This is a genomic window from Micromonospora yangpuensis (assembly GCF_900091615.1).
Classification (GTDB): Bacteria; Actinomycetota; Actinomycetes; order Mycobacteriales; family Micromonosporaceae; genus Micromonospora; species Micromonospora yangpuensis.
In genome coordinates, this window is record NZ_FMIA01000002.1 from 3655208 (window position 1) to 3768135 (window position 112928).

The 112928-nt window shown below is 73.1% G+C and carries 104 protein-coding genes and 1 pseudogene (2 of these 105 running past the window's edge); 39 read left to right on the top strand and 66 right to left on the bottom strand.

The features are described from left to right. Together GA0070617_RS16540 and GA0070617_RS16545 are read right to left on the bottom strand one after the other, a co-directional pair. Window positions 1-953 carry the 5' portion of an amidohydrolase family protein gene (locus GA0070617_RS16540; protein WP_091438860.1) on the bottom strand. Its footprint begins 382 nt before the window's first position, so only the first 953 of its 1335 coding nucleotides appear in the window; it begins with the start codon at window positions 951-953; its stop codon lies beyond the left edge, outside the window. A gap of 19 nt (window positions 954-972) precedes the next feature. After that, the gene (locus GA0070617_RS16545; protein ID WP_091438862.1) at window positions 973-1692 is read right to left on the bottom strand and encodes an Atu4866 domain-containing protein; all 720 of its coding nucleotides are present in this window, start codon (window positions 1690-1692) and stop codon (window positions 973-975) included. Window positions 1693-1795: 103 nt separating this feature from the next. Between GA0070617_RS16545 and GA0070617_RS16550 the strand changes: the two genes are divergently transcribed. Together GA0070617_RS16550 and GA0070617_RS16555 are read left to right on the top strand one after the other, a co-directional pair. Beyond that, window positions 1796-2665, top strand: a complete 870-nt coding sequence (locus tag GA0070617_RS16550) for a helix-turn-helix domain-containing protein (protein ID WP_091438864.1) — start codon at window positions 1796-1798, stop codon at window positions 2663-2665. 114 nt (window positions 2666-2779) lie between these two features. Further along, a complete protein-coding gene (locus GA0070617_RS16555) occupies window positions 2780-3325 on the top strand; it encodes a nuclear transport factor 2 family protein (RefSeq protein WP_139135685.1) in 546 nt (181 codons plus the stop codon). A gap of 32 nt (window positions 3326-3357) precedes the next feature. Here the strand turns inward: GA0070617_RS16555 and GA0070617_RS16560 are convergent, their stop codons facing one another. Further along, window positions 3358-4365 (bottom strand): hypothetical protein, encoded by a 1008-nt coding sequence (locus GA0070617_RS16560; protein ID WP_091438866.1) that lies wholly within the window; start codon window positions 4363-4365, stop codon window positions 3358-3360. 286 nt (window positions 4366-4651) lie between these two features. Between GA0070617_RS16560 and GA0070617_RS16565 the strand changes: the two genes are divergently transcribed. Beyond that, window positions 4652-5260: a histidine phosphatase family protein gene (locus GA0070617_RS16565; RefSeq protein ID WP_091438868.1), complete on the top strand. Its 609-nt coding sequence runs from the start codon at window positions 4652-4654 to the stop codon at window positions 5258-5260. On the opposite strand, the gene GA0070617_RS16570 is transcribed toward GA0070617_RS16565, so the two are convergent. Both GA0070617_RS16570 and GA0070617_RS16575 read right to left on the bottom strand, forming a co-directional pair. Then, window positions 5193-5696: an Lrp/AsnC family transcriptional regulator gene (locus GA0070617_RS16570; protein WP_091438870.1), complete on the bottom strand. Its 504-nt coding sequence runs from the start codon at window positions 5694-5696 to the stop codon at window positions 5193-5195. The genes GA0070617_RS16565 and GA0070617_RS16570 overlap by 68 nt on opposite strands. Window positions 5697-5760: 64 nt before the next feature. Continuing rightward, window positions 5761-6903 (bottom strand): acyl-CoA dehydrogenase family protein, encoded by a 1143-nt coding sequence (locus tag GA0070617_RS16575; protein ID WP_091438872.1) that lies wholly within the window; start codon window positions 6901-6903, stop codon window positions 5761-5763. A gap of 176 nt (window positions 6904-7079) precedes the next feature. On the opposite strand from GA0070617_RS16575, the gene GA0070617_RS16580 reads away from it, so the two are divergent. After that, window positions 7080-7997: a 5'-3' exonuclease gene (locus GA0070617_RS16580; protein ID WP_091438874.1), complete on the top strand. Its 918-nt coding sequence runs from the start codon at window positions 7080-7082 to the stop codon at window positions 7995-7997. Window positions 7998-8011: 14 nt separating this feature from the next. Here the strand turns inward: GA0070617_RS16580 and GA0070617_RS16585 are convergent, their stop codons facing one another. Both GA0070617_RS16585 and GA0070617_RS16590 read right to left on the bottom strand, forming a co-directional pair. Continuing rightward, a complete protein-coding gene (locus GA0070617_RS16585; RefSeq protein ID WP_091438876.1) occupies window positions 8012-8896 on the bottom strand; it encodes an MHYT domain-containing protein in 885 nt (294 codons plus the stop codon). 141 nt (window positions 8897-9037) lie between these two features. Beyond that, a complete protein-coding gene (locus GA0070617_RS16590) occupies window positions 9038-11821 on the bottom strand; it encodes a DEAD/DEAH box helicase (protein ID WP_091438878.1) in 2784 nt (927 codons plus the stop codon). A 77-nt stretch (window positions 11822-11898) separates the two neighbouring features. On the opposite strand from GA0070617_RS16590, the gene GA0070617_RS16595 reads away from it, so the two are divergent. After that, the gene (locus GA0070617_RS16595) at window positions 11899-12657 is read left to right on the top strand and encodes an HAD family hydrolase (RefSeq protein WP_091438879.1); all 759 of its coding nucleotides are present in this window, start codon (window positions 11899-11901) and stop codon (window positions 12655-12657) included. 46 nt (window positions 12658-12703) lie between these two features. Continuing rightward, complete coding sequence (locus tag GA0070617_RS16600) at window positions 12704-13408, top strand: TetR/AcrR family transcriptional regulator (RefSeq protein WP_091438880.1); 705 nt, start codon at window positions 12704-12706, stop codon at window positions 13406-13408. Between the two features lie 82 nt (window positions 13409-13490). Here GA0070617_RS16600 and GA0070617_RS16605 read toward each other — a convergent pair whose 3' ends face one another. The 6 genes from GA0070617_RS16605 to GA0070617_RS16630 form a co-directional block, all read right to left on the bottom strand. Continuing rightward, window positions 13491-14423, bottom strand: coding sequence for a diacylglycerol kinase family protein (locus GA0070617_RS16605; protein WP_091438881.1), 933 nt, complete (start codon window positions 14421-14423; stop codon window positions 13491-13493). Window positions 14424-14442: 19 nt separating this feature from the next. Beyond that, a complete protein-coding gene (tatC, locus tag GA0070617_RS16610; protein ID WP_091438882.1) occupies window positions 14443-15393 on the bottom strand; it encodes a twin-arginine translocase subunit TatC in 951 nt (316 codons plus the stop codon). A gap of 18 nt (window positions 15394-15411) precedes the next feature. Next, entirely contained in the window at window positions 15412-15774 is a 363-nt protein-coding gene (gene tatA / locus GA0070617_RS16615; protein ID WP_091438883.1) for a Sec-independent protein translocase subunit TatA, read from the bottom strand. Window positions 15775-15980: 206 nt separating this feature from the next. Further along, on the bottom strand, window positions 15981-16229 hold the full coding sequence (locus GA0070617_RS16620; protein WP_091438884.1) for a hypothetical protein: 249 nt from the start codon (window positions 16227-16229) through the stop codon (window positions 15981-15983). A gap of 136 nt (window positions 16230-16365) precedes the next feature. Next, on the bottom strand, window positions 16366-17355 hold the full coding sequence (locus GA0070617_RS16625; protein ID WP_091438885.1) for a helix-turn-helix transcriptional regulator: 990 nt from the start codon (window positions 17353-17355) through the stop codon (window positions 16366-16368). Beyond that, a complete protein-coding gene (locus GA0070617_RS16630; RefSeq protein WP_091438886.1) occupies window positions 17352-18350 on the bottom strand; it encodes a helix-turn-helix transcriptional regulator in 999 nt (332 codons plus the stop codon). Before GA0070617_RS16630 ends, GA0070617_RS16625 begins: the two co-directional genes overlap by 4 nt. 105 nt (window positions 18351-18455) lie before the next feature. Between GA0070617_RS16630 and GA0070617_RS16635 the strand changes: the two genes are divergently transcribed. Then, on the top strand, window positions 18456-19541 hold the full coding sequence (locus GA0070617_RS16635; RefSeq protein WP_091446536.1) for a DUF3866 family protein: 1086 nt from the start codon (window positions 18456-18458) through the stop codon (window positions 19539-19541). Window positions 19542-19562: 21 nt separating this feature from the next. On the opposite strand, the gene GA0070617_RS16640 is transcribed toward GA0070617_RS16635, so the two are convergent. The 8 genes from GA0070617_RS16640 to arc form a co-directional block, all read right to left on the bottom strand. Beyond that, window positions 19563-19754: a hypothetical protein gene (locus tag GA0070617_RS16640; RefSeq protein ID WP_091438887.1), complete on the bottom strand. Its 192-nt coding sequence runs from the start codon at window positions 19752-19754 to the stop codon at window positions 19563-19565. A 71-nt stretch (window positions 19755-19825) separates the two neighbouring features. Then, the gene (pafA, locus tag GA0070617_RS16645; protein WP_091438888.1) at window positions 19826-21184 is read right to left on the bottom strand and encodes a Pup--protein ligase; all 1359 of its coding nucleotides are present in this window, start codon (window positions 21182-21184) and stop codon (window positions 19826-19828) included. A gap of 216 nt (window positions 21185-21400) precedes the next feature. After that, complete coding sequence (gene prcA / locus GA0070617_RS16650) at window positions 21401-22228, bottom strand: proteasome subunit alpha (protein ID WP_091438889.1); 828 nt, start codon at window positions 22226-22228, stop codon at window positions 21401-21403. A gap of 65 nt (window positions 22229-22293) precedes the next feature. Next, complete coding sequence (prcB, locus tag GA0070617_RS16655; RefSeq protein WP_175440560.1) at window positions 22294-23133, bottom strand: proteasome subunit beta; 840 nt, start codon at window positions 23131-23133, stop codon at window positions 22294-22296. Beyond that, a complete protein-coding gene (locus tag GA0070617_RS32405) occupies window positions 23052-23234 on the bottom strand; it encodes an endonuclease domain-containing protein (protein WP_229688339.1) in 183 nt (60 codons plus the stop codon). Before GA0070617_RS32405 ends, prcB begins: the two co-directional genes overlap by 82 nt. A 104-nt stretch (window positions 23235-23338) precedes the next feature. Beyond that, window positions 23339-23554 carry a ubiquitin-like protein Pup gene (locus tag GA0070617_RS16665; RefSeq protein ID WP_091438891.1) on the bottom strand — a complete coding sequence of 72 codons (216 nt, stop codon included), beginning with the start codon at window positions 23552-23554 and terminating at the stop codon, window positions 23339-23341. An 84-nt stretch (window positions 23555-23638) separates the two neighbouring features. Beyond that, complete coding sequence (gene dop, locus GA0070617_RS16670; RefSeq protein ID WP_091438892.1) at window positions 23639-25156, bottom strand: depupylase/deamidase Dop; 1518 nt, start codon at window positions 25154-25156, stop codon at window positions 23639-23641. A gap of 151 nt (window positions 25157-25307) precedes the next feature. Continuing rightward, window positions 25308-27089 carry a proteasome ATPase gene (gene arc / locus GA0070617_RS16675; RefSeq protein WP_091438893.1) on the bottom strand — a complete coding sequence of 594 codons (1782 nt, stop codon included), beginning with the start codon at window positions 27087-27089 and terminating at the stop codon, window positions 25308-25310. A 472-nt stretch (window positions 27090-27561) separates the two neighbouring features. Between arc and GA0070617_RS16680 the strand changes: the two genes are divergently transcribed. After that, on the top strand, window positions 27562-27858 hold the full coding sequence (locus GA0070617_RS16680) for a ferredoxin (protein WP_091438894.1): 297 nt from the start codon (window positions 27562-27564) through the stop codon (window positions 27856-27858). A gap of 184 nt (window positions 27859-28042) precedes the next feature. Here GA0070617_RS16680 and GA0070617_RS16685 read toward each other — a convergent pair whose 3' ends face one another. From GA0070617_RS16685 to GA0070617_RS16695, 3 genes and pseudogenes are all read right to left on the bottom strand, one after another. Further along, window positions 28043-28618, bottom strand: coding sequence for a hypothetical protein (locus GA0070617_RS16685; RefSeq protein ID WP_091438895.1), 576 nt, complete (start codon window positions 28616-28618; stop codon window positions 28043-28045). Between the two features lie 267 nt (window positions 28619-28885). Next, a pseudogene (locus GA0070617_RS16690) lies at window positions 28886-29767 on the bottom strand (tRNA (adenine-N1)-methyltransferase); the annotation flags it as partial. Window positions 29768-29829: 62 nt separating this feature from the next. After that, complete coding sequence (locus GA0070617_RS16695) at window positions 29830-31044, bottom strand: site-2 protease family protein (protein WP_091438896.1); 1215 nt, start codon at window positions 31042-31044, stop codon at window positions 29830-29832. A gap of 271 nt (window positions 31045-31315) precedes the next feature. Between GA0070617_RS16695 and GA0070617_RS16700 the strand changes: the two genes are divergently transcribed. The 5 genes from GA0070617_RS16700 (at window position 31316) to GA0070617_RS16720 (ending at window position 37836) form a co-directional block, all read left to right on the top strand. Continuing rightward, complete coding sequence (locus tag GA0070617_RS16700; protein WP_091438897.1) at window positions 31316-32233, top strand: RecB family exonuclease; 918 nt, start codon at window positions 31316-31318, stop codon at window positions 32231-32233. A gap of 76 nt (window positions 32234-32309) precedes the next feature. Further along, the gene (locus GA0070617_RS16705; RefSeq protein ID WP_091438898.1) at window positions 32310-33530 is read left to right on the top strand and encodes a sensor histidine kinase; all 1221 of its coding nucleotides are present in this window, start codon (window positions 32310-32312) and stop codon (window positions 33528-33530) included. Window positions 33531-33541: 11 nt separating this feature from the next. After that, window positions 33542-34228, top strand: coding sequence for a response regulator (locus GA0070617_RS16710; protein ID WP_091446538.1), 687 nt, complete (start codon window positions 33542-33544; stop codon window positions 34226-34228). Window positions 34229-34519: 291 nt separating this feature from the next. Next, complete coding sequence (locus tag GA0070617_RS16715; protein ID WP_091438899.1) at window positions 34520-35287, top strand: ABC transporter ATP-binding protein; 768 nt, start codon at window positions 34520-34522, stop codon at window positions 35285-35287. Continuing rightward, entirely contained in the window at window positions 35287-37836 is a 2550-nt protein-coding gene (locus GA0070617_RS16720; protein ID WP_091438900.1) for an ABC transporter permease, read from the top strand. Before GA0070617_RS16715 ends, GA0070617_RS16720 begins: the two co-directional genes overlap by 1 nt. Before the next feature lie 192 nt (window positions 37837-38028). Here GA0070617_RS16720 and GA0070617_RS16725 read toward each other — a convergent pair whose 3' ends face one another. From GA0070617_RS16725 to GA0070617_RS31085, 3 genes are all read right to left on the bottom strand, one after another. Beyond that, window positions 38029-38685 (bottom strand): HAD family hydrolase, encoded by a 657-nt coding sequence (locus GA0070617_RS16725; RefSeq protein ID WP_091438901.1) that lies wholly within the window; start codon window positions 38683-38685, stop codon window positions 38029-38031. 175 nt (window positions 38686-38860) lie between these two features. Then, window positions 38861-39640, bottom strand: a complete 780-nt coding sequence (locus tag GA0070617_RS16730) for a neutral zinc metallopeptidase (RefSeq protein ID WP_229688338.1) — start codon at window positions 39638-39640, stop codon at window positions 38861-38863. A gap of 244 nt (window positions 39641-39884) precedes the next feature. Then, window positions 39885-41252 (bottom strand): calcium:cation antiporter, encoded by a 1368-nt coding sequence (locus GA0070617_RS31085; protein WP_244891687.1) that lies wholly within the window; start codon window positions 41250-41252, stop codon window positions 39885-39887. 181 nt (window positions 41253-41433) lie between these two features. On the opposite strand from GA0070617_RS31085, the gene GA0070617_RS16745 reads away from it, so the two are divergent. Beyond that, entirely contained in the window at window positions 41434-42087 is a 654-nt protein-coding gene (locus tag GA0070617_RS16745; RefSeq protein ID WP_091438903.1) for an HNH endonuclease family protein, read from the top strand. On the opposite strand, the gene GA0070617_RS16750 is transcribed toward GA0070617_RS16745, so the two are convergent. Further along, window positions 42075-42305 carry an NAD(P)-dependent oxidoreductase gene (locus tag GA0070617_RS16750; protein WP_175440561.1) on the bottom strand — a complete coding sequence of 77 codons (231 nt, stop codon included), beginning with the start codon at window positions 42303-42305 and terminating at the stop codon, window positions 42075-42077. The two genes, GA0070617_RS16745 and GA0070617_RS16750, sit on opposite strands and share 13 nt — an antisense overlap. A 661-nt stretch (window positions 42306-42966) precedes the next feature. Further along, entirely contained in the window at window positions 42967-46482 is a 3516-nt protein-coding gene (gene metH / locus GA0070617_RS16755) for a methionine synthase (RefSeq protein ID WP_175440562.1), read from the bottom strand. A gap of 262 nt (window positions 46483-46744) precedes the next feature. On the opposite strand from metH, the gene GA0070617_RS16760 reads away from it, so the two are divergent. Further along, window positions 46745-47614 (top strand): PAC2 family protein, encoded by an 870-nt coding sequence (locus GA0070617_RS16760; RefSeq protein WP_091438905.1) that lies wholly within the window; start codon window positions 46745-46747, stop codon window positions 47612-47614. Window positions 47615-47752: 138 nt separating this feature from the next. Here the strand turns inward: GA0070617_RS16760 and GA0070617_RS16765 are convergent, their stop codons facing one another. Beyond that, window positions 47753-48007: a hypothetical protein gene (locus GA0070617_RS16765; protein WP_091438906.1), complete on the bottom strand. Its 255-nt coding sequence runs from the start codon at window positions 48005-48007 to the stop codon at window positions 47753-47755. Window positions 48008-48184: 177 nt separating this feature from the next. On the opposite strand from GA0070617_RS16765, the gene GA0070617_RS16770 reads away from it, so the two are divergent. Beyond that, the gene (locus GA0070617_RS16770; protein ID WP_091446540.1) at window positions 48185-48976 is read left to right on the top strand and encodes a GntR family transcriptional regulator; all 792 of its coding nucleotides are present in this window, start codon (window positions 48185-48187) and stop codon (window positions 48974-48976) included. 118 nt (window positions 48977-49094) lie between these two features. On the opposite strand, the gene mshC is transcribed toward GA0070617_RS16770, so the two are convergent. The 6 genes from mshC to GA0070617_RS16800 all read right to left on the bottom strand — a co-directional run bounded on the left by mshC (window position 49095) and on the right by GA0070617_RS16800 (window position 54656). Further along, on the bottom strand, window positions 49095-50333 hold the full coding sequence (gene mshC, locus GA0070617_RS16775) for a cysteine--1-D-myo-inosityl 2-amino-2-deoxy-alpha-D-glucopyranoside ligase (RefSeq protein WP_091438907.1): 1239 nt from the start codon (window positions 50331-50333) through the stop codon (window positions 49095-49097). 67 nt (window positions 50334-50400) lie between these two features. Further along, window positions 50401-51213 carry an SCO1664 family protein gene (locus tag GA0070617_RS16780; protein ID WP_091438908.1) on the bottom strand — a complete coding sequence of 271 codons (813 nt, stop codon included), beginning with the start codon at window positions 51211-51213 and terminating at the stop codon, window positions 50401-50403. After that, the gene (locus GA0070617_RS16785) at window positions 51210-51794 is read right to left on the bottom strand and encodes a DUF3090 domain-containing protein (RefSeq protein WP_091438909.1); all 585 of its coding nucleotides are present in this window, start codon (window positions 51792-51794) and stop codon (window positions 51210-51212) included. Before GA0070617_RS16785 ends, GA0070617_RS16780 begins: the two co-directional genes overlap by 4 nt. 76 nt (window positions 51795-51870) lie before the next feature. Next, window positions 51871-52575 (bottom strand): MSMEG_4193 family putative phosphomutase, encoded by a 705-nt coding sequence (locus tag GA0070617_RS16790; protein ID WP_091438910.1) that lies wholly within the window; start codon window positions 52573-52575, stop codon window positions 51871-51873. Between the two features lie 195 nt (window positions 52576-52770). Continuing rightward, on the bottom strand, window positions 52771-53607 hold the full coding sequence (locus GA0070617_RS16795) for an undecaprenyl-diphosphate phosphatase (RefSeq protein ID WP_091438911.1): 837 nt from the start codon (window positions 53605-53607) through the stop codon (window positions 52771-52773). Continuing rightward, window positions 53604-54656, bottom strand: coding sequence for an LLM class F420-dependent oxidoreductase (locus GA0070617_RS16800; RefSeq protein WP_091438912.1), 1053 nt, complete (start codon window positions 54654-54656; stop codon window positions 53604-53606). Before GA0070617_RS16800 ends, GA0070617_RS16795 begins: the two co-directional genes overlap by 4 nt. A gap of 223 nt (window positions 54657-54879) precedes the next feature. On the opposite strand from GA0070617_RS16800, the gene GA0070617_RS16805 reads away from it, so the two are divergent. Both GA0070617_RS16805 and GA0070617_RS16810 read left to right on the top strand, forming a co-directional pair. After that, entirely contained in the window at window positions 54880-55851 is a 972-nt protein-coding gene (locus GA0070617_RS16805; protein ID WP_091438913.1) for an aldo/keto reductase, read from the top strand. A gap of 114 nt (window positions 55852-55965) precedes the next feature. Continuing rightward, window positions 55966-56157 carry a DUF5703 family protein gene (locus GA0070617_RS16810; RefSeq protein WP_091438914.1) on the top strand — a complete coding sequence of 64 codons (192 nt, stop codon included), beginning with the start codon at window positions 55966-55968 and terminating at the stop codon, window positions 56155-56157. Between the two features lie 48 nt (window positions 56158-56205). Here the strand turns inward: GA0070617_RS16810 and GA0070617_RS16815 are convergent, their stop codons facing one another. Both GA0070617_RS16815 and GA0070617_RS16820 read right to left on the bottom strand, forming a co-directional pair. Next, window positions 56206-56868 carry a hypothetical protein gene (locus GA0070617_RS16815; protein ID WP_091438915.1) on the bottom strand — a complete coding sequence of 221 codons (663 nt, stop codon included), beginning with the start codon at window positions 56866-56868 and terminating at the stop codon, window positions 56206-56208. A gap of 43 nt (window positions 56869-56911) precedes the next feature. After that, the gene (locus tag GA0070617_RS16820) at window positions 56912-58240 is read right to left on the bottom strand and encodes a M20/M25/M40 family metallo-hydrolase (protein ID WP_091438916.1); all 1329 of its coding nucleotides are present in this window, start codon (window positions 58238-58240) and stop codon (window positions 56912-56914) included. Between the two features lie 82 nt (window positions 58241-58322). Between GA0070617_RS16820 and GA0070617_RS16825 the strand changes: the two genes are divergently transcribed. From GA0070617_RS16825 to GA0070617_RS16835, 3 genes are all read left to right on the top strand, one after another. Further along, window positions 58323-58928 (top strand): hemerythrin domain-containing protein, encoded by a 606-nt coding sequence (locus GA0070617_RS16825; RefSeq protein ID WP_091446542.1) that lies wholly within the window; start codon window positions 58323-58325, stop codon window positions 58926-58928. Window positions 58929-59033: 105 nt separating this feature from the next. Next, complete coding sequence (locus tag GA0070617_RS16830; protein ID WP_091438917.1) at window positions 59034-60038, top strand: LysR family transcriptional regulator; 1005 nt, start codon at window positions 59034-59036, stop codon at window positions 60036-60038. A 19-nt stretch (window positions 60039-60057) separates the two neighbouring features. Continuing rightward, window positions 60058-60294, top strand: coding sequence for a hypothetical protein (locus GA0070617_RS16835; RefSeq protein ID WP_091438918.1), 237 nt, complete (start codon window positions 60058-60060; stop codon window positions 60292-60294). A gap of 114 nt (window positions 60295-60408) precedes the next feature. On the opposite strand, the gene GA0070617_RS16840 is transcribed toward GA0070617_RS16835, so the two are convergent. The 3 genes from GA0070617_RS16840 to GA0070617_RS16845 form a co-directional block, all read right to left on the bottom strand. Continuing rightward, window positions 60409-60759 carry a DUF3140 domain-containing protein gene (locus GA0070617_RS16840; RefSeq protein WP_091438919.1) on the bottom strand — a complete coding sequence of 117 codons (351 nt, stop codon included), beginning with the start codon at window positions 60757-60759 and terminating at the stop codon, window positions 60409-60411. After that, on the bottom strand, window positions 60759-60923 hold the full coding sequence (locus GA0070617_RS30620) for a hypothetical protein (RefSeq protein WP_175440563.1): 165 nt from the start codon (window positions 60921-60923) through the stop codon (window positions 60759-60761). Before GA0070617_RS30620 ends, GA0070617_RS16840 begins: the two co-directional genes overlap by 1 nt. 112 nt (window positions 60924-61035) lie before the next feature. Beyond that, on the bottom strand, window positions 61036-63588 hold the full coding sequence (locus GA0070617_RS16845; RefSeq protein ID WP_091438920.1) for an ATP-dependent Clp protease ATP-binding subunit: 2553 nt from the start codon (window positions 63586-63588) through the stop codon (window positions 61036-61038). Window positions 63589-63675: 87 nt separating this feature from the next. Here GA0070617_RS16845 and GA0070617_RS16850 point away from each other — a divergent pair, with 87 nt between their 5' ends. From GA0070617_RS16850 to GA0070617_RS16870, 5 genes are all read left to right on the top strand, one after another. After that, window positions 63676-64056, top strand: a complete 381-nt coding sequence (locus tag GA0070617_RS16850) for a hypothetical protein (protein ID WP_091438921.1) — start codon at window positions 63676-63678, stop codon at window positions 64054-64056. A gap of 168 nt (window positions 64057-64224) precedes the next feature. Beyond that, complete coding sequence (locus tag GA0070617_RS16855) at window positions 64225-64485, top strand: hypothetical protein (RefSeq protein ID WP_030504016.1); 261 nt, start codon at window positions 64225-64227, stop codon at window positions 64483-64485. Between the two features lie 10 nt (window positions 64486-64495). After that, the gene (locus GA0070617_RS16860; protein ID WP_229688646.1) at window positions 64496-65596 is read left to right on the top strand and encodes a hypothetical protein; all 1101 of its coding nucleotides are present in this window, start codon (window positions 64496-64498) and stop codon (window positions 65594-65596) included. Continuing rightward, window positions 65589-68267: an FtsK/SpoIIIE domain-containing protein gene (locus GA0070617_RS16865; protein WP_091446544.1), complete on the top strand. Its 2679-nt coding sequence runs from the start codon at window positions 65589-65591 to the stop codon at window positions 68265-68267. Before GA0070617_RS16860 ends, GA0070617_RS16865 begins: the two co-directional genes overlap by 8 nt. Further along, window positions 68264-68923, top strand: a complete 660-nt coding sequence (locus GA0070617_RS16870) for a hypothetical protein (RefSeq protein WP_091438922.1) — start codon at window positions 68264-68266, stop codon at window positions 68921-68923. Before GA0070617_RS16865 ends, GA0070617_RS16870 begins: the two co-directional genes overlap by 4 nt. A gap of 54 nt (window positions 68924-68977) precedes the next feature. Here GA0070617_RS16870 and GA0070617_RS16875 read toward each other — a convergent pair whose 3' ends face one another. The 9 genes from GA0070617_RS16875 to GA0070617_RS16920 form a co-directional block, all read right to left on the bottom strand. Then, window positions 68978-70246, bottom strand: coding sequence for a cupin domain-containing protein (locus tag GA0070617_RS16875; RefSeq protein ID WP_091438923.1), 1269 nt, complete (start codon window positions 70244-70246; stop codon window positions 68978-68980). A gap of 9 nt (window positions 70247-70255) precedes the next feature. Continuing rightward, window positions 70256-70498: a hypothetical protein gene (locus GA0070617_RS16880; RefSeq protein WP_091438925.1), complete on the bottom strand. Its 243-nt coding sequence runs from the start codon at window positions 70496-70498 to the stop codon at window positions 70256-70258. A 122-nt stretch (window positions 70499-70620) separates the two neighbouring features. Continuing rightward, window positions 70621-71049, bottom strand: coding sequence for a DUF2267 domain-containing protein (locus GA0070617_RS16885; RefSeq protein ID WP_091438926.1), 429 nt, complete (start codon window positions 71047-71049; stop codon window positions 70621-70623). A 250-nt stretch (window positions 71050-71299) separates the two neighbouring features. Continuing rightward, window positions 71300-71698, bottom strand: a complete 399-nt coding sequence (locus tag GA0070617_RS16895) for a TraR/DksA family transcriptional regulator (RefSeq protein ID WP_091438928.1) — start codon at window positions 71696-71698, stop codon at window positions 71300-71302. A gap of 142 nt (window positions 71699-71840) precedes the next feature. Further along, the gene (locus tag GA0070617_RS16900; protein ID WP_091446546.1) at window positions 71841-72479 is read right to left on the bottom strand and encodes a nucleoside/nucleotide kinase family protein; all 639 of its coding nucleotides are present in this window, start codon (window positions 72477-72479) and stop codon (window positions 71841-71843) included. A 77-nt stretch (window positions 72480-72556) separates the two neighbouring features. Next, window positions 72557-73162, bottom strand: a complete 606-nt coding sequence (locus GA0070617_RS16905; protein ID WP_091438929.1) for a winged helix-turn-helix domain-containing protein — start codon at window positions 73160-73162, stop codon at window positions 72557-72559. 315 nt (window positions 73163-73477) lie between these two features. Then, the gene (locus GA0070617_RS31570; RefSeq protein ID WP_091438931.1) at window positions 73478-74029 is read right to left on the bottom strand and encodes a winged helix-turn-helix domain-containing protein; all 552 of its coding nucleotides are present in this window, start codon (window positions 74027-74029) and stop codon (window positions 73478-73480) included. A 53-nt stretch (window positions 74030-74082) separates the two neighbouring features. Continuing rightward, window positions 74083-74574: a rhodanese-like domain-containing protein gene (locus GA0070617_RS16915; RefSeq protein WP_091438933.1), complete on the bottom strand. Its 492-nt coding sequence runs from the start codon at window positions 74572-74574 to the stop codon at window positions 74083-74085. A 74-nt stretch (window positions 74575-74648) separates the two neighbouring features. Beyond that, a complete protein-coding gene (locus GA0070617_RS16920; RefSeq protein ID WP_091438935.1) occupies window positions 74649-75110 on the bottom strand; it encodes a cysteine dioxygenase in 462 nt (153 codons plus the stop codon). Window positions 75111-75313: 203 nt separating this feature from the next. Here GA0070617_RS16920 and GA0070617_RS16925 point away from each other — a divergent pair, with 203 nt between their 5' ends. Beyond that, window positions 75314-75661: an ankyrin repeat domain-containing protein gene (locus tag GA0070617_RS16925; RefSeq protein ID WP_373868434.1), complete on the top strand. Its 348-nt coding sequence runs from the start codon at window positions 75314-75316 to the stop codon at window positions 75659-75661. A gap of 2225 nt (window positions 75662-77886) precedes the next feature. Here the strand turns inward: GA0070617_RS16925 and GA0070617_RS16930 are convergent. From GA0070617_RS16930 to GA0070617_RS16950, 5 genes are all read right to left on the bottom strand, one after another. Further along, window positions 77887-78387, bottom strand: a complete 501-nt coding sequence (locus GA0070617_RS16930; protein ID WP_091438940.1) for a DUF2231 domain-containing protein — start codon at window positions 78385-78387, stop codon at window positions 77887-77889. Window positions 78388-78487: 100 nt separating this feature from the next. Beyond that, window positions 78488-79228 carry a GAF and ANTAR domain-containing protein gene (locus tag GA0070617_RS16935; protein ID WP_091446548.1) on the bottom strand — a complete coding sequence of 247 codons (741 nt, stop codon included), beginning with the start codon at window positions 79226-79228 and terminating at the stop codon, window positions 78488-78490. Window positions 79229-79417: 189 nt separating this feature from the next. Further along, entirely contained in the window at window positions 79418-81709 is a 2292-nt protein-coding gene (gene secA2 / locus GA0070617_RS16940) for an accessory Sec system translocase SecA2 (protein ID WP_091438942.1), read from the bottom strand. Window positions 81710-81883: 174 nt separating this feature from the next. After that, a complete protein-coding gene (locus tag GA0070617_RS16945) occupies window positions 81884-82972 on the bottom strand; it encodes a zinc-dependent alcohol dehydrogenase (RefSeq protein WP_091438946.1) in 1089 nt (362 codons plus the stop codon). Beyond that, complete coding sequence (locus tag GA0070617_RS16950) at window positions 82965-83966, bottom strand: Gfo/Idh/MocA family protein (RefSeq protein ID WP_091438950.1); 1002 nt, start codon at window positions 83964-83966, stop codon at window positions 82965-82967. The genes GA0070617_RS16945 and GA0070617_RS16950 overlap by 8 nt, the downstream gene beginning before the upstream one ends. Before the next feature lie 195 nt (window positions 83967-84161). Between GA0070617_RS16950 and GA0070617_RS16955 the strand changes: the two genes are divergently transcribed. From GA0070617_RS16955 to ctaD, 5 genes are all read left to right on the top strand, one after another. Beyond that, window positions 84162-85178 (top strand): glucosyl-3-phosphoglycerate synthase, encoded by a 1017-nt coding sequence (locus tag GA0070617_RS16955; protein ID WP_091438954.1) that lies wholly within the window; start codon window positions 84162-84164, stop codon window positions 85176-85178. A gap of 130 nt (window positions 85179-85308) precedes the next feature. Next, entirely contained in the window at window positions 85309-86559 is a 1251-nt protein-coding gene (locus GA0070617_RS16960) for a glycosyltransferase (protein WP_091438958.1), read from the top strand. A 203-nt stretch (window positions 86560-86762) separates the two neighbouring features. Then, a complete protein-coding gene (locus GA0070617_RS16965) occupies window positions 86763-87266 on the top strand; it encodes a DUF4383 domain-containing protein (protein ID WP_091438961.1) in 504 nt (167 codons plus the stop codon). A gap of 133 nt (window positions 87267-87399) precedes the next feature. Next, window positions 87400-88128: an STAS domain-containing protein gene (locus GA0070617_RS16970; protein WP_091438964.1), complete on the top strand. Its 729-nt coding sequence runs from the start codon at window positions 87400-87402 to the stop codon at window positions 88126-88128. Between the two features lie 95 nt (window positions 88129-88223). Then, on the top strand, window positions 88224-90194 hold the full coding sequence (gene ctaD, locus GA0070617_RS16975; RefSeq protein ID WP_091438967.1) for an aa3-type cytochrome oxidase subunit I: 1971 nt from the start codon (window positions 88224-88226) through the stop codon (window positions 90192-90194). 56 nt (window positions 90195-90250) lie between these two features. Here the strand turns inward: ctaD and GA0070617_RS16980 are convergent, their stop codons facing one another. From GA0070617_RS16980 to GA0070617_RS16990, 3 genes are all read right to left on the bottom strand, one after another. Next, window positions 90251-91102 carry a SigB/SigF/SigG family RNA polymerase sigma factor gene (locus GA0070617_RS16980; protein WP_091446551.1) on the bottom strand — a complete coding sequence of 284 codons (852 nt, stop codon included), beginning with the start codon at window positions 91100-91102 and terminating at the stop codon, window positions 90251-90253. 273 nt (window positions 91103-91375) lie between these two features. Continuing rightward, window positions 91376-92806: a hypothetical protein gene (locus GA0070617_RS16985; protein ID WP_373868432.1), complete on the bottom strand. Its 1431-nt coding sequence runs from the start codon at window positions 92804-92806 to the stop codon at window positions 91376-91378. 152 nt (window positions 92807-92958) lie between these two features. Next, window positions 92959-94083 (bottom strand): baeRF2 domain-containing protein, encoded by a 1125-nt coding sequence (locus tag GA0070617_RS16990; RefSeq protein WP_091438969.1) that lies wholly within the window; start codon window positions 94081-94083, stop codon window positions 92959-92961. Between the two features lie 167 nt (window positions 94084-94250). On the opposite strand from GA0070617_RS16990, the gene GA0070617_RS16995 reads away from it, so the two are divergent. Then, window positions 94251-94799 (top strand): hypothetical protein, encoded by a 549-nt coding sequence (locus tag GA0070617_RS16995; protein ID WP_175440778.1) that lies wholly within the window; start codon window positions 94251-94253, stop codon window positions 94797-94799. Here the strand turns inward: GA0070617_RS16995 and GA0070617_RS17000 are convergent. Continuing rightward, on the bottom strand, window positions 94686-95102 hold the full coding sequence (locus GA0070617_RS17000) for a DUF3817 domain-containing protein (RefSeq protein ID WP_091438972.1): 417 nt from the start codon (window positions 95100-95102) through the stop codon (window positions 94686-94688). The two genes, GA0070617_RS16995 and GA0070617_RS17000, sit on opposite strands and share 114 nt — an antisense overlap. Before the next feature lie 164 nt (window positions 95103-95266). On the opposite strand from GA0070617_RS17000, the gene GA0070617_RS17005 reads away from it, so the two are divergent. Continuing rightward, entirely contained in the window at window positions 95267-96745 is a 1479-nt protein-coding gene (locus tag GA0070617_RS17005) for a glutamate-cysteine ligase family protein (RefSeq protein ID WP_091446557.1), read from the top strand. A gap of 36 nt (window positions 96746-96781) precedes the next feature. Then, complete coding sequence (locus tag GA0070617_RS17010; RefSeq protein WP_217628825.1) at window positions 96782-97207, top strand: SUKH-4 family immunity protein; 426 nt, start codon at window positions 96782-96784, stop codon at window positions 97205-97207. A 105-nt stretch (window positions 97208-97312) separates the two neighbouring features. On the opposite strand, the gene GA0070617_RS17015 is transcribed toward GA0070617_RS17010, so the two are convergent. The 5 genes from GA0070617_RS17015 to glgX all read right to left on the bottom strand — a co-directional run bounded on the left by GA0070617_RS17015 (window position 97313) and on the right by glgX (window position 104679). Next, window positions 97313-98056: a class I SAM-dependent methyltransferase gene (locus GA0070617_RS17015; protein WP_091438975.1), complete on the bottom strand. Its 744-nt coding sequence runs from the start codon at window positions 98054-98056 to the stop codon at window positions 97313-97315. A gap of 67 nt (window positions 98057-98123) precedes the next feature. Next, entirely contained in the window at window positions 98124-98351 is a 228-nt protein-coding gene (locus GA0070617_RS17020; RefSeq protein WP_091438978.1) for a hypothetical protein, read from the bottom strand. A gap of 156 nt (window positions 98352-98507) precedes the next feature. Next, entirely contained in the window at window positions 98508-100244 is a 1737-nt protein-coding gene (treZ, locus tag GA0070617_RS17025; protein WP_091438981.1) for a malto-oligosyltrehalose trehalohydrolase, read from the bottom strand. Next, window positions 100241-102562 (bottom strand): malto-oligosyltrehalose synthase, encoded by a 2322-nt coding sequence (gene treY, locus GA0070617_RS17030; protein ID WP_091438984.1) that lies wholly within the window; start codon window positions 102560-102562, stop codon window positions 100241-100243. The genes treZ and treY overlap by 4 nt, the downstream gene beginning before the upstream one ends. Next, window positions 102559-104679 (bottom strand): glycogen debranching protein GlgX, encoded by a 2121-nt coding sequence (gene glgX, locus GA0070617_RS17035; protein ID WP_091438988.1) that lies wholly within the window; start codon window positions 104677-104679, stop codon window positions 102559-102561. Before glgX ends, treY begins: the two co-directional genes overlap by 4 nt. A 310-nt stretch (window positions 104680-104989) precedes the next feature. On the opposite strand from glgX, the gene GA0070617_RS17040 reads away from it, so the two are divergent. The 4 genes from GA0070617_RS17040 (at window position 104990) to GA0070617_RS17055 (ending at window position 110242) form a co-directional block, all read left to right on the top strand. Next, on the top strand, window positions 104990-106387 hold the full coding sequence (locus tag GA0070617_RS17040) for a glycosyltransferase family 4 protein (protein WP_091438992.1): 1398 nt from the start codon (window positions 104990-104992) through the stop codon (window positions 106385-106387). Window positions 106388-106562: 175 nt separating this feature from the next. Further along, window positions 106563-107219, top strand: a complete 657-nt coding sequence (locus GA0070617_RS17045; RefSeq protein ID WP_091438995.1) for a response regulator transcription factor — start codon at window positions 106563-106565, stop codon at window positions 107217-107219. Between the two features lie 115 nt (window positions 107220-107334). After that, window positions 107335-109458 carry a M14 family zinc carboxypeptidase gene (locus GA0070617_RS17050; protein WP_091438999.1) on the top strand — a complete coding sequence of 708 codons (2124 nt, stop codon included), beginning with the start codon at window positions 107335-107337 and terminating at the stop codon, window positions 109456-109458. A 79-nt stretch (window positions 109459-109537) separates the two neighbouring features. Further along, on the top strand, window positions 109538-110242 hold the full coding sequence (locus tag GA0070617_RS17055; protein WP_139135687.1) for a fasciclin domain-containing protein: 705 nt from the start codon (window positions 109538-109540) through the stop codon (window positions 110240-110242). A gap of 79 nt (window positions 110243-110321) precedes the next feature. Here GA0070617_RS17055 and GA0070617_RS17060 read toward each other — a convergent pair whose 3' ends face one another. Continuing rightward, a complete protein-coding gene (locus GA0070617_RS17060) occupies window positions 110322-111605 on the bottom strand; it encodes a citrate synthase (protein ID WP_091439006.1) in 1284 nt (427 codons plus the stop codon). A 315-nt stretch (window positions 111606-111920) separates the two neighbouring features. Further along, window positions 111921-112928 carry the 3' portion of a sulfatase-like hydrolase/transferase gene (locus GA0070617_RS17065; RefSeq protein WP_091439010.1) on the bottom strand. 1068 nt of this gene lie beyond the right edge of the window, so the window shows 1008 of its 2076 coding nt (coding positions 1069-2076); its start codon lies beyond the right edge, outside the window; the stop codon is at window positions 111921-111923.

Sequence of the window (112928 nt, forward strand, 5' to 3'; positions counted from 1 at the left end):
AGGGTCCGCATCTGGGTGAACATGTCGCTGGCCAGGGCCACCTCGACGTCGATGCTGAGGCCGGGGCGGACGCCGACGGCGAGCGCCTCGTCGACCGCCGGCACCGCGGTCTCCAGGCCGATCTGGGCGTCCGAGGTCGGTGCCAGCGAGACGGTCGTACCGGTGTCGGCGATCGCCCGCCACGCGTCGGCGCTGAGCCCGGTGGCGTGGATCAGCGTCACCTGCGGGCCGAGCAGGCCGTCGTCGGCCCAGCGCAGGATCGCCGCCGACGAGGCCGCGCCGAAGACCGCGTCGATGCTGACACCGATATCCAGGTCACGGGCGACGGCGGCCAGTTCCCGACCGTACGCCGGTCGGGGTCCGGCGATCTCGTCGGTCGCCAGGGCCGCCAGCCGCAGGGTGACCAGCCCACCACCACCACCGTGGTACGCGGTGTGCAGCCGACCCAGGTCGGCGGGCCACTGCCGGTCCCAGTCGCCGAAGTGCGGGCCCATCGAGGCGTGCACGCCCCGGATACCGGTGTCCAACAGGGCCTGGACGGCGGCGTCGGAGTGGGCGGCGGTGCGCGAGTTGTGCGAGAAGTCGAGCATCGTGGTGATGCCGGCGTCGAGCGCGGTCAACGCGGCCAGCCGGGTGCCGACGTACATGTCGTGCGGGGAGTACGCCGGGGCGATCCGGCCGAGGGTCGACGTCACGTACGCGCCCAGGTCCCCCACGTCGGGGATGCTGCGGCGCAACTGGGCCTGCCAGGCATGCCGGTGGGTGTCGACGAGACCGGGGGCGACGATCCGGTCGGTGGTGTCGACGATCTCGGCGGTGGCGGCACCCGGATGGGAGGTGAGGTCGGTTCCGACGGCGACGATCCGGTCGCCGTCGACCAGCACGTCGCCACGGGCCAGGTCACCGACGGTGGGGTCCATGGTGACGACGGCGCCACCGGTGAAGAGCATCATGGTCGGTCTCCTATGGTCGTCACTTGCGGTGCAGGACGTAGCCGGCGTGGTGCAGCACCCCGTCGACGAACTCGCCGTACGCCCAGAAGCCCAGGTCGTCGAGGTAGACGATCCGGTCACCGGTGATCCAGAACGAACCCTGGTACGCGTGCGGCCGGCCGCCGCGGGTCTCGTCGTACCGGCCGTCGGCGGTCAACTCCTGGTGCAGGAAGCCGCTCTCGTCGATCCACATCCCGAGGTGGGGGCTCGTCACCTGGCGGGGCTGCCCCGACTCGCGGGCCACCGGGGGTTCGGTGACCAGGCGGCGGCCGTTGAGCGCGTGGAACCGGCCGTCGACGACGACGGCGGCGGCCTGCTCGTACCGCCAGACGAGCCGGTGCAGCGCGGAGGTCCCGGCGGGGGCGGCGGTGAGCACCGCGAAGGTGGCCGGGTTGCCGGGGGTCAGGGTGCCGACCCGGTCGGCGGCCCGGCTGCGCAGGCCGGCGAGGGCGACGCCGTCGGTGACGCCGGGCACGATGGTCAGGCCGGTGCAGTCCACGACGATGGCGTTGTCGTCGCCGGCGGCGGTGTGCAGGCCGGGGCCGACCCCGACCACGACGGCACCGCCGAGCAGCAGGTCCGCGCCGGTGAGGTCACCGATGAGCGGGTCGAGGGTGTGGATGGTCGCGTTGACGAAGAGCAGCGGCCGATGGTCGGCGGCGGCGATCTCGGTCAGGACGTTCTCGTCGAGCTGGGTCATGCCTCCACCCTCGGTGGGGGCGGCCGGGACCGACCAGGGCGGACTGTTCCGGGGTGTGACGCACCCTGGCTGCCGGCGTCGCGTCCCGCCTACCGTGGGCGGTATGGCGGTCACCGTACTGGGGAGTTTCCTCACCGCCCGGCGGGCCCGGCTCCGGCCGGAGGACGTCGGGTTGGTCTCGCACCGCGCCCGCCGGGTGGCGGGCCTGCGCCGGGAGGAGGTCGCGGTGCTCGCCGGGGTGAGCGCCGACTACTACGCCCGGCTGGAACAGGGCCGGGAGCGGCACCCGTCGGCGTCGGTGCTGGGTGGGATCGCCCGCGCGCTGGACCTCGACGCCGACGCCCGGGAGCACCTGTTCCGGTTGGCCGGGGTACCGCTCGACAACCCGCCGGCGGCGGCCGTGGAGCACGTCGATGCGGGGCTGCGGCAGCTGCTCGACGCCTGGCCGGACCTGCCCGCGATCGTCCTCAACCGGCGGTTGGACCTGCTGGCCCACAACGCGATCGCGGGGGCGTTGTTCGCCGACTTCGCCGACACCGCCAACCTGGCCCGGATGACCTTTCTCGACCCTACCGGGCCGGTCTTCTTCGTCGACTGGCAGCGGGCCGCCGAGACGTGCGTGGCGAACCTGCGGCTCGCCCACGGGCACGACCCGACCGACCGGCGTACCGCTGAACTCGTCGCCGAGCTGGAATCGGCGAGCGGGACGTTCCGCCGGTTGTGGCGGCGCCACGACGTGCGGGGCAAGACCCACGAGGCGAAGACCTTCCGACACCGCGCGGTCGGCAAGCTGACGCTGGCGTACACCGCGTTCGACGTCCGTGGGACGACCGGCCAGCAGGTGATCGTCTACCGCGCGCAGCCACACAGCCGGGACGCCGACGCGCTACGACTGCTCACCATGCTGGCCGCCGCGCCCCGGCTCGACGCCGGGTCGACGCGCTCCGACGATCTGCCCCGGCGGCACCGGTGACGGCTGCGACGACGTCCCGGCCTCCGGTGTCGGCGCCGCCAGGACAGCCCCGCTGACCGCTTGGCCTGCGGGAGGCATCGCGAACTCCCACCCGAAACAGTGAAGGGAACTGACATGACCACCTCGAACAGGCGGGCCCTGCTGCTCTCGGCCTCCATCGCCACCGGGGCCGCGCTGGGGCTCTCGACCACCGCCAGTCCCGGCCACGCCGGCCCGCCCGGTACTCCCGACGGCAGTCCCGGCGGTGGTCGGGGCCGGGGCCGCGAGGAGCGCAACCGGCAGCTCGTCATGGCCGCCTTCGCCCGGCAGAACAGCGGTGGCAGCTTCTACGACATCCTCGCCGACGACGTACGGTGGAGCATCGTCAACGGCCGGACCTACGACAGCAGGGCGGAGTTCCTCGCGGAGGGCTCCGCACCGATCCTCGACCGGCTCAGGACCATCCTGCGCATGCGCCCCCTGCAGGTCTGGACCGACGGGGACACGGTGATCGTCCACTTCGAGGCCGACGCCGTCGCCCTGGACGGCCTGGCGTACCACAACGAGTACTGCTGGATCCTGCGGATGCGGGCGAACCAGGTGTTCCGGGTGCATGCCTTCCTCGACATGGTGGCCGTCGCGAACCTCGTCGACCGGGTGAAACTCCCCGCCGGACGGTAGCCCGGCGGGTCTGCGGCGGGTCAGCGGGCGGGTCAGCGGGCGGCGGTGAGGCTGGCGCAGTCGGTCTCGTCGGGCAGCAGGGGGCGGAAGGTCAGCGTCCAGCGCCTGCCGTCCGAGATCCACCCGGTGGCCGCGTTGGCCCCGGCAGCGGCCTGCCGTACCTGCTCCAGCGCGGCCCCGGTGACCGTCACGCAGCCCAGGTCGCCGCTCGGTCCGATCTCCTGCCCGGGCAGGCCCGGACCGGGCCAGGCGAGGACCTGCGGTGCCGCGATTCCCTCAGGCTCGACCCACGGCTGCGCGACGACCGCCAGCCCGGTCGCCTGGTACGCGGTCGTCTCGACCGGCTCAGCACCGCCGACGGTCGGCGGCGTGGCCGGCGGGGCATCGCCGACGGTCGGCGGCGTGACCGGCGGGGCACCCTCGACGGTGGGCGGCGTGACCGGCGGGGTGCCCTCGACGGTCGGCGAACCGGCCGGCGGGGCGTCCTCGGCGGTGGGCGGTGTGGTCAACGACTCCGCGAAGATCCGCAGTCGCTGGCGGGCCTGGCGTTGCGCGGCGGTCAGCTCGGTCTCCGCCTCCGGCCCGGCCAGCAGCGCCTCGACCTCGGTCTCCTCGACGCCGGTGGCACCGGACAGTTGGAACCTGGTGGTGGGCAGGTCGGTGACGTTCGGGCTGCCCAGGTCGGCGGCGCTGCCCACCCCGGCGGCACGGGCCCGGTCGACCAGGTCGGCCACCTGATCGGCACCGATCGTGGCCACCTGGACGTTCGGCAGGGCCGGGCCGGGGTAGATCTCGATCTGCGGCCCCTCGGTGATCACCCGTCCGTCGCCATACACGCTGACAGTGGGCAGCCGGGTCAGCATCATCGTCGGGGTGACGAAGCCGCCCACCTGGTCCACCCGCAGCACCACCGCGTCCGCCGGGTACGCCGGCGGCCCACCGTCCGCGCCCCCACCGGCGTCGTCCCGCGCGGCACAGGCCACGGTGGTCAGCAGCAGGGGCAGGAGCACCACGACGGGTACGGCGGGAAGCTTCGTCATGCCTCCTGGGACGTCGGCGGCTGCCGAACCGTTCCGTCCGATCCCTCGAAACCGCCCGCCATCCTGCGTCACCGCGCGCCCCGTTCTCGCCGCACCTCGCCACCTTCGCCGCTACCCGCCACCTCTCACCGCACTTCGCCGCCACCGCTCGCCGCCCGCCGTTTCTCGCTCCGGTCCGCGCGGTGCACCGCCGCCCGCCGCGGTCGACGCTCCGCGGTGAGCGGGGTTCCCTTCTCTACCGAAGGCGTTAACAGGGGGCCCTTCCTTACCGGCTTAGGGTGGGCGGATGGGTGAGATCATGCTGATCCGACACGGCGAGACCGAGTGGAGCGCCAGCCGCCGCCACACCTCGTACACCGACCTGGGGCTCACCGACAACGGGGTCCGGCAGGCCCGCGCGCTGCGGGCCGCCCTCGCCGGGCACCGCTTCGCGGCCGTCCTGGCCAGTCCCCGCGCCCGTGCCCTGCGCACCGCCGATCTGGCCGGGCTGCGGGTGGACGACGTCGACGACGACCTCGTCGAGTGGAACTACGGCCGGTACGAGGGGCGCACCACCGCCGAGATCCGCGGCGAACGCCCCGACTGGGTCATCTGGACCGACGGCTGCCCCGACGGGGAGTCGCCCGAACAGGTAGGTGCCCGCCTCGACCGGATCCTGGCCCGGGTCACCGGGCTGCTGGAGCAGGGCGACGTGGCGCTGGTGGCCCACGCGCACAGCCTGCGGGTCGCCGGTGCCCGGTGGATCGGCCTGCCGGCGGCCGGCGGCGGGCTGCTGCGGCTGGACACCGCCACGGTCAGCGCCCTGGGGCACGAGCACGGGCGGCGGGTCATCCTGCGGTGGAACCAGGCTCCCCCGCCGGTCGGGTCCGGGTCCGCGGTGACGGCGCGGCACTGATCCGGGGCGGGCGGCTCTCGTACGGGGTGGAGAGCACCACCGTGGTCCGGGTGGTCACGTTCGCCGAGGTGCGGATCTCCTGCAGCACCCGTTCCAGGTCCACCGGGCTGGCCACCCGCACCAGCAGCAGGTAGAAGTCGTCACCGGCCACCGAGTAGCACGAGTCGATCTCGGGCAGGTGGGCGAGCCGTTCCGGGGCGTCGTCGGGTTGCGACGGGTCGAAGGGCCGGATCGCCACGAAGGCGGTCAGCGGCAGGTCGAGCGCCTCGAACGACACCCGCGCGGTGTAGCCCTTGAGCACGCCGCGCTGCTCCAACCGGCGGACCCGCTGGTGCACCGCGGACACCGACAGGCCGACCTTCTCCGCCAGGTCCGTGTAGGACAGGCGGCCGTCGGCGGTCAGCGCGGTGACGATGGACCGGTCGATCTCCTCCACGGCGTGCAACCTACCCGGAAAAGCGCTCTCCCGCGACGACGTACCGCCGACCGGTGACCGGTGCTCAGCCCTTGGCCAGGGCCCGGGAGATGACCATCCGCTGGATCTGGTTGGTGCCCTCGACGATCTGCAGCACCTTCGCCTCCCGCAGGTACCGCTCCAGCGGGTGGTCGGCGACGTAGCCGGCACCGCCGAGGACCTGCACCGCGTCGGTGGTCACCCGCATCGCCACGTCGGTGGCGAACAGCTTCGCCTTCGCCGCCTCGGTCGAGTACGGCCGGCCCGCGTCGCGCAGCCGGGCCGCGTGCAGCGTCAGCGCGCGGGCGGCGGAGATCTGGGTGGCCGCGTCGGCCAGCAGGAACCCGAGTCCCTGGAAGGCGATGATCGGCTGGCCGAACTGCTGCCGTTCGCGGGCGTACCCGACGGCGTAGTCGAGGGCGGCCTGGGCCAGGCCGACGGCGCAGGCGGCGATGCCGAGCCGCCCGGAGTCCAGGGCGGACATGGCGATGGTGAAGCCCGCCCCCGCACCGCCGATCAGCCGGTCGGCGGGGACCCGGGCGTCGTCGAAGGCGATCTGGGCCACCGGGGAGGCGTGCAGCCCCATGGTCTTCTCGGCGGCCTGCGGGACGATGCCCGGGGTGTCCCGGTCGGCCAACAGGCAGGAGATGCCCTTGGGGCCGGGTCCGCCGGTGCGGCAGAAGATGTTGTAGAAGTCGGCCACCCGGGCGTGGGTGATCCAGGCCTTGGTGCCGGTGACCAGGTACGCGTCGCCGTCGCGGACGGCCCGGGTGGTCAGGGCCGCGGCGTCCGAGCCGCCCTGGGGTTCGGAGAGGCAGTACGCCCCGATCAGCTCGCCGCCGATCAGCTCCGGCAGTCGGCTGCGCTGCTCGTCGCTGCCGAACTCGGCAAGCGGGTAGCAGGACAGGGTGTGCACGCTGACCGCCTCGGCCACCGCCAGCCAGCGGCTGGCCAGGATCTCCAGCACCTGCAGGTACACCTCGTACGGCTGGGCGGCGCCCCCGTGCTCCTCGGGGTAGGGCAGCCCGAGCAGGCCGGCCCGGCCCAGCGTCCGCAGCACCTCGCGGGGGAACTCGGCGCGCTGTTCGTAGCCGGCCGCGTTCGGCGCGAGCTCCCGGTCGGCGAGTTCGGTGGCGAGGTCGAGCAGGTCGTGTGCCTCGTCGGTGGGTAGGATCCGGTCGACAGTCATGGCGGGGTGAGCTCCGTGGGGTGTTGAGCCGTTGCCGGGGTGGCCGGTCGGGCAGTGGGGCCACCCGTCGTCGACAGCTTAACGTTCGTTCGGCATTCCTGGTCGGGTGGCCACCCGGACGGGACGCGACCACCGGGAGCCGGTTTTCGTCGGTGGGTTGTGCCAGGCTGTCGGGCGTGGCACACCGACCCCTGTTGCTCGTCGACGCGCCGAGCCTCTACTTCCGGGCCTACTTCGGCGTTCCCGAGTCGGCCGCCCGGGCCCCCGACGGCAGCCCGGTCAACGCGGTGCGCGGCTTCCTGGACATGCTCGCCTCGCTGGTGCGCAGCCGCCGACCGGACCGGCTGCTCTGCGCGCTGGACCACGACTGGCGGCCGGCGTGGCGGGTGGCGCTGCTGCCGTCGTACAAGGCACACCGGGTCGCCCCGGCCGGTGGCGAGGAGGTGCCGGACACCCTCACCCCGCAGGTCCCGGTGATCCTGGAGGTGCTCGCCGCGATCGGCATCCCGGCGGTCGGCGCGGCCGGTTACGAGGCCGACGACGTGCTCGGCACCCTGTCGGTGACCGAGCCCGCACCGGTGGAGGTGGTCTCCGGCGACCGGGACCTGTTCCAGCTCGTCGACGACGCCCGGGGGGTCCGGCTGCTCTACGTCGGCCGTGGGGTGGCCAAGCTGGACGACTGCGACGACGCGGCGGTGCGGGCCCGTTACGGGGTGCCGGCCGCGGGGTACGCCGACTTCGCGGCGCTGCGCGGCGACCCCAGCGACGGCCTGCCCGGGGTGCCCGGGGTCGGCGACAAGACCGCCGCCCGGCTGATCGACCGACACGGCAGCCTGGCCGGTGTCCTCGCCGCGCTGGACGAGCCGGGGGCGGGTTTCGCGCCGGGGCTGCGGGCCAGGCTGGTGGCCGCCCGCGACTACCTCGCCGTGGCACCGAAGGTGGTCGGGGTCGCCCGGGACGTGCCCCTGCCGGAGCTGGACACCCGGCTACCCACCGAGCCGGCCGACCCGGAGCGATTGCTGGCCCTGGCGCAGCGGTGGAACCTGGCCGGCTCCTGCCGCCGCCTGGTCGACGCCCTCACCGACCAGGCCTGACCCGGAGGCCGGCGTCAGCGGGGCGGCGGGTTGCGCCGGGACGGGAACGGGGTCCCCGGCTGCCCCAGGGTCGACCGGCCCCGCAGCCCGACCGGGTCGATCGGCTCCGGCGGCGCGGGGGTCTGTTCCGCCGCCGCGTAGCGGGAGTCCAGGTAGGCCGCGGCGGCCCGGTCCTCGTCGGTGGGGGCGGCGAGCAGGGCGTAGACCAGCCCGACCACCACGAAGATCACCGCCAGTACGATCGGGGTCAGCAGGGTACTCACCCCGGCCCCGCTCACCACGCCGGTACGCGGGTGCAGGTGCACCGAGAGCGCGCTCATGCCGGTGAAGTGCATGCCGTTGACCGCGACCCCCATCAGCAGCGCCGAACCGGCGATGGCCAGCGGACGCCGGACGGTCATCGCCAGCCAGAGCGCCACCGTGGCGGCCACCACCGCGATCACCACCGACAGCACCACCCGAAGCGTGTCGTAGCCGAAGGTGCCGTTGAGGCGCATCGCCGCCATGCCGGTGTAGTGCATCGCCGCGACACCGGCACCGGTGAACAGGCCGCCGACGAGGAGCCTCGGGGCGGTGAGCCGACCGGTGCCGACGATGGCCAGGCCGATGCCGACGGCGACCACGGCGATCACCGTGCTGGCGATGGTGATCGGCACGTCGTAGCGGATCCGGGTGCCGGAGACCGCGAAGCCGAGCATCGCCATGAAGTGCATCGCCCAGATGGCGGTGCCCCCGAGTGCCCAGGCGCTCAGCGACCCCCACCAGATGCGTTGGCCGGTGCTGGACGCGGTACGGATCCGGCCGGCGCAGACCAGCCCCAGCACCGACCCCAGCACCGACAGCGCGTAGCTGAGCGCCGGGGTGATCCACCCGTACTCGAAATGACTGATCTGCGCCATGACAGAGATCTCCCCACGGATCAAACTTCTCGTCGGCGCTCCCCAGGCCGTGTCCATGATGGCGGCCCCTCTGAACAGGCCAAACGGCACCCCCCGAAAGTTTCGGGGGGTGCCGTTTCGGTGACAGACGGGTGCGTCGTTTCAGGTCGCGGCGTGGTAGGCGAGCACCCCTCGGTTGACGGTGGCGATCGCCTGCCGGGCGGTGGCCCGCAGCTCGGTCGAGGCCCCACCGGAGTCGGCGAGCTGACCCAGCAGGTCGACGACCTGCCGGGCCCACCGGACGAAGTCACCGGCGGGCATCTCACCGTCGATCTCGTGGCCGCTGGCCAGCACCTTCGCCAGCGTCTCGCCACGGGCCCACCGGTAGATCGGCCAGGCGAAGCCGAGATCCGGCTCGCGGGTGACGGTCAACCCCCGGGCGGCCTCGTCGGACTCGATGCCGCTCCACAGCTTCAGCGTCTCCTCCACCGCCTCGGCCACCCCGCCCCGGGGCAGCGAGGCGCGTTCGTCGACGTCCCGGCGTGCCTCGAAGACGATCACCGAGACGGCCGCGGCCAGCTCCGCCGGGGCCAGACCGTCCCAGACGCCACCGCGCAGACACTCGGCGACCAGCAGGTCCGCCTCGGTCCAGATCCGGCTCAGCATCCGCCCGGCGGCGGTGACCTCACCGTCGGCGGTGAGGTAGCCCCGGGCGGTCAGCAACGCCACGATCCGGTCGAAGGTTCGGGCCAGCGAGCCGGTCCGGCCGGAGACCCGTTGCCGCAGCTCGTCGGTGTCACGCTCCAGGCGGCGACGCCGCTCCGCCCAGCGGGCGTGCTCCTCCCGGTCCGGGCAGGCGTGGCAGGGGTGCCGGCGCAGCTCGGCCCGCAGCTGGGTGAGCCGGTCGTCCTCGCCGTTGCCGCGTCCCCGGGCCCCCCGCCGGCTGCGCCGGTCCAGACCGGTGCCGCTGACCTGCGCGGCGAGGTCCCGGCGGGCGGCCGGCGACCGGTGGTTGAAGTGCTTGGGCACCCGGATGCGGGTGAGCACCTCGGCCGGGGTGGTGAAGTCACCGGGGCTGACCCGGCCGGCCCAGCGGTCCTGGGTCAACACCAGCGGGCGCGGCTCACCGAACCCGCCGGTGGCCGGATCGAGCACCACCGCCAACCCGGCCCGGCGGCCGGCCGGCACCCGGATCACGTCGCCGACCCGCAGCCGTTCCAGGGCGGCCACGGCGGCCGCCCGGCGCTGGCTCTGCCCCTGCCGGGCGATGGACCGCTCCCGTTCGCCGATGGCCACCCGCAGGGCGAAGTACTCGTCGAAGTCACCGTGGTGGCACTCGGCCTCCACGCCGTACGCCTCGATGGTCTCGGTGTTGCGCTGCACCTGCCGGGCCAGGCCGACCACCGACCGGTCGGCCTGGAACTGGGCGAACGAGGACTCCAGCAGCTCCCGTGCCGGCGCGGTGCCGACCGTACCGACCAGGTTGACCGCCATGTTGTACGACGGCCGGAAGCTGGACCGCAGCGGGTAGGTGCGGGTGGAGGCCAATCCGGCCACGTGCCGGGGATCGGTCTCCGGTGACCAGACCACCACGGCGTGGCCCTCGACGTCGATGCCCCGCCGCCCGGCCCGGCCGGTGAGCTGGGTGTACTCCCCCGGGGTCAGGTCGACGTGCGCCTCGCCGTTGTACTTGACCAGCCGTTCCAGGACCACACAGCGGGCCGGCATGTTGATCCCCAGCGCCAGGGTCTCGGTGGCGAAGACCGCCTTGACCAGGCCCCGGACGAACAGCTCCTCGACGACCTCCTTGAAGACCGGCAGCATGCCGGCGTGGTGGGCGGCCAGGCCGCGCTCCAGGCCGTCGAGCCACTCCCAGTAACCGAGCACCGTCAGGTCCTCGCCGGGGATCGCGGTGACCCGCGACTCCACCACCCGGCGGATCTCCGCCCGCTCCTCCGGCGAGGTCAGTCGCAGCCCGGCGGCGAGGCACTGCTGGACGGCGGCGGCGCAGCCGGCCCGGCTGAAAATGAACAGGATCGCCGGCAGCAGGCCCTCCCGGTCCAGCCGGTCGACGATGTCGGGACGCAACGGCCCCCGCCACCGGGGACCCCGACGGCCCCACCCGCCGCCGCGGGTGTCGCTGACCTCCAGCCGGCGCAGCGTGTCCCGGGTGTAGCGCAGCAACTCGGGGTGGACGTCGTGCTTGCGGGCGGCGTCGGCGTCGTGGAACAGGTCGAACATCCGCTTGCCGACCAGCATGTGCTGCCACAGCGGCACCGGACGGTGCTCGCTGACCACCACCGCGGTCTCGCCGCGCACGGTGACCAGCCAGTCGGCGAACTCCTCGGCGTTGGAGACGGTGGCCGACAGGGAGACCAGGGTGACCGAGGCCGGCAGGTGGATGATCACCTCTTCCCACACCCCGCCCCGGAACCGGTCGGCCAGGTAGTGCACCTCGTCCATCACCACGTAGGCCAGGCCGTCGAGGGTGGCCGAACCGGCGTAGAGCATGTTGCGCAGCACCTCGGTGGTCATCACCACCACCGGCGCGTCGCCGTTGATCGCGTTGTCGCCGGTGAGCAGCCCGACCTGCTCGGTGCCGTAGCGCTCCACCAGGTCGTGGTACTTCTGGTTGGACAGCGCCTTGATCGGGGTGGTGTAGAAGCACTTGCGCCGCGCCGGTGCCGGGCCGTCGGCGACCGCCGGGCCCGCAGGGGCACCCCGCAACGCCAGATGTACGGCGAACTCGCCGACCACCGTCTTGCCCGCGCCGGTGGGGGCACAGACCAGGACCCCGCTGCCCTTCTCCAGGGCCTGGCACGCCTCGCGCTGGAAGTCGTCGAGGTCGAACCCCACCCCGAGGGCGAACTCGTCAAGCGCCGGGAACTCGGAGGCCTGCGCGGCCCGGCGGCGCGCCGCGGCGTAGCGCTCGGCGGGACTCGACATGTCACCAAGATTAGTGCGTCCTGCCACGGGCCACCCGGCAAGGCCGTGCGGGCGGGTGGTCGGGGGCGGTCGGTAGGGTGCACGGCGTGCCGGACCATGCCGAATCTCCCACGACCCGTGCCGCCGAGCCACACCGCCGGTCCGTCGCGGCGGTCCTCTTCGACTTCCACGGCACCCTCGCCCAGGTGGAGGAGCCCCACGAGTGGGTGCTCGCCGCCGCGGCGGCGTGCGGGGTCACCCTCGACCGGATCCGGGCCACCTCGCTGGCCGACCGGCTGGTGATGGCCGGCCGGGCGGGCGGACCCCTGCCGGCCCGGGTGCCGCCCCGGCTGGCCGAGCTCTGGGCCGACCGGGACCTGTACGAACACGCCCACCGGGCGGCGTACACCGGGCTGGCCGAGACGGTCGACACCGGCATCGACGGGTTGGCCGAGGCGCTGTACCAGCGGGTGCTGGTCCCCGAGGGCTGGGTGCCGTACCCGGACACCGGGCCGACCCTGACGGCGCTGCGGCAGGCCGGCGTGAAGGTCGCGGTGGTCAGCAACATCGGCTTCGACCTCCGGCCGCTCTTCGTCGCCTGGGGGCTCGACGAGCTGGTCGACGCGTACGCGCTCTCCTACGAGGTGGGGCGCTGCAAGCCCGACCCGGGGATCTTCCTGCGGGCCTGCGGGATGCTCGGGGTGGACCCGGAGGAGACGCTGATGGTCGGCGACACACCTGCCGACGCCGGCGCGGTCGCGGCCGGCTGCGCGGCGCTGGTGCTGCCGGCGGTCGGACCGGGGCGGCGCAGCGGCCTCGGCGCAGTGCTCGACCTGGCGCTAACCACCTCCCGTTAGCACCGTCGGTTAGCGCCGCTGTGACGATCGGGTTATCGTCGCTGCCATGATCACCGAGGTGGGTCCGGCCCGGGACCGCATCGTGCGGGCCGCCGCCGCGCTGCTGGCCGAGGGCGGCCGGGAGGCGGTCACCACCCGGGCGGTGGGCCGGGTCGCCGGAGTGCAGGCCCCGACCATCTACCGGCAGTTCGGCGACATGCGGGGCCTGCTCGACGCGGCGGCCAGCTACCGATTCGCCGCCTACCTGCACGCCGAGTCCTCCGGCGAGCTGACCGGCGACCCGGTAGACGACCTGCGCCGGGGCTGGGACGTCCAGGTCGGCTTCGGCCTGACCAACCCGGCCTGCCACGCCCTGATGTACGGCGACCCGCAGCCGGGCCGGACCCCCACCGCCGCCCGGGTCGCCGCCGACATCCTGCACCACCTGGTCCTGCGGGTGGCCGAGGCGGGCCGGCTGCGCACCGGCGTGCCCGAGGCGACCGGCATGCTGCACGCCGCCGCCTGCGGGGTCACCCTCGCCCTGATCCGGGCGGACCCGGCGACGCGGGACCCCGACCTGTCCGCCCGGACCCGCCAGGCGCTGTTGGCCACGCTGGTAAGCGACTCCGTGGCCGCCCGGGCGCTGCCGGCCGCCGCCGACCCGGTCCGGCACGCGGTCGCCCTGCGGGCCGCCCTGCCCCAGTGGGCCACCGCCCTCACCGACGCCGAACGCGCCCTGCTCACCGAGTGGCTGGACCGGCTGGCGGCCTGACCGCCCCAGCGGGCCAGCGGGCCACCGGCCCACCGGCCCACCGGCCACCGGGCCACCGGGCCACCGGGCCCGACGGTGGCGGTCAGCGCAGCAGGTGGGCGGCGGCGGGCACGGCGGTGACGGTGACCGGCAGGTCCAGCACCCGCTCCCCGTCGGCGTAGCCGGTGATCCCCTCGGCGGTGAGCTGCACGCTACGGGCCCGGAAGCAGCGCACCAGCGGATGCCGGACGTGGGTGCCCCGGTAGATGCTCGGCTTGACCCGCATCAGGGTCCGCCTGTCGAACCGGCCACCCACCACCACGTCCAACAGCCCGTCGGTCGGGTCGGCGTCCGGGCAGATCCGCATCCCACCGCCGTAGCTGGCGCAGTTGCCCACCGCCACCAGGACCGCGTCCAACTCGTGCACCACCCCGTCGAGCCGCAGCGTGTACCGGCGGGCACGCAGCCGGGCCAGCTCGACCAGGATCGCCAGATCGTAGCGGCGGGGACCACGGGGCCACCGCATCCGGTTGGCCCGCTCGTTGACGATCGCGTCGAAGCCGGCGGCCAGCACCGCCCCGAACCACCGTGGTGCGCCCGCCGCCCCGGTCAGCCGGGCCAGGTCGACCGGGCGGGTCCGGCCCGCCCGCAGGGCCGCCACGACCGCGTCGGCCGCGGCGAGCGGATCGGTCGGGAAGCCGGTGTCCGCCGCGAAGTCGTTGCCGGTGCCGACCGGCAGCACCCCGAACGGCACCCCGGTGCCGGCCACCGCCTGCAACGCCCGGTGCACCGTGCCGTCACCGCCCACCGCGACCAGTGCGCCGGCGCCCTCGGCGACCGCCCGCCGGCAGGCCGACTCGGCCCCGGCACCACCGTCGGCGGTCAGCACCCGGACCGGGCGGTCGACCGCCGCCAGCCGGTGCAGCAGGTGGGGCAGCAGGTCACGATGGCGACCCCGGGACGCCGACGGGTTGACCAGGACGGCCAGGGGGCCGTCGGGAGGCGACGGTCGATCGGGGACGGTCACGGCCAGCACCGTACCCGTCCCCGACCGGTCAGGTCATGTCGTCGTACCGGCGCTCGATCGGCGTCGGTGCCGCGATCGGCTCGGGCGCGGTGATCGGATCGGCGGCCTCGATGCGCTGCCCGGCGACCACCGGCTCGCGGTCGTCGGACAACGGCGACGCCTCGTCGTCGTCGACACCCGCGTAGATCTCCTTGCCGCGGCCCCGACGTCTGTCGTTGACGAACGCCACCCCCACCGCGATGAAGTAGAGCAGGCAGAGGCAGAGCGCCAGCAGCGTCATGCCGAACGGGCCCGGGTCCGGCGTGGCCACCGCCGCGAAGGCGAAGCAGATGAAGACCACGACCCGCCACCAGCTGAGCAGCCGACGGGCGCTCACCACCCCGGTGAAGTTGAGCATCAACAGGGTCAACGGGAACTCGAACGCCACCCCGAACAGCAGGATCATGTTGGTGACGAAGGAGATGTACCGGGTCACCTCCAGCTGCGAGTCGGTGCCGGTGACCCCGGCCTCCAGCAGGAAGGCCAACCCCTTGTCGACCACGAAGTACGCCAGGATCGAGCCGGCGGCGAACAACGGCGCCGCGATCGCCACGAAGACGTAGGCCCACTTGCGTTCGTGCCGGTGCAGACCGGGGGCGATGAACGCCCAGAGCTGGTAGAGCCAGACCGGGCCGCCGAGGATCAGCCCGACCCACAACGCGATCTTGAGCTTGAGGACGAACCCGTCCGCCGGCGAGAGCATCAGGAAGTTCTGACACTCGCCGTCGACCATCATGCCGGGCAGCCGGCAGTACGGCTGCGCCAGCAGGTCGAACACGTCCTGGGCGACCACGAACCCGGCCACCAACCCGATAAGGATCGCCAGCGAGGCGCGGAACAGCCGGGTGCGCAGCTCGCGCACGTGCTCGATGAGGGTCATCGAGCCGTCGGCGGCCCGTTCGAACGTGCTCGGACCGCGTTTACGGAGGGCGAAGGCCACGGTCTCGGGGCCCTTCGGTCAGTTGTCGCGGACGCGCTGCACCGGGTCGCTGACCGGGGGTGCGTACGGCTGCTGCTGACCCGGGGCGGCGTACTGCTGCTGCGGGGGCGGCGCGTACTGCTGCTGACCCGGGGCGTACGGCTGCTGGCCCGGAGCGTACTGCTGCTGGGCGGCGTTGGGCGGCAGCGGCTGGTAGCCGGTCTGCGCGTCGGCCTTCTCGGCCAGGTCGCGGTCGTCGTCCTGCAGGCTCTTCGTCTCGGCCTTGATGATCCGCAGCGAACGGCCGAGCGAGCGGGCCGCGTCGGGGAGCCGCTTCGCGCCGAAGAGCAGGATCAGCACGACCACGAGTACGGCGATGTGCCACGGCTTGAGGGCACCCATGGGAAGCTCCAGTCGCTCTGTGTGTCTGCCGGGGTGGGTCGCAACCCATCGTACGTCCGTCACGGGCCGTTGCCACCCGCCGGGCGGTGGTGATTCGTCCCGGCCGGTGAAGTCTCGGCCAACCCGGGTTGTCCCGTCAACCACCTGCGCGGACCCTTTCCCCGGTCGGGCCGGGTCGGGTCGGCGGCCGCGACGACCGCGATCGATCAGCCGCCGCGCCGGGCGTTGATCACGGCCATCCGCTGCTGGGCGGTGGCCAGCCGCTCCTGGAGCGACTCGGCCCGCGACTGCAACGCCTCGGCGGAGTCGCGCAACTGCTCAGCCTCGGCGGCCCGCCGTTGCAGGGCCAGCGCCGCCCGGCGCAGCCGGGGCAGCCGGGTCAGCACCGACCGGACGGCCAGCGCCAGCACGACCAGCGCGAACAGCAACACCGCGAGCACGATCCACGTCACCACGGCGTCAGCCTACCGGCCGTCGCCACAGACCGCCGGAGCGGCGGTGCCGGTGACCGCCACCGGCCGCCACCGGCGCTGATGCCGGCCCGGCGGGGGCCGGGGTGACAGCGACGGTGCCGGCCCGGGGTGGCTGCCCTCACCCGGCGGCGGGCGCGGGGGACGCGTAGGCGTCGAGCGCGGCGACCGCCTGGGCGCGTACCTGCTCGACCAACTCCGTCGGAGCGACCACGGTGACGTTCGGCCCCAGGCCCAGCACGAACCGGCGGGCCCAGTCCAGGTCGGTGACCCGCAGCGAGACCAGCCACCGGTCGCCGTCGCCGGGCTCGACCGACTCGCACGGGTAGTACTCGGTGATCCACCGCTCCCCACGACCGATCCGCAGGGTGATCAACGGCAGCTGCGGCGAGGGCCGGAACACCCCGTCACTCAGATCGTGCGGACGGGCCCGCGGCGGTGCCGCCGCCGGCTCGGCCAACTCGGTGAACGCGTCGATCCGGTCGGCCCGGAACAGCCGTACCTCCTCCGCCCGGCGGCACCACGCCTCGACGTACGCCCGGCCGCCCACCGAGAGCATCCGCAGCGGGTCGATGGTCCGTTCGGTGGTCTCGTCCCGGGCCGCGGTGTAGTACGTGATCCGCAGGGCCCGCCCCCGCTGCACCGCGTCGCGCAGCTCACGCACCTGCGGGCTGTCCCCGGCCAGCCGGACCGCCACCGGGGCGCCGACCAGGTCGCCGGCCGCGTCCTCGATCTTGGCCAGGGCCCGCTCCACCGCCTCCCGGTTGGCCACCCCGGGCGTCTCGGCGAGCATCCGCAGCGCCACCACCAGCGCCAACGCCTCGTCCGGGGTGAGCCGCAGCGGCCGGTCGATCCCCGCGTCGTAGGTGATGGTCACCCGGTCGCCGTCGAAGGCCATGTCGATCAGGTCGCCGGGGCCGTAACCGGGCAGTCCGCACACCCAGAGCAGCTCCAGGTCCTCGCGCAGCTGCCGCTCGGTGACCCCCAGGTCGCCGGCGGCCTCGGCGATCTCGATACCGGGCCGGGCCAGCAGGTAGGGCACCAGGTTGAGCAGCCGGGCCAGCCGGTCGGCCGAGGCCCGGGAGCCGCCCCGGGCGGCCGGGCGGGTCACCGCGGGCTCCCGGCGGGCACCAGCTCGTCGTGCCGGGCGGCGATCTCCTTCAACCGTTGGATCACCGCGTCGCGGACCTCCGGCGGCTCCAGCACCCGCACCTGCGGGCCGTACCCGACGAGCTGACCGGCCAGCGAGTCCGGATCGGCGTACGGCAGCACCAGCCGGTCACCGTCCGGGCCGCCGCGGCACTCCACCGCCCAGCGGCGCAGGCCGGCGGCGCGCCCCGGGGCCACCAGGACGGTGGCCCGCCCGGTGCGCTCCACCGGCCCGGACCAGCGGGCGACGTGGCTGATCAGATCCAACCCGGCCGGCGGCTGGTAGGCCCCCGGGGGGCCGGTCACCCGGACCGCGCCCACCACCCGGGAGAGCCGGAAGCACCGGGTGGCGCCCCGGTCCAGGTCGTGTCCGACGACGTACCAGCGGCCACGCCAACAGACCACGCCCCACGGCTGCAGTCGGCGGCGGGTGGGCGCGTCGTCGTCGGGTACCCGGTAGTCGAAGCCGACCACCCGGCGGTCCCGGGCGGCGGCGGTCAACGGCGCGAACGCCGGGTCGACGGTGACCATCGGCTCCAGGCCGAGGGTCGCCTGCGGGTCCACGTCCACCCCGGCGGCGCGCAGCTTGGCCAACCCGGAGGAGGCGGCGGCGGCCAGCCCGGCGTGCTGCCACAGCCGGGCGGCGATGCCCACCGCGGCGGCCTCGTCCGGTTCCAGGGGGATGTCGGGCAGCGCGTACTCGCGGTGCGCGATGCGGTAGCCCGGCTCGGCGTCGAAGATGCTCGCCGTGCCGGTCTCCAACGGCACGCCCAACTCCCGCAGCTCGGCCTTGTCCCGCTCGAACTTGCGCTGGAAGGCCTCGTGGTCCCGGGGATCGTCGGGGTCGTGCTCGTAACCGGGCACGGTCGCGGCGATCTGCGCGGCGGTCAGGAACCGTCGCGTGGACAGCAGACAGATCACCAGGTTGACCAGGCGTTCGGTGCGGTTCCGCGACACGTGCAAACGCTAGCAGGCCGACCGGGCGCGGCGCGCACCCACGCCGCCGCCCCGGCGCCGACCCCGGGCACCGGCGCGCGGGGGGTCGAGGCTAGCGTGCCGGGCATGGTGCGATGGCGGTCCGGCACGGTCACGACGGTACGGCGGCAGTGGGCCGGCGCGGTGGAACTCGACGTCGCACTGCCCGACGGCGCCACCATGCGGGCCCTGGCCTACCCCGACCTGGTCGGCCGGCCGGAGCCCGGCGACCGGGTGCTGCTCAACGCCGGGGCACTGCTGATGGGCCTCGGCACCGGCGGGTACGCCCTGGTCGTGGCGGTGCCGGACCGGCTGCCGGCCGACCCGCCGCAGACCGTCGACACCCGCGACGCCGGGCACCTGGTCAAGGCCCGATACACCCCGCTGCAGCCGATCCTGCTCGGGGTGGACGAGGAGGCCTCCCCGCACCACGGCCTGCTCGCCGCCGCCGAGAGCCTCGACGGGATGCCGGTGGTCACCGCCGACCTGCACTCCGCGCTGCCGGCCATCCTCGCCGGCGTCCGCGCCGACGCGCCCGGTTGCCGGGTGGCGTACCTGCTCACCGACGGTGGCGCGCTACCGGCCTGGTTCTCCCGCACGCTGGCCGGGCTGCACGACCAACTCGCCGGCACGATCAGCGTCGGGCAGGCCTTCGGCGGCGACCTGGAGGCCAGCACCCTGCACAGCGGACTGCTGGCCGCCCGGCACGTACTCGCCGCCGACCTCGCGATCGTCGCCCAGGGGCCGGGCAACCTCGGCACCGGTACCCGGTGGGGTTTCTCGGGGGTCGCGGTCGGTGAGGCGGTCAACGCCGTCGCCGTGCTCGGCGGCCGGCCCGTCGGCTCGCTGCGGATCTCCGCCGCCGACCCCCGCGCCCGGCACCGGGGGGTGTCCCACCACAGCGTCACCGCCTACGGTCGGGTCGCGCTCGCCCCCGCCGACCTGGTCGTCCCCGCCGGCCTGGCCCCGGAGCTGGCCGCCGAGGTCGACGCCGCGCTCGCCCCGCTGGCCGAGCGGCACCGGATCGTGCGGGTACCCGCCGACGGCCTCGACGCCGCGCTGCGCGCCAGCGCGGTCCCGCTGTCCACCATGGGTCGTGGCCTGGACGCCGACCACGCCTACTTCCTCGCCGCCGCCGCCGCCGGCCGGCACGCCGCCGGCCTCATCGCCTGACCACCGGGGCCCGCGCGGGAGTCAGAGCAGGAAGATCAACGCCAGCCAGGCACCGATCATGGCCACCAGCGCGACGGTCAACACCCAGGTCGGCACGGTGTACTCGCCGCGCCGGTTGCGCTCGATCTCGGCGCGGACCTTCTCCCGACGGCGCTCCAGCCAGTTGCGCGGTCGGGTGTCCTCGGATCGCCCGGAGGGCTCGGAACTCGTCATGACCAGGCAAGCGTACCGGTGGGCTCTCGACCGCCCACCGGTACGCCGGTGCCACCTGCCGGCGGCGCCGCTCACATGCTGGCGATCAGCCGCTCCACCCGCTCGTCGTAGGCCCGGAACGGGTCCTTGCAGAGCACCGTGCGCTGCGCCTGGTCGTTGAGCTTCAGGTGCACCCAGTCGACGGTGAAGTCCCGTCGCTTCTCCTGGGCGTGCCGGATGAACTCGCCACGCAGCCGGGCCCGGGTGGTCTGCGGCGGGGTCTCCTTCGCCTCGAAGATCTCCGGATCGGTCGCCACCCGGTCCACCTCGCCGCGCCGCTCCAACAGGCCGTACAGGCCGCGACCCCGGCGCACGTCGTGGTAGGCCAGGTCCATCTGCGCCACCCGGGGGTGCGACAGCGGCAGGTCGTGCTTGCGCTGGTACCGCTCGATCAGCCGCAACTTCGTGACCCAGTCGATCTCGCGGGACACCGGCTCCAGGTCGCCGGACTCCACCGCGCTGAGCACCCGGCCCCAGAGCTCCACCACCCGCTTGGCGGTCTGGTCCCCGCCGCGGCGCTCGACGAACTCCGTGGCCTTGGCGAGGTACTCCTGCTGGATGTCCAGGGCACTGACCTCCTTGCCCGAGGTCAGCCGCACCTTGCGCCGGCCGGTGATGTCGTGCGACACCTCCCGGATCGCCCGGATCGGGTTCTCCAGCGACAGGTCCCGCATCACCACACCGGCCTCGATCATCCGCAGCACGATGTCGGCGGTGCCGACCTTCAGCAGCGTGGTGACCTCGTTCATGTTGGAGTCACCGACGATCACGTGCAGCCGCCGGTACCGCTCCGCGTCGGCGTGCGGCTCGTCCCGGGTGTTGATGATCGGCCGGCTCCGGGTGGTCGCCGAGGAGACCCCCTCCCAGATGTGCTCGGCCCGCTGGGACAGGCAGTAGACAGCGCCCCTGGGGGTCTGCAGCACCTTGCCCGCGCCGCAGATCAACTGCCGGGTGACCAGGAACGGGATCAACACGTCGGCCAGCCGGCCGAACTCACCGTGCCGGGAGACCAGATAGTTCTCGTGGCAGCCGTACGAGTTGCCGGCGGAGTCGGTGTTGTTCTTGAACAGGTAGATCTCGCCGGCGATACCCTCGTCGTGCAGCCGCTTCTCCGCGTCGACGAGCAGCCCTTCCAGGATCCGTTCACCGGCCCGGTCGTGGGCCACCAGGTCCACCACCGAGTCGCACTCCGGGGTCGCGTACTCCGGATGCGACCCGACGTCCAGATACAGCCGGGCCCCGTTGCGGAGGAACACATTGCTTGACCGGCCCCACGACACCACCCGCCGGAACAGGTACCGCGCGACCTCGTCGGGGGACAGTCGACGTTGCCCGCGGTAGGTGCAGGTGACGCCGTACTCGGTCTCGAGGCCGAAGATTCGCCGCTCCATGATGTGACATTAGCCGCCCGAGGCCCCAGATGGGCACTGCTCACCCCGCCGGAAACCGGCGTGCCCCCGCGGCCGGGCGCACAGCGCGCTGCCCGGGCCTGGTCGGGCCCGGGCAGCACCTGGTCACCGCTGGTGCCACCGCGATCCGACCGGCTCGGCGGGCCGGGACAGGAGGCACCGCCCACCGGGTGGCTCGGTGCGCGGGTGCGCGGCGGGTTACGGGGTCGGCGGCTGGGGCTGCTGGCCCTCCAGGTCGGCCGAGCCCGCCGAGGTCGTCGGCTTGCCGGCCTCCTCGGTCGGAGTCGGCGGCGTGTCGTCGGTGGCCGGGGCCTCGGCCGTGGCCGCGTCCCCGTCGAGCAGAGCGGTCAACGCGGCACCGGTGATCCGGCGGAACGTCCGACCGACCCGACGGCGGTCCAGCACCGCGACCTCAAGCTGGTCGGCGGCGATGGTACGGGCCGCGCCACCCTCCCCGCCGACGCTGCTCAACGCCCGCATCGCGACCTTGACCGCCTCGCCGAGGGACATGTCCGGGCGGTGGTGGGACTTCAACACCCCGGTGATCGCCTCGGCCTGCCCGCCCATGGCCATCCGGCCCGGCTCGTCGTTGACCGAGCCGTCGTAGGTCAACCGGTACAGCTCGTCGTCGGCGGCGGTGGCACCCACCTGGGCCACGCAGATCTCCACCTCGAAGGGCTTGGACTGCTCGGTGAAGATCGCCCCCAGGGTCTGGGCGAAGGCGTTGGCCAACGCCCGACCGGTGACGTCGCGCCGGTCGTAGCTCAGGCCGTTGAGGTCGGCCATCCGCACGCCGGCGCGGCGCAGGTTCTCGAACTCGTTGTACCGACCGACGGCGGCGAAGCCGATCCGGTCGTAGATCTCACTTACCTTGTGCAGGGCACTGGAGAGGTTCTCGGCGGCGAAGAGCACCCCGTCGGCGTAGCTCAGCACCACCGCGCTTCGACCCCGGGCGATGCCCTTGCGGGCCAGCTCGGAGCGGTCGCGCATGATCTGCTCGGGCGAGGCGTAGAACTGCATGGCCACGGCGGCGGTTCTCCTTCTGGGGCGCGGTGACGAACGACTGCTTCGGGTGGAGGTCGGCTGGGCGGTCAGCCGCCCGGGTTCTCCCGGCGGGCCTCGACCACGCTCTGGGCCAGCGCGGAGACCTCCTCGTCGGTGAGCCGGTGGGTGCCCTCCGCCGTCGCCGTCATCACCACCGGGTAGATCCGGCGGATCAGGTCCGGGCCACCGGTGGCGGTGTCGTCGTCGGCCGCGTCGTAGAGCGCGTCCACCGCCAACCGGACGGCCTCGTCGACCGCGACCCCGGGGCGGTAGCGCTTCTTCAACGCGGACTTGGCGAAGATCGAACCGGACCCGACGGCGTCGTACCCCTGCTCCTCGTAGGGGCCGCCGGTGACGTCGAAGCTGAAGATCCGGCCGGCGCGCTGCGGGTCGCTGGCGGCCAGGTCGAAGCCGGCGAAGAGCGGCACCACCGCGAGGCCCTGCATCGCCGCACCGAGGTTGCCCCGGATCATCGCGGCGAGCCGGTTGGCCTTACCGTCCAACGAGAGCATTGCGCCCTCGATCTTCTCGTAGTGCTCCAGCTCCACCTGGAACAGTCGCATCATCTCCAGGCCGATGGCGGCCGAACCGGCGATGCCGACCAGGGAGTACGCGTCAGCCGGGTGCACCTTCTCCATGGTGCGCTGGGCGATCATGTTGCCCATGGTGGCCCGCCGGTCGCCGGCCAGCACCACGCCACCGGCGGCGGCGATGGCCACGATGGTGGTCGCGTGCGGCGACAGGTCGGCGGCGATGCCCGGCGGCAGCGGCCGCCGTCCGGGCAGCATCTCGGGAGCAGCCTTGCTCAGGAACGTGGTGAAGGAGGACGTCCCCGCGTTGGTGAACACATCTGGTAGACGCCCGGATGGATCAAAAGCCGCTGCCACGTGGTTCCTCTCAGGTACGTGATGGCCCTGGCCAGCCTCACCGGACTGTCCCGGAACTGACCAAGACCACCGTTGCAGTTGAAGCAGAGTATCCCGCGCACCCACCCGGTGCGATGATCGTGGTCCGGACGTCACGGGCCCGCGCCCGGCCGAACGGACCCCGGGCACGCCATGATCGAGCGGCCCGACAGAACGGACATGTTGCCTATTGCCCACCTTTTTGCACATAGCCCCGCACGAACTCCTCGGCGTTCTCCTCCAGCACGGAGTCGATCTCGTCGAGCAGGTCGTCGACGTCCTCGGTGATCTCGGCGTGCCGCTCGGCGACCTCCGGATTCGCCTCGGTGGTGACGTCCTCGGTCTCCTCACCCTGGCGGGACTTGCCCGACTGCGACTGCCCGCCGCTGTCACGAGTGGCCATTGCTGCCTCCTCCACGATCGCCTGCGATGAACTTACCTCGCACCGGTGACGAAAACCCGCCCCGCCGGTACGCCGGGCGGGGTGTCAGCCCCCGGTCAGGGTCTCCAGCAGATCCTTGGCGCTGGCACACCTGTCGAACAACGCGCCGACGTGCGCCCGGGTGCCCCGCTCGGGCTCCATCATCGGCACCCGGACCAGCGACTCCCGCCCCACGTCGAAGATGACCGAGTCCCAACTGGCGGCCACCACCTCGGAGGCGTACTGGGCCAGGCAGCGGCCCCGGAAGTAGGCCCGGGTGTCCGCCGGCGGCTCGGTCATCGCGGTGCGGGTCTGCTCGTCGGTCAGCAGCGTCTTCATCGCCCCCCGGGACACCAGCCGGTGGTACAGCCCCTTCTCCGGACGTACGTCGGAGTACTGCAGGTCGACCAGCTGCAGCTTGTGCGAGCCCCAGCCGAGCTTCTCCCGCTCCCGGTAGCCCTCCAACAGCCGCAGCTTGGCCACCCAGTCCAGCTCGTCGGCGCAGGACATCACGTCCCGGCCGAGCTTGTCCAGCACCGCCTCCCAGCGGGCCAGCACGTCGGTGGTCTGCTCGTCGACGTCGGCGCCGTACCGCTCGTCCACGAAGGACCGGACCCGCTCGTAGTACGCCCACTGCACGTCCAGCGCGGTGAGTCGCCGGCCGTCGCGCAGCCGCATCCGGTGGGTCAGCGACGGGTCGTGGCTGACCGCCCGCAACTCGGCGACCGGGTCGGCGATGCCCAGGTCACCCCCGAGCGCCTTCTCCTCGATCATGGTCAGGATCAGCGCCGTGGTGCCGAGCTTGAGATAGGTGGAGATCTCCGACAGGTTGGCGTCACCGATGATGACGTGCAGCCGGCGGTACTTGTCGGCATCGGCGTGCGGCTCGTCGCGGGTGTTGATGATCGGCCGCTTCAGGGTCGTCTCCAGCCCCACCTCGACCTCGAAGAAGTCGGCACGCTGGGAGATCTGGAAACCGCTCTGGCCGCCGTCCTGGCCGATGCCGACCCGGCCGGCCCCGCAGACGATCTGTCGGGTGACGAAAAACGGTGTCAGGTACGCGACGATGTCGGCGAACGGGGTCTGCCGACGCATCAGGTAGTTCTCGTGGGCACCGTAGCTGGCGCCCTTGTTGTCGGTGTTGTTCTTGTAGAGGTGGATCGGCTGCGTGCCGGGGATGGTGGCGGCCCGGCGGGAGGCCTCGGCCATCACCCGTTCACCTGCCTTGTCCCACCGGACCAGGTCCAGGGGGTTGGTGACCTCGGGGGTGGAGTACTCCGGGTGGGCGTGGTCGACGTAGAGCCGGGCCCCGTTGGTGAGTATCACGTTGGCCAACCCCAGGTCCTCGTCGGCGAGGGCCTCGGCGGGGTCGTAGGCGGCGCCGGAGTAGGTGAACCCCCGGGCGTCGCGCAGCGGCGACTCCTCCTCGTAGTCCCAGCGGGCCCGGCCGCCCCGGTTGAGCTCCGGGCGGGCCCCGTAGGCGTTGACCACCTGCGAGGAGGTGACCATCGGGTTGGCTCCGGCCTGGCCGGGCACGGAGATGCCGTACTCGACCTCGGTACCCATGATCCGTCTTACGCTCATCGAATTACCCGCTTCGCTCGCCCGACCCGGTCCCCCGTCATGTCGAGCGTAGTCGGCCCGGCACGCGATGGTGGTGCCGCGACGCGACGGCGGGTCGCCGGTACGCGCCGGGCCCACGGCGTGGCACGCCGCGGGCCCGGAACGGTGACCGTCAGAGGTACTGGCCGGTGTTGCTGGCGGTCTCGATGGACCGGCCGGCCTCGGCGCCCTTGCCGCCGGAGACGAGCGTACGGATGTAGACGATCCGTTCGCCCTTCTTGCCGGAGATGCGGGCCCAGTCGTCGGGGTTGGTGGTGTTGGGTAGGTCCTCGTTCTCGCGGAACTCGTCGACGCAGGCGTCGAGCAGGTGCTGCAGGCGCAACCCCTTGCGGCCGGAGGTGAGGAACTCCTTGATGGCCATCTTCTTGCCCCGGTCGACGATGTTCTGGATCATCGCGCCGGAGTTGAAGTCCTTGAAGTAGAGGACCTCCTTGTCACCGTTGGCGTAGGTGACCTCGAGGAAGCGGTTCTCCTCGGTCTCGGAGTACATCCGCAGCACGACCGCGTCGATCATGGCCGCCACGGTGCTCTGCGCGTCGCCACCGTGCTCGGTCAGGTCGTCCGGGTGCAGCGGCAGCCCGGAGAGGATGTACTTGGAGAAGATGTCCTTGGCCGCCTCGGCGTCCGGCCGCTCGATCTTGATCTTCACGTCCAGTCGGCCCGGCCGCAGGATCGCCGGGTCGATCATGTCCTCCCGGTTGGAGGCGCCGATGACGATGACGTTCTCCAGCCCCTCCACCCCGTCGATCTCGCTGAGCAGCTGCGGGACGATGGTGTTCTCCACGTCGGAGGAGACGCCGGAGCCCCGGGTACGGAAGATCGAGTCCATCTCGTCGAAGAACACGATGACCGGGGTGCCCTCCCCGGCCTTCTCCCGGGCCCGCTGGAAGATCAGCCGGATGTGCCGCTCGGTCTCGCCGACGTACTTGTTGAGCAGCTCCGGGCCCTTGATGTTGAGGAAGAAGCTGGTGTGCCTGTCCTTGCCCAGCCGCTCGGCGATCTTCTTGGCCAACGAGTTGGCCACCGCCTTGGCGATCAGCGTCTTGCCGCAGCCCGGTGGGCCGTAGAGCAGGATGCCCTTCGGCGGGCGGAGCTGGTGCTCACGGAACAGGTCGGCGTGCAGGAAGGGCAGCTCCACCGCGTCGCGGATCTGCTCGATCTGCGACTGGAGACCACCGATGTCGGTGTAGTCGACATCCGGCACCTCCTCCAGGACCAGCTCCTCGACCTCACTCTTCGGGATCCGTTCGTAGGCGTACGCCGAACGGGGCTCGATCATGAGCGAGTCGCCGGCCCGGATCGCGCTGCCGATCAGGGTCTCGGCCAGATGCACGATCCGTTCCTCGTCGGAGTGGGAGACCACCAGCGCCCGGTCGGCCGGGCCACCGGAGGGGTTCTCCAGCATCTCCTTGAGCATGACCACCTCGCCGACCCGCTCGAACCCGAACGCGTCGACGATGTTGAGCGCGTCGTTGAGCAGGACCTCCTGCCCACGGCGCAGCTCGGTGGCGTCCAGCGAGGGCGAGACGGCGACGCGGAGCTTGCGTCCGCCGGTGAAGATGTCCACCGTGCCGTCGTCGTGCCGCGCCAGGAAGACGCCATAGCCACTCGGCGGTTGCGCGAGGCGGTCGATCTCCTCCTTGAGCGTCACGATCTGCGCGCGAGCCTCCTTGAGGGTGCTCACGAGCCGGTCGTTGTTCTCGGTCAGCCGCGCCAACTGGGCCTGGGTGGCCGCCAGCCGCTCTTCGAGCTGCCGGACGTGTCGGGGGCTTTCGGTCAACTTGCGCCGCACCAGAGCGAGTTCCTCTTGGAGAAACGCGACCTGCGTGGAGAGATCGTGGGCCTCCTTCTCCCACCGTGCGGCGCGCGAGTCCGCGTCGTCGCTGCGTGCCACGTCCCACCTCCCCGGGGGGCTTGAACGTTCTTGCCTAACACTAGCCGCTGTGAGGCCGATTCGGTCCCACGCAACGCCCTCGTCACTGAACCTTGATCGCCGCGACCTGATCGGCCGGCCGGCCGACCGCCCTCGGGCCGGTACTGCCACCGACGGTCCACCGGCCCCACCTCCGCCCCGTCCGGCCGCCGTGACCTGCGGCTGAGGGCCGCGGCGAGCGGACCGACACGCCGGGTGCCGGGCCCGCCACCCGGCGCGCCGACACCACCGGGCCCACCGGCGACCGGCCGGATGATCACGCCAGGGATCAATGTCATACCGCGTCGGGGTTTCGCCCCGACGACCGGACCACGGTGTGCCGGGTGCCGCCGCGTCCCGGACGTCGGGCCGGTCGGGGCCGGCGGGGTGCGGACGGGCGTGGGCACCGGGGTACCGTCGAGGTCGTGGGACGGACGAAGATGGGGGTACGTCGGTGACCGAGGTCGCGACCGATCAGTTGCAGGTCTGGGTGGATCAGGAGCTCTGCACCGGAGACGGGCTCTGTGTGCAGTACGCCCCGGAGGTCTTCGAGTTCGACGTCGACGGCCTGGCCTACGTCAAGGCCGCCGACGGTGAGCTTCGGCTGGCCCCGGGCAGCCGGGTCGACGTCCCCGAGCACCTGCGCCTGGAGGTGATCGACTCGGCCAAGGAGTGCCCCGGTGAGTGCATCCACGTGGTGCGGGGCAGCGACGACGTCGAGGTGGCCGGCCCGGACGCCGCATCGGACTGAGCACCGCGGCGCCCGGCCACACCTCTCCCCCGCACCTTTCTCCGCCGGCCTACAGCCACCGCCGGCCACGTGCCACTACCGGCGCAGGGCGACGCCGGCCCGGGTCCACAGCCGGCCCGGGTCCACAGCCGGCCCGGGTCCACAGCCGGCCCGGGTCCACAGCCGGCCCGGGTCCACAGCCGGCTCAGAGCAGTGGCCGGCCCACCACCGAGGCGACCAGTCGGGCGAACTCCTCCAGTCGGGCGATCTGGCCGGCGCCGCCGTCGTCGAGGGTCTTGCCGAACCGCAACGCGTCGTGCCGGGGCGCGCCGAGCGCTGCCTCGTCGCCCGGCGGCGCCTCGTCCAGCGAGGTCAGCAGCAGGTAGACATCGATGCTGTCGACCCGGACACCGCCGTTGTCGGCCCGGGTGAGCCGCCGTCGGCAGCCGACCTCGGTGACGGTGGAGACCGGCACCACCCGCAACGAGGAGGTCATCGCCCCGGGTGGCCCCTCCCCCGGTGGAACGTCCTCGCCGTGCCAGAGGATCAGGCGGCTGCCGTCGCAGACCACCACCTCCTGCCACACCCCGTTGACCTCGTTGACGAAGCGTTCCAGGGTGAAGCCGAGCACCGACGCACCACGCAGCACCCCGCCGAGCGCCTCCAGGGCCACATCCGGGTCCCGCAGGTAGGCGCGGGTCGCCGATTCCAGGTCCTGGTACGGCGACCAGTCGGGAAAGACCGCCGGCACGTCGCCGCCGTCGAAGCCGGGCAGGGTCATCGGGTGCCCTCCGCCCGGCCGGTGTGTCGTCCCTGCCCGGCCCCGCGGGGTCCGGTGATCCGCCCGCTCATGCCGGGCCGTCCAGCGCGCCGGTCACGACCGGTCCCGCTCCTGGGCCGTACCGGACGAGGGCTCGGCGACCTGCCCACCCGAGGGGGCGACCTGCGCACCGGACGGCGACTCGGTGACCTGCCCACCCGACGGGGCCACGGCGTCCTGCCGGCCCGACGAGGGGTCGGCGGCCTGCGCGGCGGCGGCCTGGCGGGCGGCCTCGGCCTCGCGCAGCACCTGCCGGCGCTGGACGTAGGCCTCGGCGCCCTTGCTCGGTTTGCGTCGCCGGGGCGGGGCGGTGACCCCGGGGGCGAGCTTGCGGGCGGAGACCAGGAACGCGGTGTGCGCGATCATCCGGTGGTCCGGCCGGACGGCCAGGCCGTCGGCGTGCCAGTCGCGCACCAGGGACTCCCAGGCCCGGGGCTCGGTCCAGCCGCCGCGCTCCCGCAGCGCCTCCACCAGCTCGGACAGCTGCGGGGTGGTGGCCACGTAACCGATGAAGACGCCGCCGGGCACCAGCGCCCGCTCGACCATGTCGAGGGTCTCCCACGGGGTGAGCATGTCGAGGATGATCCGGTCGAAGCCGGTCTGCCGGCAGTCGGCGACGTCACCGACGTGCAGTTGCCAGGCCGGGTGGGGGCCGTTGAAGAACGCCTCGACGTTGCGCCGGGCGATCTGGGCGAAGTCGTCGCGCAACTCGTAGGAGTGCAGCTCGCCGCTGGTGCCCACGGCGCGCAGCAGGGAGCAGCTCAGCGCCCCCGACCCGGCACCGGCCTCCAGCACCCGGGCCCCGGGGAAGATGTCGCCCATCGCGACGATCTGCGCGGCGTCCTTCGGGTAGATCACCTGCGCGCCGCGCGGCATGGACAGCACGTAGTCCGACAGCAGCGGACGCAGGGCGAGGTACGCCGTACCGCCACCGGAGGTGGTGACCACACTGCCGTCGGGCAGCCCGATCAACGCGTCGTGCTCCAGGATGCCGCGATGGGTGTGGAAGGCCTTGCCCACCTCCAGGGTGACCGTGTGCATCCGCCCCTTGGGGTCGGTCAACTGCACCCGGTCACCGGGGCGAAACGGGCCACGGTGCACGGGTGTCAGCGCCGGGGCCGCCTCGGGCGCCGGTGTCTCCGGTTCGGTCGGGGTCGCACAGGGGTGAACGGTCACGTGTTCATCTTCCGTTTGGGTTCGAGGAGCTGCACCAGATCCACGAGGTGCAGAACGCCGACGACATTTTCCCCCGAGGTCACCACGTACTGTGCGCCCGGGTGGGTCTGCACGGTCTCCAGCACGCGTTCGCCGTCGAGATCCACCGGCATCGTCGGCAGGCCGGCCAGCGAGCGGGCCACCGCGTCCACCGCCAGCCAGGGCCGACGCTCGGCCGGCACCGCGGCGACGGCCACCGGGTCGACCACCGCCAGCGGCCGACCGGCGGAGTCGGTGACACCGAGCACCACCGGCCGGTACGCCCCGGCGTCCGCCCGAGGCTGCGCGTCGACGTGGGCGTCGGCCAGCGGCTGCTCCACCGCCAGGTGGGCGTCCGCCTGCCGTTGGGCCGCCAGGTGGGCGTCCGCCCGGCGCTGCTCCGCCACGTGGGCGTCCGCCCGGCGCTGGGCCTCGGCCAGCGGGGTGCCGCTGGGCACCGGCAGCAGCGGCCGGGCCAACCGGGACAGGTCGATCATGGGCAGTCGACGGCCGATGCGGGCCAGCCGGATCGACTGGCCGGCACCGCGCCACAGGGTGAACGCGACCAGCAGCATCAGCGGCAGGGCCAGCGGCGCCAGCACCTGGTAGACGACCAGCAGCAGCACCAGCGCGACGGTGCCGGCGGCCACCGCCCGGCCGATCCAACCGGCCACCTCGGTGCCGGTGTGCCGGTCGCGGGTGACGGCCCAGACCGCCGCGCGCAACGCCCGCCCGCCGTCCAGCGGCAGGCCGGGCAGGAGGTTGAACACCGCCACGATCACGTTGCTCACCGCCAACTGGAAGGCGAGCTGATGGATCACCGTACGGTCCGGCAGGGCGAGGGTGGCCACCGTGGCGGCGACCCCGAGCACCGCGGAGACCGCCGGCCCGGCCAGCGAGACCAGCAGGTCGATCCGGGGGGTCGGGGCGTCGCGGTCCATCTCGGTGTACCCGCCGAGCAGTTCCAGGGTGATCCCCCGCACACCGATGCCGTACCGTCGGGCGGTGAGGGCGTGGCCGAGCTCGTGCAGCAGCACCGAGCCGAGCAGCGAGACCACGAACCCGAAGCCGATCAGGTATCCGGCCAGCGACGACAGGCCCAGCCGCTGCCCGGCGAACTGGCCGTACAACACGGTGATCAGCAGGGTCAGCAGCAGCATCGAGGCGTTGAGGTGCAGCGGTACGCCGAACACCCGCCCGACGGTGAGTCCGGGGCTGCGGTCACGACGGGCGGGTCTGCTTGGCTGCTGCACCCCGCCGATGCTACGGACCGCCCGGCCCCGGCCGGCAGCATGGACCACCGCCGGCCCCGGGCGGCACGGGCCACCTCTCGGCCCCGGCGGCACGGACCACCCCCCGGCCCCCGCGGCACCGGCCACCGCCGGCCCGGCGGCACGGACTACTGCCCGGTCCCGTCGGCGGGGTACGCCGACAGTGTCGGACCGGTGGCCTAACCTTCCGGACATGACAGCGGATCCGGTGACGACCCGACAGCCCGTGCCCGCTGCGCAGGTGCCCGCCACGGTCCGGGCGTCCCTGTCGCCGTCGCGGGCGGCGGACTTCAAGACCTGTCCGCTGCTCTACCGGCTGCGCAGCATCGACCGGCTGCCCGAGCGCACGAGCGTGGAGCAGGCCCGGGGCACCCTGGTGCACGCGGTGCTGGAGCGCCTGTTCGACCTGCCGGCGGCCGACCGTACCCCGACCGCCGCCGGGGACCTGGTGGCTCCGCAGTGGGACCGGCTGGTCACCGAGGAGCCCGAGTTGGCCGAGCTGTTCGCCGAGGCCGACCCGCAGGCCGCGGCGGATTTCCTGCGGTCGGCCACCGAGCTGTTGGGGGGGTACTTCGCGGTGGAGGACCCGCGCCGGTTGGAGCCGGCGGAGCGGGAGGCCCTGATCTCCGCCGTGGTCGACGACGAGCTGCTGATCCGGGGTTACCTGGACCGGCTCGACGTGGCCCCCGACGGCGCGCTGCGGGTGGTGGACTACAAGACCGGCGGGGCGCCCCGGGAGGCCTTCGAGGCCCGCGCGCTGTTCCAGCTGAAGTTCTACGCGCTGGTGCTGTGGCGGACCCGGGGGGTGGTGCCCCGGGTGCTGCGGCTGCTCTACCTGCGCGACGCCGAGGTGTGCGACTACACCCCCGACGCCGAGGAGCTGGCCCGCTTCGAGCGCACGGTGGTGGCGTTGTGGCGGGCCATCGAGCAGGCCACCGAGCGGCAGGACTTCCGGCCCCGGCCCAGCCGGTTGTGCGACTGGTGCAGTCACCATGCGCACTGTCCGACCTTCGGCGGTACGCCACCGCCGTTCCCGGTCGGCGCGGTGTCGGCCGGTCCGTCGCCGGATTCCCGGTCCGCCTCGCCGGTCCACCCGGGCGCGGACGAGTGACCCTCCTCCTCACGGAGGATGGCCGAGTCACCGCCGGCGACGATCTCAGTGGCGTGCGGGCGGTTAGCGTCACGGTATGACCGACGCGCCACGGGTGTTCCTGCGCCGGCATCCGGTCGCGGCGGATGCCCTGCTCGCGGGTGCCCTGGTGCTGTTCGACGTGCTGTTCACCCTGCTCAGCCCGCGGGACTTCTGGCCACGGCAGCTTCCGTCGGCGCTGGGTCTGAGCGTGCTGTGCGCGGCACCGGTGGTGCTGCGCCGCCGCGCGACCCGGTGGGCGGTGGGCGCGGCGGCGGCCACCCTGGTCCTGCCGGCGCTGTACGAATCCGCTCCGAGCACGCAGGGGCTGACCTTCGTCGTGCTTACCTACACCGTGGCGGCGACCTGGCCGGCGCGCCGGGCGGTGCTCGCCTCGGTGGGGTTGTGGGTGCCGGTGATGGTGCTCAACGTCACGGCGCCGTTGGAGAGCCGGTTGGACGTGGGCACCGGCTACCTGGTCCTCAACAACCTGCTCACCGCCGTGGTGTCGTACGCGGTGGGTCGGGCGGTGCACGCCCGCCGGACCTCGATCGAGGCGTTGCGGGAACGGGCCCGGGTGGCCGAGGAGAACCAGCGGGCGCTGGCCGAGCAGGCGGTGGCGCAGGAGCGTCGCCGGATCGCCCGGGAGCTGCACGACATGGTCGCCCACCAGGTGAGCGTGATGGGGGTGTTGGCCACCGGGGCGCGGCGGGTGTTGCGCAGGGACGCGGACGCCGCCGACGCCGCGATCGCCACGATCGAGGGCACCAGCCGGGCCACCCTGCGGGAGATGCGCCGGTTGCTGGACGTGTTGCGCACCGACGCCGAGCCGGCCGCGGAGCTCGCCCCGCAGCCGGACCTGGCCGGCATCGAGGCCCTGGTCGACCGGGCCCGTGACGCCGGGCTGCCGGTGGCGTTCCAGGTCGTCGGCGAGGTGACGCCGGTGCCCGACGGGGTGGCCCTGGCGGTGTACCGGATCGTGCAGGAGGCGCTGGCCAACAGCCTGCGGCACGCCGGGACGGCCACCGGGCAGGTGCGGTTGACCTTCGGTGGCACGTTCCTGTCGGCCGAGGTGACCGACACCGGACGGGGGCCGGGGCCGCAGCCGCCCCGACCGGGGCACGGGCTGGTGGGGATGCAGGAGTGGGTGGGCCTCTACGGTGGGACCCTGCACACCGGCCCACGACCCGGCGGCGGGTTCCGGGTGTACGCGAGCATCCCGGTGGAGCAGGCGGACGGGGTTCCGGCGGCAGCCGGTGCGGACAGGGAGACGCGATGACCGACCACGCGATGACCGATCAGGCGACGTCAGCGCGACCGGTACGGATCCTGCTCGTCGACGACCAGCCGTTGCTGCGTACCGGGTTCCGGATGGTGTTGGGCGCGGAGGACGACCTGGACATCGTGGCCGAGGCCGGCGACGGCGCGGAGGCGGTGGACCTGTCGCGTCGGCTGCTGCCGGACGTGGTGCTGATGGACATCCGGATGCCCCGGATGGACGGGGTGGCGGCGACCCGGGCCATCGTCGAGGCCCGGTTGCCGGTCCGGGTGCTGATCCTGACCACCTTCGACCTCGACGAGTACGTGGTGGGCGCCCTGCGGGCCGGGGCCAGCGGGTTCCTGGCCAAGGACGTCCCGGCGGAGGACCTGGTGACGGCGATCCGGACGGTGGCCGCCGGTGACGCGGTGGTGGCCCCCCGGATCCTCAAACGGCTGCTGGACCGGTTCGCCGGTGCGCTGCCCGACCCGGCGGCAGCGCCACCGCGGACGCTCAACGCGCTCACCGAGCGGGAACGGGAGGTGCTGGTGCAGGTCGCCCGGGGGCTGTCCAACGCCGAGATCGCCCGGGAGCTGACGGTCAGTGAGACCACGATCAAGACCCACGTCGGGCACGTGCTGACCAAGCTGGGGCTGCGCGACCGGGTCCAGGCGGTGGTCCTGGCGTACGAGACGGGCCTGGTCCGGCCCCGGGCGTAGCCGGCCACCGGCGGCGGCGTGGTGATGGGCTTCACCTACGGTGATGGGTGACGGTCGACTGTGACGTGGCGTCAGGTCCTACCGTCACCGACAGTGGCGCCGCCGACGGCGGGCCGGATCGCTCAGGGGTAACCCTGAGTCGGTCTCCGGGCCGACCCGCAGCGGGAAATCCGCGCCGGCTCCCCCCGGAGTCGGACGGTCCGCTGCTTGCGGTGACCGAAGATGACGAGGTACCGCGCCGACCAGCGGGGGCGGCGCGGATCGCTGGTACCCAGACATGAGGGAGATGACGTGACCGCGACGGTGGGACAGGCGCAGGCCGCGGCCCGGGCGGACGAGGTGTGGAAGGTCTACGGCAGCGGCGAGGCACAGGTCGTCGCGCTGCGGGGGGTGAGCGCCGAGTTCGAGCGGGGCCGGTTCACCGCGATCATGGGCCCCTCCGGGTCGGGCAAGTCGACGCTGATGCACTGCCTGGCCGGGCTGGACTCGGTCAGCCGGGGCACGGTGTCGATCGGGGACACCACGGTGACCGGGCTGGGTGACGCCGGTCTGACGAAGCTGCGGCGGGACAAGGTCGGCTTCATCTTCCAGCAGTTCAACCTGCTGCCCACGCTGACGGCGAAGGAGAACGTGCTGCTGCCGATGTCGATCGCCGGGCGCAAGCCCGACCCGGCCTGGTACGACACGGTGATCGACACCGTAGGCCTGCGGGACCGGTTGGACCACCGGCCGGCACAGCTCTCCGGTGGCCAGCAGCAGCGGGTGGCGTGTGCGCGGGCGCTGGTCGCCCGCCCCGAGGTGATCTTCGCCGACGAGCCGACCGGCAACCTGGACTCGCGCTCCGGCGCGGAGGTGCTCAACTTCCTGCGGAACTCGGTACGCGAGCACGGCCAGACGATCGTCATGGTCACCCACGACCCGAGCGCGGCGGCGTACGCCGACCGGGTGGTGTTCCTGGCCGACGGACAGATCGTCACCGAGCTGATCGAGCCGACCGCGGACACCGTGCTGGACACCATGAAGAAGCTGGACACCACCGCCGCCGAGGTGGGTCACTGATGCTGCGGGCAACCCTGAAGAGCCTGCTGGCACGCAAGGTCCGGCTGATCCTGTCCGGGATGGCCGTGGTGCTGGGCGTCATGTTCGTCTCCGGCGCGTTCGTGCTCACCGACACCCTCAGCCGCACCTTCGACCAGGTCTTCGCCGACGCGTACGCCGAGGTGGACGTCAACGTGGCGGGCAAGCCGAAGGTGACCGTCTCCGAGGCCGAGGGTTCGGCGGTCGCCCCGCCGTTCGCGGCCTCGACGGTGGAGCAGGTCCGGGCGGTGCCGGGGGTGGCCGACGCGGTCGGGGTGGTCTCCGCCGACGGGGCCAGGCTGATCGGCAGCAACGGCAAGGTGGTCACCTCGTTCGGCCCGCCGCAGCTGGGCCAGAACTGGGTGGGCGAGAGCGACCTGCTGCGGCTGCGCCAGGGCCACGAGCCCCGCGCCGACGACGAGATCGTGGTCAACGCGGCCCTGGCCGAGGCCGCGAAGGTCAAGGTCGGCGACCGGGTAGGCGTGCTCACCCTGGCGCCGAAGCGGGAGTTCACCCTGGTCGGGATCTTCGGCTACAGCGGTGGCCGGGACTCCATCGGCGGCTCGCACGAGGTCTACTTCACCACGCCGGTGGCGCAGGAGCTGATGCTCGGCGAGGCCGGCACGTTCAACAGCGTGACGGTCACCGCCGCCGACGGGGTCGCCGACACCGCGCTGCGCGACGAGGTGGCCGCCGCCCTCGGCGACGACTTCGTGGTACGCACCGGTGCGGAGCTGGGCGAGGAGATGTCCGCCGCGTTCGACGAGGGGCTGACCTTCTTCAACCGGATCCTGCTCGGTTTCGCCGCGGTGGCGCTGCTGGTCGGCACCTTCCTGATCCTCAACACGTTCTCGATCATCGTCGCCCAGCGCACCCGGGAGCTGGCGTTGATGCGGGCCATCGGGGCCAGCGGCCGGCAGATCATCGGCTCGGTGGTGCTGGAGGCGGTGGCGGTGGGCCTGCTCGCCTCGGTGTTCGGCCTGGCCGCCGGGATCGGTGTCGGTGCCCTGCTGGCGTACCTGTTCGGCACCTTCGCCGGCGGGTTGGAGCTGGCCGGTGTCGGTGTGCCGCCCAGCGCGGTGATCAGCGCCTTCGCCGTCGGTCTGCTGATCACGGTGGTGGCGGCGCTGCTGCCGGCGCTGCGGGCGGCCCGGATCCCGCCGATCGCCGCGATGCAGGACGTGGCCACCCCGGACCGGCCCCTGACGAAGATCACCATCGGCGGCGCGGCGGTCACCGCGGTCGGCGCGGTGCTGCTGGCCCTCGGGTTGACCGGCAACGCCGGCGGCAGCACCCTGCCGGTGATCCTCGGTGGGGTGCTGTTCACCTTCATCGGGGTGGCGCTGCTGACCCCGCTGCTCAGCCGGCCGGTGGTGTCGTTGCTGGGCGCGGTCTTCTCCTGGTCGGTGCCGGGCAAGCTGGGCCGGCTCAACTCCGGCCGCAATCCGCGCCGCACGGCGATCACCGCCGCCGCGCTGATGGTGGGCATCGCGCTGGTCACCGGCGTGACGGTGATCCTGGACTCGGCCAAGAGCAGCCTCAGCGCCATGGCCCGGGACAACGTCACCGCCGAGCTGGTCATCGCCGGGGCGCAGAGCGGCCCCCGGTCGCCGAGCTTCGACCGGGAGGTGCTGACCCAGACGGCGGCGCTGCCCGGGGTCCGGCTGGCCGACGGCGAGTACGGCGACCTGGCGCTGGTCGACGGGGAACGCACCTGGGTGGCGGCCAGCACCGAGCCCGCCGCGCTGCGACAGATCTTCAACGCCGAGCAGGTGGCCGGGGACATCAGCCAGCTCGGGCCGGACCAGATGCTGGTCCGCAAGGAGAGCGCCGAGTCGCGTGGCTGGTCGGTCGGGTCGACGGTGCCGGTGCAGCTGACCCGCGGCGAGGAGCGCACCTTCACGGTCAGCGGCATCTACGCCAGTGAGGTCTACACCAATCCGGTGGCGTTGCCGCAGAGCGTGGCGAGCGACTTCGCGATCCCGCATCCGATCCAGGGGTTCATCCAGCTGGAGCCGGGCACCCGCAGCGCGGACGTGCTGCCCCGGGTGGAGGCGCTGCTGGCCGACAGCCCCGAGGTGTCGGTGGCCGACCGGGACGCGTTCATCGACCAGCAGGCCAGCCAGTTCGACACCCTGCTGACGATGATCCAGATCCTGTTGGCGTTGGCGATCGTGATCGCCGTACTCGGCATCGTGAACACCCTGGCCCTGTCGGTGCTGGAGCGGACCCGCGAGCTGGGGCTGTTGCGGGCGATCGGGCTGCGGCGCGGGCAGACCATGCAGATGATCACGGTCGAGGCGGTGGTGATCTCGGTGTTCGGCGCGCTGCTCGGGGTGGCAGTCGGCCTCGGCCTCGGCGCGGCGGTGGTCCGGGCGCTGCGCGACGACGGCATCACCGACCTGGTGCTGCCCTGGTCGCAGATGGGGATCTTCCTCGGCCTGGCGGCGTTCATCGGGGTTGTCGCGGCGGCGCTGCCGGCGATCCGGGCCGCCCGGATCAACGTCCTGGGAGCCATCGCCCACGACTGACCGGTACCCCACCTGTCCCCCACCGGGCCCCGCCGTCGCAGCGTCGACGGCGGGGCCCGGTGTTTCCGGCGGCCTGGCCGACCAGGCAGGGCTCTCGGGCCAGGCCCGACCAGGCAGGCTCTCGGCAGGCACCGCCCGGTTTCCGCGGCGGGTTCGGCCGGCCGGGTAGGGCCCGGCGGACACCGGGGCGGGTCAGCGCGGGGTGGGGCGGGGCGCGCGGGCCAGGGTGGCGAGCAGGTGCAGGTCGACGCCGGTCAGGTCGGCCAACTGATGGACGCCGTCGATCGGGTCGAGGGGCACCTCGGCCGGCACGGCCAGTACCGCCGCGCCGGCGGCGAGCGCGCTGGCCACCCCGGTCGGCGAGTCCTCGATCGCCACGCACCCCCCGATCGGCACGCCCAGCAGCCGGGCGGCGGTCAGGTACGGCTCGGGGTGCGGCTTGGCCGAGGTGACCTCGTCGCCGCAGACGACCACGTCGAAACTGTCCCGGCCCAGGGTGTCCAGGGCCACCTCGACCAGCGCCCGGCCGCTGGAGGTGACCAGGGCGGTCGGGATGCCGGCCGCGCGTACCGCCGTGAGCAGGGCCGACGCCCCCGGCCGCCAGGGCAGGCCGGCCCGGAACAGGGCCAGGATGCGGGCGTCGACCCAGGCCGCGCTGCGTACCGGGTCGAGGTCGGGCTGGTCCAGGTCGGCGTGCAGGATCCGCATCGCCTCGGCCATGGTCTTGCCGACGATCGCCTGCCGGCCCGCCGGGGAGAGGGTGGCACCGTACTCGGCGGCCAACTCCTGCAGCGCGACGTCCCAGAGCCGCTCGCTGTCGACCAGGGTGCCGTCCATGTCGAAGAGCACGGCGGCGGGGTGGGGGCTGCTCAGCGGGTCCTCCTGACCTCGGGCGATCCTGACGGCTCGCCAATGGGAGTCGTCGGTCGGCGACCCGGGTCACGGGCACCGACACGGCGACCCGGACGATCCTGTCAAGCCCGCCGGGACCCCGCCACCGCCGGGCGTACGGGGGTGACCCAGGTCAAAGGTCGCAGGCCGCCAGGGACCGCTGGTAGCCCCGGAAGAACGCGTCGACGCGCTGCTCGGGGGTGCCGTGGGCACCCTCGGCGAACCACGGCTGGTCGGGGCTGTCCCCCACGGCGAGCAGTCCGTCGCGGAACTCCTCCAGGTCACCGTCGTCGAGGGTGAGCACCCGGTCGCGCACCGAGTCACCCAGGTACGCCCCGGCCATGCAGTCGGCCTGCAACTCCTGCTGGATGGTGAACTCGTAGCGGATGCCGAGCCGGATCTGGACCCCGTGGGCGTACTCGTGGCCGAGCAGGTAGAACACGAACGCGTCGCCGACCTGGCGGAACGCCGAGAACGACCAGTTGATGTCGTAGGCGATGAAGTCCCCGACCGAGCAGTAGACCGCGTTGTTCGCCGGCACCGCCTGCCCGCCGCAGGTGACCTCCCCGTCGCGCTGGTAGGTGAGCACCCGCCGGACCGGCTGGAACCGCTGTCCGGAGGCCTGGAACTGCCGCGACCAGTACCGTTCGGCGAGCCGCTGGGCGTCGGCGATGTCCTGCTGGAACTCCTCCGGGGTGTCGGTGCCGTCGGCCCGGGTGGTCTGCGCCCCCGGCGAACGGTCCTGCTGCGCCTGCGACCGTGGCGGCTGCTGCTCCTGCGACTGCTGCGGGGCCCGTGGCGGGGCCGCGCCGTCGTCCCCGGGCACCTCGCCGACGACACAGCCGGCGGCGATCAGGGCCGCCACCAGACCGACCAGCGAGCCTCGTCGTCGAGGTCGAACCGATGCCGTCACGTGTGCCTCCCCGGCGCTCGGGCGGTGGGTCAGCTGGTACCCCGACGGCCGATCCGCCATGCCCGTCGAGATGATCTACGCGAGGCGGCACCGGATGGTTCAGTGCCGCCGGCCGGTCGCGGGCGGGCCGTCCGGGACCGGCGGCTGGTCAGGGTTGACGGCTGGCCGTCCGGGACCGGCGGCTGGTCAGGGTTGACGGCTGGCCGTCCGGGACCGGCGGCTGGTCAGGGTTGACGGCTGGGCGTCAGGGGCTGGCGGCGAGGAAGATGAACGCGCCGAGGATCACCAGGTGCACGCCGCCCTGCAGCAGGGTGGCCCGGCCGGGTACGACGGTGAGCACGCCGGCCACGGCGGTCAGCGCCAGCAACGCCATCTGGGTGCCACCCAGGCCCAGCAGCAGCGGACCCTCCAGCCAGATCGAGGCGACGGCGATCGCCGGGATGGTCAACCCGATACTCGCCATCGCCGAGCCCAGGGCCAGGTTGAGGCTGATCTGCACCCGGTCGCGCCGGGCCGCGCGGGCTGCCGCGAGGGTCTCCGGCAGCAGCACCAGCAGGGCGATGAGCACGCCGACGAACGACGGCGGCAGGTTCGCCGCCGCCACGCCGGCCTCCAGCGCCGGTGAGACGGTCTTGGCGTCACCGACCACCGCCACCAGCGCCACGATCAGCAGCGCCAGGCTGGTCAGGGCGGCCCGCTTCGACGGTGGATCGGCGTGCTCCTCGACGTCGTCCCCGGCTTCGACGGCAGGCCCGGCTTCGACGGCAGGCCCGGACCCGATGGCGGTGTCGGTCGCGCCGGGGCGATCAGCGCTATCGGTCACGGCGGCGGTATCGGTCACGGCGGCGGGACGGTCGGCGGTAGCGGTCACGGCGGCGGTGTGCCGGCCGGCTGCGGGGTCGGCGGCCCCGGCGGCGCTGCCCGGCGCGGCGCTGCCCGGCGCGGTGCCGCCCGGCGCGGTGCCGCCCGGCGCGGTGCCGCCCGGCGCGGTGCTGGGGCCGGGCGGGGCGGCGTGCGGCACCGGCAGGAAGTAGTCCCGGTGCCGACCGGTCTGCACCATCACGAACAGCAGGTACAGGGCGAGTGAGGCGACCGCCGCGAAGGCCAGCTGGGCCGGGCTGAACTCGGGACCGGGACGGCTGGTGGTGAAGGTGGGCACCACCAGGCCGAGCGTGGCCAGCGTCGCCACCGTGGCCAACGCCCCACCGGTGCCCTCCGGGTTGAACGACGCCACCCCCCGGTGTAGCGCCCCGAGCAGCAGCGACAGGCCGAGGATGCCGTTGCAGGTGATCATCACGGCGGCGAAGACGGTATCCCGGGCCAGGGCCTGGGTCTTGTCCCCGCCGCTGATCATGAGGGTGACGATCAGCGCCACCTCGATCACCGTGACCGCCACCGCGAGCACCAGCGACCCGTACGGCTCACCGACCTTGTGCGCCACTACCTCGGCGTGGTGCACCGCCGCGAGCACCGCCCCGGCCAGGAAGAACGCCACCACCGCCACCACCGGTCCGGGCAGCGCCCGGTTCCAGGTCAGCACGAGCAGGACCACCGCCAGCAGCGGCACCACGACGGTCCAGAGGTGCATCCGGGAACGGGCGGCGGCGATCACCCACCCCACCCTGCCAGAACCCCCGATCGACCGGCCGGGAACGCCGGCGAGCCACGCGGACAGGTAACGCCCGTGGCCCGGTTTCGCCGTCCATCGTTAACCCGATCGACCTGGCTGCCCAATTCCAGCCCGGTCTATATATACGGCAGGCACCACGCCCGCTGACCTGGACGGAGCCATCATGACCCGTACCCTGCGCGCCGCCGCGACCACCCTCGTGGCGATCGTGGCCGTCGGTCTCGCCCACCCGGCGACCGCCGCCGGCTACTCGGCACCGCTGCGTACCGCCGTGGCCGACCTGCCGGTGGCCACCGAGGTCCGCACCGGCTACGACCGGGACCTCTTCCCGCACTGGACCGACGCCGACGGCGACGGCTGCAACACCCGGTACGAGGTGCTGATCGCCGAGGCCGTCACCGCCCCCACCGTCGGCAGCGGTTGCACGCTGTCCGGCGGCCGGTGGTACTCCTACGTCGACAACGCCTACTGGACGCTCCCCGCCGACCTCGACATCGACCACCTGGTCCCGCTCGCCGAGGCGTGGGACTCCGGTGCCCGAGGTTGGACCACCAGCCGCCGCCAGTCGTTCGCCAACGACCTCGGCGACGCCCGCGCCCTGGCCGCCGTCACCGACAACGTCAACCAGGCCAAGGGCGACCAGGACCCGGCCACCTGGCTGCCGCCGTACGCACCGGCCCGCTGCCGGTACGTCAACGAGTGGGTGGCCACCAAGATCCGCTGGCGGCTGACCGTGGACACCGCCGAGAAGAACGCCCTGACCAGCTGGGCGAACAACTGCACGAACGTGACCATCTCGGTGACCTACGCGTACTGATCCACCGGTCCGGGCCACTCGACCCCCAGGTGCGTGCGGTGGTGGACGGGAGCCTCGATCTCGTCCACCACCGCCACGGCCAGATCGGCGTACGAGATCCGGCTGGCCGCGTCCGCCGGGGCCACCAGGTACCGCCCGGTACGCGGACCACCGTGGTCGAAGTCGCCCGACGGGCTGACGATCAGCCAGTCCGGCACGTCGGTGGTGGCACGCAGCACCGCCGCCCCGGCCGCGTGCGCGAGGTAGAACGCGCGGTACTGCTCCGGTCAGATGCGCCGCGCCGTCGCGCTCACCGATCGCCAACTGCGCGACGGCAAGCTGACACCCGTAGGTGCCGGTCCCGTCGACCGACGCCGAGCCGGCGTCCGGACCGCCACACCCCGCGGTCACCTCCGCCCGACACCGACGATGCCACCTCGTTTGGGGAGAGTTGTGGTCGCCATGGCGACCACAACTCTCCCCAGAACCCAGCGCTGGTGAAGCAGTCGATCAACATCCGTACCGGGTGCCGCAAGAACCGCGGACAGCAGGCTCCGACAGCACCGCCACCTTGTCCTACCTGCGGCACTGCCCCCGAGCTGCCATCACTGTCTGCCGTCGGTCCGCCCTCCGGGCAGCAGGCCGCAGCCCGGCCCGCAACGTCAAGACGGCTGGTACGCCGGTACGGACGCTGGCGGGTCGCGGTCGGTCGTCTACCCGGCCCGCCCGGGTCGACGATGGGCGGGACGGCTTCCCACCCCGACCACCCACAGCCGACAACCCGCCGACGGCACCGGTGTGCGCTCCCCTTCTCCCGACGGCCCACCTGATCCTCACCAGGGACGGTGAGAGGGGTGACCTGCTATACCGGAGGCGTTAACAGGGGGCCCTTCCTTACACCTATTTGGCGTTGAAGTAGCTGGCTTCGGGGTGGTGGACGACGATGGCGTCGGTGGCCTGCTCCGGGACCAGCTGGAACTCCTCGGACAGCTCCACGCCGATGCGCTCCGCGCCCAGCAGGTCCACGATCTTCGCGCGGTCCTCCAGGTCGGGGCAGGCCGGGTAACCGAACGCGTACCGGCAGCCCCGGTAGTCGGTGCGCAGCAGGCCGGCCAGGTCACCCGGGTCGTCGGCGGCCACGCTACGCCCGCCGGGCAGGGTCAGCTCGGTGCGGATCCGGCGGTGCCAGTACTCGGCGAGAGCCTCGGTCAGCTGCACGGACAGACCGTGCACCTCCAGGTAGTCGCGGTACTCGTTGGCGGCGAACATCTTCGCGGTGTACTCGCTGATCGGCTGGCCGACGGTGACCAGCTGCAGGGCCACCACGTCCGGCTGGTCGCCCTTGGGCTTGAAGAAGTCGGCCAGGCAGAGCCGCCGCTCCTGGCGCTGCCGGGGGAAGGAAAAGCGGGCCCGCTCGGCGTGACCGTTCTCGTCCAGCACCACCAGGTCGTTGCCCTCGGAGTAGGCCGGGAAGTAGCCGTAGACCACGGCCGCCTCCAGCACCTTGTCGGCGATCAGCCGGTCCAGCCAGTACCGCAGCCGGGGCCGCCCCTCGGTCTCCACCAGCTCCTCGTACGACGGGCCCTGGCCGCCCCGGGAGCCGCGCAGCCCCCACTGGCCGAGGAAGGTGGCCCGCTCGTCCAGCAGCGACGCGTAGTCGGCCAGCGGCACCCCCTTGACCACCCGGGTGCCGAAGAACGGCGGGGCGGGCACGGTGACGTCGGTGGCCACGTCGGAGCGGACCGAGGCGTCGTCCAGCTCGGGCAGCGCCTCGCGGACCACGGTGCGCTGGCGTTCCCGGCGGGCCCGCCGGGCGGCCAGGGCGGCCTCCCGTTCGGGGTCGACCACCGGCGCGCCGCCGCGCTTGGCGGCCATCACCCGGTCCATCAGGGACAACCCCTCGAAGGCGTCCCGGGCGTAGTGCACCTGCCCCGGGAACATGGCCCGCAGGTCGTCCTCGACGTAGGAGCGGGTGAGCGCGGCCCCGCCGAGCAGCACCGGCCAGCGCTCGGCGACGCCCCGGGAGGCCATCTCGGCGAGGTTCTCCTTCATGATGACGGTGCTCTTGACCAGCAGCCCGGACATCCCGATCGCGTCGGCGCGGTGTTCCTCGGCGGCCTCCAGGATCGCGTTGATCGGCTGCTTGATACCGATGTTGACGACCTCGTAGCCGTTGTTGCTCAGGATGATGTCGACCAGGTTCTTGCCGATGTCGTGCACGTCGCCCCGGACGGTGGCCAGCACGATGCGGCCCTTGCCGCCGTCCTCGGCGGTCTCCATGTGCGGCTCCAGGTAGGCCACCGCGGTCTTCATCACCTCGGCCGACTGCAACACGAACGGCAACTGCATCTGGCCCGACCCGAACAGCTCGCCGACGACCTTCATGCCGTCCAGCAACAGGTCGTTGATGATCGACAACGGGGTACGCCCACCGGCCATCGCCGCGTCCAGGTCGGCCTCCAGGCCGTTGCGCTCACCGTCGACGATCCGCCGCTTGAGCCGCTCCTCCAACGGCAGCGCCGCCAGCTCCTCGGCCCGGGTGGCCCGCGCCGAGGCGGCGTCGACGCCCTCGAAGAGGTCGATGAACCGCTGCAACGGGTCGTAGCCCTCGCGGCGGCGGTCGTAGACCATGTCGAGGGCGACCTCGCGCTGCTCGTCGGGGATCTTCGACATCGGCAGGATCTTGCTGGCGTGCACGATCGCCGAGGTCAGTCCGGCCTGGACGCACTCGTGCAGGAAGACCGAGTTGAGCACCTGCCGGGCCGCCGGGTTCAGCCCGAAGGAGATGTTCGAGATGCCCAGGGTGAAGTTGATCCCCGGGTACCGGCGGGCGATCTCCCGGATCGCCTCGATGGTCTCGATGGCGTCGCGGCGGGTCTCCTCCTGGCCGGTGGAGATCGGAAAGGTCAGCGTGTCGATCATGATGTCGGGCAGGGCCATGCCCCAGCGGCCGGTCAGGTCGTCGATGGTCCGGGCGGCGATCCGGACCTTGTCCGCCGCCGTACGGGCCTGGCCCTCCTCGTCGATGCACATCACCACGACGGCCGCGCCGTGCTCGCGGATCACCGGCATCACCCGGCCGTACCGGGACTCCGGTCCGTCGCCGTCCTCGAAGTTGACCGAGTTGACCACGCACCGGCCACCGAGCATCTCCAGCCCGGCCTCGATGACCTGCGGCTCGGTGGAGTCCAGCATGATCGGCAGGGTCGAGGCGGTGGCGAACCGGCCGGCCAGCTCCCGCATGTCCTGGGTGCCGTCCCGGCCGACGTAGTCGACGCAGAGGTCCAGCACGTGCGAGCCGTCGCGGGCCTGGCCCCGGGCGACCTCCACACAGGCCTGCCAGTCGGCGGCCAGCATCGACTCCCGGAACGCCTTGGAGCCGTTGGCGTTGGTCCGTTCCCCCACCATGAGCACCGAGGCGTCCTGAGCGAACGGCACCGGGTGGTAGATCGAGGAGACCCCGGCCTCGGGGCGCGGGTCGCGGGGCGTCGGGGCGAGCCCGGCCATCCGCTCGGCCAGCACCCGGATGTGCTCCGGCGTGGTGCCGCAACAACCGCCGACCAGCGCCACCCCGTACTCGGTGACGAACCGCTCCAGGGCGTCGGCCAGCTCCACCGGGCTCAACGGGAAGTACGCGCCGTCGGCGGTCAGCACCGGCAGGCCCGCGTTCGGCATCACCGACACCGCGATCCGCGAGTGCTGGGACAGGTAGCGCAGGTGCTCGCCCATCTCGGCCGGGCCGGTCGAGCAGTTCAACCCGATCAGGTCCACCCCCAGCGGCTCGATCGCCGCCAGCGCCGCCCCGATCTCGCTGCCCACCAGCATCGTGCCGGTGGTCTCCACGGCCACGTGGCAGATGATCGGCACCGTCCGGCCGAGCTGGGCCATCGCCCGCTTCGAGCCGACCACGGCGGCCTTGACCTGGAGCAGGTCCTGACAGGTCTCGATGATCAGCGCGTCCGAGCCACCCTCGATCAGACCGGCGGCGTTCTCCTGGTACGCGTCGCGCAGCGTGGCGTACGGGGCGTGACCGAGGGTGGGCAGCTTGGTGCCGGGGCCGATCGAGCCGAGCACGAACCGGGGGCGCTCCGGCGTGCCGTACGCGTCGGCGGCCTCCCGGGCGATGCGCGCCCCGGCCGCCGACAGCTCCCGGATGCGCTGCGGGATGTCGTACTCGGCGAGGTTGGCCAGGTTGGCGCCGAAGGTGTTGGTCTCGACCAGGTCCGCCCCGGCGGCGAGGTACGCCTCGTGCACGCCCCGCACCACGTCCGGGCGGGTGACGTTGAGGATCTCGTTGCAGCCCTCCAGCCCCTCGAAGTCGTCCAGGGTCAGGTCGGCTGCCTGCAACATGGTGCCCATCGCGCCATCGGCGACGAGAATCCGACTGGTCAGCGCGTCGAGCAACGAAGTCTGCACCCGTACAGGTTAGTTCGCGCCTGACGGGCGGGCCCCGTACCCGCTGCGGTTCCCACAATGTGTCAGCGGGATCACGCCCGTCTGGTTCGTACCCAGATGTCCTTCCGGGGGCAGCGGTGGGCCGGCGCGGCCGACGGGCCGCATCCGGGCCTGGCACGTAGGCTACGGACGTGAAGGACAACAGGGACACCACCGCGCCCGGCGGGCGGACCACCGGGCGGTGGCCCGGTACCGGCCCCGACGACCAGGGTGAGGTGACGGCGTGACCGAGTTCGACGGACTGCCGGTGCTGCGGTCCCCGGTGGCGGTCGCCGCCTTCGAGGGCTGGAACGACGCCGCCGACGCCTCCACCGCCGTGGTCGAACACCTGGAGCAGGTCTGGCAGGCCCGGCAGGTCACCGAGCTGGACCCGGAGGAGTTCTACGACTTCCAGGTCAGCCGGCCGACGGTGACCATGACCGCCGGCGAGACCCGGCGGGTGCAGTGGCCGACCACCCGGTTCATGGTGGCCAGCCCCGAGGGCACCGAGCGCGACGTGGTGCTGATCCGGGGCATCGAGCCGAGCATGCGCTGGCGGACCTTCTGCGAGCAGGTGCTGGAGATCTGCCACAGCCTTGAGGTGGAGCGGGTGGTGCTGCTCGGCGCGCTGCTGGCCGACGTGCCGTACACCCGGCCGTTGCCGATCAGCGGCAGCGCCTCGGACGCCGGGGCCGCCGAACGTTTCCAGCTCACCCCCACCCGGTACGACGGGCCGACCGGCATCGTCGGGGTGCTGCACGAGGCCTGCGCCCGCGCCGAGGTCGACGCGGTGTCGTTCTGGGTGCACGTGCCGCACTACGCCAACAACCCGCCCTGCCCGAAGGCCACTTTGGCGCTGCTGCACCGGGTCGAGGAGGTGCTCGACCTGCCGGTGCCGATGGCCGACCTGGCCGAGGAGGCCGCCGAGTGGGAGCAGCGGGTCCGCAGTGCCGCCGAGCAGGACGCCGAGCTGGGCGAGTACGTCCGGGAGCTGGAGGAACGGGTCGGCGACGCCGGCATCACCCCGCTGACCGGTGACGAGATCGCCCAGGAGTTCGAGAAGTACCTGCGCCGCCGGGGCGGCTCCGCCGGCCCCACCGCCGGCTCCTGGTAGCCGGCCCTCTTCGGCAACGGCTGGTGCCCGGAACAGGCACCAGCCGGCGGCCTGGGTGGTGTCGAAGGACCGGCCGTTGTCGAGCACGACCGGCAGCCCCGTGGGGACGCTGGGCGGCGTGCTGAACCTGCTCTTAGATCACCGGGAGTTGGACATGCAGGAACTCCGCCGGGCCGCCTTCCCGTCCCCATCGGTGCGTTTCTGTCCCACCTGGGAAACGGTGGGATAGCGAAGAAGAACACCGAACAGGTTCTGGTGGACGCCCTCGCGCGACACGGCCGGCGTTTCGAACAACACCCCACCCACCCCGACAAGTGGCGACTCCCACAGCGCACCGGCAGCGTCCCCACCCACGTCGCCGCCGCGCTGGCCGTTCCTCACCACCAGGAACATCCCGGGACCGGCCCGTCGTGGACGAACGGGTCTCCCGCGGCCGAGCGAGCCGGGATGACGGCACCGGGGCGGGTCAATCCCGGACCCGGTAGGTGACCAGACCGGGTGTGTCCGGGGTGGCGGCGTCAACGACGCCTAGGGCATCCTAGGAACCTAGCTGTAATCGTGGAGGTGGGCATGCAGATCAATCCGGGGGCCGCCGAGTTCCCGCACCGGCAGATCGCCGCGCAGCTCAAGGCGCAGGTTCGCCGGGGCGACTGGGCGCCGGGCGAACGCCTGCCGTCCATCCCGGCCATCGCCGAGATGTTCGGCGTGGCCAAGCAGACCGTGCAGCGCGCCGTCGACCAGCTGCGGGTCGAGGGCATCCTGATCACCAAGCCCGGCTCCGGTACGTACGTCAGGGGCACCCGCCGTCGCCTCAACCGACTCTCCCGGGGCCGCTACGGCGGCTTCCGCGGCTACCACACCGACCTGGCCGCCCGGTACCGCCAACAGCTCGTCTCGGTCGGCCGGGCCCCCGCCCCACCGGAGGTGGCCGACGCGTTCGGCGTCGCCGACGGCACCGACCTGCTCTGCCGCCGACACCTGGTGCGCACCGAGGACTCCCCGGTCGAGGTGGGCGCGAGCTGGTTCCTGCCCACCGACACCGCCGGCACCTCGCTGGAGCGCACCGAGGCGTTCGGCCGGCCGCTCTACCAGGAGGCCGAGGAGGCCACCGGCCGCCGGTACGTCACCGCCACCGACACCATCACCGCCCGGCAGCCCAGCCGGGAGGAGGCCGAGACCCTGCAGATCCGCCCGGACACCCCGGTGCTGCACCTGCTGCACGTGGCCTACGACGAGCGGCGCAAACCGGTCGAGGTCGCCCAGGCCACCTGGCCCGGACCGATGACCACCCTGACCGAGGAGTACCAGGTCCCGGCCCCCGCCGCCGACCCGGACCCGGACCCGGGACTGGTCCTCGGCTGAGCACAGGTCACGCCGTTCCGGACCCGGTCACACCTCGGAGGCCGCTCGCGCTGTCGGCGGCCGCTCGCGCTGTCGGCGGCCGGTCAGGCTGTCGCGTTGTCGGCGGCCGGTCACACGCTCAGAGGCGGATGCCGAGCAGGGCGTCCACGGCCTCGGCGAACAGCGCCGGGGCGGCCGGATCGTCGGCGGCACCGGCCAGGGCCCGTTCGGCGAACTCGTCTGCCACCGCCAGCGCGCCCGGCGAGTCGAGGTCGTCGGCCAGCCGCTGGCGTACCCCGGTCAGGAAGGCCATGCCGGACGGCCCGGCGGGCGCGGCGGCGGCCCGCCGCCAGCGGGCCAGTCGCTGCTCGGCGGCGGTGAGCAGGTCGCCGGTCCAGGACCGGTCTGCCCGGTAGTGCCCGGCCAGCAGCGCCAACCGCACCGCCACCGGATCGACCCGGTCGGCCCGCAGCCGGGAGACGAAGACCAGGTTGCCCTGGGACTTGCTCATCTTCTCGCCGGCCAGGCCGATCATGCCGGCGTGCGCGTAGTGCCGGGCGAAGGGGACCACCCCGGTCAGCCGCTCGGCGTGCGCGGCGGAACACTCGTGGTGCGGGAAGATCAGGTCGTTGCCGCCGCCCTGCACGTCGATCCGGTCACCGAGCAGGTTCAGCGCGATCACCGCGCACTCGATGTGCCAGCCGGGCCGCCCCGACCCCAGCTCACCACCGGGCCAGGACGGCTCGTCGGGCCGGGCACCCCGCCAGAGCAGCGGATCGAGCGGGTCGCGCTTGCCCGGCCGGTCCGGGTCGCCGCCGCGCTCACCGAAGAGCTCACGCATCCGCTCGCGGGTCAGGTTGGACTCGTAGCCGAACTGCGGCGCGGCGGCGATGTCGAAGTAGACGTCCCCGGTGCCGTCGTCCAACCGGTACGCGGCACCGTCCTTGAGCAGCGCCAGCACCCGGTCGGCGATGTCCGGGATCGACTCCACCGCGCCGACGTAGTGCGCCGGCGGGATGATCCGCAGCGCCTCCATGTCCTCGCGGAACAGCGCGGTCTCCCGCATCGCCAGGACCTTCCAGTCCTCGCCGTCGCGCTCGGCCCGCTCCAGCAGCGGATCGTCGATGTCGGTGACGTTCTGCACGTAGCGCACCGGGTGGCCGTTGTCCCGCCAGACCCGCTGCACCAGGTCGAAGGCGATCATCGTCGCGGCGTGACCGAGGTGGGTGGCGTCGTACGGGGTGATGCCGCAGACGTACATCGTCGCGGTGCCCTCGGGGCTGCTCGGGTGGGCACCCTGGCGGGCCGAGTCGTACAGCGCCAGGGGCTCGCCCCGGCCCGGCAGTCGTGGCACCTCGTGTCCCGCCCAAGACTCCATGGTCCTCAGCCTATCCAGCCGCACGGTACCGGCGCGGGCCCGCCCGGGTGACCAATGCGACAACGGCTCAGATCGGCGGCCAGGGCATCGCCGGCCACTCCTGCGACGGCGGCGGGAAGCAACCGACCTCGCGCAGCCGGTCGATCCGGGTGCCCAGCGCGGCGATCTCGGCGATGGTGAGGTGCTCGGCCAGCTCCTCGCCCAGCTCCCCGCCCAGCTGGGTGGTGAGCGACGCCAACGCGGCCAGGGCGTCGGCGGGCAACTCCCGCCCGGCCCAGCCCCACAGAACGGTACGCAGTTTGCCCTCGACGTGGAAGCTGACCCCGTGGTCCACCCCGTGGACCCGGTCGTCCGGGCCGGTCAGCACGTGTCCGCCCTTACGGTCGGCGTTGTTGATCACCGCGTCGAGCACCGCGAGCCGGGCCAGCCGGGGGTCGTCGGCGTGCGCCAGGGCGTACGCGGTGCCGTCGTCGTCGCGGGCCGCCGCCACCGGCAGCCAACGCGGCGGCACCGCGTCGGCGGGCACGAAGCCGACCAGCGGCTCGGCATCGGCGGGCTCGTCGATCCAGAGCTGGCAGGAGCCGGGGCCCAGCGGGCCGTCGCGCAGCACGGTGGGCGGCACCAGGTCCCACCCGATCGCCGCGGAGACCAGGTACGCGGCGACCTCCCGGCCGGCGAGGGTGCCGTCCGGGAAGTCCCACAGCGGCCGCTCACCGCGCACCGGCTTGTAGACGCAGCGGGCGGTGGCGGTGTCCAGGGTCAACTCGGCACGCAGCGTGGTGTTGGAGGCGTCGACCAGCCGGCCCTCCAGGGCCAGGTCACCGTCGCGAAGCAGGCGCAGGACGGCAGCGCCGTCCCGGTGCAGCTCCACCGAGGTCACCGATGGTAGCCGTTGTGCCGGGGGCAGAGATGCCCGGCGGGGTCCAGCGGCTGGCCACAGAGCGGGCAGGGCGGGCGACCGGCGTTGACCACCCGGCGGGCCCGCTCGATGAACTCGCGGGTCGCCTCGGGGGTCAGCCGGACCCGGAGCCGGTCGAGATCCTCGTCCGGCTCCTCGGTCTCCTCGTCGGCCTCCTCGGCCTCGGCCTCCGCGCCGAGCGCCACCTCGGCGTCGGCCTCACCGGTGGCGATCGCCTCGATCACCACGGTGGCGGTGTCCACGTCGAAGGCCAGCCCGAGGGTGCCGACCCGGAACTCCTCGTCGACCGGGGTGTCCAGCGGCTCGTTGTCGCCAGCCACCGGGACCGCCTCGGGCAGCTGCACCCCGAACCGGCGCTGCGCCTCGGCGAGCAGCTCCTCCAGCTTCTCGGCGAGCAGGGAGACCTGCACCTTCTCCAGCGCGACGCTGACCAGCCGGCCGCCACCGCGGGCCTGCAGGAAGAACGTGCGCTCCCCCGGCGGCCCGACGGTCCCGGCGACGAACCGCTCCGGCGGCTCGAAGGCGTGCACCTGGTGGGTCATACCCACGACCCTATCCGGCGCGCCACGGCGTCGCGCACCCCACCGACGCCCTTTTCGCCACGCCCGACCGACGGCGTCACCGCCGCGCTCCCGCTCCCCCACCGACGGCCGCGTCGCTGTCGGCCGCCCGGGCGGCCCGCCGACGTCGCTTGGCCGGCGGCGGGACCAGCCCGGCGAGGTCCCCGCCGGTGTCGTTGAGCCGGACCAGGAAGGGCCGCAGCGGCGTGTAACGGATCGCGGTGACCGACGCCGGGTCCGCGACGATCCGCTGGAAAAGATCAAGGTGTACGCCGAGCGCGTCGGCCACGATGGCCTTGATCACATCGCCGTGGCTGCACGCCAGCCAGACCGCCTCGGGGCCGTGTTCGGCGGTGACCCGGGCGTCCCAGGACCGCACCGCCGCGACCGCCCGGCCGGCCATCGCCGCCATCGCCTCGCCCTCGGGGAAGACCACGGCGCTGGGGTGCTGCTGGACCGCCGGCCAGAGCGGCTCCTTGGCCAGCTTCTTCAGCGGCTGGCCCTCCCAGCTGCCGTAGCCGCACTCGATCAGCCCGTCCTCCAGCACCGGGGTGACCTCCGGCAGCGCCAACTCCAGGGTCTGCCGGCAGCGGATCAACGGGCTGCTCACCACCGCGGCCAGGGGCACCGGACGCAGCCGCTGGCCCACCGCGGCGGCCTGGGCCCGACCGGTGTCGTCCAGCTCGACCGGCTGTCGCCCGGCCAGCCCACCGTCGGCGTTGGCCGTCGTCCGGCCGTGTCGCAGGAGCAGAAGGGTCGCCACGGCACCACCCTAGTTCGCCACCGGCCCGGCCGTCCGCGACGCCCGACGCCCAACGCCCACACACCGCCCGGCCACGCGCGTCGGCCGGCCGCGCGCGTCGCCCGGCCGCGCGCGTCGGCCGGCGGGCCCGCGGGCGTTAGGAAGGGACCCCTGTACATCAGAAAGCGTTAACAGGGGGCCCTTCCTTACACCTGGTCAGGTGGCGGGGATGGTGCCGGTCAGCAGGAGGGCGAGGACCAGGGTGCCGACGGCCACCCGGTAGAGCACGAAGACGTACAGGGTGTGGTGCGCCACGTAACGCAGCAGCCAGGCGATCGCCGCGTACCCGACCCCGAAGGCGATGATCGTCGCCACCACCATCTGGGCCACGCTCGGCGCGGAGGTGCCCTCGGCCGCCGGGGCGAAGACGTCCGGGATGCTGAACACGCCCGACATCACCACCGCCGGGATGGCCAGCAGGAAGGAGTACCGGGCGGCGGTCTCCCGGGTGAGATTCAGGAACAGGCCGGCGGTGAGCGTGCTGCCGGACCGGGACACCCCGGGGATCAGGGCCAGCGCCTGGGCCAGGCCCATCACCACACCGTCGCGCATCCGGAAGTCCCGCAGCACCCGGGTCTGCCGGCCCCAGTACTCGGCGAAGGCCAGGATGAAGGCGAAGACGATCAGGGTGGTGGCGACCACCCACAGGTTCCGGGCGGTCGCCCGGATCTGGTCCTTGAACAGGAACCCGAGCAGCCCGATCGGGATCGAACCGACGATGACGTACCAGCCCATCCGGTAGTCCAGGCTGCTGCGTACCGAGGAGTCCCAGATGCCCACCACCCAGGTACGCCCGATGCGCCAGATGTCCTTGGCGAAGTAGAGCAGCACCGCCGCCTCGGTGCCGAGCTGGGTGACCGCGGTGAACGACGCGCCGGCGTCCTGGTCGAAGAAGATCGCCGAGGTGATCCGCAGGTGTCCCGAGGAGCTGATCGGCAGGAACTCGGTGAGCCCCTGCACGATGCCCAGGACGATGGCCTCGATCCAGCTCACTCGCCCACTCCGGCCAGCTCGAGCGCCTCGGCACAGGTCCGCAGGGTCTGCACACCGCTGTCGGCGTCGGCGACGAAGAGGGTGACCGCCAGGGTGGTCACCCCGGCGGCGGCGTACTCGCGCATCCGCTCGGCGATGCGTTCCTTGGGCCCGAGCAGCGAGGTGCGGTCGATGAACTCCGTGGGTACCGCGGCGGCGGCGTCGCGCTGCCGCTTGGCCAGGTAGAGGTCCTGCACCTCGCGGGCGGCGTCGCCGTAGCCCATCCGGGTGGCGAGCTGGTTGTAGAAGTTCTGCTGCCGGCTGCCCATCCCGCCGACGTAGAGTGCGGCGTACCAGCGGACCAGTTCGGCGCAGCTCTCCACGTCGTCGCCGACGACCACCGGCACGGCGGGTACGACGTCGAAGCCGGCCAGGTCCTTGCCGGCCCGCACCCGCCCGGCGCGCACCGAGGCGAGCTGCTCGTCGGCGAACTCGGGGGCGTAGAAGACCGCCAGCCAGCCGTCGGCGATCTCGCCGGCCAGCTCCAGGTTCTTCGGGCCGACGGCGGCCAGGTAGATCGGGATGTGCTCACGGGGCGGCCGGAAGCCCAGCCGCAGCGCCTTGCCCGGCCCGTCGGGCAGTGGCAGGGTGTGGAACTCGCCGTCGTAGGCGACCTCCTTGCGGGCCACCGCCAGCTTGACGATGTCGACGTACTCGCGGGTGCGGGCCAGCGGCTTGGCGAACCGTACGCCGTGCCAGCCCTCGGAGACCTGCGGGCCGGAAACGCCCAGCCCGAGCCGGAACCGGCCGCCGGAGAGCGCGTCGATGGTGGCCGCGGTCATCGCGGTCATCGCCGGGGTCCGGGCGGGGATCTGCATCACCGCGCTGCCCAGGTCGATCCGTTCGGTCTGGCCGGCCATCCAGGCGAGCATGCTTGGCGAGTCGGAGCCGTAGGCCTCCGCCGCCCACACCACCGAGTAGCCGAGACGGTCGGCCTCCCGGGCCAGTGCCAGGTGGTCGGCGGGTGTGCTCCACGCCGTCTGGTATCCGAGGCTGAGCCCGAGTCGCACTGGTCCTCCCCCATCCGTACCACAAGGTCGCATCAGGTTACGCAATGCCGACAGTCGGGCCGACCACCGGCTCACCCGCCCCGGGCAGGCGGCACTGACCTGCGCGAACCCCGCCGGCCAGGTGGCACCTCAGCCGATCGGGACCCCCGCCGGACGGCCGGGGAGGCAGAGATGGCGGGCGTGAGGATATCGGTACGACCCCGGTTGCAAATAAGGTTCACCCATGCAGCAGCGACCGCTCGGCCGCAGCGGGCTGGCGGTCTCCCGGCTCGCGCTCGGCACCATGACCTGGGGCCGGGACACCGACGCCGACGACGCTGCCGCCCAACTCAAGAGCTACCTCGACGCCGGTGGCAACCTGGTCGACACCGCCGACGTGTACGCCGACGGCGACGCCGAGTCGGTGATCGGTTCGCTGCTGGGCAGTCTGGTCGAACGCGAGGAGTTGCTGATCGCCACCAAGGCGGGGCTGCGGCCGGGCAGCCGACGCCGCCGCGACGGCTCCCGCGGGCACCTGCTGCGGACCCTCGACGCGTCGCTGCGGCGGCTCGGCACCGACCACGTCGACCTGTGGCAGGTGCACGGGTACGACCCGGAGACCCCGCTGGAGGAGACCCTGTCGGCGCTGGACCACGCGGTGGCCAGCGGCCGGGTCCGCTACGCCGGGGTGTCGAACTTCTCCGGCTGGCAGACCGCCCGCGCCGCCGCCTGGCAGACCGCCTGGCCGGGTCGGGCCCCGGTGGTCGCCACCCAGGTGGAGTACTCGCTGCTGGAGCGGGGGGTGGAGCGGGAGGTGCTGCCGGCCTGCGCGGCGCTGGGGCTGGGGGTGCTGCCCTGGTCCCCGCTGGGCCGGGGGGTGCTGACCGGCAAGTACCGCCACGGCCGGCCGGCGGACTCCCGGGCCGCCTCGGCGCACTTCGAGCCGTTCGTCGCCACGTACCTGGAACCGCGCTGCTCCAGCATCGTGGAGGCGGTGGTGATCGCCGCCGGCGGGCTCGGGGTGTCGCCGCTGGAGGTGGCGCTGGCCTGGATCCGGGACCGCCCCGGGGTGACCGCGCCGATCCTCGGGGCCCGGACGGTGGGGCAGCTGCTCGGGGCGTTGCAGGTGGAGCGGATGACCCTGCCGGCGGAGATCGTCACCGCCCTGGACGACGTCTCGGCGGTGCCGGTCGGCTACCCGGAACGCGACGGCTGACCGGATCCGCGCGGCACCGCTGCGCCGAATCGGCCCACACGGCACCACCGCCGACTTGCCGGAGACCGCCGTCGGGGTGGCGGATCACCGCCAGGAAGGCGCAGCATGGATGCCATGGACTACGAGTACGCGCCGCTGCGGCTGCCGCCGAACGTCGACCGGGCGACCGCCGCGGCGCAGCTGGCGATCCAGGCGGAGTTCTCCGGGTGGGAGCTGGCCCGGGTGCAGCTGTTCCGGGACGGCACCCGGCAGGTGGTGCTGCGGCGTCGCCGGGTCAACCAGCCCCAACCGGGCCTGTCCTACTGACCTTCCGGCACACCACACCACCGGAAGGCCAGCAGGCACACGTGGTGGTCAGGCGGTGCGGTCGGCGGTCTCGGTCTCGCCGTCGGCCAGGAACGGGTGCTCGTCGAGCCGGCCCACCAGCCGGTCGTCGGCCCCCGGCTGGAACGGGCCCAGCGGGTCCTCGTCGTCGAAGGCCTCCAGGTCGACCGCCTCGGTGACCTCGCTGACCATCACCACCCCGTCGAGTGGCTCCAACTCGGGCACGTCGAGTGCGCTCAGCGAGCCGTCCCCGCCCTGCAGCAGCTCCAGCACCGCCTCGCCGACCCCCTCGACCGGGGCCGGCTCGTCCTCGGCCGGGGTGCCCTCCCGGCGGGCCGCCTCGGCCGCCTTCAGCAGCGCGGCGACGCTGGGCACCCGGAAGTCGCGGCGCTGGCGTACCGAGAGGATCCTCGGGTGCGGGTCGTCGGCGACCGCGCCGCCGCCCCCCGCGCCGAAGTGCTCGTCGGCCTCGTCGGGGTCGATCGAGTCCACGTCCCAGGGGGTGACCTCGCCGTGGGCGGCGAGCAGCCGCTGGTCGTAGTCGTACGAGGCGTTGTTCAGCGTGACGTAGGCCTGCCAGACGTCGTCGTCGTCGACCCGGCCCTCGCCGGCCCGGACGGCGGCCAGGTGGGCGCGTGCGGCCTCGATCACCCGTTCCAGGGCAACCTCCAGCTCATCGTGCTGGTCGGTCATTGTGCAGTCCCTTTCGCCTTGGAGGTGCGAGCCCGGGCCACGCTCAGCAGCTGCGGAGGAAGCGGTCGAGTACTCGCACGCCGAACTGTAGCCCGTCCACCGGTACCCGCTCGTCGATGCCGTGGAACAGGGCGGAGAAGTTCAGGTCCGCGGGCAGCCGCAACGGGGCGAAGCCGAAGCAGCGCATGCCGAGCTGGGCGAAGGCCTTGGCGTCGGTGCCGCCGGAGAGCATGTACGGCACCGGCCGGGCGGCCGGGTCCTCGGCCCGCAGGGCGGCGGACATCGCCTCGACCAGGGCCCCGTCGAAGGTGGTCTCCAGGGCCGGTTGCCGCTGCACGTACTCGATGTCGATGTCCGGGCCGACCAGCTCGCGCAGCTGTCGTTCCAACAGCTCCGACTGGCCCGGCAGGCTGCGGCAGTCGATGGTGGCGGTGGCCCGGCCGGGGATGACGTTGTCCTTGTAGCCGGCCGCCAGCCGGGTCGGGTTGGCGGTGCTGCGGATGGTGGCCCCGATGATGTTGGCGATCGGGCCGAGTTTGGCGATGGCCACCTCCGGGTCGTCCGGGTCCAGCTCGACGCCGAGGACCTCGGAGATCTCCGTCAGGAAGGCCCGCACGGTCGGGGTGACGGTGAGTGGGAACCGGTGCCGGCCCACCCGGGCGACCGCCTCGGCCAGCGCGGTGACCGCGTTGTCGTCGTGCACGAACGAGCCGTGCCCGGGTCGGCCCCGGGCGTGCAGCCGCAGCCAGTCCAGCCCCTTCTCGGCGGTCTGGATCAGGTAGAGCCGGGCGTGCTCGTCGACGGTGTACGAGAAGCCGCCGACCTCACCGACGGCCTCGGTGCAGCCGTCGAAGAGCCCCCGGTGCCGCTGGGCCAGGAAGTGCGCGCCGTAGTCGCTGCCGGCCTCCTCGTCAGCGGTGAACGCCAGCACGATGTCGCGGGGCGGCCGGACGCCGGTGCGTTGCCAGTGCCGCACGACCGCCAGCACCATCGCGTCGAAGTCCTTCATGTCGATCGCGCCCCGACCCCACAGGTAGCCGTCGCGGATCTCACCGGAGAAGGGGTGCACGGACCACTCGGCGGCGTCGGCGGGCACCACGTCCAGGTGGCCGTGCACCAGCAACGCCGGCCGCTGCGGGTCGCTGCCGGGGATCCGGGCGACCAGGTTGGCCCGCCCCGGCGCCGACTCCTGGATCTCGGCGGCCACACCGACCTCGGCCAGTCGCGCGGCCACGTACTCGGCTGCCGCGCGTTCCCCGGCGCTGGTGTCGTTGTCCCCGGTGTTGGTGGTGTCGATGCGCAACAGATCACGGCAGATGTCGACCACCTCGTCGGTGGGCTCGGGTCCGGTGGTGGCGGCGTCGCTCGTCATCGGTTCCTTATACCAGCACGTCGTTGCGGTGTCGGTTTGCCGGTCGGTCCGCCCGGGTACCGGCGGCGTCGAGGAGGTCACCGTGACCGTTCACCTACCGCCCCTACCGCCCGGCCCCGACGAGGGGTACCGACCTGGCGGGCGAAGCCTGGTCGACATCGTCGACGACGAGCACCGTCACCTGCTGGAGCTGCTGGACGCGGCGCTCGCCCCGGACACGCCGCAGCCGCGGCGCCGGGAGCTGCTGGACGTGTTCACCGCCATGCTGTCCCGGCACCTCTCCGGTGAGGAGCAGTACGTCTTCCCCGCCACCCGGGTCGCGGTGCCCGACGCCGCGGCGCGCATCGACCGGGAGCTGACCTGCGACGCCGAGCTGCTCGCCGCGGTACGCGGACTGACCGAGCACTCGCTGCCCGAGGTCACCGACCGGCTGCGCCGGCACGTCGAGGCGGTCGACGCGCTGGTCGGGTCGTTGCGGGCGCACGCCACCGACGAGGAGCTGATCCGGTTGGGCAACCGGATGGAGATCGCCGAGGAGGCGGCACCGACCCGCCCTCATCCGGGCAACCCGCACACCCCGCCGTGGAACCGCATCGTGGACCCGGCGGTGGGGGTGCTGGACAAGGTCCGTGACGTGGTCAGCCGACGGCACACCCGGCTGTCGGATCTCCGCCCGCCACGCGACTGACGGGAGGGCGACTGGTCCGTTCGTGCACGTTCTGCAGGTCACTGCTTGGTTTCCGGTCCGTTTCAGGACTTTCGGCCAGTCCGTCATGGTCATACCGTCACGGTTATGAATCTGGAGTTGCGTCACCTGAAGGTGGTCTGCGCGATCGCGGAGACGGGGAGCGTGACCAAGGCGGCCTCCACTCTCGGTCTTGCCCAACCCGCTCTCACCGCCCAGCTCCAGCGCATCGAACGGACGCTGGGCGGGCCGTTGTTCGAGCGGGACCGGCGGGGCGCCCGGCCGACCGCGCTGGGCGAACTGGTGCTGGCCCGGGCCCGGGTGCTGCTGCCGGCGATGAAGGGTCTGCAGGACGAGGCGGCGCGGCTGGCCGGTGCGGTCGACGCGCCACGGCGGTACCGCTTCGGCGGGGTCAACAGCCCCATCCTGGGCCGACTGGTGCACCGGCTCGCCGCCGAGCAGCCCCAGGCGCAGATCACCACGTACGCGTCCTGGTCGGTCGACGAGCTGGCCCAGCTGGTGGCCGGCGGTCGGCTCGACTTCGCGCTGGCCGGGGTCTGCGGCGACTCGACCCCGCCGACGGAGTCCGGGCTGGGTTGGCGGGAGGTCGCCGTCGACCCGGTGGGGGTGCTGCTGCCCGAGCGACATCCGATGGCCGGGCGGGACGAGGTGGGCCTGGTGGACCTGGGCCGGGAGCAGTGGGTGGCGGCACCGGGCGACGGTTGCTTCGGTGACTGTTTCGCCGCCGCCTGCGCCCGGGCCGGCTTCACCCCCCGCAAGGTCTTCGAGACCGACATCCGGGCCGGCTTCGACCTGGTCGAGGCCGGTGTGGCGGTGGCGTTGTGCCAGGCCACCTTCCGGCCGGTGGCCGGGCTGGTGACCCGCCGGCTGGCCGGTTCGCCGCTGCGCTGGCGGTTGATGCTGGGGTGGCACCCGGACTCCCCGGCGGCCGACGTGGCCGACCTGGTGCTGGAGGCGGCGGTGGCCTCGTACACCGACTCGCTGGCCGCGCACCCGGACTACCAGGCCTGGTTGACCCGCAACCCCGAGTTCGGGGTACGACTGCCCGCGCCCGTCCCGCCGATCCCCGGCACCGGGGTGCGAACGGCGTGACGACGGGTAACCAGCGACCATGACCGACCTGTACCCGCCCGCCGACGAGCGGGAAGACGTGCGCCGCACCGCCGCGGCGCACACGGCCGCCTCCCGGGACGTGGAGGCCTTCGTGCGACGACTGCCCGGCACGCCCGGCGCGGCCGACGTCGCCGAGTACGCCGCCCTGCTGGCCCGGGAGGAGCTGCTGCGGGTGGAACGTCAGGCCGCCGCGGACGCCGCCGGGCTGATGCTGCCCAGCCTCGACCAGAGCTGACCCACCGGCGCGCCGGTGCCGGCCGGCACGCGCCGGCCGCCGCGCGCACCGGCCCCCGCACGCTGCGGCCCGCAGCGGCCTCAGCGCGCCCCGGACCCCGGCGCGCAGCGGGCCTCAGCGGTCGGCGAGCGGGTCGTGGCCGAGGTCGAGCAGCGCGTGCCGCCACCGGTCGTCGGCGTTGCCGGCGGCCGGCCGTTCGTCGAGCAGGCCCTCGATCCGCTCGACGGCCTCCCGCATCACCTGGATGTCGGCCGGGGTGAGGTCGACCTTGCGTTTGCGCAGTACGGCGAGGATCTGCCGGCCCGGCTCGGGCAGGTCCAGGTCCGGGTCCGGCCCGAAGGACTCCTCCCCCGAGCCACGGGTCAACAGCCAGCTGCGCAGCTGTTCGGACGGGACGTTGACCTGGGCGTGGAAGTCCGCCCAGAGCGTCTCCACCTCGGCGTCGACGCGCTGCTCGCGGGCCATCATGCCTCCTTGACGGGTGGGGCCCCGGAGACCGGGGCACCGGTGTCGGTGTCACTGCCCAGGCCCTCCGGTGGCACCCGTACCCGGGACGGGTTCGCGGTCGGTGGGGCCTCGATCGGATCGGCCGGTTCGGCCTCGTCGGGCACCTGCTCGGGCTCGGTCATCGGATTCCTCCGGGTCCTGGGCGACGTCCGGTGGCGGTCGGACCCCGGCGGCGCGGTCGGCCGGCGCGTCCCGGGCGGTCGCGGCGGACGGTCGGCCGCCGGCCGACGGTGGTCACCGGGGATGGGTCGAGACGCCGGCCCGATGGGTACCGGTCCCGGCGTTGACCTCGACCTGCAGCGCGCCGTCGCGGGCGTCGACGACCACCCGCTGCCCCGGTGACATCGCGCCTTCGAGCAGCATCCGGGACAGCCGGTTGTCCAACTCGCGTTGGATCACCCGACGCAGCGGCCGGGCGCCGAACTCCGGCTGGTAGCCGTGCTCGGCCAGCCAGTCCACCCCGGCGGTGGTGACCTCGATGGTGATGTCCTGGGCGTGCAGCCGACGCCGGGTCTCCTCCAGCAGCAGCCCGGTGATCTGGCGCAGCTGCTCGGCCTCCAGCCGCCGGAAGATGATCACCTCGTCGACGCGGTTGAGGAACTCCGGCCGGAAGTTCTCCTGCAGCCGGCGCATCAGCCGCTCGCGCAGCTCGTCGGACTCCTGGCTGCTGCCCGGCTCGCCGGCGCCGAACCCGACCGGCCGCTGGCTGCCGGTGATCAGCTCCGAACCCAGGTTGCTCGTCATGATCAGTACGGTGTTCTTGAAGTTCACCGTACGGCCCTGGCTGTCGGTGAGCCGGCCGTCGTCGAGCACCTGGAGCAGGATGTTGAACACGTCCGGGTGGGCCTTCTCGATCTCGTCGAGCAGCACCACCGCGTACGGGCGACGGCGCACCGCCTCGGTGAGCTGCCCGGCCTCCTCGTACCCGACGTAGCCGGGTGGGGCGCCGACCAGCCGGCTGATGGTGTGCCGTTCCTGGAACTCGCTCATGTCCACCCGGACCATCCGGTCGGCCTCACCGAAGAGCGCCTCGGCCAGGGCCCGCGCCAACTCGGTCTTGCCCACGCCGGTCGGGCCGAGGAAGAGGAAGCTGCCCATCGGCCGGTTCGGGTCGGCCAGCCCGGCCCGCGAGCGGCGGACCGCCTCGGCGACCGCGCCGACGGCGTCGTCCTGACCGACCACCTTCTCGTGCAGCTGCCCCTCCAGTCGCAGCAGCCGGTCCCGTTCCTCCTCGGTGAGCTGGGCGACCGGGATTCCGGTGGCCCGGGAGACCACCTCGGCGATCTCCGCCGGGCCCACCTGCGGCACCTGCGGGGAGTCCCCCTCGCCCCGGGCCCGCCGGATCCGCTCCTCAACCTCGGCCAGCCGGTCACGCAGTGTCGACGCGCGCTCGTACTGCTCGTCGGCGACTGCCTGTTCCTTCTCCCGGCGTACCTCGTCGAGTTGTTGTTCCAGCTCCCGCACGTCCGAGGCGGGGGTCCGGGTGCGCAGCCGGACCCGGGCCCCGGTCTGGTCGATCAGGTCGATGGCCTTGTCCGGCAGGAAGCGGTCGGTGACGTACCGGTCGGCGAGTTCGGCCGCGGCGACCAGCGCCTCGTCGGTGAAGCGGACCTGGTGGTGGGCCTCGTAGCGGTCGCGCAGGCCACGCAGGATCGCCACCGTGTCGTCGACGCCGGGCTCGGGCACCAGCACCGGCTGGAACCGGCGGGCCAGCGCGGCGTCCTTCTCGATGGTGCGGCGGTACTCGTCAAGCGTGGTCGCGCCGATCACCCGCAGCTCGCCCCGGGCCAGCGCCGGTTTGAGCATGTTGGAGGCGTCCATCCCGCCCTCGCTGCCGGCACCGCCCGCGCCGACCAGGGTGTGGATCTCGTCCAGGAAGATGATCAGCTCCTCCCGGTGGGCGCGGATCTCGTCGATCACCTTCTTGAGGCGTTCCTCGAAGTCACCCCGGTACCGGGTGCCGGCGACCAGGCCGGCCAGGTCCAGTTGGATCACCCGCTTGCCGAGCAGGGTCTGCGGCACGTCGCCGTCGCAGATCCGCTCGGCCAGCCCCTCCACGATCGCGGTCTTGCCGACCCCGGCCTCGCCGATCAGCACCGGGTTGTTCTTGGTCCGCCGGGACAGGATCTCCACGGCCTGTTCGATCTCGTCGGCGCGCCCGATCACCGGGTCGATCTGGTCGTTGCGGGCCAGGTCGGTGAGGTCCTGACCGTACTGGTCGAGGGTGGGGGTCCCGCGGTCCGGTTTCGGGCCGGGCATCGGCCCACGTTCGGCGTTGGCCGCCTGCAACGACTCGGGTTGGATCCGCCCGGCCGACAGCATCCGCCCGGCCGGTGACTCCGGGTTGAGCGGCAGGGCCATCAGAATGTGCTCCGGGCCGATGTAGTTCGCGCCCATCGCCCGGGAGAGCTGGTGGGCGTCGAGCAACGCCCGCTTCGCCGCCGGGGTGAGCGACAGGTTCGGCGGCACCTCGCCCGCCGGTGCGCCGTCCGCGCGCCCACCGAGGGCGTTGACCAGGGCGTCCGGGTCGGCCCCGGCCCGCCGGACCAGGTCCCGCAGGGGCTCGCGTTGCAGCGCCGCCCAGAGCAGGTGGTCGGTGTCCAGGTCGGTGCTCTGCCGCTGGGCGGCCCGGCGCGCCGCGTCGGCCAGCAGTTCCCGGGCGTCGGCGGTCATCAGCCGGGTGATGTCGACCCGGTGCGCCGGCCGGCGCCCGCCCTCACCCCGGCCGAAGTACCGGGCCAGGAACTCGTCCCACGGATCGGCGCCGAAGTCATCGGGTCCCAACATGCGCGTCCTCCGGGTTCGGGCAGGGTCGACGCGCTGGGCTACCCGTCACTCGGGCCGGCAAACGCCCCCAGATGGCAGGCTGCGGGGATGACCGAGACACCGTTGCTGATCGTGGACGCCGCCAACGTGGTGGGTTCACGCCCCGACGGGTGGTGGCGGGACCGGGCCGGGGCCACCGCCCGGCTCCGCGACGCGTTGGCCCCGCTGGCCGAGCGGGGCCGCCCACCCGAGCTGGCACCACCGGCCGAGGTGGTGCTGGTGGTGGAGGGCGCGGCCCGGGGTGTGCCGGGCCGCGCGGAGGTCCGGGTGGTGGCCGCCGAGGCCTCGGGGGACGACGCCGTGGTGGCGCTGGTCGACGCCGCCGCGGGACGTCGCCGGCTGGTCGTCACCGCCGACCGTGAGTTACGGCAGCGGGTCCGGGCCCTGGGTGCCGAGGTGTACGGGCCCCGCTGGCTGCGCGGCGACTGAGCGTGGGCCGCTGCGGTGCGATGCGCGGTAGACGGGACTGGCGCGAACGGGACTCCCGGGCCGGCCAGCCAACCGGACACGCGGGCAGGAACACCGACAGGGCGGATGTTCTCTCACCGACCGGGATAGGCTGTAATGGAGGCCTCCCCGCCCCCAGGAGGTTCCACAGTGGCGAGCGTCGCCGAGCTGAAGGCAGCCATCGATGTCGCCCTCCAACAGATCGGCGACGGCCAGACCGCCGTGCAGGCGGCCGGCGAGAAGCTGGCCGAGGCGCAGCAGACCCTGGCCGGCGCGCTGGAGGGCAGTGGGCACGAGACAGTGGAGGCCGCGCAGGCCTCGTTGACGCAGGCCAGCCAGGAGTTGGAGGAGTGCCTCGCCGCCACCCTCGTCGCGGTGGAGCAGGCTCAGCTCTACGTAGCGACGCTCTGAGAGGCGGGTCGTGTCCATCGTCGAGGACATCGGCGCGCAGGTGCGGGCCGCCGCCGAGGACCTGCCGCTCGGCCTGCTGGCGCAGGCCCTGGAGAAGTTCGGGCAGGCCGCCGAGCGGCTGCGCTGGGTGCGGCAGGAGTCGGCGAACCCGATGGGGGTGCCGGAGCTCTCCGCGGCCACCGAGCACGCCGAGACCGCCGGATACGCGCTGCGGGTGGCCCAGGAGCAGTTGGCGGCGTACCTGACCACGCTGGGCCTGACCGCCGACGGCGCGCCGGCGCCGCGCCCGCAGCAGCGTCAACCGAAGCACGACCAGCCCCGCGACGATGCGCCCCCGGCCGCCGGCGAGGGCCCGCAGCAGGCCGCCGACCCGACGGTGCGCCGCTGGTGGGCGGTGCGGGTGACCGAGCTGACCGGCGGCACCACCGCGCCGACCGGTGAGCCGGACGCGCAGATCGGCGACGCCCGGGAGCTGCTGCGCCGGGTGACCGGCGGGGTCCGCTCCGGCGACCGCGACCGGGTACGCGCCGAGCTGTGCCGCGCCCACGCCGACGTCGGTCTCGGCCTGGCCGCGCTGGCCCCGCCCCTGCTGCGCGAGCTGGCCGGGGAGCTGCTCGGCCACCCGCCCCGTGCCGAGGACCTGCCCCGGCTACGCAGCCAGCTCGACGGCCGGGTCCGGGACCTGCTGCCCAACCTGCCCCCGCCGGTGCTGGAGACCCTGCTCAGCCGGGTCTGCCGGATGCCGCCGCCCCGAGGCGGTGAGCAGCCGCACGCCGCCGACTCGGCGGTGACCTCCGGGGTGCTGGCCGGGGTCCTGCTGGACCGGCTCGGCCGGGACCTGCCACCGGAGTCCTCCGGTTCCCCGCAGCGCCCCGGGGCCGCCGACGGGTCCACCCCGGACGGGCAGCGGTCCACCCGGGACGGCGGTGCGCCACCGCCACGCGACCCTCGACCCCGACCGGGTACCGGCTCCGGCGGGTCCACCCCGCGCAGGACCACCGGCCCGACCCCACGGACCGGCCCCGGCGGACCGGCCGGCCCGGTCCCGCGCGGCGGCACCGCGCCCCGGCGCGGCGACGGCCCGGCCCGTCCCGGGAGAGCCGATGGCTGACCGTCGCGCCCAACTGGTGACCCGGGTGCGCGGCATGCTCTCCGACGCGCTGGGCGCCACCCGGGCCCGGCTGGCCGCCGCCGACGCCGAGCTGACCGCCGGCCAGCAACGGCTGACCAAGGTACGCCGGGCCGCCGACGCCGTACCCGAACGGGTAGGTGCCGAGCGGGACCGGCGACTGGCCCAACTCGACACCGGGCAGCAGGCCCGGATCGCCGACCTGGCCGAGCGGGCCGCCGAGGCCGCCCGGCGGGAGGCCCCCGGCGCGGCCTCGGCGGACTGGTCGGGGTGGCAGCCGACACCGAGCGGGCCGGCCGAGCCCCCGGGTGCGGTACGCGTCGGCACGCTGCGGATCCCCGGCACGGTGCCGGTGCCCGCGCTGGTGCCGCTGCTGGACGCCGGACACGTGCACCTCTCCGGCGCCGACCTGGCCGGTGACGAGGCGGTGGTGCCGGCGCTGCTGCTACGCAGCCTCGGCCGCACCGACCCCGGGGCGGTCCGGCTGATCGGGTACGACCCCGAGCACCTCGGCGGCGGGCTGGCCGGGTTCGCCCCGCTGACCGCCGCCGGGCTGCTGACCTTCGTCGGGCCCGGTGGGCTCGGGCGGCTCCTGGACGACCTGGTCGAACAGATCCGCCGGATCAACGAGACGGTGCTGGCCGGCGAGTACGGATCGCTGCGGGAGCTGGCCGCGGCGACCGGCCGACGGCCGGAGCCGTGGCGGGTGGCGGTGCTGCTCGGCGGGGACGAGCTGAACCGCCACGAACGCGGCCAACTCGACCGGGTGGTGCGCACCGGCACGGCCTGCGGGGTGCATCTGGTGGTGCGCGGGGTGCCGCTGCCGGAGCACCCGACGGTGACCCGGATCGTGATCGGGCGCGACGGTGCGCGCATCGGCGGGCCGCCCGGACTGGCCGCCCGGCTGGACCCACCCCCGCCCGCTCCCCTGGTGACCGAGACCTGCCGGACGCTGGCCGCCACGGTCAACGCCGGCCCGGCCCCGGCGCCCTTCGCCGAGCTGCTGCCGCCGGTGGAGCAGATGTGGCAGGACGACTCCGCCACCGGGCTGACCGCCCCGATCGGGTCGGCGGCCAACGGCCGGCAGGTGCAGCTCACCCTCGGCGACTATCCGCCGCACGCGCTCATCGGCGGGCCGTCGGGCACCGGCAAGACCAACCTGATCTTCGCCTGGATCGGTGCCCTGGCCGCCCGTTACTCCCCCGACCAGCTGGAGTTCTACCTGCTGGACTTCAAGGAGGGGGTGTCCTTCGCCCGGTTCGCCCAGGGCCGCCGGGACCCGAGCTGGCTGCCGCACATGCGGCTGGTCGGGATCAACGTCAACACCGACCGGGAGTTCGGGCTGGCCCTGCTGCGGTTCCTCGCCGAGGAGCTGCGCCGCCGGGCCGACGCCGCCAAGAAACACGAGGTCACCAAGCTGGCCGAGTTGCGCGCGGTGGACCCGGGCGGCCGGTGGCCCCGGATCGTCGCGGTGGTCGACGAGTTCCAGATGCTGCTGGCCGGCCGGGACGTGGTGGCCCGGGAGGCCGCCGACCTGCTGGAGGACCTGGCCCGACGGGGCCGGTCGCAGGGCATCCACCTGGTGCTCGCCAGCCAGGACGTCCGCGGCATCGAGGCGCTCTGGGGACGCCCGGCCCTGGTGGCCCAGTTCACGCTCCGCATCGCCCTGCCGAAGGCGCTGCGGATCCTGGCCGAACGAAACGACGCGGCCCAGTCGCTGCCCCGCCACCACGCGGTGGTCAATGCCGAGTCGGGCATGGCCGAGGGCAACCAGGTGGCCCGGATCCCCTCGGCCAGCGACTGGGAGAGCTGGAGCGAACTGCAGCACCGGCTGTGGCGGATGCGCCCACCGGACGCCGCCCCGGCCCGGCTCTTCGACGGTGACGCGATCCCCCGGCTGGCCGAGGCGCCGGACTTCCGGGCGCTGCGCGCCGACGGGACGGACCGGCGGGCACCGGTCGCCCTGCTCGGCGAGATCATCGACGTGCAGGCCCGCTCGGCGGTGCTGCGGCTGCCCCGCGCCCCGGGGCGTAACCTGGCCGTGCTCGGCACGCGGGTGGACGAGGCCTGCGCGGTGCTGGACGCCGCCGCCCGCTCCCTGGCCCGCCAGCACGCCCCGGGCACCGCCCGGTTCTCCATCGCCTGCCTCGACCCGGACGCCGACCCGGCCGCCCGCGCGCTCTACGAGGAGTTGGCCGACGACGCGGCCTGGTACGACGAGGAGACGGTGCCGGAGCTGATGGCCGAGACCGCCGAGGGGCTGGGTCGGGCCGGCACCCCGAGCGTCCCGCACTACCTGCTGCTGTTCGCCGTGGACGCCGCCGCCGGTCAGCTGGCCGGACCGGCGGGTCGACGCAGCGGGTTGGAGCAGTTGCGGCGGATCCTGCACGACGGCCCGGAACGGCGTACCCACGTGTTGGCCTGGTGGCGCGGGGTGGCCCGGATGCGGGTCGATCTCGGCGGGCCGGCCGCCCGCACCGACCAGATCGGCGCCTGGGTCGCCCTGGACGTGCAGGGCGGTGAGCTGAGTTCGTCGCTCTACCCGGGCACCGGCGGCCCGGACTGGTATCCCCGCCCCTGGCGGGGGCTGTTCTTCGACCGGTCGGTGCACCGCACCGGGCAGGTCGTCATCCCCTACGGACCGGCCCGATGAGCGAACCCGACGCCAGCCCGACCTACTCCGCCCAGGTCCGCCGGCTGGCCGAGCTGACCGCGCGGGTGCAGGCCCAGCGGGCCGAGGCCCAGGACTGGTACGACCAGCAGTGCGCGGCGGCGCAACGGGCCGTCAGCGAGGCCACCGACCAGGTCCGGCGGGCCGAGGCGGAGGTCGCGGCGGCGCGGGAGGAGCTGGAACGGGTCGACGCCGAGGCGGCCCACCTGTGGCAGCAGCTGCGCGACCGGCTCGGCGGCCGGGGACTGGGCGGCCCGCCCGGCCCGGCCCTGGACGCCACCGGCGATCCGCTGCACCTGGTGCAGGGCGTGCGGGAACTGCTGGGTCGGGTGGGACAGCCGGGTGAGCTGCCCAGCTCGGCCAACCCGCTGCTGGTGCTCTGCGGGCTGTTCGGCGCGGTGCTGGCGTACGCCCTCGGGCTCGGCGCCCGGCAGCTCGGCGTGAGCTACGGCGGGGACCTGGCGGTGGGTCTGCCGGTGCTGGCCCTGGTGGTGACCCTGCTCGGCCCGCTGATCGGGCTGGTGCCGGCCAAGCGGCTGGCGGACCGCCGGCACGCGGTGTTCGGCCCGCGCCCGATGGCGGTGGTGGTGGTCGCCGGCCTGGCCGGCACCGCCCTGCTGCTGGCCCTCGGCCGCTGACGCCGCCTGCCGCGCCGGTACGGCGGGCCCGACAGGCAGCGCGCGAGTGTGTGGTCAGGCGGGCACCGCGATGGCCTCACGGAGCAGGCGGCGGGTGAGCACCAGCCGGTCGGCGTCGTCCAGGCCGGGCAGGTCACCCACCCGGGTCGCCGCACCGGTGAGCAGGGCGCGTACCGCCGGCGCACACGCCGCCGGCAGGGTGAGGGTCCGGTCGACCAGCCGCAGGGTGAACCGCCCGGCGTCCTGGTCGGTCAGCTGCCAGCGCAGCCCCGGCCGGACGGTGACGGCACTGTCCACGGTGAGAGCGCCCAGCGCGGCGGCCTGGGCCAACGGCCGGATCGGCGCGGGCCGGCTGGCCGGCCAGAGCCGGTCGCGCAGCCGCCCGGCCACGGCCGCCGGATCGGCCCGCAGCAGCCAGTCACGCAGCGCCTCGACGGTCTCGGTCAGCTCCGGCTCGATCGCCTCGGCGTCGGCCAGGTCGACGCCGAAGGGCAGCCCGGCGCGCAGCCGCGCGTCGTCGGCGGCGAGCGCGAGCAGCTCCTCGACGAGGGCGTACCTGGTCAACGCGCGGACACCGACGGTCAGGTGCAGCGAACTGGCCTCCTGCGCCTGGGCGCTGTGCAGCCAGCCACGCGGCAGGTAGAGCGCGTCGCCCGGTTCGAGGACCACGTCGAGCGCGGCGGGGCCCTGCGCGGTGGCGGAGACCTCGTCGGCCCGGCCGCCCCACGGCTGCCGCTCCAGCGGGTCGGGCAGCACCGGCGGGTGGATCCGCCAGTGCTTACGGCCGTCGACCTGGAGCACGAAGACGTCGTGGGTGTCGTAGTGGGTGGCGAAGCCCTGGCTGCCGGGCGGGGTCAGGTAGGCGTTCACCTGCAACGGCTGGGCGAGGGCGGCCCCCAGTTCGCCGGCGAAGTCGATGAGCGCCGGCCAGGTGCGGTGCAGACCCTGTAGGACCAGGGTGGCGCCCTCGGCGTACAGCTGCAGGACCTTGTCGTCGACCACCTGGTCGCCGATCTCGGCGCCCGCGCCACCGCCGCCGGTGTAGCGGCCCGCCGCGACGAGCTGGCCGTCGGTGGCCACCCGCAGGAACGGGGTACGCAGACCGCGCCGGCTCAGCAGCTCGTCGGCGTCGGCGGGGCTGAACAGGTCGGTGAAGCCGTGGCGGTTGGGCAGCTCGGCGGCGCGGGACAGCAGCGGGCCGCGTCCCCAGTGCGCGGTGGCGAACTTGGCCGGCTCGACGGCCACGCAGCGGGCCAGCGCGGCGCTGGCGGCGGACGAAACCGCCGGGCGGCCGTGGCCACCCGGCGGGTCGATGATCGACACGGCGGTCGCTTACCGGGCGCTGCCGTCGGCGCCACCGTCCTGGTGCCCCGGGGTCGCGCCACCGTCGGCCGGGCCCTCGGCACCACCGTCCGCGCCACCGTCCTGCTGACCCGGGGTCGCGCCACCGTCGGCCGGGCCCTCGGCACCGCCATCGGCGCCACCGTCCTGCTGACCCGGGGTCGCCCCACCGTCGGCCGGACCCTCCGGGCCGCCACCGGTACGGGTCGTGATGTCGTCGTCGTTCAGTGCCATCGGTGCTCCCTCGGATCTGTCGGGGGTCTGTCGTGTGACGGGTGGTACCCCACCCGCGATCTTCTAACCCCCACACGTTAGACGTCCGGTGGGCCGACACGGCCCCGTTCCGGGCACCGGGGTCAGGGCATCAGCTGCAGCAGGTCCTGCGGCATGGTGGCCCTGACGTCCTCCCACTCGCCCTGGGTGACGTGCCGCCGCAGGGACTCCAGCACCACCTGCACGACCCGTTCGGCGCCACCGGCGACGTCGTAGGGGAAGCCCTGCCGCACCTCGTACAGGAAGTCGTCGCGGTTGAGTTTGATCGGCACGTTCTCCGGCTGCCACCCGTCGAAGTAGATCCCACGCAGCAGCACCGGCAGTTGGGCCGCGAACTCGGCGCTCTCCGGCACCGGCATCCGGTCCCGCAGCAGGTGCAGCACCGTCCGCAACGCCGCGTACGACTGGTTGCGTTGCTCCTTCGGCCAGCCGTAGGCCTGTTCGATGTCCTTGAGGATCAGGTTCGTCTTGTCCAGCGACGACTCGAACGCCGACCACATCTGCTCAGCCATCTCGCCACCCCCGTAGCTCGTCGGCCCACCGTCGGTCGTCGGCACGTCGCGGCGGGCCGGCGGGACCCCGCCACTGCCGGGTCGGGCTGAACCGGCCGGCCGGGGAGACCCGGCGGCCGCTGGGTGCCGTGCCGACGACGCGCAGCACCTCTGCCCGTCGGCGTCGCGGCCCGTGATGAAGCGTCGTCATCGGAGCAACCCCCTGGTCGACGTCCCGGTCGGTACCGGTGCGGCACCGCCGGCGGTGGGCTCAGGCGGCCCGCCGCTCCCGGCTCTGCTTGCAGGTGACACAGGCGGTGGCGGAGGGGTAGATCTCCAACCGCTCCACCGGGATCGCCACCGAGCACCCCTCGCAGAAGCCGTAGGTGCCCGCGTCCAGTCGGGCCAGCGCGTGCTCGAACTGGGCCCGCCGGTCGAGGATGGTGCGCAGCAGCGACTGCGCGGTGTCCCGCTCGGCCGTCTTGGTGCCGCTGTCGGCCTGGTCGTCGCCGGCGGTGTCGCCGACCTCGACCAGCCGCAGCACCTGGCTCTGCAGCACCGCCCGGTCGTACTCCTCGGAGAGTTCGTCGTAGCGGGCCTGCAGGGAGAGCCGGATCCGGTCGACGTCGGTCTGCGGCCGGGCCGTGCCAACGGTGTCGTGCACGAGCATCGCTGCCTGCCTTTCGTACCCCGGGCACACCCGGGCGGCCGTGACCCGAGGTCCCGGCTACGGTCCGTCTGCGGCGCGGTGGTGATCATCCACGCCCGTTGAGCCCGGCGTTTACCCCGCCCTCCCTTCCGCCAAACCGTGGTCAGCCGTAAATTTCCGACTCCACCACGGCCGGTCTGCGGGGGTCGTCGACGCGCACCACGACGTCGGCGAAGGCGGACGGGACCACCTCCTCGGCGTACCGGGCGAAGGCGGGCAGGGTCCACCGGTGCGGCTGCGGCGTGCGTCGGGCCAGGGCCGCCGGGGAGAGTTCCAGGTGCACGGTACGGTCGAACGGCAGCCCACCGCCGAGCAGCAGCGCCCCGCTGACCAGCACGATCCCGCCGGCTGGCAGCTCCAGGTAGGTGGCCCGGACGGCCCGGTCGGTGCCGGGATCGCGCAGCGCCGGCAGCAGCCGGCCCGACCCGGTCGGCCCGGCCGGATCGAGCACCTCGCGGCGTAACCCGGCCTCGTCGGTCCAGGAGTCGTAGTAGGAGTCGGCGTTGGTGTGCCCGAATTCCAGCCGTACCGACGCCGGGCGCAGGAAGTCGGCGGCCCGCACGTGCGCGACCGGTCGGCCCCGGGCCCGCAACGGGTCGACCAGGGCGGCGGCGAGCCGGTCCGGCCCGGCCGCGGGGGCACCGTCGACGGCCACCCGCAACCGCCCGGGTACGGCCACGTCGGCGAGCCGGTCGGCCAGTTCGGTGACGAGCCGGTCGGGCGAGATCGGACGTACGCGCATGACGTCCATGGTGACCGGCGGACGCGGTGGCGGGTCAGCCGGTGCGCTCCGTCGTGACCGGCGGACGCGATGGCGGGTCAGCCGGTGCGGTCGATGGTGACCAAGGCGTCGTCGGCCAGCCGGTAGCCCACCCCGTAGACCGTGGTGACCAGGGGAACGTCCACCCCGACCTTGCCGCGCAGCCGGCGGACGTGCACGTCGACGGTACGCACCCCGGCGTGTTCGTAGCCCCAGACGGCGTTGAGCAGCTGCAGGCGGGTGAACACCCGCCGCGGGTGGGCGACCAGGTGCAGCAGCAGGTCGAACTCCAGACGGGTCAACGGCAACGCCTCACCGTCGCGCAGCACCGACCGCGACGCGGCCAGGATGTGCAGGGTCGGCACGGCGGGGGTCAGCGGCCGGGCGGCCGTCCGGCTGGTCGGGACGGAGTCCGCCCGCCGCTCCGCGGCACCGCCGTTGCTGGTCACCGTGCACTCGCCCCGCTCGACCAGCTCCCGGGCCGCGTCGAGCAGTCGTCGGGCCGGCCCGGTCAGGGCCTCTTCGTTGGCCAGTGGGATGGACAGTGTCACGGTGAGCACTGCGGCGGTGTTTGCCGGTCGGCGCTGCCCACCGGGCGGACGACCCGGCACCACGGGTTGAGACGTGTGCCATCCGGCGCGCGACGAGGCGGGGCTGACCGACATGGTCCTCCTTGGCTGGTCGGAGTTCTCCCCACGGCCCGGGACGCCGCTGCATCGATGCTTCCCGGCACTCGCGCGAGGGTCAAGTGCCGGCTACGTTGCATGACTGTGACAATTGACGAACACACCGGAGCCGAGCGCTCGCTCTGCGTACTAGACCAGATGATTACAGCAGAGTCGTCAACATGAACAAATCCGGGGGTCCCCAACGCGTGGAACGCCCGACCCACCAACTGGGACACGGGGACAGCGGAGGGCGGGCCGGGGCCCTCGCCCCGACCCGCCCTCCGCGTGCCAGCCCGACCCGCACCCCGGGCGTCACTGGTCCCGGTCGATACCGATCCGGGCCTCGTCGGCGAGCCGGTAGCCGACCCCGTGCACCGTGGTCACCAGGGGCGTGTCGGCGCCGAACTTCGCCCGCAGCCGCCGTACGTGCACGTCCACGGTGCGTACCACCGCGTGCTCGTACCCCCAGACGTTCGACAGCAGCTGGAGCCGGGTGAAGACCCGGCGGGGGTGCTCGGCGAGGAACAGCAGCAGGTCGAACTCGATGCGGGTCAGCGCGACCATCCGGCCACCGTGCTCGACGGTGCGGCACCCGACCAGGATCCGCAGGTCGGCGGGGTGCTCGGCGGGTCGCGGCCGGGGCGCGGGCGGGGTGGGCGCGGCTGCGCCGACCGGCGTCACCTCCCCCGTCACCGCCAGTTCCTGCAGCAGCTCGATCAGCCGGGCCAGCCGGGGGCTCACCGTCCCGGGGGTCAGGTCGACGGTGACGGTGAGCGTCGAGGTGGACCGCGGCCGCACCGCCGCGGGCCGGTCGGAACGGCGTCCCGGCGAGTGGGGGCGCGACGAGATGGCGACGACGGACATGGATCCTCCTGGAGATGGCGGTGCCGTCGACCACGCCCGGTGGAGCGTGGCGGTCAGGGTAGGTACGCCGCGCCGGCGGTCACCGGCGAGGCCACGGGTGAGGGACGGTGGATCGGGTCGGGACCGAACGCGGGCAGCCCGGCGATCCGCCAGGCCATGAAGCCACCGATCACGTCGGTGGCCCGGTGCAGGCCGAGGTCCTGGAGGGCGGCCGCGGCCAGCGAGGACGTGTAGCCCTCCTGACAGAGGACCAGCACCGGCAGGTCGTAGTCGGTCACACCCGGCAGCCGGGCCGCCGACCGCGGGTCGAACCGCCACTCCAGTACATTGCGTTCGACGATCAGCGCGCCCGGCACGCTGCCGTGCGCGGCCCGTTGGGCGGCGGGGCGGATGTCGACGAGCACGGCACCGTCGCGGTGGGCCAGGTGGGCCTGCTCGGGATCGAGCCGGCGCAGCCGGGCCCGGGCGGCGGCGAGGATCTCGTCGATCCCCCGGGATCCGGGTGGGGACGGACAGGCGGTCGGGGAGACGTCGGTCTGCGACATACGGGGATCCTTTCCTGACGGCTGGTGTGACGCCGCAGCGGGTGCGAAGGCCGCGGGTACGGGTGCGGGGCTGGTCACCACGCGACGCCTGCCTCGGCCACCTCGGCGACCCGCAGTCGTCCCTCGGCGAGGAGGTAACGGGTCATCCGGCGTAGTGCCGGGCGGTAGACGTGCACGCTCACGGCCGGCTGGTCGCCCCGGTTGGTCACCTGGTGCACGTGCCGGGGACCGAACCGCCGACCGGTGCCGGCGACGAGTTGCTGGGGGCGCAGCGCGCCGCGACTGACCGTCTCCTCGGTGAGCACGCCGGAGACCACCAGGAAGGCCCCCGCGGAGCCACCGTGGTCGTGCAGGTCGGTGCCCTGACCGGGCAGCCAGCTCAGCGCCCACACCTCGTGGTCGGCGGCGACCGCGAGCCGCTGGTACCACCGCTGTACGGGATCGAAACACACCGGCGTGGGCCAGGTGTGCGGGGCGTCGGCGTACCGACGGGCGATGGCGAGCAGGTCGCGGTCGAGCTGGCGGATGCTGATCATGTCGGTCCTCGTGGAGCGGAGCGGAGCGTACCGACACAGCCTATCTGGCAAAACCTATAGACTTAGTAGGGAATACCGAATGCTGGGACATAGATCACCCGTTCGAGTGCTCCGGCGCTGCCCGGCAGGCCCACCACCGGCGGACTAGCCTTGGGTGGGTGAGTGCCGAACTGGACGCCGAGACCCTGGCCTTCGCCCACCGGATGTTCGACCTGGCCCGCTCCGGTGCCACCGCCGAGCTGAGCGGCCACGTCGACGCCGGGCTACCGGTGAACCTGACCAACGCCAAGGGCGACACGCTGCTGATCCTCGCCGCGTACCACGCCCACCCGGAGACCGTGACGGCCCTGCTGGGCCACGGCGCGGACCACACCCGGGTCAACGACCGGGGCCAGACCGCACTCGCCGCCGCCGTGTTCCGCCAGAACGCCGAGGCGGTCCGGGCACTGCTGGCCGCCGGTGCCGACCCCGACCACGGCACCCCGTCCGCCGCCGACACCGCGCGCTTCTTCGACCTGCCCGACATGCTGGAGCTGCTGCACGCCGGCTGACCTCACCACGGCGAGTGTCGCGACTTGCCGCATGGTGCCTGGCCGACGGACTCCAGGTCGGCGGAGCCACCTTCACCACTGCGGCGCACCTCGGCACCGAACGCTTCATCCCGGAACAGCTCCTCCCCAGTAGGAGCCCCACTCGGGAAGCACTCGTCGCCGAGCACCAGCAGACGGTCAGCGACGTTTCGGCACCTGGAACGGTCCCCCCTTGCTCCCCGAACGACCCGGACCACCCCCGCGTACGCGGCGCAGGCACCACGCGCAGTGCTAATCGAAGATCTCGCACCGATCACCGCCGACACGTGACCTACAGGTGAATCTTGGACACTTATCTGGGGCCGTCGGGGGGCGACGGGCGCAAGATCGCGGATGGCAAGCGCGTACGCCAGGCCACGGGCCGGCCGAAAACTCTTCGGGTCACACCACAAGCGAGTCGACCGCCGCCCGGGCGTCGGCTGTGCCGGAAAGCCCACCGGTACGCTGAGCCCACCCGCACGCCCCACCTGCCCGACACCCGAGGGACTGCATGGCGATCCTCAGAACCAAAGTGAACGAAAACGAGGAAGTTGATCTCTAGCGCCCCAGGTCAAGAAGTCTGCTCCCCGCGCATGCGGGGGTGATCCTTCGTCTCCACCGTGGCCAGTGCCAACCGCAACCTGCTCCCCGCGCATGCGGGGGTGATCCCGGCCGGACGGGCAGGGCCAATCCGAAGGCGATCTGCTCCCCGCGCATGCGGGGGTGATCCGGAACTGGACTTCGCGGTCACGCAGGGCAAGGTCTGCTCCCCGCGCATGCGGGGGTGATCCTGTGGTCAGACGGTCAGCCGATCAGGGCGTCGACTGCTCCCCGCGCATGCGGGGGTGATCCTGCGCAGGCGGTATTCCGGGAGCGCGTCCCTCACTGCTCCCCGCGCATGCGGGGGTGATCCTCCGGGCGGAGCTGGACGCGGTCTACCCGGAGTCTGCTCCCCGCGCATGCGGGGGTGATCCCTACGTCTCACCCGCTGCCGGCGTCTCGCTGGCCTGCTCCCCGCGCATGCGGGGGTGATCCCGGCACATGCCAACGGGAGGGATGACCATGGATCTGCTCCCCGCGCATGCGGGGGTGATCCCAGCAGCTGCCTGTTGGCGGACATCCCGAAACGCTGCTCCCCGCGCATGCGGGGGTGATCCCACGGGCCGCGCGGGCCGGTCGGCCAGGGAGAGCTGCTCCCCGCGCATGCGGGGGTGATCCCGCCCAGCACGGTGCCGCGATGGTGCAAGCAGTCTGCTCCCCGCGCATGCGGGGGTGATCCCTGGGCGTCCGGTTAAACTGCCCCCGATTGAGACTGCTCCCCGCGCATGCGGGGGTGATCCCGGTGTTTCTACGGGCCAGTCGGTGGCGGGTGCCTGCTCCCCGCGCATGCGGGGGTGATCCCGGGCGCAGTAGACCCAACCGTTGGTGCTTGCTCTGCTCCCCGCGCATGCGGGGGTGATCCCTTTGCCAGTTCCTCCCCGGATCGGTGGAGCGCCTGCTCCCCGCGCATGCGGGGGTGATCCCCACCTCCGCCGACAGACCCAGGAGGGCCACCGCTGCTCCCCGCGCATGCGGGGGTGATCCCGAGCGCACCAGAAGCTCTTCGGTGTCCTCGTCCTGCTCCCCGCGCATGCGGGGGTGATCCGCGCCAGAGCCGCCTTCCTCCCGGCCTTGATCGCTGCTCCCCGCGCATGCGGGGGTGATCCGGGGCCGGGCGGTATGGACAGACTGCTCGCCGACTGCTCCCCGCGCATGCGGGGGTGATCCGGACTGGCAGCATCCGCGCCCCCGGGGTCGGGGCTGCTCCCCGCGCATGCGGGGGTGATCCGGAACCGTGAGCGACGTGGTCGAAGACCTGGGATCTGCTCCCCGCGCATGCGGGGGTGATCCGGCACCGGCGACCTGGACATGCTGGAGCCGATCCTGCTTCCCGCGCATGCGGGGGTGATCCCGGGTCACACACCAGCCGCCGGTACGGCAAGTCCTGCTCCCCACGCACGCGGGGGTGGTCCCGTGGCGACCTGGATGGTGGCCATCGCCCTGGACTGCTCCCCGCGCGCTCGGGGGTGATCCCGTCGCGCAGCTGGCGTCGCCGACCACGTGAATCTGCTCCCCGCGTACGTGGGGGTGTTCCCCCGACGCTGCCGTCCACCGGGTCGTGCACGTCGTGCTCCCCGCGTAGGCGGGGGTGGTCCCGTTGACGCTGCTCAGAGACGGCGGATGTTGATCTCCACGGTGGCGTTGGCGGGGCTGCCGAAGGCGTCGAAGGAGGTCGGCTCGGCGCGGCCCGACTCGAACTGCCGCACCAGCCGGGAGCCCAACCAGACGCCCACTGCGCCGACGGCCAGCGCGGCCACCTCGACCGCCAGCAGCATCGGCGAGACGCTCCGCTGTGGCGCGGCGGCCCGGATCAGGCAGGTGAGCAGGAACAGCCCGGCCATGGCGGCGTTGACCAGGTTGAAGGTCAGCGCCGTCCGGCGGGTCGCGTCACCTGGTACGTCCCAGAGGTCGACCATGCCGGCGATCACCGTCAGCGCGGCGGCGACCAGGGCGGCGACGGTGGTCCAGTAGCCCACCTCGCCGAGGAACGCCGGGCCACCGGCCACATCGGCCAGGTCGAAGACGGTCGCGCTGACGAACAACCCGAACGGGAACGTCACCAGCATCGGTTGGATCGGATGACCGTGCACCCGCAGTCGGCTCTCCATCGTTGCCTCCCCCGGTGGGACCGGATCGTCCCGTTCCCACCGGAGAAGGTGCTACCCGACCGGCCGTCGCCGTAACCGTGACGACCGTCCCGGGCGGCGGTCAGCCCTCCCGGGGGCGGGAGACCGTGGCGACCAGCCGGTCGGCGACCTCGCGCAGTGGAATGTCCAGCGAGGACGCCGCGCTGCGCAGCACCTGCAACGCCTCCGGCGCGGGGCAACCCCGCTGCGTCATGATCACGCCGATCGCCTGGCCGATCACCCCCTCGGTCAGCAGGGTGGCGTCCTGCTCTCCGGTGAGTGCCCGCTGGCGGGCCCGCTCCCGGACCGCGGCCAGCAGCAGGCCGGCGTGCTCGGCCAGCAGCATCGCGGTGAGCTGCCGCCGCGCGCTCAGCGCACCGGGCGCGCCGGCGTACAGGTTGACCGCGCCGATCACCTGGTCGTCGATGTCGACGGGGGCGGCGACCACCCCGTGCACCCCCAACTCCTGGGCGTGCCGGGTCCACGCCGGCCAGTGGTCCTCCAGGCTCAGATCGGCGGAGAAGACCATCTCGCGGCGGCGGATCGCGCTCATCGCCGGCGTGTCGGGGCCATGTCGCAGGTCGTCGAGCTCGGCCAGCCGCGGATCGGAGGCCGCCACCCCCACCGGCTCCCCGGCCCGCAGGGTGGTGAACCCGCACCAGGCGACTCCGGGGACCGCGGCGCGGGTGATCCGGACCAGCCGGCCCAGCGCCTCGTCGAAGTCGGTGACGTCGAGCAGCCCGGCGGTCAGCTCCCGCAGCAGCGCCGCGGTCTCCAGGACGCCCAGGTTCTCCTCGACCGGCTCGCGCGTGTCCAGGTTCACCGGACCGCGGTCCACGTCGCCACCGGGTCCGGCCCGGTGGTTGCGTACGCTGTCCTGTCCTGTGTCATGTACCGCTCTCTTCCCGACTGATCGGACCAGGCCTACTACCCTCGCAGACTTGGGTCGAAACAGTCCCAAAAAGGGCCCCGGTCGTCGCTGATCGGCGACGACCGGGGCCCTGGAGAGCCGTCAGCCGCCGGTGCTGAGCCGCCGCCCCACCGAGGCGATCAACCGGTCCAGCTCGGAGCCGAACGGGTTGTCGTGCACGAGGTACGTCCAGGTGGCGCTCGGCCGGACCAGCTTGGCGGCGTCCGGCTCCCAGTCCTCGTCGAACTCGGTCTCGGTGAACGTGGCCAGCGTCCGGGTCTCGATCTCGGGGACCAGGTTGTTGAAGGCGGGCACCGCGGAGCGGTGGAACTCGTCGAGCGGGTCGAGACGGCCCAGCGCCCGCAGGTGCACGCCCTCGCGGATCTCGGAGAGTTCGGCCAGGTGCTCGGCCCAGAGCCGGTCGAGGTGGTAGAGGGCGATCGACCGGGCCACCCGGGCCAGCAGGTCCTCGTCCAGCTCACCGGCCTTCTCGGGCATCCGGTCCAGCAGCATCAGCGCCGCCACGTCGGAGGTGAGCAGCCGCTCGCGGCGCTCGGCCAGCGCCTTGCGCTGCTGCTCGATCACCACGCTGTACCGCCAGGTGTTGCGGTGGATCTCGTGGTTGACCCCCTCGGCCACCCGCTGGGCGTGCTCCACGGCGTAGTCCACCTGCTCGTCGGTGACCAGGCCGTCGGCGTTCATCCGGGGAGAGGCCGGCACCGCGTCCGCGGCGTGCCGGACGACCAGCTCGTCCTCCAGACTGACGAAGAAGACCGACCCGCCCGGGTCACCCTGCCGGCCGGCCCGGCCCCGCAGCTGGTCGTCGACCCGGCGGCTGTCGTGCCGGCCGCTGCCGATGACGTACAGGCCGCCCAGCTCGGCCACCCGGTCCCGGTCGGTGGAGTCGCTGCCGCCGAGGCGGATGTCCACGCCCCGGCCGGCCATCTGGGTGGAGACGGTGACCGCGCCGTACGCGCCGGCCTCGGCGATGATCGCCGCCTCCTCGTCGTCGTTCTTGGCGTTCAGCACGACGCTGGACACCCCGGCCGCCGCCAGGGCCTCGGAGAGGGCCTCGGACTCCTTGACGTCGAGGGTGCCCACCAGCACCGGGCGGCCCGCCTCGTGGCACCGGGTGATCTCGTCGACCAGCGCCTCGTCCTTCTCCGCCCGGGTGGCGTAGATGCGGTCCGGCTCGTCCTCCCGGACGCAGGGGGTGTTCGGTGGGATCACCGCCACCTCCAGCGAGAAGAACTCCCGCAGCTGGTCACCGACGAGCACCGCGGTGGCGGTCATCCCGCAGATCTTCGGGTAGAGCCCGATGTAGGCCTGGACGGCGATGGTGCCGAGCACCTCCCCCTCGGCCGTGGCGTCGAGGCCCTCCTTGGCCTCCACCGCCGCCTGCAGCCCGTCGGGCCAGCGGCGGCGCTGGGCCACCCGGCCGCGCATCTCGTCGATCAGCTCGACCGAGCCGTCCCGGACGATGTAGTCCACGTCGCGGTGCAGCAACGCGTGCGCGTGCAGCGCCACGTTCACCGCGGAGAGCTGCGCGACGTGCTCCTCGGCGTACAGGTCGATGTCGCCGAGCTTGGCCTCGACGGCGGCCAGGCCGGCGCTGGTGAAGGCCACGCTGCGACCGTCCTCGGCGACCGTGTAGTGCTTGCCCTTGCGCAGGCCGCGCACCAGCGCGGCGGCGGCGTGCACCGGGTCCTGCTCGCCGGCGACCGCGCCGGCCAGGACCATCGGCACCCGGGCCTCGTCGATCAGGATGGAGTCGGCCTCGTCGACGATCGCGGTCGACAGCGGCGGCTGGACCCGGTCGTCGAGGTCGGTGACGAGCTGGTCGCGAAGGTAGTCGAAGCCGGCCTCGCTCACCGAGACGTAGGTGACGTCCCGCCCGTACGCCTCGCGTCGCTCCTGGGGGGTGGAGGCCTCGTTGACCCAGCCCACGGTGAGCCCGAGCAGGGTGTAGATCGGCTCCATCCACACCGCGTCCCGGCGGGCCAGGTAGTCGTTGACGGTGATCACGTGCACCGGGCCGTTGCCGAGCTGCACGTGCCCGTAGGCGGCGATCGCGGCGGTCAGGGTCTTGCCCTCACCGGTGGCCATCTCGGCGACCTTGCCGGACAGCAGCGCCATCGCGCCGAGCAGCTGCACGTCGTACGGCCGCTGGTCGATGCCCCGACTGGCGGCCTCGCGGCCGACCGCGCAGATCTCCGGGTAGGTCTTGGCCTGGCCGGCGGCCTCGGTCAGCTCGGCGTCGTCGAGCGCGGCGAGCTCCTCGGCGCGCTCGGAGATCGCCGGCAGGAACTTCTCCAGCGGAGCCAGATCGACCGTCGTGCCCGGGCGCTGGAGAAACCGGCGGAACCTGGACCTCAACCGTTGCGACACACCCATGAGACTGCCGAGACCTCCCGAGACCGCGCGCCGGACGGTGGATCCGACGCGACACACCCATGAGGCGCAACGGTACGCGACCCGGGCCGGTTTTCGGTTGCCCGTCGCGGCCGAATGTCGGCCGGGGCCCCGATTGTCGGTTTCCCGCTCCTCGGGGCCCCGTACCCCGACTGGTCAGGGGGTGAGCACAACCTGGAGTTCCTGCCGGCGGCGCTGGGCCAGGTCGGTCAGCAACGCCGGGGCCTCGTCGAAGGGCACCACCGCCGAGACCAGGTGCGTGCCGATCAGGTTGCCGTGGCAGCGCAGCAGGTCGATGGTCTCGGCGGAGAGCCGCTCGCGGTCCCAGGTCGGGGCGAGCCCGCGCGGCACCCGCCCGATCTGCGCGCACCGCAGCGCCAACCCGTTGTGATGGAACTCCTCGCCGAGCCGGACCCGTTCGGCCCCGCCCTGGTAGAACGCCAGGTCGATCACGGTGCCCTGCGGTCGCAGCAGCCGCAGCGCCAACTGCAGCGCCCAGTCCTGCCCCCGGCACTGGAACACCACGTCGGCGCCCCGGTCACCGGCGTGGTGGGCCCACCGGGTCTTGAGCATCACCGCCGGGTCGGCCTCCTGCGGGTCGAGGGTCTCCAGTCCGAGGGCCTCGGCGACCTCGCGGCGGCGTGGGGTCGGGTCGAGCACCACCACCGACGCCGCGCCGTGGTGCCGGGCGAACAGGGCGGTGAGCAGCGCGACCACTCCGCTGCCGACCACCGCCACCCGCCGGCCCCGGACCCCGTCGCCAAGCGACCGGACGTCGGTGCCGCGCAGGTCGGCGGCGGCGTGCAGCAGCCCGTTGGCGCAGATCGGACCCATGTGCGCGGCGTAGACACCGAGCAGCGGGTCGAGGTCGTCGGGCAGCGCCACGAACCGCTCGGCGACCGCGTCGGCCAGGTAACCGGTGCGGTGCCCGTAGGTCATCGCACCGACCGCGCCGACGGCGACCGCCGGGGTCGCGCTCTCGACCACCCGTCCCACCTGCATGTACCCCAGCCGGGTGACCGGGTACGGGGTGCTGGCCGCGCCGGGCTGGAACACCTGCAGACCGGCGTTCCAGCTGACGTGCAGGTACGGGTTGGTGCCCTTGACGTAGCTCAGCTCGGTGCCGGCGGAGACCCCGCTGTGCAGCGTCTCCACCCGGAAGGTGCCCTCGCGCAGCTCGCCGGCGTCCTGCTCGACGATCTCGACCCGACCCGGGCCGCTGACCACCACCACCCGGTCACGCATCGACGCGCTCCGGACCGCTCGTCGCCGGCGGAGTCGGCAGGGTCACCCCCCGCCCGGTACGCGCCGACTCGGCCACCGCCAGGGCCAGCCGCTGGGTACGCAGCGCCTCGGCGTACGGCACCCGCACGTCGTCACCGATCCCCCGGACCGCGTCGACGAAGGCCCGGTCCACGGCCACCCGGGCGGCGTCCGGGTCGGCGCCGACGTGCCGTTCGCCCTCGGCGTCGCGGATGGTCAGTCCCTCCTCGGTCAACGCCAACGCCAACCCGTCGGCGAGGATCTCCAGCCCGGCGCGGTGTTTCCAGCCCAGGACGCAGGCGGCGGCGAGGGTGCCCACCGCGCCGCTGTCGAAGCGCAGGGTGGCCGCGGTCACCGAGTCGATGTCGGCGCCCTCCACCGGCGGTGGTGAGCCGTCGCCGTAGGCGGTCACCTCGGCGACCTCGCCCACCAACGCGCGCAGCAGGTCCAGCACGTGCGCGGCCTGCTCGACCACCGGCCCGCCGGAGCGGTCCCGGCGGGCCCACCAGGCGACCGGTGGGACCTTGTCCAACCAGGCGCCGTTGACCATCCGTACCGGACGGCCGGCCAGCAGCTCCCGGGCCTGGTCCACCACGTGCAGGTAGCGCCAGTGGTGTCCGACGGCGGTCAGCAGCCCCTGCCGGGCCACCAGCTCGGCGATCCGTTCGGCGGTGTCCAGGTCCACCGCGACGGGCTTCTCGACGAACATCGGCACCCCGGCGGCGATCACCTCCTCCTCCACCGGCCCGTGCGCGAACGGTGGCACGCAGACGTACACCGCGTCCGGCCCGGCGGCGAGCAGCTCCGGCACGTCGCCGAAGGCCCGGCCACCGTGCCGCCCGGCGAGGTCGGCCGCCGCCTGGCCGACGACGTCGGTCACGCCCAGTAGTTCCACGTCATCGAATCCGGTCAACACCCGCGCGTGGCGTTGCGCCACCCCGCCGGCTCCCACCACACCCACCCGACACCTGCGCACCCGAAAGACCCTCTCGTCCCAGCTCGTTGACGGGTGTCGAACTCCCCCCGCACCGACGCAATCAAACGTTCACCGGCCGGGAACCGCCGGGTGCCGCGTTCGTGATCAAGCTGTTAGTCGTTGTCCGGTTAGCGTGGGGCGCGTACTGGGAACACTCAGTTCGCTTTTTTCCGCACACGATCTGGGGGTATGCCAGTGCGGGATACAGATTCGATGGTCTCACCGGTCGTCGAGGCGTGGGCCACCTACCGCACCACCTCGGCCCGGGAGTGGACACCACGACGACTGCTGCGGGCCAAGGGGGGCGACCGGGTGAGCGTGGTGTTGCCGGCTCGCAACGAGGAGGCGACCGTCGGCGCGATCGTGTCGACCATCCGGGAGCACCTGATGGACCGGGTGCCGCTGGTCGACGAAGTGATCGTGGTGGACTCCCGGTCCACCGACCGCACCGCGCAGGTGGCCCGCGCCGCCGGTGCCGAGGTGGTCGGCCAGGACGAGATGACCACCGGGCTGCCCCGACTGACCGGCAAGGGCGACGCGCTCTGGGCCGGGCTGGCCGCCGCCGAGGGCGACGTGGTGGCCTTCGTCGACGCCGACCTGCGGGAGTTCCGGCCGCACTTCGTCACCGGCCTGCTCGGGCCGCTGCTGACCGACCCCTCGGTGTCGTTCGTCAAGGGCTTCTACCACCGGCCGCTGGTGGGGGCCACCGGGGTCGAGCCCGACGGTGGGGGCCGGGTGACCGAGCTGATGGCCCGCCCGCTGCTCAACCTCTTCTGGCCGGAGCTGGCCGGTTTCGTGCAGCCCCTGGCCGGGGAGTACGCCGGCCGGCGCGAGGTGCTGGCGCAGGTGCCGTTCGTCTCCGGGTACGGCGTGGAGACGGCGATGCTGATCGACCTGCTGGACCTGGTCGGCCTGGACGCCCTGGCCCAGGTGGACCTCGGGGAACGCAAGCACCGCCACCAGGACACCGCGGCGCTGGGCCGGATGTCCGCGCAGATCATGCTGACCGCCTGGACGCGGCTGCAGCGGCGGGGCTGGGCCGTGCCCGGTACCGTGCCCACCGCGCTACTCACCCAGTTCCGCCGGGGTGGCACCGACGCGCTGCCCAACCTGGACCGCGAGATCGTGGTCAACGACGTGTCCATCGAGGAACGTCCCCCACTGTCCCAGCTGCGCCACCTGGTGCCCCGGCGCCGGGTGGCGGCGGCGTGAACCGCCACCGCCACGGCGAGGACGGCGGCGTGCGTCGCCGCCTCCGGCACGAGGGCGGCGTGCGTCGCCGTCGGCACCGGGTCGTTCCACCGGTCCCGGCCGGACCCGCCGTACGAAGGGACCCCACCCGATGAGCCTGACCGTCCTGATGAACGCCGGCCCGTGGCTGTCGGTTCCGCCGCCCGGTTACGGCGGCATCGAGAACGTGGTGGCGACCCTGGTGCCGGAGCTGCGCCGGCTCGGCGTCCGGGTGGTGCTCGCCTCGGTGGAGACCAGCACCCTGGCGGCCGAGGAACGGATCTCGGTCTTCCCCGACGGGCAGTTCGCCGCGCTGCAACGGCCGTACAACCAGGTGTGCGGGATCGCCCAGGCCCATCTCGCCGGGGTGGTCCGGGCGGTGCGGACGCGCGACGACATCGATCTGGTGCACGACCACGTGGAGGCCGTGGGGCTGGCCACCCTCGCCGCGATGGGCCCCGACGCCCCGCCGGCACTGCACACCCTGCACTGGGACCTCGCCAAGCACCCCGCCCTCTACGGGCACCTCGACGGCGGTGACCGGGTACGGGTCAACGGCGTCTCCGCCTCGCAGCTGGCCCGGGCCCCCCGGGCGCTGCGCGAGCACTCGGTCGGCCACGTGCACCTGGCCACCCCGCTGGCGGTCGACGCCGACCGCCGTAAGCCGCCGGCCAAGGGCGGGTACCTGCTCATCCTGGGCCGGGTCAACCCGGGCAAGGGCCAGGACGTGGGCGCCCGGTTGGCCCAGCGGCTGCGGATGCCGCTGGTGCTGGCCGGGCCGGTGGGCCCGTACCACCGGCCGGCGGACCTGGCCGCGGCCGGCGACGAGGCGCGGCAGAATCCGGACGTCCGGTTCTTCCTGGACGAGGTCGCCCCGCACGTCGACGGCGACCTGGTCCGGTGGATCGGCACGGTCGCCGGCCAGGAGCGCGACGACCTGCTGGCCGGCGCGCGGGCCGCACTCTTCCCGTTGCGCTGGGAGGAGCCCGGCGGCACCGCCGTGGTGGAGTCGCTGGCCCTGGGTACGCCGGTGGTGGCGACCGCCCGGGGCTGCCTGCCGGAGCTGGTCGAGCACGGTCGGACCGGGCTGCTCACCACCGACGAGGACGAGCTGGCCGACCTGGTGTCGGCAGCCGGCCGGCTCGACCCGGACGAGTGCCGGCGGGAGGCCGCCGCCCGGTTCACCCCCGCGGTGATGGCCCAGCGCTACGTGGAACTGTACGAACGGGTCCGCGCCACCGCCGCGGCAGCGGCCCCGCCCACGGTGCCCACGGCACGTCTCACCGGTGCGGCCCTCCCCCGGCCGGCCGGCGGGTCCGGTGCCACCGTCGGCACCGCCACCGGGGACCTGCTCCCCGCCTGAACACCCGCACCCGACGCAGGGGCTCCGGTCGCCGACCGGAGCCCCTGCCGCATCCCCGCGTCCGCCCGGCCCGGCGGCCCGGCGGCCCGGCGGCCCGGCGGCATCAGCGGCATCAGCGGCATCAGCGAGGTTAGTCGGCGCGGGGGGTGGGAACGCCGGGTCGGCGTACCAGCGGTGGTGGTCATCGACGGCGAGGAGGCGCGATGGCGGGGTCGACGGCGCATGCCCGCGCCCGACGCGGTCCCGGCGAGGGCCAGGCCACGGTCCGGCGGGTGGCCCGGGGCGTCGCGGTGGTCTTCCTGGTCGTCGGCGTGCTCGGCTTCGTGCCCGGGATCACCAGCGACGTCGGTGGCCTGCGCTGGGCCGGTCACGAATCCGGCGCCCGGCTGTTCGGGGTGTTCCAGGTGTCGGTGCTGCACAACCTGGTGCACCTGCTGTTCGGGGTGGCCGGTCTCGCGCTGGCCCGCACGGCCGCCACCGCCCGCGCCTACCTGCTCGGCGGGGGTGCGGTCTACCTGGTCCTCTGGCTGTACGGGCTGGTCGTCGACCACGACAGCACGGCGAACGTCCTGCCGGTCAACACCGCCGACAACTGGCTGCACCTGGGCCTGGGCGCGGCGATGATCCTGCTCGGTCTGGTCACCACCCGGACCGGCACCCGGCACCAGCCCCGGCACGGCCTCGACCGGTCCCGCGGGCGCGGCTGATCCGTCCCTCGCCGGGCGAGGTACCGGTCGGTGGTTCTCCGGTGACCTTGCGCACGCGCTGGCCACACGGTTTCGGGCCGCCGGGGGCCGGGTAGTTCGCAGCCCATCGACGATGCGGAAACGAGGGCGCGAGATGTCCAGCCGGATCAGCTGTGTGGTCAGCGACGAGTCCCCGGTGACCGTCGTCCGGCTCTCCGGTGACCTCGACGTGGCGACAATGCGGTCGGTGCATGCCGAGCTGGAGCGCTGCCTCACCGCCCAGCCCGACGCGCTGGTGGTCGACCTGGCCGGGGTGCGGGTGGTCGACCGGCTGGCGTTGTCGGTCTTCGCCGCGATCTGCCGGCAGGCCGCCGGCTGGCCGGTGGTGCCGATGGTGCTCTGCTCGCCGCCACCGACGACCGCGACCTGGCTGGCCGAGACGACCGCCTGCCGGGTGGTCCCGGTCCGGGCCGACTGTGTGGAGGCCACCCGGACGGCGGGTGAGGCCGCCGCGCCCCGGCTGCGGGCCCGGTTGGAGCCGGTCACCGGGGCCTGCCGACGGGCGCGGGACCTGGTCGGGGAGGCCTGCGGTCGGTGGAACCTGCCGGAGCTGGTCGGTCCGGCCTCGCTGGTGCTCAGCGAACTGGTGGGCAACGTGGTCCGGCACGCCGGCACCCCGATGCAGGTCACCCTGACGCTGCGTCGACCGTACCTGCACGTCGCGGTCTCCGACGGCAGCCGGTTGGCGGTCCGGGCCGGCGGTGGGGACCTGCGCGCCGAGGGCGGCCGGGGGCTGCTGCTGGTACGGGAGATGACCCAGCGGTGGGGCACCTCCCCGGTGCCCGGCGGCAAGGTGGTCTGGGCGATGCTGCCCACCGGCTGACGATATGCACCAATTTTCCCCTCACGCCTGGTTACATGGGCGACGGGGCGGGTAGCCACGCCCGTCCGTTCGGTCGTCACGACGGGGTGAGAGCGATGCCCAAGCGGGTAACCACGGAAGCCGGCCACGACCGGTCGCCGGCGATCCTGGCCCCGGCCCGCTTCGGCGGCTTCCCCGGCCCGGTACGCGGCACGCTGCCCGGCAGCCAGCTACGCAAGCTGCTGGGCACCACCGACGCCAAGCAGATCGGCCTGCTCTACCTGGCCACGTCGTTCGTCTTCTTCCTGATCGGCGGGGTGCTGGCCCTGCTGGTACGGGCCGAACTGGCCCGGCCCGGACTGCAACTGCTCTCCCCCGAGCAGTACAACCAGGCCTTCACCATGCACGGCACGATCATGCTGCTGCTCTTCGCCACCCCGCTGGTCTTCGCCTTCGGCAACTACATCGTGCCGCTGCAGATCGGCGCGCCCGACGTGGCGTTCCCCCGGCTCAACGCGCTGGCGTACTGGCTGTACCTGTTCGGCGGGACCATGGTGACCGCCGGGTTCTTCACCCCGGGCGGGGCGGCGGACTTCGGCTGGTTCGCGTACACGCCGTTGAGCCTGGCCCAGCACTCCCCCGGCGTCGGCGCCAACATGTGGATCATCGGGCTGGTCGTCTCCGGACTGGGCACCATCCTCGGCGCGGTCAACCTGATCACCACGACGCTCACCCTGCGGGCCCCCGGCATGACCATGTTCCGGATGCCGATCTTCACCTGGAACATGCTGCTGACCAGCGTACTGGTGATCCTGGTCTTTCCGCTGTTGGCCGCCGCGCTGCTGGCGCTGGCGGCGGACCGGCTGCTCGGCGCGCAGGTGTACGAGGCGGCGACCGGCGGACCGCTGCTCTGGCAGCACCTGTTCTGGTTCTTCGGCCACCCCGAGGTGTACATCGTCGCGCTGCCGTTCTTCGGCATCATCACCGAGATCATTCCGGTCTTCTCCCGCAAACCGATCTTCGGCTACACCGGCCTGGTGCTGGCCACCATCGCGATCACCGTGCTGTCGATGAGCGTCTGGGCGCACCACATGTTCGGCACCGGCCAGGTGCTGCTGCCGTTCTTCAGTTTCCTCAGTTACCTGATCGCGGTGCCCACCGGCGTGAAGTTCTTCAACTGGCTCGGCACGATGTGGAAGGGGCAGCTCACCTTCGAGACCCCGATGTTGTTCGCCGTCGGGTTCCTGGTGACCTTCCTGCTCGGCGGGCTCACCGGCGTGCTGCTGGCCAGCCCGCCGGTGGACTACCAGGTCACCGACTCGTACTTCGTGGTGGCGCACTTCCACTACGTGCTCTTCGGCACGATCGTCTTCGCCGCGTTCGGCGGGGTGTACTTCTGGTTCCCCAAGATGACCGGCCGGCTGCTCGACGAGCGGCTCGGCAAGGCGCACTTCTGGACCATGTTCGTCGGCTTCCACGCGACCTTCCTGGTCCAGCACTGGCTGGGCGCGGAGGGCATGCCCCGCCGGTACGCCGACTACCTGGAAGGTGACGGCTGGACCACCCTGAACATGATCTCCACGGTCGGCTCGTTCCTGCTCGGCGCCTCCACCCTGTTCTTCATGTACAACGTCTGGAAGTCCTGGCGGTACGGGGCGATGGTGTCGGTCGACGACCCGTGGGGGTTCGGCAACTCGCTGGAGTGGGCCACCACCTGCCCGCCCCCGCTGCGCAACTTCGACCGGATGCCCCGGATCCGCTCCGAGCGGCCCGCCTTCGACGCCAAGTACGGCCCACTCGTGTCCAACCTGGGCCGGGACCTGCCACAACGGACCACGAAACCCCCGCAGGAGCTGCACGAGGAGTTCCACCACGAACGGCGTGCCCCCGAGTCACCGGCCGTCGAGGGGGCCCACGGCGCACGGGAGGCCGTCGCGTACCAACCGGCTCCCCAGTCGGGGGCCCGGCCGGTCGAGGTGCCGGAACCGGAGGAGGTCCGCCGACCCAGCTTCGAGTCCTCCGACGCCCCGGAGACCGACAGCCCCGACGAACCCGACAACCGCTGGCGCCACCCCCACAGCCGGTGAAAGGAAGGGCCCCCTGTGCAACAGAAAGCGATAACAGGGGGCCCTTCCTTACCGCGCTACTCGCGGGCTCGGGCGGGTTCGGTCTCGGCGGGGCCGTTCTGCCAGGGTGGCGGGGTGTCGGCGAGCATCGCCTGACGCAGCCAGGTCAACGCCCGCGACAGCAGCCGGGACACGTGCATCTGGGAGATGCCGAACCGGGCGGCGATCTCGGCCTGGGTCTGGTTGCCGTAGAAACGCATGGCCAGGATGCGTCGTTCCCGCCAGGGCAGCCGGTGCAGCAGGCCGCTGATGGTCACCCGGTCGTCGACCGACTCCAGGGCGTTGTCCGACTCGCCTACCAGGTCACCGAACTCGGCCGAGCTCTCTCCGCCGACCGGGGCGTTGAGCGAGGCCGGGCTGTACCCGGCGGCGGACTCCAACGCGGCCAGGATCTCCTGTTCCGGGGTCTCCAGCCGGGCGGAGAGCTCGGCCACCGTCGGGGCCCGGGACAGCTCGCTGGTCAGGGCGGCGGTGGCCTGCCCGACCTCCAGGATCAGGTCACGCAGCCGGCGGGGTACGTGCACCCCCCAGGTCCGGTCCCGGAAGTGCCGCTTGATCTCACCGACGATGGTGATCGCCGCGTAGGCGGTGAAGGAGCCACGTTCCGGGTCGTACCGGTCGACCGCGTTGACCAGGCCCAACCGGGCCACCTGCTCCAGGTCCTCCAGGGGTTCACCCCGGCCCCGGTAGCGGCGGGCCAGCCGGCCGGCGAACGGCAACGCGAACCGGACCAGGTCCTCGCGGGCCTCGCCGTGCCGCTCGGGTGGCAACCCGGCGATCCGGGCCGCGTACGCCATGGCGGCGGCGTCCAGGTCCTCCAGTCCGCGTTCGGTCGGCGGTGGGGTGGTTGTCGTGGTCTGTCCGAACATCCGCGCCTCCCTCAGGAAGGTCCCGCCCGGATCGGAACCGGTCGTGCGCATGGTCGAGCCACGCACCGGGCCGGAATGTGGGTCACGTGCCTGATTTCGCAGCCGGAACACCCACGCCGTCGGGCCGCCGGTCGTCGACGGCACACGGGTCTGCCAGCGCCTGCCGGCCGTCGCCGACCGGCGGTGTTCCCGCTCCTCAGGTACTCAATCACGGGTTCCGGGATCGCGAGGATGATTCGGCGGGGTTGGTCCGGACGGAGCTGACCGGGGCGCTCAGCAGACCAGCAGACCCTGCCGGGCGCCGCCGTCGCGCAACGCGGTCAACGCCGCGTCGACCGGGATCGGCGGCGGGGTCGGCAGGTCGTAGGGCTGGCCGCGGAGCACCTCGGTGGCCCGCCGGGTGGGTACCGAGGTGACCGGGTAGCCCCGGGCCGAGGTGCGGTCCAGGGCACGGCGACGCCGCCCGAAGGAGGCCACCGCGAGCCACTGCGGCAGTCCGGCCAGGGCCGGCGAGCGGACCCCGGGCGGCTCGGGCAGCACGTCGACGGAGCTGAACGGCGCACTACCGGCCAACCACCACTCCGCGCCCGCGACCGCCCGCCGGGTGGCGTTCTCGCACCAGTACGGCACCAGCCCCGTCCGGATCACCTGCCACGGATCGAGCAACCGGCCGCACTCCACCACCAACCGGTCACCACTCTTGCCTGCCGCGCGCAGCCACTGCCGGTAGAGGTCGGCGACGGTCGCGCTCAACGCCTCGGCCTGTGGAAAGAGCACCCGGTGCAGCCGGTGTCCGCGTCGGGCACCCCACTGCCGGGTCGCCTCGGCGAAGTCGGTCTCGACGCCGTGCTCGGCGTACGCCCACGCGGCGGAGACCTCCGGCAACTCCCAGCGGGCACCGTCGCCGCCGGCCGCGCGCAACACCTGGCGCAGCGCGTGACTGTCCGGGTGGAAGTCCACCGGGTCCAGGCCGCTGGCGGGACAGCCCACCTGGAAGCTGTGTCCGTCACCGGCGTCGAGCACCGGCCAGGTCCGGGCGTCCTGCAGCAACAGCACCGGCGCGCCGGGGGCCAGCCGGTCGAGCAGGAACCGCCGGTACGCCCCCGGCAGGTGCCGCCAGCGCACCGTCATCGACACCGTCGAGCCGGCCGTCATGCCCCGGCTGGCCGGGCAGTGCACCTGACGTACGTGCACGTCGGCGTTGCCGGCGAGCAGCCGGGCGGTCAGCGCACCGCCGTGGGCCAGCGCGGCGGCGGGCCGGTCGACGGTCCCCTCGCCCCACCGCACGGCCACCTCGAAGCCGGTGGGCAGCCAGGGCACCCCCAGGGCCACCGCCAGGTGGGCCGCGGCCCCGTGCGGCGAGCCGAGCAGCACCCCCGGGTAGCGACGGACCGGGTACTGCTCGGCGAACCAGCGCGCGACCCGGCCGGTGTCGACCTGGCCGAGCTGCGCCGGGGTGAGCGCGCTGCGACCGGCGGCCCGGGTCACCGCGGTACGGCGCACCGGCTCGGGCGCGGCGGCCAGGCGGGACAGCACGGCCGGCTGCCCCAGGTCGGCGCAGTCGGCACCGCGCAACGCCCGCGCCGTGACGGCCACCAGGACCCGGGCGGTGCTGCCGGCCGCCACCACCCGGTCACCGGTCAGGGCGCCGGTCGGATCCGCCGACGCCACCCGTACCGGCTCCACGCTGCCTCGTTCGCTCACCACGGGCCCCGGCTTCCCGTCCCGATCGGGTTCAAACAGGGCATAGGCCGCTGTCGGACAGCAACCGCCGAGCGTGGTGGCCCAGGATGCCGGTGGGACCGGACCGGGGCGGCCCGGTCAACCGCGCCGCCGCAGCCGCAGACCGGTACGCCTCAGCCTCGACCGCCGCCGCGGCCCGGTGTGGACGCGTCGACGTAGCGCAGCACCGCACCGACCCCGTCGGCCAGCTGCGGCGCCTCCTCCGGGGCCAGCACGGTCAGCTGGGCGTCCGTACCGACCAGGGCGCGCAGCAGGGCGGCGTCGGCGCGGACCCGCTGCGGGTCGCCGGCCCCGGTGAGCCGACCCGGCTCGGTGGCGATCTCGTCCGGGGCCGCACCGATCCAGAGCTGCCCGGTGGCCGACGGGTCGTCGACCAGCAGCATCGTGTCGACCTGGTCGCGTTGCAACGCCTCGACCACCGCGTCCAGTCCGGCACCGACGTCCTGCTGGCTGCCGAAACGGTCCAGGGCGGCGGTGACCCGGGCCTGCGCCGCCTCGGCGATGACCTGCACCGTCACGTCGTCCATGGCGGCCGGGTCGGCCCCGCCGGTACGCGCACCCGCGTCCGTGCGCACCAGCACGTCCTGCCAGCGGCGGGGCAGTTGGGCGGCGATCGCACCGGTGGCCCGGATGTCACCGGCGAGCACCACCACGTCGGCGTCGACCCGTTCGGCCAGTTCGGCGGTGGCCGCCGCGGTGTCCCCGGCGTTGCGCTGCCACACCTCGTCGGCGGCGCGCTGGTAGCGCGACTGCGACCAGCCACCCGCGTTGGGTCGGCGGATCGGGAAGCCACCCCCACCGCGTATCTGGGCCCGACGGGGCAGCTCACCGGCGCCCACCGCGATGGCGTCCGCACCGGTCCGGTCGGCCAGCACCCGTACCCAGGAGATCTGCTCGCCGCGTTGGGCCACCAGCGGCATGGTGTGCGGTAGCGACGCGACGCTGGCCAGGTCCCGCAGCGGCGGGGCGGAGAGGTACTCGGAGAGCACCACCCGGCCCCTGGTGGCGAAGACGGCGATGCCGTAGTCGCCGGGCATCGGTTCGTGGCTGCGGACCACCCGCTCGATGGCGTCGACCGTCGCGGGGTCCGCCCCCTGTTGCCGTAGTTGCCCGGCCAGGGCCCGCCAGCGCAGGTCCAACGCCGCACGGGCGTCCTCGGTGTCCCGGGAGGCGTCCAGGTAGACCGAGCACCACGGGCCCCGGCGGTCGTAGAGCGGACGCAGGAAGGACAGCTGCATGCTCGACCCCTCTCCAGCTCGGCCCCGCGCTTACCCGTACCGGCCGGGTTGTCACCTCGACGTGACCGCAGTTCATTCACGTCGTTCCACCGGTACGACCGATACCATGGGTGCACAGAACCCGACTCTGGGTGTTCGTCGACGTGTCGGCGACACACGGTAATCCGGTGGTGAACATGGACAGCGACCTCGACTACCGGCCGATCGCCCGCCCGACCCAGCGGATCTTCACCGGTCGGGTGGTACGGCTGATGGACGGCTACACCCGCGAGCTGAAGGTCGGCCAGCCGGTGCTGGTCGCCGTGGTGACCGCGGCCAGCGTGATGGGCCTGCTGCTGCTGGCGTTCCGTTCGCTGCTCTCCAGCGCCGGCGGTGGTGGCGCCCGGCGCAGCTGGAAGGAGCTGCGCAAGGGGCCGGAGTTCCTGGTCACGCCACTGCGCCTGCGCGACCGCGACAACCAGCTGTACGAAGTGGAGCTGCACGGTCATCTGGCGCAGAGCGCCCTGCACCCGGCGGACTGGGTGCAGATCACCCTCCGGCCGCAGGATCTGGACCTTCCGCCCCGGGTCGAGCAGATCGTCAACCTCACCACCGGGCAGCTGCTACGCCCCCGCCACGCCACCCTGTGGAGCCACCTCGGTCCGCCCCTGCTGCTCCAGGCCGTTCTGGGTGGGCTGCTGCTGCTGACGATCGTCGCCCTGGTCGCGTTCACCTGAGGTGGTGCCGAGCATGCCCCGGCGGGCGGCCCAGCGTTCGAAGACGATGGTGGCGAACGGCGGCACCGCGCAGGCCAGCGCGACCCCGGTGGCCAGCAGGCTCCACCGGTGCAGGCGGGCCACCATCAGCACCAGGACCCCGTAGGCCACGAAGAGCGCGCCGTGGATCGGGCCGAAGATCTGCACCCCGATCTCGTTTCCGGGCGGACCGTACTTGACCGCCATCCCGATCAGCAGGGCCAGCCAGGAGCCGGCCTCGGCGATCGCCGCCACCACGAACAACCTCGTCACCATCTCGCGCATCGGGCAATGTTAGACACCGGTCGCGACCCGGGACGGACCCCCTTACCCATCCGCCAGGCGAAAATCACCCGCCAGAGGGGGTAAGGGAGAACACAGGCCCGGGGCTTCCCTGGCCTGCGCGGACGTGCGAGGTTGAAGGCACCAACGGTGACAGGGTGGTGACCATGGGCGAGGAAGTGGGGATACGTACCTTCAGCCGCGAGGACCGGGCCCGCTACCGCGACAAGGTACGCCGTTGCCTCGACGTCTTCGCCGAGATGCTCCGGGAGTCCCGGTTCGACACCGACCGGCCGATGACCGGGGTGGAGATCGAGTTGAACCTGGTCGACGGGGACTCCCTGCCGGCGATGCGCAACGCCGACGTGCTGGCCGCCATCGCCGACCCGAGCTTCCAGACCGAGCTGGGCCAGTTCAACGTGGAGATCAACGTCGAGCCCCGCCGCCTGGTCGGCACCGGCACCGCCGAGTTCGAGGAGCACGTCCGGGCCAGCCTGAACGCCGCCGAGATCAAGGCCCGTACGGTCGGCGCGCACATGGTGATGATCGGCATCCTGCCCACCCTGCGCCCGGAGCACCTGACCGCCGAGACGCTCTCGGCCAACCCGCGCTACCGGCTGCTCAACGAGCAGATCTTCGCCGCCCGGGGCGAGGACCTGCGGATCGCCATCAACGGCGTCGAGCGGCTGTCGGTCACCGCGGACACCATCACCCCGGAGGCCGCCTGCACCAGCACCCAGTTCCATCTCCAGGTCAGCCCCGACCAGTTCGCCGACTACTGGAACGCCGCGCAGGTGGTCGCCGGGATCCAGGTGGCGCTCGGGGCGAACTCCCCGCTCTTCTTCGGCCGCGAGCTGTGGCGGGAGACCCGCATCCCGCTGTTCCAGCAGGCCACCGACACCCGGGCCGAGGAGATCAAGGCCCAGGGGGTACGTCCCCGGGTGTGGTTCGGGGAACGCTGGATCACCAGCGTGTTCGACCTGTTCGAGGAGAACGTACGGTATTTTCCCGCCCTGCTGCCGGTCTGCGACCCGGAGGACCCGGCGGCGGCACTGGCCAGCGGTGACGTGCCGAAGCTCGCCGAGTTGAGGCTGCACAACGGCACCGTGTACCGGTGGAACCGGCCGGTCTACGACGTGCTGCGCGGCCGGCCGCACCTGCGGGTGGAGAACCGGGTGCTGCCCGCCGGCCCGACCGTGGTGGACACCATCGCCAACGGCGCGTTCTACTTCGGGCTGGTCCGGGCCCTGGCCGAGGCGGACCGGCCACTGTGGTCGCAGATGTCGTTCAGCGCCGCCGAGGAGAACTTCCTCTCCGGTGCCCGGCACGGCATCGACGCCCACGTCTACTGGCCCGGTCTGGGCTACCTGCCGGTGACCGAGCTGGTGCTACGCCGGCTGCTGCCGCTGGCGCACCACGGTCTGGACCGCTGGGGTCTGGACCCCACCGAGCGGGACCGGCTGCTCGGCATCATCGAGCAGCGCTGCCTGACCGGGCGCAACGGCGCGAGCTGGCAGGTCGCGACCCTGCACCGGCTGGAGTCCGCCGACCACCTGGACCGGCCGTCGGCGCTGCGCGAGGTGGTGCACCACTACGTGGACCTGATGCACACCAACCAGCCGGTGCACCAGTGGCCGATCCCGTGACGGGGCAACGGAAGCGGCCCGGTTAGAGTCCTGCGGGTGGCGACCGACACCGCAGCGATCAACTCCGCCCTGACCCGGCTCCGCGTGGCCGGTGACACCCTGCCCTACCCGGGGGCCTGGCTGGCCGAGCCCCGGAGCGAGCCGTCCGGGGTGGTGCTGGCCGAGGACGAGGGTTTGTCCCGGCTGGTCCTCGATCCGGTCACCGGCACGGTGTCGCTTGTCGACGACGACGGTGCTGACCTGGTGAACTCGTCCCTGGCCGCGTTGGTGGCCTGCGCGGAGGCGTTCCTGGCCGCCCAGTCCTCCGCCGGGGCGATCGACGACGACGAGGCCGACGAGGAGCTGGCGGCACTCGGCGAGCAGCTCACCGAGCAGTTCCGGGAGATCGACCCGCCGGCGGTCGCCCACGAGAACACCCTCTGGTCGGTGGCCGCCGAGGAACTGGGCTACGGCCTGGGCTGAGCCGCCGGCCGGCTGTTCCGAATCCCCCTGCCCCGGCCAGGCAGGGGGGTTCGCGGCGCGCGGACTCCGCCTACCCGACCGGGGGGAGGGAGAAGTCCGCCTCGCCTATGCGACCGGCGGGAGGCGGTACACGGAGACGTGGCTGCGGCTCTCGGCGGTGAACTCGCCGCCGGTCCAGTCCGCGTGCCGGCTCTCCAGCTCGAAACCGGCCAGCTGGCCCATCAGGTCCAGCTCGGCCGGCCAGACGTAGCGGTGCGGGGTGCGGAAGAGCGTGGCCTGTCGGCTGTCGTCGAACCGGAAGTGGTGCGAGACGATCAGTTGCGCCAGCGGGTCGTAGGTGTCCAGGCCGACGTAGCCCGGCTCGACCTGCCAGACGGTGGCCTGCTGCCCCGGTGGGAGCTTGCGCAGCTCGGGCACCCAGAGTTCGATGACGAACCGGCCACCGGGGGCCAGGTGCCGGGCGGCGTTACGGAAGCAGGCCACCTGCTCGGCCTGGGTGAGTAGGTTCGCGATGGTGTTGAACACCAGGTAGACCAGTGAGTACTCCCCAGGGGCGGTGGCGGTGGCCATGTCCCCCACCACCACCGGGATCCCCGACTCGTCCACCTTGTCGCGGAGCCGCGCGACCATCGGCTCGGAGAGCTCGATCCCGGCGACCGGCACGCCCCGCTCGGCCAGCGGCACCGCCACCCGGCCGGTGCCGATCGCGAACTCCAGCGCCCGACCACCGGCGGCAAGCTCCGCGAGGCGGTCGACGGTGGGCCCGATGACCTCCGGGGCGAACATGCCGGTCCCCGGCGTGTCGTAGTCCCGGGCGGTCTCGGCGTCCCAGATCTCGTCCTGTCGCATGGGCCCCACGATTCCGCCGCGGCGGCGCGACGTCCACCGATATACGGGTTACTTCTTCGCCGGCGCGTCACCGTTGTCGTTGAACCGGAAGCCGGCCGCCGGGGTCGGCGTCGCCCAACTCCTCCAGGATCAGCCCGGACCGGGCGGAGTGCTGGAGGAAGGCGGAGCTGTTGCTGATCTGGAAGGCCCCCTCGCCATCGGCGGCAGCGGTGATGGTGAACCGCTGCGTGGCATCGCCCTCGGCGCAGGTCGCCGAGCCGACGTACAACGACCTGCCGCCGCCGGGGTTGCGCACCTGCCAGCAGACCGGCTCGCCGGTGCCGGGACAACAGTTTCGGGGTGGCGCTCGGGGCGGCCGGCGACACGGATCCCACCCGGAGAATCTGCTACCGGACGGACCGACGGGGCCGGGGTGGGCCGGCACCGCCGGAGAACCGCCCGTCGGGGCGGCTCAGAGCGCGACGACCGCGGCCGTCTCCGGCGGCAACTCCAGCCCGTCGCGCATCACCGTGACACCGGTTCCGGTGGCCAGCAGGACGCCGCGCACCACGCCGGGGGTGCTGATCCGCTGCGCTCGGTCGGCGAGGTTCGCCGCCACCAGGGTCCGGCCCCGACGGACCAGCAGGAACCGGTCGCCGTGGCGGACCTCGACGGTGTCCAGCCGGGGGTCGGAAAGGTCGGCCCGGCTCTTGCGCAGCGCGATCAGCCGCCGGTGGAAGTCGTACATCTCGCGGTGTTCGGGTTTGTCCAGCTCGGCCCAGTCCAGCCGGGACCGCAGGAAGGTCTGCCGGTCCTGCGGGTCGGGCACGTCCGGGCCCGACCAGCCGTGCGCGGCGAACTCCCGCCGCCGACCGGCGGCCACGGCGGTGGCCAGTTCCGGCTCCGGGTGGCTGGTGAAGTACTGCCACGGGGTGCTGGCGGCCCACTCCTCACCCATGAACAGCATCGGGGTGAACGGCGCGGTGAACAGCAGGGTCGCACCGACCCGCAGCAGCGCCGGGGAGAGGGTCGCGGAGATCCGGTCCCCGGTGGCCCGGTTGCCGATCTGGTCGTGGTTCTGCAGGTACGCCACCAGCCGGTGACCGGGGGTACGCTGCCGGTCCACCGGCCGACCGTGGTGGCGGTTGCGGAAGCTCGACCAGCCGCCGGCGTGGTAGAAACCGCCGGTCAGCACCTCGGCGAGGCACTCCAGGGAGCCGAAGTCAGCGTAGTAGCCCTGCCGCTCGCCGGTGAGCAGGGTGTGCAGCGCGTGGTGGGCGTCGTCGTTCCACTGGGCGTGCAGTCCGAAGCCGCCGGCCTCCCGGGGGGTGATCAGCCGGGGGTCGTTGAGGTCGGACTCGGCGATCAGCGACAACGGTCGGCCCAGGTGGGTGGCGAGGGTCTCCACCTCGACGGCCAGCTCCTCCAACAGCGGGACGGCCCGGGTGTCGGGCATCGCGTGCACCGCGTCCAGGCGCAGCCCGTCGACGTGGTAGTCCCGCAGCCACATCGTCACGCTGTCGACGACGTAGCGGCGCACCTCGTCGGAGTGCGGGCCGTCGAGGTTGACCGTCCGCCCCCAGGGGGTGTCCTGCGCGCTGAGGTACGGCGCGAACATCGGCGCGTAGGCCCCGGAGGGCCCGAAATGGTTGTAGACGACGTCGAGGATCACCCCCAGTCCCTTGCGGTGGCAGGCGTCGACGAAGCGTTTCAGCCCGTCCGGGCCGCCGTACGGCTCGTGCGGGGTGTACCAGCAGGCCCCGTCGTAGCCCCAGTTGTGCTCGCCGTTGAAGGCGTTGACCGGCAGCAGCTCGACCAGGTCCACCCCAAGGTCGACCAGGTGGTCGAGACGGTCGACGGCAGCGTCGAAGGTGCCCTCCGGGGTGAAGGTGCCCACGTGCAGCTCGTACAGCACGCTGCCGGGCAGCTGCCGGCCGGTCCAGGACCGGTCGGTCCAGCTGAACGCGGCGTGGTCGTAGCGGCGGCTCGGGCCGTGCACCCCGGCCGGCTGCCAGGCCGAACGGGGATCGGGCAGCTCCTGGTCGGAGTCGTCGAGCAGGAACACGTAGTCGGTGCCCGGCCCGGCCTGCGGCACCCGCGCGTGCCACCAGCCGGAGTCCGCCCGGGTCATCCGGTGGTCCTCACCCGCGCCGGTCAGCCGCAGTCGCACCCGGGCGGCCGCCGGCGCCCACACCCTGAACTCGGTCACGAAGCAGCCTCCACGGAGTCGCTGGGCACCAGCAGTGCGACGGGGAAGGTGGTGAGCAGATCGGTGAGTGACACCTGCGGGTCACTGTAGACCCGTCCGGTGAACAGCTCCGTCATCTCGTGAACGGGAAGCGTCAGGGATGTGTCGCCCCAGCCGCCGGCCCGGGCCAGACCCAGCGGCAACCGGGTGGCCACCGCCACCGCGCCACCGGTGTCGAAGGCGACCGCGTGCGCCGTCGCCCGGCCGGTCGCCGGCACCGGCCGGTAGCCACCGAACAGCTCCGGGTGGTCCCGCCGCAGCCGCAGCGTCCGGGAGACCACCAGCAGCTTCGCCGCGCCCTCGGCGTCGACCGCGGGCCGCCAGCCGCCGTCGAGACGGGCCAGCAACTCCCGGCGTACGGCGAAGTCGACCGGCCGGCGGTTGTCCGGGTCGACCAGGGAGTTGTCCCACAGCTCGGTGCCCTGGTACGTGTCGGGCACCCCGGGCATGGCCAGCTGCACCAGCTTCTGGCCCAGCGAGTTCGACCAGCCGGCCGGGGTGATCTCGGTGGCGAAGGCGGTCAGCTCGGCGTGCAGCGTCGGATCGTCGTACATCCGGTCCACCAGGGCGTGCATGGCGTCCTCGAAGCCGGCGTCGGGCTCGGCCCAGCTGGTGGCCACCGACGCCTCCCGGGCGGCCTTCTCGGCGTAGGCGTGCAGCCGGTCGCGCTCGATCGGCCAGGCGCCGACGGCGGTCTGCCAGAGCAGGTGCGCGAAGGCCGGGTCGGGCAGCGGCGCGGCGGCCGTCCAGGCCTCGACCCGCTCCGCCCAGCGCCCCGGCAGCTCGGACAGGACGGCCAACCGGGCCCGGACGTCCTCGCCGCGCTTGGTGTCGTGGGTGGCCAACGTGGTCATGCTGGCCGGCCAACGGGCCTGCCGGGCGGCGACAAAACGGTGGAACTCCGCCGGGGCCACCCCGAAGTGGGCGGGGGTGCCCCCCACCTCGTTGAGCGCGACGAACCGGCTCCACCGGTAGTAGGCGGTGTCCTCCACACCCTTGGCCATCACCGCCCCGGTCAGCTGCGGGAAGCGCCTGGCGAGTTCGTCGCCCGGTTCGCGCAGCCGGCGGGTGACCGCGTCCAGCGCACCGGCCAGGTCGGGCCGGCGGCGACCGGCCTCGGCGCGGGCCGCCGCCAGGTGCCGGGCGCCCTGCGGCGGGTAGCCCCGGTAGACCGGGAAGCAGGCGGCCAGCTCGGCCAGGGCCGCCCGGGCCACCTCCGGCGCCAGCTCGGGAAGCAGCGCGGCCAGCCGGGTCAGCTCGGTGGCCAGCAGCCGGGTGGCCGCCTCCCACTTGGTGTCGTGGGTGAGGTCCTGCCAGGAGGTGTGCCGGCCGGTGAGACGGGTGTCCAGCGCGGTGAAGTGCCCCTCGGCGCTACCGTCGACGAAGAGACCGCAGACCGGGGCGAGGGCGTCGTAGCCGGTGGTGCCGTCGATCGGCCAGTCCGGCAGCTCCTCGCCGTACTCCAGGATCTTCTCCACGATCAGCCAGGCGTCGCCGGCGGCCTCGCGCAACCGGGCCAGGTAACCGGCCGGGTCTCGCAGCCCGTCGGGGTGGTCGACCCGGATCCCGTCGACCTCACCGGCGGCCACCCACCGCAGCACCTCGGCGTGGGTGGCGGCGAAGACCTCCGGGTCCTCCACCCGCAGTCCGGCCAGGTCGCTGACGGCGAAGAACCGCCGGTAGGTCAGGTCGGTGTCGCCCCGCCGCCAGGAGACCAGCTCGTAGTGCTGCCGGTCGTGGACCTCGGCGGGGGTGCCCTCGCCGGTGCCGTCGGCGATCGGGAACCGGTGCTCGTGGTAGCGCAGCTCCCCGTCGACCAGCTTCAGGTCGTCGGGCGCCGCCGGGTCGTCGGCCAGCACCGGCAGCAGCAGCCGGCCCCGTGCCCAGTCGATGTCGAACCAGGGCGCGTACGCCGAGGAGCGGCCCCGGCGCAGCACGTCCCACCAGGCGGGGTTGGCCGCCGGCCGGGCCACCCCGACATGGTTGGGCACGATGTCCACCACCAGGCCGAGCCCGGCGGCCCGTAGCGCCCGGACCAGCCGTACCCGGGCCGCCTCGCCACCGAGTTCCGGGTTGACCGCCCGGTGGTCGACCACGTCGTAGCCGTGTGCCGAGCCGGGGGTGGCGGTCAGCAACGGGGCGCTGTAGAGGTGGGTGACACCGAGGTCAGCCAGGTAGTCGACCAGGCCGGCGGTGGTGTCGAGGTCGAAGCCGGGGCGGACCTGCACCCGGTAGGTGGCCCCGACCCGACCGGGGGCGGGGCGGTCGTCGTGGGTCACCGGGCCGTCCTCTCCAGCACCAGCAGGGAGCGGTCCGGCACGCAGAGCACGCCGCCCGCCTCGACCGTCGTCGTCTTCTCCGGATCCGGTTCGGCCGTGTTGATCACCAGGTCCCAGCGTTGGCCGAAGTCGGTGCCGGGCAGGGTGAAGTCCAGCGGGGCGTCGTGGGCGTTGAAGCAGAGGATGAACGAGGTGTCGTCGTGGCGCTGGCCGTACTGGCCGCGCTCGGTGAGCCCGTCGCCGTTGACGAAGAGCATCACCGAGCGGCCGAAGTCGTTGCCCCAGTCCTCGCCGGTCATCTCCCGCCCGTCCGGGGTGTACCAGCCCAGGTCGGGCAGGGGCTCGCCGGCGCCCCGGGTGCGCACCAGCCGGCCGTCGAAGAAGCGGCGCCGGCGGAAGACCGGGTGCTGGGCGCGGAACGCGGTGAGCCGTTGGACGAAGGCCAGCAGGTCGGTGTCGACGGCCGACCAGTCCACCCAGGCCAGCTCGCTGTCCTGGCAGTACGCGTTGTTGTTGCCGTGCTGGGTCCGGGCCAGCTCGTCGCCGTGCCCGATCATCGGCACGCCCTGGGACAGGATCAGCGTGGCCAGGAAGTTGCGGCGCTGCCGGGCCCGCAGGGCCAGCACCCCCTCGTCCTCGGTGGGGCCCTCGACCCCGCAGTTCCAGGACCGGTTGTGGCTCTCGCCGTCGCGGTTGTCCTCGCCGTTGGCCTCGTTGTGCTTGTCGTTGTACGACACCAGGTCGTTGAGGGTGAACCCGTCGTGGCAGGTGACGAAGTTGATGCTGTGGAACGGCTTGCGCCCGTCGTCCTGGTAGAGGTCGGCCGAGCCGGAGATCCGGGAGGCGAACTCGGCCAGGGTGGCCGGCTCACCCCGCCAGAAGTCCCGGACGGTGTCGCGGTACTTGCCGTTCCACTCGGTCCACACCGGCGGGAAGTTGCCTACCTGGTATCCACCGGGGCCGACGTCCCACGGCTCGGCGATCAGCTTGACCTGGCTGACGATCGGGTCCTGCTGGACCACCTCGAAGAAGGTGGAGAGGCGGTCGACCTCGTAGAACTCGCGGGCCAGGGTGGCGGCCAGGTCGAAGCGGAAGCCGTCGACGTGCATCTCGGTGACCCAGTACCGCAGCGAGTCCATGATCAGCTGCAGCGAGTGCGGGCTGCGCACGTTGAGGCTGTTGCCGGTGCCGGTGTAGTCGACGTAGTAGCGGCGGTCGGACTCGCTCAGCCGGTAGTAGCTGGGGTTGTCCACGCCCTTGAAGCTCAGCGTCGGGCCCAGGTGGTTGCCCTCGGCGGTGTGGTTGTAGACCACGTCGAGGATCACCTCGATGCCCGCCGCGTGCAGCGCCTTGACCATCCCCCGGAACTCCTGCACCTGCTGACCCAGCCGACCCAGCGCCGAGTAGCCGTGGTGCGGGGCGAAGAAGCCGATGGTGTTGTAGCCCCAGTAGTTGCGCAGGCCCAGGTCGGCCAGGCGGTGGTCGTGCACGAACTCGTGCACCGGCATCAGCTCGACGGCGGTGACCCCGAGCTGCTTGAAATAGTCGATCATGGCGGGGGTGCCGAGCGCCGCGTACGTGCCGCGCATCTCCTCGGGCACGCCGGGGTGGCGCATGGTCAACCCGCGCACGTGTGCCTCGTAGATCACCGAACGGTGGTACGGGATGCGGGGCGGCTTGTCGTTGCTCCAGTCGAAGTACGGGTTGACCACCACGGACTTGGGCATGAACGGCGCGGAATCGGTCTCCGACATCCGGTCCGGCTCACCCAGCACGTAGTCGTAGACCGCCGGATCCCAGCTGATCTCGCCGTCGACCGCCTTGGCGTACGGGTCGATCAGCAGCTTGTGCGGGTTGCAGCGGACCCCGTTCGCCGGGTCGTACGGCCCGTGCACCCGGTAGCCGTACCGCTGCCCCGGCTCGATGCCCGGGATGTAGGCGTGCCAGACGTAGGCGTCCACCTCGCGCAGGCGGACCCGACGCTCCGCGCCGGTGTCCCACTCGTCGAACAGGCACAACTCGATCGACTCGGCCACCTCCGAGAAGATCGCGAAGTTGGTGCCCATCCCGTCGTAGGTGGCTCCCAGGGGATAGCGCTCGCCCGGCCAGACCAGCATGTTGCTCCTTCAGCCACATGATCGAAGCGTCACGGCGGGGACCGCCGGAACGCACGCCGGTTATGCCCTGCGCCCGCACCCGCCAATCCACCCGTTCGGCCGATTCGGCGAAATCCACCCACCCGGTACCGGAAGGTGTCCTGCGTCACCTTCGCCCCCCTGGAGATGCGGTATGCCCCCGGATGCCTTTTCCTGTTCGCGGGGCCGTCACGCGCGCGTGCCATGATCGACCCCACCGCACACCCCACCACTTCCTGTTCCGCCGTCGACGATGACGGCGCGTGCCACCATGCCCTCGGATGGAGACAATGTGACGACCTTGCGGGTCGGCGAGCACCTCGCACACGCCGTGGACCGGTCCTGCCGGCCCACCCTGACCTCCCGCACCCAGCCCCCCGCCGCGTCCGGCGCGGGGCCCCGCAAGCGCCGCATCCTGATGCTCTCCTGGGAGTACCCGCCGGTCCTCGTCGGTGGTCTCGGCCGACACGTGCACGCGCTGTCCATCGCGCTGGTCGCCGCCGGGCACGACGTCACCGTGGTCACCCGGCACACCGAGGGCGCGCCCATCGAGGAGTACGCCGACGGGGTACGCATCGTGCGCGCCGCCGAGGACCCGGTCACCTTCCCACTGGCCACCAGCAGCCTGCTGGCCTGGACGATGGCCTTCAACCACACCCTGACCCGGGCCGCCCTGCGCGCCACCGAAGCCGACAGCTACGACGTCATCCACGCCCACGACTGGCTCGTCGCGCACACCGCGATGACGCTGCGCGACCACCTGGACATCCCCCTGGTGAGCACGATCCACGCCACCGAGGCCGGCCGGCACCAGGGCTGGCTGCCCGAGGAGATGAACCGCACCATCCACGGCGTCGAGCAGTGGCTCAGCGGGGAGTCGAACCGGGTGATCGTCTGCTCCGGGTACATGCGCGACGAGGTGGGCGCGCTGTTCGGGGTGGGCACCGACCGGGTCGACGTGGTGCCCAACGGCGTCGAGCCGCACCGCTGGCGGGTGCCGACCTCGGCGGTCACCTCGGCGCGGACCCGGTTCGCCGGTGACGGTCCACTGGTGACCTTCGCCGGTCGCCTGGTCTACGAGAAGGGCGTGCAGCACCTGGTCGCCGGGCTGCCCCGGCTGCGCGAACGCCACCCGGGGCTGCGGGTGGTCATCGCCGGGGACGGGCCGTACAAGCCGGCCCTGGAGGCCGAGGTGCACCGGCTGGGTCTGGGCGGCGCGGTCACCATGCCGGGCTTCCTCGGCGGCACCGACCTGCCGGCGTTGATGGCCGCCTCGGACTGCTTCGCGGTGCCGAGCATCTACGAGCCGTTCGGCATGGTGGCCCTGGAGGGGGCCGCCGCCGGGGCGCCGCTGGCCGTGGCCGCCACCGGTGGGCTGGCCGAGATCGTCGAACCCGGTGTCACCGGGATGACGTTCGCCCCGCAGGACCCCGACGGGCTGGTCGAGGCGGTGCACGCCCTGCTCTCGGACACCGAGCGGTCCCGCACCCTGGCCCGCCGGGCCCGCCGGATGGTGCACGAGCAGTACGGCTGGCCGGCCATCGCGCAGCGGACCGCGACCAGCTACGCCACCGCGATCGCGCAGTCCGCGGCGTTCACCGCCGCCCGCGCCGAAGCCCGGATGACGCGTGGCCGGTCGGCCGTCGCGGTGCCCGAGGGCAACCTGCTCGCCGCCGCCGGCCTGCGCTGATCCGTCCACGATCCCCCGGGGCCGCTTCCCCGGGGGATCGCCCGCGCCGGCCTACGAGCGGGCGTGTCAGCCAGGTTATGTTGCGGTCACGATCTTCCGTTTGCACTGTTCGGAGCCGGTCTCCATCGGACAGACTCGCAGGGATCACGGCGGGCCGGTCCGAGGAGAGACACGATTGCGGGTGCTTCTGGTAGAAGACGACCTGCGCGTGGCGTCGGCCCTCTCCGCCGCACTGCGCCGCCGGGGATACGAGGTCGTCCAGGCCATGACGGCGGCGGAGGCGGTCCAGGCGGGTCCGGTCGACCTCGTCCTGCTCGACCTCACCCTGCCCGACCGCGACGGCATCGAGGTGTGCCGGCGGCTGCGCCAGCACGACGAGGGAGTGGCCATCATCGCGGTCACCGCCCGCGCCGAGGAACGCGACCGGGTGGCCGGGCTACGCGCCGGCGCCGACGACTACGTGGTGAAGCCGTACTCGATGGTGGAGTTGCAGGCCCGCATCGAGGCGGTGATGCGCCGGGCGGCGCGCACCCCCCGGCCGACGAACGCCCTGCAGGTCGGCAGCCTGCGCATCGACGTCGACGCCCGGCGGGTCTGGGTGGCCGACCGGGAGGTCGGCCTGGCCCGTAAGGAGTTCGACCTGCTGCTGGCCCTGGCCCGGCAGGCCGGCACGGTGGTGCCCCGCGACCGGCTGCAACTGGACGTCTGGCAGACCACCTGGGCCACCAGTCACACCCTCGACGTCCACGTCGCCGCCCTGCGCGGCAAGCTCGACACCGTCGGTCTGGTGGAGACCGTGCGCGGGGTGGGCTACCGGTTACGCGCCGGCTGACGCCGCCGCCGCGCAAATCTCAGGGGATCCTCAAGAATCGCAGGCCAACGGCGTGGGCCGGGTCGGCGGGCGGTGTGCTGTCGGTACCCCAGCCACCCCTCCTGTTTGGAGTTCCATGAGATACAGACGGACCACGGCCGGTGTCTTCTCCGCGCTGCTCGCCGCCACCCTCGCGGCCACGGCGGTGCCCGCCCAGGCCCAGGGCGGCCCGGCGCTCGCCGCCTGGCAGCAGGCGGAGCCGAACCAGGTTCAGGGCCTCACGGTCGTGCAGGGCGACGGGTACGCGACGTTGTCCTGGACCGCGCTCGCCGGCGCCAGCGACTACCAGATCGAACGCACCCCGCTGGCCGCCGACGGCACCGCCGCCGGCCCGGCGGTGATCTCCGGCGTCTGGCGTCCGAACCGTCAGATCAACAACACCTCGCCGACCTTCGCCGACGCCGGTTTCGCCCCCGGCACCCGGTGGCAGTGGCGGGTGCGGGCCCGCGTCGGCACCGACCCGCAGCCGTACTCGGCCCCGGTGGCCGACACCACCCGCGCCCACTGGGGCGCACCGGACACCCCCGGCCAGAACCTGCGCACCCAGTGGGAGAACACCCTCGGCGCGCAGTACACCAGCGACGTCGACGAGTACGCCTACACCGCGGCGCTCGACGCGCTCAGCGACCGGGTCCGGGTCGTGGAGATCGGCCGCACCATCGGCAACCGGCCGATCAACATGTTCGTCATCGGCTACCCCACCCCGCCGGCCACCCCGGCGGCGGTGGCCGCGACGAACCCGCTGATGGTCAACTGCAACGTGCACGGCAACGAGCCCGGTGACCGCGAGGCCTGCCTGATCATGGCCCGGCAGCTCGCCTTCACCGACGACGCCGCCACCCTCGACCGGCTGTCCAAGACCACCATGCTGATCGTGCCCACCCTCAACGGCGACGGACGCGCGGCCAACAGCCGTGGCAACTCCACCGGTCAGGACCTGAACCGGGACTACTCGCTGATCCGCCAGCCGGAGACCCGGGCCTTCGTCGAGATGGTCCGGGACTACCGGCCGATCGCCGGCTACGACGGCCACGAGTACGGCAACTCCAACACCGGTGACCTGCCGATGCTGCCGCCACGCCACCAGAACGTGGCCAAGGGCATCTTCGACGAGTCGCAGCACATGATCGAGGGCCACATGTACACCGAGGGGGCCAAGGACGGCTGGTGGGCCTGCCCGTACGGCTGCACCGGGGCCAACGTGGGGCTGGGCGAGGAGACCATCCTGCGCAACACCCTGGGGCTGAAGAACGTGGTCAACTCGCTGCTGGAGCTGCGCAGCTCCGGTGGCCCGACCCGGCCCGACGAGGGCAACACGGCCAACAACCGCCGGCGCAAGACGTACTCGGCGCTCTGGACGTTCCACCAGTTCCTGACCTACCACAACGCCAACCTGACGAAGATCACCACGGCGCGGGCGGAGGCGATCACCTCCCAGGCCGCCAACGCCGGCCGGATCGTCTTCCGGGGCTCCCGCCCGATCGAGGCCTACCCGGCCCCGCACCCGGGTGAGAACCCGCCGCCGCTGGACGCCCCCACCCCGGAGCGGATCCTCGAGCAGGCGCCCTGCGCGTACCGGTTGACCGAGGAGCAGTACCTCGGGGCGCGTACCGACGGGCCGGAGGGCGGGCGTACCACCGTGGCGCAGCGGCTCGCCGCGCACGGCTGGCAGGTCGTCAAGGTCGGCGACGAGTACCTGGTGCCGCTGACCCAGCCGGAGCGGGGCCTGGTGCCGCTGCTGCTCGACGGGCAGGCCGTCGAGGGCCTGGTCGCCGGGGAGCGGGTCAACCCGAACCTGACCGGCACCCGCAACGGCCCGCTGACGGTCACCGGCGTGACCTGCGTCGACGGCGCCACCCTGCGGGGCCCCGTCCGGGTCCAGCCGGGTGCGGTCCTGATCGTCACCGGCACCTCGATCAACGGTCCGGTCGACGCCACCGGCGCCGCCGGGGTCTTCCTGACCGGCAGCACCGTCAACGGCCCGGTCCGGGTCGTCGGCACCCGGGGCCCGGTCTCCGTGGTCGGCACCCGGGTCAGCGGCCCGGTCGACGTGGTCAACAACGCCGGCAGCGCGCCGCTGCTGGCCGGCAACACCGTCAACGGCCCGCTGAGCTGCACCGGCAACGCCGTACCGCCGGTCAACCTGGAGGTCGCCAACGCGGTGTCGGGTCCGAAGTCCGCGCAGTGCTCGCGCCTGTGAGCCACTGACCCCGATCCGCCGTACCGGCAGGTCGGCCCCGCGCCGGCCTGCCGGTACCCCCTCGTGAGTGGAGAAGACCGTGTCCGACACCGTAACCGCGCGGCTACGGCCGACGTCGCCACTGGGGTGGCCCGCGACCGGGTCCGGGATCGTCCGCCGGCGGCGGGTGCTGACCGGGGCGACACTGGCCATGCTGATCGCCCTCACCGGGTGTACCGGCTCGACCGGGCCGGAGCCGGCCCAAGGCCCGGCGCAGACCGTCCCCGTCGCGGTCGCCGGTCCGCTCTGCGACGCGCTGCCTTCGGGCACCGAACCGGGCAACCCGAACTCGCTGGCGGGACAGACCCCCGACCAGGCGCTCACCTGGATCCCGGTGCTCACCACCTTCGAGGCGGCGGTGCGGGCCACCGGGCTGGCCGCCGAGTTGGCACCCGCCGGAGGCGTGACCATCCTCGCCCCGACCGACGACGCCTTCCGCGCCAAGTTCTCCACCGACAACGTGGACGAGTTGCTGCTCAAGAAGACCGACACGCTTCGCGACCTGCTGCGGGAGCACGTGGTCACCGGCGCGCACTCGGCGGCCGAACTGGCCACCGCCGGCACCGTGACCACCCTGACCGGCAGCACCCTCACGGTCACCGCCGCCGGGGCCGGGGCCCGGGTGGCCGACCGGGCGGAGACGGTCTGCGCCGACTACCGGGCCGCCGGGGCCCGCATCCACGTCGTCGACGCGGTGCTGGGTAACCTGCCGGACACCGCCCACGAGGAGGAACACCACCACTGAGGTCCGGCCCGTCGACAGCGTACGGCCGCCGCCCCGCGCTCCGGGACGGCGGCCGTACGGCCCAGCGGTGGCCGGGTGGTCAGCGCTGCGTGGCGGGTACGTAGTCCCGCTCGGGGGCGCCGGTGTAGAGCTGACGCGGACGGCCGATCTTGGTCTCCGGGTCACCGAGCATCTCGCGGTACTGTGCGATCCAGCCGGGCAGCCGGCCCAGGGCGAACAGCACGGTGAACATCTTCGTCGGGAAGCCCATCGCCTTGTAGATCAGACCGGTGTAGAAGTCCACGTTCGGGTAGAGCCGGCGGGACACGAAGAAGTCGTCGGCGAGCGCGATCTCCTCCAGCTGCATCGCGATGTCCAGCAGCGGGTCCGGCTTGTTCATCCGGCCGAGCACGTCCTGGGCGGCCTTCTTGACAATGGCGGCCCGCGGGTCGTAGTTCTTGTAGACCCGGTGGCCGAAGCCCATCAGCTTGACGCCCTCCTCCTTGTCCTTGACCTTGCGGACGAAGGACTGGACGTCGCCGCCGGAGGCCTGGATCTTCTCCAGCATCTCCAGCACGGCCTGGTTCGCCCCGCCGTGCAACGGCCCGAACAGCGCGTTCACCCCGGCCGAGACCGAGGCGAACAGGTTGGCGTTGCTGGAGCCGACCAGCCGCACGGTCGACGTGGAGCAGTTCTGCTCGTGGTCGGCGTGCAGGATGAACAGCATGTCCAGCACCTTGGCCATCACCGGGTCGACCTCGAAGGGCTCCGCCGGCACGCCGAAGGTCATCCGCAGGAAGTTCTCCACGTAGCCCAGGGAGTTCTCCGGGTACAGCAGCGGCTGCCCGATCGACTTCTTGTAGGCGTACGAGGCGATCGTCGGGACCTTGGCCATCAGCCGGACCGTGGACATCTCCACGTGCTCGGCGTCGAACGGGTCCAGGCTGTCCTGGTAGAAGGTGGAGATCGCGCTGACCGCCGAGGAGAGCACGGCCATCGGGTGCGCGTCGCGGGGGAAGCCGTCGAAGAAGCGACGCATCTCCTCGTGCAGCAGCGAGTGCCGCTGGATGCGCTGGCTGAACTCGGCGAGCTGCGTCTCGCTGGGCAGCTCGCCGTAGATGAGCAGGTACGAGACCTCCAGGAAGGAGGACTTCTCGGCCAGTTGGTCGATCGGGTAACCCCGGTACCGCAGGATGCCCGCGTCACCGTCGATGTAGGTGATCGCGGAGGAGCAGGATGCGGTGTTGACGAAACCGGGGTCGTAGGTGACCAGACCGGTTTCCTTCAGCAGCTTGCTCACCCCGACACCCGGGGGGCCCTCGACCGCGCTCTGCACCGGCATCGACAGCTGCCCACCGGGGTGATCGAGCTTGACTTCCGTCATGTGGTTCCTCGCTTCGCCGGCAGATCTACGTTGAATTGCCTTCGCTTTTACCGTAAACGCGGTGGTGGAGATACCGCTCGGCGTGGATTGCGGGTGAGGTATGCGTCACCCGATTCCCGACCGGTAGGATCGGGAAACCTGTGCCCGCCGGAGCTGGGCGGACGCGAAAGCCCTCGGGTACCCGGTCTGCGGCCGGAAAACCTCCGGCGCCGCGCACGACGGCCCCGGGGGCGGGCGGTACGAGTCGGTGAGCGGCCCGAGGGCCGGACGGTCAGCCGGTGGGCGGGCCGGCCGGACGGTCAGCCGGTGGGCGGCTCAGGACAGGGCGAGACGGCGCAGCGCGCCGTCCGCGGCCACCCGGTAGATGTCCAGCCGGTTGGCACCGGGCCGGAAGAACCGGTCGTCGGTGACGAAGGCGGCGAACCGGCGTCCCCGCAGGTCCGGCGGCACGACCGGGACGACCGCGCCGATCCGGCCATTGACGGCCACCGCGAGCAGGGTGCCGTCCGGCACCGAGGCGGGCACGGTCCCGGTGACCAGGGCCGGCAACGCGCCGGTGTCCGGGTCGACCGCGTCGAAGGCGGCCAACCGGTCCACCCGGGCGGTGCCCTCGGTCGGCCGGTCGCCGACGGTGGTACCGGTCGGCCGGTCGCCGACGGTGGTGCCGACCAGCGGGTGGACGGCCGGCTCGGGTGGCGGTTTCGGCACGCCGCCGGGGATGGTCACCGGCTGGGCGGGGCGGTCGTAGAAGCTCTTCTCGGCCTGCGCGCGGGGCTCCTGCCGGGCAGAACGGCCGTCGACCTGCCAGGGGATCCGGATCCGGACCTCGTCGGCGATGGTCGGCAACAGGTCCACGTGCTGCCAGTTGCGGTCGTCGACCCGACCGGCCCGCTGGCCGGGTTCCTTGACGAACAGCGGCACCCCGGCGACCTGCCCCGGCTCGGCCTCGATCGCGCCCATCCCCCGGCCCTGCGCCCCGGCGGTGAAACTCACCCCGTGGTCGGCGGTGACCACCAGCAGAGCCTGGTCGTAGAGTCCCCGCTCGCGCAGGGTACGTAGCGTCTCGCCGATCAGCCGGTCGGTGTAGCCGAGCTGGGCCAGGTGCCGTCGCCGGGCCAGGTCCACCCAGCCCGTGCCGTCGTTGGGCAGGTCCTCGGGTGCCTCGTAGCGGGCGCCCGACGGCAGGTACACCCACGGCGAGTGCGGCATCAGCAGGTGCAGGAAGTGCAGGGTTGGCCGGTCGGTGGGGCGCAGACCGGCCAGGAAGTCGGTGAACCGGGCCGGCTGGCTGTCGTTGAGCTTGTCCCAGCGGAACCGGGGGTC

Excerpts from the sequence above, each read along its gene's own strand:
- GA0070617_RS16555 (WP_139135685.1), top strand. The coding sequence starts at position 2,780 with ATGACCACCTCGAACAGGCGGGCCCTGCTGCTCTCGGCCTCCATCGCC.
- GA0070617_RS16765 (WP_091438906.1), bottom strand. The coding sequence starts at position 48,007 with ATGTTCCTGGTGGTGAGGAACGGCCAGCGCGGCGGCGACGTGGGTGGG.
- GA0070617_RS16970 (WP_091438964.1), top strand. The coding sequence starts at position 87,400 with ATGTCCAGCCGGATCAGCTGTGTGGTCAGCGACGAGTCCCCGGTGACC.
- GA0070617_RS16930 (WP_091438940.1), bottom strand. The coding sequence starts at position 78,387 with ATGGAGAGCCGACTGCGGGTGCACGGTCATCCGATCCAACCGATGCTG.
- secA2 (WP_091438942.1), bottom strand. The coding sequence starts at position 81,709 with ATGGGTGTGTCGCAACGGTTGAGGTCCAGGTTCCGCCGGTTTCTCCAG.
- dop (WP_091438892.1), bottom strand. The coding sequence starts at position 25,156 with ATGAGCGTAAGACGGATCATGGGTACCGAGGTCGAGTACGGCATCTCC.
- GA0070617_RS16665 (WP_091438891.1), bottom strand. The coding sequence starts at position 23,554 with ATGGCCACTCGTGACAGCGGCGGGCAGTCGCAGTCGGGCAAGTCCCGC.
- GA0070617_RS16770 (WP_091446540.1), top strand. The coding sequence starts at position 48,185 with ATGCAGATCAATCCGGGGGCCGCCGAGTTCCCGCACCGGCAGATCGCC.
- GA0070617_RS16925 (WP_373868434.1), top strand. The coding sequence starts at position 75,314 with ATGTTCGACCTGGCCCGCTCCGGTGCCACCGCCGAGCTGAGCGGCCAC.
- GA0070617_RS16850 (WP_091438921.1), top strand. The coding sequence starts at position 63,676 with ATGACCGAGACACCGTTGCTGATCGTGGACGCCGCCAACGTGGTGGGT.
- GA0070617_RS17015 (WP_091438975.1), bottom strand. The coding sequence starts at position 98,056 with ATGCGACAGGACGAGATCTGGGACGCCGAGACCGCCCGGGACTACGAC.
- pafA (WP_091438888.1), bottom strand. The coding sequence starts at position 21,184 with ATGGAGCGGCGAATCTTCGGCCTCGAGACCGAGTACGGCGTCACCTGC.
- ctaD (WP_091438967.1), top strand. The coding sequence starts at position 88,224 with ATGCCCAAGCGGGTAACCACGGAAGCCGGCCACGACCGGTCGCCGGCG.
- GA0070617_RS16900 (WP_091446546.1), bottom strand. The coding sequence starts at position 72,479 with ATGCGCGTACGTCCGATCTCGCCCGACCGGCTCGTCACCGAACTGGCC.
- GA0070617_RS16835 (WP_091438918.1), top strand. The coding sequence starts at position 60,058 with ATGACCGACCTGTACCCGCCCGCCGACGAGCGGGAAGACGTGCGCCGC.
- GA0070617_RS16840 (WP_091438919.1), bottom strand. The coding sequence starts at position 60,759 with ATGGCCCGCGAGCAGCGCGTCGACGCCGAGGTGGAGACGCTCTGGGCG.
- GA0070617_RS16785 (WP_091438909.1), bottom strand. The coding sequence starts at position 51,794 with ATGACCCACCAGGTGCACGCCTTCGAGCCGCCGGAGCGGTTCGTCGCC.
- GA0070617_RS16915 (WP_091438933.1), bottom strand. The coding sequence starts at position 74,574 with ATGTCGCAGACCGACGTCTCCCCGACCGCCTGTCCGTCCCCACCCGGA.
- GA0070617_RS16920 (WP_091438935.1), bottom strand. The coding sequence starts at position 75,110 with ATGATCAGCATCCGCCAGCTCGACCGCGACCTGCTCGCCATCGCCCGT.
- GA0070617_RS16980 (WP_091446551.1), bottom strand. The coding sequence starts at position 91,102 with ATGTTCGGACAGACCACGACAACCACCCCACCGCCGACCGAACGCGGA.
- tatA (WP_091438883.1), bottom strand. The coding sequence starts at position 15,774 with ATGGGTGCCCTCAAGCCGTGGCACATCGCCGTACTCGTGGTCGTGCTG.
- GA0070617_RS16545 (WP_091438862.1), bottom strand. The coding sequence starts at position 1,692 with ATGACCCAGCTCGACGAGAACGTCCTGACCGAGATCGCCGCCGCCGAC.
- GA0070617_RS16720 (WP_091438900.1), top strand. The coding sequence starts at position 35,287 with ATGCTGCGGGCAACCCTGAAGAGCCTGCTGGCACGCAAGGTCCGGCTG.
- GA0070617_RS16880 (WP_091438925.1), bottom strand. The coding sequence starts at position 70,498 with ATGGCACTGAACGACGACGACATCACGACCCGTACCGGTGGCGGCCCG.
- GA0070617_RS17000 (WP_091438972.1), bottom strand. The coding sequence starts at position 95,102 with ATGCGCGAGATGGTGACGAGGTTGTTCGTGGTGGCGGCGATCGCCGAG.
- GA0070617_RS16865 (WP_091446544.1), top strand. The coding sequence starts at position 65,589 with ATGGCTGACCGTCGCGCCCAACTGGTGACCCGGGTGCGCGGCATGCTC.
- GA0070617_RS16685 (WP_091438895.1), bottom strand. The coding sequence starts at position 28,618 with ATGACCCTGCCCGGCTTCGACGGCGGCGACGTGCCGGCGGTCTTTCCC.
- GA0070617_RS16960 (WP_091438958.1), top strand. The coding sequence starts at position 85,309 with ATGAGCCTGACCGTCCTGATGAACGCCGGCCCGTGGCTGTCGGTTCCG.
- GA0070617_RS16905 (WP_091438929.1), bottom strand. The coding sequence starts at position 73,162 with ATGTCGGTCAGCCCCGCCTCGTCGCGCGCCGGATGGCACACGTCTCAA.
- GA0070617_RS17060 (WP_091439006.1), bottom strand. The coding sequence starts at position 111,605 with ATGACGGAAGTCAAGCTCGATCACCCCGGTGGGCAGCTGTCGATGCCG.
- GA0070617_RS16810 (WP_091438914.1), top strand. The coding sequence starts at position 55,966 with ATGGACTACGAGTACGCGCCGCTGCGGCTGCCGCCGAACGTCGACCGG.
- GA0070617_RS16700 (WP_091438897.1), top strand. The coding sequence starts at position 31,316 with ATGACAGCGGATCCGGTGACGACCCGACAGCCCGTGCCCGCTGCGCAG.
- GA0070617_RS16805 (WP_091438913.1), top strand. The coding sequence starts at position 54,880 with ATGCAGCAGCGACCGCTCGGCCGCAGCGGGCTGGCGGTCTCCCGGCTC.
- GA0070617_RS16895 (WP_091438928.1), bottom strand. The coding sequence starts at position 71,698 with ATGCTCGTGCACGACACCGTTGGCACGGCCCGGCCGCAGACCGACGTC.
- GA0070617_RS16585 (WP_091438876.1), bottom strand. The coding sequence starts at position 8,896 with ATGGCGCAGATCAGTCATTTCGAGTACGGGTGGATCACCCCGGCGCTC.
- GA0070617_RS16635 (WP_091446536.1), top strand. The coding sequence starts at position 18,456 with ATGGTGCGATGGCGGTCCGGCACGGTCACGACGGTACGGCGGCAGTGG.
- GA0070617_RS16705 (WP_091438898.1), top strand. The coding sequence starts at position 32,310 with ATGACCGACGCGCCACGGGTGTTCCTGCGCCGGCATCCGGTCGCGGCG.
- GA0070617_RS16990 (WP_091438969.1), bottom strand. The coding sequence starts at position 94,083 with ATGCAGCTGTCCTTCCTGCGTCCGCTCTACGACCGCCGGGGCCCGTGG.
- GA0070617_RS16565 (WP_091438868.1), top strand. The coding sequence starts at position 4,652 with ATGGGTGAGATCATGCTGATCCGACACGGCGAGACCGAGTGGAGCGCC.
- mshC (WP_091438907.1), bottom strand. The coding sequence starts at position 50,333 with ATGGAGTCTTGGGCGGGACACGAGGTGCCACGACTGCCGGGCCGGGGC.
- GA0070617_RS16640 (WP_091438887.1), bottom strand. The coding sequence starts at position 19,754 with ATGACGAGTTCCGAGCCCTCCGGGCGATCCGAGGACACCCGACCGCGC.
- GA0070617_RS16550 (WP_091438864.1), top strand. The coding sequence starts at position 1,796 with ATGGCGGTCACCGTACTGGGGAGTTTCCTCACCGCCCGGCGGGCCCGG.
- GA0070617_RS16560 (WP_091438866.1), bottom strand. The coding sequence starts at position 4,365 with ATGACGAAGCTTCCCGCCGTACCCGTCGTGGTGCTCCTGCCCCTGCTG.
- GA0070617_RS31570 (WP_091438931.1), bottom strand. The coding sequence starts at position 74,029 with ATGTCCGTCGTCGCCATCTCGTCGCGCCCCCACTCGCCGGGACGCCGT.
- GA0070617_RS16710 (WP_091446538.1), top strand. The coding sequence starts at position 33,542 with ATGACCGATCAGGCGACGTCAGCGCGACCGGTACGGATCCTGCTCGTC.
- GA0070617_RS16600 (WP_091438880.1), top strand. The coding sequence starts at position 12,704 with ATGATCACCGAGGTGGGTCCGGCCCGGGACCGCATCGTGCGGGCCGCC.
- GA0070617_RS16885 (WP_091438926.1), bottom strand. The coding sequence starts at position 71,049 with ATGGCTGAGCAGATGTGGTCGGCGTTCGAGTCGTCGCTGGACAAGACG.
- GA0070617_RS16575 (WP_091438872.1), bottom strand. The coding sequence starts at position 6,903 with ATGACTGTCGACCGGATCCTACCCACCGACGAGGCACACGACCTGCTC.
- GA0070617_RS16830 (WP_091438917.1), top strand. The coding sequence starts at position 59,034 with ATGAATCTGGAGTTGCGTCACCTGAAGGTGGTCTGCGCGATCGCGGAG.
- GA0070617_RS30620 (WP_175440563.1), bottom strand. The coding sequence starts at position 60,923 with ATGACCGAGCCCGAGCAGGTGCCCGACGAGGCCGAACCGGCCGATCCG.
- GA0070617_RS17050 (WP_091438999.1), top strand. The coding sequence starts at position 107,335 with ATGAGATACAGACGGACCACGGCCGGTGTCTTCTCCGCGCTGCTCGCC.
- glgX (WP_091438988.1), bottom strand. The coding sequence starts at position 104,679 with ATGCTGGTCTGGCCGGGCGAGCGCTATCCCCTGGGAGCCACCTACGAC.
- GA0070617_RS16745 (WP_091438903.1), top strand. The coding sequence starts at position 41,434 with ATGACCCGTACCCTGCGCGCCGCCGCGACCACCCTCGTGGCGATCGTG.
- GA0070617_RS16945 (WP_091438946.1), bottom strand. The coding sequence starts at position 82,972 with ATGCGTGACCGGGTGGTGGTGGTCAGCGGCCCGGGTCGGGTCGAGATC.
- GA0070617_RS16820 (WP_091438916.1), bottom strand. The coding sequence starts at position 58,240 with ATGACGAGCGACGCCGCCACCACCGGACCCGAGCCCACCGACGAGGTG.
- GA0070617_RS16590 (WP_091438878.1), bottom strand. The coding sequence starts at position 11,821 with ATGTCGAGTCCCGCCGAGCGCTACGCCGCGGCGCGCCGCCGGGCCGCG.
- GA0070617_RS16965 (WP_091438961.1), top strand. The coding sequence starts at position 86,763 with ATGGCGGGGTCGACGGCGCATGCCCGCGCCCGACGCGGTCCCGGCGAG.
- GA0070617_RS16815 (WP_091438915.1), bottom strand. The coding sequence starts at position 56,868 with ATGACCGACCAGCACGATGAGCTGGAGGTTGCCCTGGAACGGGTGATC.
- GA0070617_RS17005 (WP_091446557.1), top strand. The coding sequence starts at position 95,267 with ATGGGCGAGGAAGTGGGGATACGTACCTTCAGCCGCGAGGACCGGGCC.
- GA0070617_RS16870 (WP_091438922.1), top strand. The coding sequence starts at position 68,264 with ATGAGCGAACCCGACGCCAGCCCGACCTACTCCGCCCAGGTCCGCCGG.
- GA0070617_RS16845 (WP_091438920.1), bottom strand. The coding sequence starts at position 63,588 with ATGTTGGGACCCGATGACTTCGGCGCCGATCCGTGGGACGAGTTCCTG.